At 50.7% G+C, this 97,445-nt stretch carries 60 protein-coding genes and 1 tRNA gene (1 of these 61 cut by a window edge); 28 read left to right on the top strand and 33 right to left on the bottom strand.

What is annotated here, in order from left to right; all coding sequences use genetic code 11:
- Both Q8L79_RS18585 and Q8L79_RS18590 read left to right on the top strand, forming a co-directional pair.
- Window positions 1-979, top strand: partial view of a bifunctional acetyl coenzyme A synthetase (ADP forming), alpha domain/GNAT family N-acetyltransferase gene (locus tag Q8L79_RS18585; RefSeq protein ID WP_305274186.1) — the end only. The gene continues 1,703 nt to the left of window position 1, outside the view; the window shows 979 of its 2,682 coding nt (coding positions 1,704-2,682); its start codon lies off the left edge, out of view; its stop codon occupies window positions 977-979.
- 424 nt (window positions 980-1,403) lie between these two features.
- Window positions 1,404-1,604, top strand: a complete 201-nt coding sequence (locus Q8L79_RS18590) for a hypothetical protein (protein ID WP_305274187.1) — start codon at window positions 1,404-1,406, stop codon at window positions 1,602-1,604.
- A 471-nt stretch (window positions 1,605-2,075) separates the two neighbouring features.
- Here Q8L79_RS18590 and Q8L79_RS20165 read toward each other — a convergent pair whose 3' ends face one another.
- The 3 genes from Q8L79_RS20165 to Q8L79_RS18600 form a co-directional block, all read right to left on the bottom strand.
- Window positions 2,076-2,297, bottom strand: coding sequence for a helix-turn-helix domain-containing protein (locus Q8L79_RS20165; RefSeq protein ID WP_370870051.1), 222 nt, complete (start codon window positions 2,295-2,297; stop codon window positions 2,076-2,078).
- A gap of 567 nt (window positions 2,298-2,864) precedes the next feature.
- Entirely contained in the window at window positions 2,865-4,472 is a 1,608-nt protein-coding gene (gene lnt, locus Q8L79_RS18595; protein ID WP_305274188.1) for an apolipoprotein N-acyltransferase, read from the bottom strand.
- Window positions 4,453-4,617 (bottom strand): hypothetical protein, encoded by a 165-nt coding sequence (locus Q8L79_RS18600; protein WP_305274189.1) that lies wholly within the window; start codon window positions 4,615-4,617, stop codon window positions 4,453-4,455. The genes lnt and Q8L79_RS18600 overlap by 20 nt, the downstream gene beginning before the upstream one ends.
- Window positions 4,618-4,652: 35 nt before the next feature.
- On the opposite strand from Q8L79_RS18600, the gene Q8L79_RS18605 reads away from it, so the two are divergent.
- From Q8L79_RS18605 to Q8L79_RS18615, 3 genes are all read left to right on the top strand, one after another.
- Window positions 4,653-4,910 (top strand): hypothetical protein, encoded by a 258-nt coding sequence (locus tag Q8L79_RS18605; protein WP_305274190.1) that lies wholly within the window; start codon window positions 4,653-4,655, stop codon window positions 4,908-4,910.
- A gap of 12 nt (window positions 4,911-4,922) precedes the next feature.
- Window positions 4,923-5,894 carry a peptidoglycan DD-metalloendopeptidase family protein gene (locus Q8L79_RS18610; protein ID WP_305274191.1) on the top strand — a complete coding sequence of 324 codons (972 nt, stop codon included), beginning with the start codon at window positions 4,923-4,925 and terminating at the stop codon, window positions 5,892-5,894.
- Window positions 5,895-5,998: 104 nt separating this feature from the next.
- Entirely contained in the window at window positions 5,999-6,223 is a 225-nt protein-coding gene (locus Q8L79_RS18615; RefSeq protein ID WP_006890558.1) for an addiction module protein, read from the top strand.
- 205 nt (window positions 6,224-6,428) lie between these two features.
- Here the strand turns inward: Q8L79_RS18615 and Q8L79_RS18620 are convergent, their stop codons facing one another.
- A complete protein-coding gene (locus Q8L79_RS18620) occupies window positions 6,429-7,604 on the bottom strand; it encodes a cation:proton antiporter (protein WP_305274192.1) in 1,176 nt (391 codons plus the stop codon).
- Between the two features lie 650 nt (window positions 7,605-8,254).
- On the opposite strand from Q8L79_RS18620, the gene Q8L79_RS18625 reads away from it, so the two are divergent.
- From Q8L79_RS18625 to Q8L79_RS18645, 5 genes are all read left to right on the top strand, one after another.
- Window positions 8,255-8,632 carry a four-helix bundle copper-binding protein gene (locus Q8L79_RS18625; RefSeq protein ID WP_305274193.1) on the top strand — a complete coding sequence of 126 codons (378 nt, stop codon included), beginning with the start codon at window positions 8,255-8,257 and terminating at the stop codon, window positions 8,630-8,632.
- 228 nt (window positions 8,633-8,860) lie between these two features.
- Window positions 8,861-9,457 (top strand): YcbK family protein, encoded by a 597-nt coding sequence (locus tag Q8L79_RS18630; protein WP_305274194.1) that lies wholly within the window; start codon window positions 8,861-8,863, stop codon window positions 9,455-9,457.
- Between the two features lie 75 nt (window positions 9,458-9,532).
- A complete protein-coding gene (locus Q8L79_RS18635; RefSeq protein ID WP_305274195.1) occupies window positions 9,533-10,519 on the top strand; it encodes a mechanosensitive ion channel family protein in 987 nt (328 codons plus the stop codon).
- Window positions 10,516-11,853 carry a DUF2254 domain-containing protein gene (locus Q8L79_RS18640; protein ID WP_305274196.1) on the top strand — a complete coding sequence of 446 codons (1,338 nt, stop codon included), beginning with the start codon at window positions 10,516-10,518 and terminating at the stop codon, window positions 11,851-11,853. Before Q8L79_RS18635 ends, Q8L79_RS18640 begins: the two co-directional genes overlap by 4 nt.
- Before the next feature lie 3 nt (window positions 11,854-11,856).
- A complete protein-coding gene (locus Q8L79_RS18645) occupies window positions 11,857-12,372 on the top strand; it encodes a DUF421 domain-containing protein (RefSeq protein WP_305274197.1) in 516 nt (171 codons plus the stop codon).
- Here the strand turns inward: Q8L79_RS18645 and Q8L79_RS18650 are convergent.
- From Q8L79_RS18650 to Q8L79_RS18660, 3 genes are read right to left on the bottom strand one after another with little or no spacing between them, the layout of a single operon-like run.
- Window positions 12,367-13,629 carry a phosphatidylserine/phosphatidylglycerophosphate/cardiolipin synthase family protein gene (locus tag Q8L79_RS18650; protein ID WP_305274198.1) on the bottom strand — a complete coding sequence of 421 codons (1,263 nt, stop codon included), beginning with the start codon at window positions 13,627-13,629 and terminating at the stop codon, window positions 12,367-12,369. The two genes, Q8L79_RS18645 and Q8L79_RS18650, sit on opposite strands and share 6 nt — an antisense overlap.
- Window positions 13,630-13,684: 55 nt before the next feature.
- Window positions 13,685-14,788 (bottom strand): AI-2E family transporter, encoded by a 1,104-nt coding sequence (locus Q8L79_RS18655; protein ID WP_305274199.1) that lies wholly within the window; start codon window positions 14,786-14,788, stop codon window positions 13,685-13,687.
- 21 nt (window positions 14,789-14,809) lie between these two features.
- The gene (locus tag Q8L79_RS18660) at window positions 14,810-15,166 is read right to left on the bottom strand and encodes a BON domain-containing protein (RefSeq protein ID WP_305274200.1); all 357 of its coding nucleotides are present in this window, start codon (window positions 15,164-15,166) and stop codon (window positions 14,810-14,812) included.
- Window positions 15,167-15,911: 745 nt separating this feature from the next.
- On the opposite strand from Q8L79_RS18660, the gene Q8L79_RS18665 reads away from it, so the two are divergent.
- On the top strand, window positions 15,912-16,688 hold the full coding sequence (locus Q8L79_RS18665) for a dihydrodipicolinate reductase C-terminal domain-containing protein (protein ID WP_305274201.1): 777 nt from the start codon (window positions 15,912-15,914) through the stop codon (window positions 16,686-16,688).
- A 362-nt stretch (window positions 16,689-17,050) separates the two neighbouring features.
- Here Q8L79_RS18665 and Q8L79_RS18670 read toward each other — a convergent pair whose 3' ends face one another.
- From Q8L79_RS18670 to metH, 3 genes are all read right to left on the bottom strand, one after another.
- Window positions 17,051-17,302, bottom strand: coding sequence for a hypothetical protein (locus Q8L79_RS18670; RefSeq protein WP_305274202.1), 252 nt, complete (start codon window positions 17,300-17,302; stop codon window positions 17,051-17,053).
- A gap of 309 nt (window positions 17,303-17,611) precedes the next feature.
- On the bottom strand, window positions 17,612-17,956 hold the full coding sequence (locus Q8L79_RS18675; RefSeq protein WP_370870049.1) for a glutaredoxin family protein: 345 nt from the start codon (window positions 17,954-17,956) through the stop codon (window positions 17,612-17,614).
- Window positions 17,853-21,533 carry a methionine synthase gene (gene metH, locus Q8L79_RS18680; RefSeq protein ID WP_305274203.1) on the bottom strand — a complete coding sequence of 1,227 codons (3,681 nt, stop codon included), beginning with the start codon at window positions 21,531-21,533 and terminating at the stop codon, window positions 17,853-17,855. The genes Q8L79_RS18675 and metH overlap by 104 nt, the downstream gene beginning before the upstream one ends.
- Before the next feature lie 94 nt (window positions 21,534-21,627).
- Here metH and Q8L79_RS18685 point away from each other — a divergent pair, with 94 nt between their 5' ends.
- Complete coding sequence (locus Q8L79_RS18685) at window positions 21,628-21,819, top strand: DUF2970 domain-containing protein (RefSeq protein ID WP_305274204.1); 192 nt, start codon at window positions 21,628-21,630, stop codon at window positions 21,817-21,819.
- Window positions 21,820-21,922: 103 nt separating this feature from the next.
- Here Q8L79_RS18685 and Q8L79_RS18690 read toward each other — a convergent pair whose 3' ends face one another.
- Window positions 21,923-22,354: a hypothetical protein gene (locus Q8L79_RS18690; RefSeq protein ID WP_305274205.1), complete on the bottom strand. Its 432-nt coding sequence runs from the start codon at window positions 22,352-22,354 to the stop codon at window positions 21,923-21,925.
- A 19-nt stretch (window positions 22,355-22,373) separates the two neighbouring features.
- Complete coding sequence (locus Q8L79_RS18695; RefSeq protein WP_305274206.1) at window positions 22,374-22,760, bottom strand: hypothetical protein; 387 nt, start codon at window positions 22,758-22,760, stop codon at window positions 22,374-22,376.
- A gap of 224 nt (window positions 22,761-22,984) precedes the next feature.
- Here Q8L79_RS18695 and Q8L79_RS18700 point away from each other — a divergent pair, with 224 nt between their 5' ends.
- Complete coding sequence (locus tag Q8L79_RS18700; RefSeq protein WP_006890565.1) at window positions 22,985-23,116, top strand: hypothetical protein; 132 nt, start codon at window positions 22,985-22,987, stop codon at window positions 23,114-23,116.
- A 148-nt stretch (window positions 23,117-23,264) separates the two neighbouring features.
- The gene (locus Q8L79_RS18705; RefSeq protein WP_305274207.1) at window positions 23,265-25,157 is read left to right on the top strand and encodes a DCC1-like thiol-disulfide oxidoreductase family protein; all 1,893 of its coding nucleotides are present in this window, start codon (window positions 23,265-23,267) and stop codon (window positions 25,155-25,157) included.
- A gap of 483 nt (window positions 25,158-25,640) precedes the next feature.
- On the opposite strand, the gene Q8L79_RS18710 is transcribed toward Q8L79_RS18705, so the two are convergent.
- From Q8L79_RS18710 to Q8L79_RS18730, 5 genes are all read right to left on the bottom strand, one after another.
- Complete coding sequence (locus tag Q8L79_RS18710; RefSeq protein WP_305274208.1) at window positions 25,641-27,098, bottom strand: TrkH family potassium uptake protein; 1,458 nt, start codon at window positions 27,096-27,098, stop codon at window positions 25,641-25,643.
- Window positions 27,099-27,188: 90 nt separating this feature from the next.
- Window positions 27,189-28,550 (bottom strand): Trk system potassium transporter TrkA, encoded by a 1,362-nt coding sequence (trkA, locus tag Q8L79_RS18715; RefSeq protein WP_305274209.1) that lies wholly within the window; start codon window positions 28,548-28,550, stop codon window positions 27,189-27,191.
- Between the two features lie 106 nt (window positions 28,551-28,656).
- Window positions 28,657-29,544: a succinate--CoA ligase subunit alpha gene (sucD, locus tag Q8L79_RS18720; protein WP_305274210.1), complete on the bottom strand. Its 888-nt coding sequence runs from the start codon at window positions 29,542-29,544 to the stop codon at window positions 28,657-28,659.
- A gap of 1 nt (window position 29,545) precedes the next feature.
- Window positions 29,546-30,739: a malate--CoA ligase subunit beta gene (locus Q8L79_RS18725; RefSeq protein ID WP_305274211.1), complete on the bottom strand. Its 1,194-nt coding sequence runs from the start codon at window positions 30,737-30,739 to the stop codon at window positions 29,546-29,548.
- 124 nt (window positions 30,740-30,863) lie between these two features.
- Entirely contained in the window at window positions 30,864-31,811 is a 948-nt protein-coding gene (locus Q8L79_RS18730) for a CoA ester lyase (protein ID WP_305274212.1), read from the bottom strand.
- A 311-nt stretch (window positions 31,812-32,122) separates the two neighbouring features.
- Between Q8L79_RS18730 and Q8L79_RS18735 the strand changes: the two genes are divergently transcribed.
- The 5 genes from Q8L79_RS18735 to Q8L79_RS18755 all read left to right on the top strand — a co-directional run bounded on the left by Q8L79_RS18735 (window position 32,123) and on the right by Q8L79_RS18755 (window position 36,957).
- A complete protein-coding gene (locus Q8L79_RS18735) occupies window positions 32,123-33,289 on the top strand; it encodes an aminotransferase class V-fold PLP-dependent enzyme (protein ID WP_305274213.1) in 1,167 nt (388 codons plus the stop codon).
- Window positions 33,290-33,614: 325 nt separating this feature from the next.
- On the top strand, window positions 33,615-34,586 hold the full coding sequence (locus tag Q8L79_RS18740) for a D-glycerate dehydrogenase (RefSeq protein ID WP_305274214.1): 972 nt from the start codon (window positions 33,615-33,617) through the stop codon (window positions 34,584-34,586).
- Between the two features lie 476 nt (window positions 34,587-35,062).
- Window positions 35,063-35,323 (top strand): RNA-binding protein, encoded by a 261-nt coding sequence (locus Q8L79_RS18745; protein WP_305274215.1) that lies wholly within the window; start codon window positions 35,063-35,065, stop codon window positions 35,321-35,323.
- Between the two features lie 223 nt (window positions 35,324-35,546).
- Window positions 35,547-35,807: an efflux RND transporter permease subunit gene (locus Q8L79_RS18750; RefSeq protein ID WP_305274216.1), complete on the top strand. Its 261-nt coding sequence runs from the start codon at window positions 35,547-35,549 to the stop codon at window positions 35,805-35,807.
- Window positions 35,808-35,967: 160 nt separating this feature from the next.
- The gene (locus Q8L79_RS18755) at window positions 35,968-36,957 is read left to right on the top strand and encodes a cation diffusion facilitator family transporter (protein WP_305274217.1); all 990 of its coding nucleotides are present in this window, start codon (window positions 35,968-35,970) and stop codon (window positions 36,955-36,957) included.
- Here Q8L79_RS18755 and fetB read toward each other — a convergent pair.
- The 3 genes from fetB to Q8L79_RS18770 all read right to left on the bottom strand — a co-directional run bounded on the left by fetB (window position 36,954) and on the right by Q8L79_RS18770 (window position 39,495).
- Window positions 36,954-37,745, bottom strand: a complete 792-nt coding sequence (fetB, locus tag Q8L79_RS18760) for an iron export ABC transporter permease subunit FetB (protein ID WP_305274218.1) — start codon at window positions 37,743-37,745, stop codon at window positions 36,954-36,956. The genes Q8L79_RS18755 and fetB overlap by 4 nt on opposite strands.
- A complete protein-coding gene (locus tag Q8L79_RS18765; RefSeq protein WP_305274219.1) occupies window positions 37,732-38,394 on the bottom strand; it encodes an ATP-binding cassette domain-containing protein in 663 nt (220 codons plus the stop codon). Before Q8L79_RS18765 ends, fetB begins: the two co-directional genes overlap by 14 nt.
- A gap of 120 nt (window positions 38,395-38,514) precedes the next feature.
- Window positions 38,515-39,495: a malate dehydrogenase gene (locus Q8L79_RS18770; RefSeq protein ID WP_305274220.1), complete on the bottom strand. Its 981-nt coding sequence runs from the start codon at window positions 39,493-39,495 to the stop codon at window positions 38,515-38,517.
- 306 nt (window positions 39,496-39,801) lie between these two features.
- On the opposite strand from Q8L79_RS18770, the gene Q8L79_RS18775 reads away from it, so the two are divergent.
- From Q8L79_RS18775 to Q8L79_RS18810, 8 genes are all read left to right on the top strand, one after another.
- The gene (locus Q8L79_RS18775) at window positions 39,802-40,659 is read left to right on the top strand and encodes an NADP-dependent methylenetetrahydromethanopterin/methylenetetrahydrofolate dehydrogenase (RefSeq protein ID WP_305274221.1); all 858 of its coding nucleotides are present in this window, start codon (window positions 39,802-39,804) and stop codon (window positions 40,657-40,659) included.
- Window positions 40,660-40,690: 31 nt separating this feature from the next.
- On the top strand, window positions 40,691-42,016 hold the full coding sequence (locus tag Q8L79_RS18780; RefSeq protein WP_305274222.1) for a glycerate kinase: 1,326 nt from the start codon (window positions 40,691-40,693) through the stop codon (window positions 42,014-42,016).
- A 28-nt stretch (window positions 42,017-42,044) separates the two neighbouring features.
- Window positions 42,045-43,298 carry a serine hydroxymethyltransferase gene (glyA, locus tag Q8L79_RS18785; protein WP_305274223.1) on the top strand — a complete coding sequence of 418 codons (1,254 nt, stop codon included), beginning with the start codon at window positions 42,045-42,047 and terminating at the stop codon, window positions 43,296-43,298.
- Between the two features lie 97 nt (window positions 43,299-43,395).
- Window positions 43,396-45,069 carry a formate--tetrahydrofolate ligase gene (locus Q8L79_RS18790; protein WP_305274224.1) on the top strand — a complete coding sequence of 558 codons (1,674 nt, stop codon included), beginning with the start codon at window positions 43,396-43,398 and terminating at the stop codon, window positions 45,067-45,069.
- 62 nt (window positions 45,070-45,131) lie between these two features.
- Complete coding sequence (locus Q8L79_RS18795; protein WP_305274225.1) at window positions 45,132-46,061, top strand: exopolyphosphatase; 930 nt, start codon at window positions 45,132-45,134, stop codon at window positions 46,059-46,061.
- Between the two features lie 303 nt (window positions 46,062-46,364).
- Window positions 46,365-47,174: a spermine synthase gene (locus tag Q8L79_RS18800; protein WP_305274226.1), complete on the top strand. Its 810-nt coding sequence runs from the start codon at window positions 46,365-46,367 to the stop codon at window positions 47,172-47,174.
- Window positions 47,174-49,339 (top strand): YgiQ family radical SAM protein, encoded by a 2,166-nt coding sequence (locus tag Q8L79_RS18805; RefSeq protein ID WP_305274227.1) that lies wholly within the window; start codon window positions 47,174-47,176, stop codon window positions 49,337-49,339. The genes Q8L79_RS18800 and Q8L79_RS18805 overlap by 1 nt, the downstream gene beginning before the upstream one ends.
- 53 nt (window positions 49,340-49,392) lie before the next feature.
- Window positions 49,393-49,468: transfer RNA gene (locus Q8L79_RS18810), tRNA-Thr, on the top strand.
- Between the two features lie 81 nt (window positions 49,469-49,549).
- On the opposite strand, the gene Q8L79_RS18815 is transcribed toward Q8L79_RS18810, so the two are convergent.
- The 12 genes from Q8L79_RS18815 to Q8L79_RS18870 form a co-directional block, all read right to left on the bottom strand.
- A complete protein-coding gene (locus tag Q8L79_RS18815; RefSeq protein ID WP_305274228.1) occupies window positions 49,550-51,541 on the bottom strand; it encodes a DEAD/DEAH box helicase in 1,992 nt (663 codons plus the stop codon).
- The gene (locus tag Q8L79_RS18820) at window positions 51,534-53,681 is read right to left on the bottom strand and encodes a hypothetical protein (RefSeq protein WP_305274229.1); all 2,148 of its coding nucleotides are present in this window, start codon (window positions 53,679-53,681) and stop codon (window positions 51,534-51,536) included. Before Q8L79_RS18820 ends, Q8L79_RS18815 begins: the two co-directional genes overlap by 8 nt.
- Window positions 53,682-53,844: 163 nt before the next feature.
- Window positions 53,845-55,725 carry an HlyD family efflux transporter periplasmic adaptor subunit gene (locus Q8L79_RS18825; protein WP_305274230.1) on the bottom strand — a complete coding sequence of 627 codons (1,881 nt, stop codon included), beginning with the start codon at window positions 55,723-55,725 and terminating at the stop codon, window positions 53,845-53,847.
- Complete coding sequence (locus Q8L79_RS18830) at window positions 55,722-57,014, bottom strand: TolC family protein (protein ID WP_305274231.1); 1,293 nt, start codon at window positions 57,012-57,014, stop codon at window positions 55,722-55,724. The genes Q8L79_RS18825 and Q8L79_RS18830 overlap by 4 nt, the downstream gene beginning before the upstream one ends.
- A 214-nt stretch (window positions 57,015-57,228) precedes the next feature.
- The gene (locus tag Q8L79_RS18835) at window positions 57,229-58,011 is read right to left on the bottom strand and encodes a hypothetical protein (RefSeq protein ID WP_305274232.1); all 783 of its coding nucleotides are present in this window, start codon (window positions 58,009-58,011) and stop codon (window positions 57,229-57,231) included.
- Entirely contained in the window at window positions 57,966-58,451 is a 486-nt protein-coding gene (locus Q8L79_RS18840; RefSeq protein WP_305274233.1) for a hypothetical protein, read from the bottom strand. The genes Q8L79_RS18835 and Q8L79_RS18840 overlap by 46 nt, the downstream gene beginning before the upstream one ends.
- A 20-nt stretch (window positions 58,452-58,471) precedes the next feature.
- Window positions 58,472-73,822, bottom strand: a complete 15,351-nt coding sequence (locus Q8L79_RS18845; protein WP_305274234.1) for a tandem-95 repeat protein — start codon at window positions 73,820-73,822, stop codon at window positions 58,472-58,474.
- 8 nt (window positions 73,823-73,830) lie between these two features.
- On the bottom strand, window positions 73,831-83,148 hold the full coding sequence (locus Q8L79_RS18850) for a CARDB domain-containing protein (protein ID WP_305274235.1): 9,318 nt from the start codon (window positions 83,146-83,148) through the stop codon (window positions 73,831-73,833).
- Window positions 83,139-92,609, bottom strand: coding sequence for a CARDB domain-containing protein (locus Q8L79_RS18855; protein ID WP_305274236.1), 9,471 nt, complete (start codon window positions 92,607-92,609; stop codon window positions 83,139-83,141). Before Q8L79_RS18855 ends, Q8L79_RS18850 begins: the two co-directional genes overlap by 10 nt.
- A gap of 43 nt (window positions 92,610-92,652) precedes the next feature.
- Window positions 92,653-93,417 (bottom strand): efflux RND transporter periplasmic adaptor subunit, encoded by a 765-nt coding sequence (locus Q8L79_RS18860; protein WP_305274237.1) that lies wholly within the window; start codon window positions 93,415-93,417, stop codon window positions 92,653-92,655.
- Between the two features lie 291 nt (window positions 93,418-93,708).
- Entirely contained in the window at window positions 93,709-93,936 is a 228-nt protein-coding gene (locus Q8L79_RS18865; protein ID WP_305274238.1) for a hypothetical protein, read from the bottom strand.
- A 389-nt stretch (window positions 93,937-94,325) separates the two neighbouring features.
- Complete coding sequence (locus tag Q8L79_RS18870) at window positions 94,326-96,230, bottom strand: transketolase C-terminal domain-containing protein (protein ID WP_305274239.1); 1,905 nt, start codon at window positions 96,228-96,230, stop codon at window positions 94,326-94,328.
- A 521-nt stretch (window positions 96,231-96,751) separates the two neighbouring features.
- Here Q8L79_RS18870 and Q8L79_RS18875 point away from each other — a divergent pair.
- Complete coding sequence (locus Q8L79_RS18875) at window positions 96,752-97,177, top strand: single-stranded DNA-binding protein (protein ID WP_305274240.1); 426 nt, start codon at window positions 96,752-96,754, stop codon at window positions 97,175-97,177.
- 60 nt (window positions 97,178-97,237) lie between these two features.
- Here Q8L79_RS18875 and Q8L79_RS18880 read toward each other — a convergent pair.
- On the bottom strand, window positions 97,238-97,445 hold a 208-nt coding region (locus Q8L79_RS18880), incomplete at its 5' end, for a hypothetical protein (RefSeq protein WP_305267068.1).

Below are 97,445 nucleotides of genomic sequence, written 5' to 3' on the forward strand. Positions count from 1 at the left end.
TAAGCAAAAATACCCGGAAATTACCGAAGTCGGCATGACTGTTGAACCTATGTTCCGTTCTCAGAGCGGACGTGAATTGATGATAGGCGTGGTCAGGGATCCTGTATTCGGCCCTGCGATCAGCGTTGGTTTGGGCGGCACCATGGTGGAGATTTTGAAAGACAGTGCCGTCGCCCTGCCCCCCCTGAATGCCTATATGGTTGAGCAAATGATTGCCAAAACCAAGGCGGCCAGATATCTGGAGGCGTTCCGTCAATTACCGATCGCCAATAAACAAGCCCTGGTGGATGTGCTGCTTAATGTATCGACCATGGTCAGCGAGCTGCCGGAGATTCTGGAGCTGGATATTAATCCGCTAATCGTTGATGAGCACGGCGTCATGGCGGTTGATGCCCGTATTAAAGCGGAAACATCGCACCAGCTCACGCCTTATTCGCATATGGCGATCCATCCTTATCCCCATCAATTAATCCAGCATCATCAATTATCGAACGGCGCCAATATTACGATCAGGCCTATTCGCCCTGAAGACGCAGGCATGGAAAAGGATTTTGTTCATCGCTTATCCGAGCGCACCAAATACTTCCGTTTTATGCAGGCTTTACAGGAATTAACGCCGGAAATGGTGGTTCGTTTCACGCAAATAGATTACGACCGTGAAATGGCTTTTGTTGCGGTAACCGAAGATGAAAACATGCCGAATGAATTGGGCGTAGGCCGCTATATGGTCAACCCGGACGGTCATTCCGTAGAATTTGCGCTGGTCGTTGCCGACGATTGCCAGTGCATGGGCATAGGCACCCGACTGATGAAAACCTTGCTGCAAACCGCCAAAGCCAAAGGCCTGTCATTCTTTGAAGGTGAGGTGCTGGCTATTAACAAGCCCATGTTGTCGCTGGTTGCCAAGCTGGGTTTCAGTATCGAAACTATCGCCGGTGATAATGAAGTGGTGCGGGTTGTTAAGGATTTGAGGCTGTAATTTAGCTTATAAAATAGGAGACGAAAACACGGATTTGACTGGTTTACGCGGATTTTTAAAGCGAGACAGGATGGGTAGAGTGATAACGAAACCCATCCTAATTCACTATCATTGAGATGGGTTTTTCACTGCATTCTACCCGTCCTACGCGCTACGCGCTGGCTGTTTTCGGCCAAAACCGGACAGTCAGTAAACTTCATGAATTGTTTACATGCATATAAAAGCCGCCGATTTTTTGAGTTAGTAAATATAGGTATCATTACATATTGTGCATTCAATTCTGAATATGTATTGTTAGATTATGGGCGGGGTGATAGATCAGCAATTTTTGACCAATTGCAGACCTGCATATCATTTTGTCCAGTCAAGCGCCCTTTGAGGAAAGGGAACGAAATATAATTAAATAGACTACGAGGATCTTAAAATGGCTGAAGAAAAAGAAAAAGACAACACATGGTTGATCGCTGGCGTTGCCATTGCTGCTGTTATTGTTTTAGTTGTGTTGCTGAAAAAGGACGAAACTAAGCATTTGCAAAGTGGCGCGGTAGAGCAGTTGCAAGCTGAAACCTTCAAGAATATAGAAAAGAGAAAAACCAGCAACGTCACTGGTGACGTAGGTAATTGAAATAACACCCCCGTTATTTTCATAACGGGGGTGTTATTATTTTATGTTGATTCCCCTATCGGTAAGTGCCCGGCGAGAAGTTCGTTTGCGTTGTCAGCACAGCTGGCAGCAATAACCAACGAACTTCATGCGATCCACTTAGTATCCAGCGCCAGTTTATCTTTCGATTGTGTTAACTCTGCTACTGTCTTTGCCTCCTTCAAGTTATCCTCTGCCATTTTTTGCTATTGCTCTTTTTTTTCGCTCATTTGTTTTTACCTCATTTTCGTTAGGTTGACGATACCGGCGACTCTCATTGGACATTAGCATGAAAAAGTTGCCACTTTCAGCATCGCTTTTTACTGTCTCACCAGAAAATAAGCCTTACAAAACAGTATAATAATTTACATGGTCAATTATGACGCTGTTTACTGGTAAATATACTGGTCGCTGATTGACACCGGAATGTCACGCGCAAGCGTTGATTTAGTTTTAATCGAAACAAAAGTAACGACTTTTGAGGCACTCTACTCCGCTTTGTTGATACAACTGAAAGTAATCACGCAAAGTAGTTTCATAAACGTCCACCAATAAGGCGATCCTATAATTGGATAGGCCTCGGCTTTTTAGCCACAGTGTTTCTAGGCGGCGAACTAACGGGATGAGGTGGGCATGCCTTTCCTTTTTAAAATTCCTAATGTTTCCGAAGTAAATTCAATGTGTATTGTCATAGTAATTCCAGTACTCAGTCAGTCTGGTTATGTCGTGTAAAAATTGTTTAGCTCAGCGTAAATTCGCTCATCTCATTCGACAAGCTCATGACAGGCTCTCAAGAAACAGCTTTTTGTATTTGTAATATCAATGGCTTGAAAAAATATAAAATACAAAAAATTGCGCCAAACAGCGGCTGTTTCTTGGTAACGCCTTGCCACCGAAGGGGGCTTACTTTGCTCAGGACGAACGGATTTACTTTTACCCGTCAAAATAGAATTGACCGAGTACCAGTTTTAAAGAGCTTTAGTACGCAGATGAACCCATTAATTAAATACAAAAAAGAGGGGGGCATGAAATTGCTTTGCTCCCCCTAGGGCCAAAGTATCATCAAAGGATGGGATAGCTTAAGCGTTAATTTAGCGTTTTGGGATATGTGCGAATACTTATATCGTCAGCTTTCGACAGTCTGGTTTGGGTCGATGCCGCCAATGTTCAATTTTATTGGAATTGAGTTTTAAATAATGTCTGACCAGGTCTGGACTCTTACACTTAAGTGAAGCGGCTACACTAATCTTTTAAGTTAAAAAACCTGCCGTACCCCATCAAACCTAATAATAAAATAACCATTACCCAAATAACCGGTTTGTCCCCCAAGTTCGCGTAAGGCGTCATGCCACCCATCGGGATTATAGTTCCGGTAAGTGCCGTTTCCTGAAACAAAGGCGCCAGATTGACGATCTCTCCCTTTGGAGAAACTACAGCCGTCATGCCCGTGTTTGTCGCCCGCAACAAAAAGCGCCCGGTTTCCATCGCCCGCATTCTTGCCATTTGCATATGCTGATGAGGTTCTATCGAGTTGCCGAACCAGCCGTCATTGGTCACGTTAACCAGATAAGCTGCGTCCGGCAATCCTCGAATACTCAAATCGCCAAATACGTCTTCGTAACAGATCAAAGTTATAAACGGATAACCGCCCGCTTTCAACAAGGGCTGGTTTACCGCCCCCGGCGTGAAATTACCCAATCTTATATTTATTAGGTTAAGCACAAAACCGGATAAGGGCTGTAGCGGCAGATATTCGCCAAAAGGCAATAAATGGATTTTACGGTACATGCCTTCTTCCTTGCCCAAGGTTATCACGGCATTGAAGCTCCTGGTCGGAGATTGTTCCTGTACCGGGACGCTGATGATTAAATCGGTATTGTGCAGCTTGGCGTTGTTACCCAAGGGTGCTAAAAAGGCATCTTTAACCTGGTCCAGATAGGCCGGAATTGCGGTTTCCGGCCAAATAATGACATTGGAATCCCAATGCTCTTCGGTCATCTTTTTATATTTTAAAAGCGTGGTAATTTTATTTTCCGGCCGCCACTTTTGATCCTGCGCTATATTGCCTTGAATCATGGAAACGCGAAGGGGCTGCCCGATTTCATGGGTCCATGTTACGTTCCGCAGCAAGCCGCCCGCTCCCCACAAAACGGCAAGCACCATTATTAACGGTAGGGGCGACTTTAGTCGCCCAGGGCGAATGCCCCGTAAGGGTGCGTTAGCGAATCCGCTTCCCCCCCTAATACCCGAAAATGCAGGTTTTGTACGGAACAAAATCTCTGCCCGTGCCGCCATACGCAAAACTTCTACAGCAACCGAAGCCGTTAATGCCACAATAAAACCGGTACCGTAAACGCCCAATACCGGTATGTATCCGGCCAGAGGAGTCTCCAACTGGGAGTATGCAACATGCAACCAGGGAAATCCGTTCAACACCCAATAGCCCCGGAAATATTCAACCAGTATCCAGATAACCGGCATCAACATGATCCGAACCGATCCCTTATTTGCCGGATTCGTTTTTACTGCAAGATAACCGGTTAAGGCCGGAAATAATGCCCAGAAAGCGGAAAACAAAGTGGTCAGCAGAGTCGCCTCAAGCACTCCGGCTCCGCCAAAATCATGCATGCTGATGTAAACCCAGGATACCCCTGAACCGAACGCACCCAAGCCGAATAAATAACCGCGCAAAGCCGCCTGCTTAGCCGAATTATTCTGCCAGCAGGCGAATAAAAACGCCAACGCTACCGGCGCCAAACAGGAATAATCAAAGGGGGCAAAAGATAAAGTGAGTAAAATACCGGCAATTGGGGCGCCAAAATCCCAATACTTACTGTTTGAATAGTGCATGTTTTATTTTCAAAATCGGTCTATGATTGCCTTTTGTAAATGAAGGCTCATTGAAATCAGCTGCCATAATACCAAAAATGCCACGGGATAGTTTAAGCCTTGCCGCTTGTCCTGCCTTAAGCGAAAGCCCGTCAATATCAAACATATCCTACGACTCTGTTTATAACTAAGGAGCCTATTTTGAAAATTGTTAAAATGCCCACGCCAATGCGCATGGTCTGGGGAAGTGTAATGGCCTATTGGTTAGCAGGCGTTATTCATCCTGCTTTTGTTGCAATTGCGGTAATGATTGCACTGTTTGTTCCTATTTTAATCAATGAATATTCTTTTTCCGCCTCTCCCAACCACCAACCTGACATAAACCGACAACCTCATCAATCTGGTTATGTCGCTCAAAAACCGGTCAGCCGTAGGTTAATGGATGAAGATAAAGTTTAAAAGGCACCTAAAATGATACGAATTTCGCTATCAATTTTTATCCTGTTACTGCTGCATTCGTTAACTGCCGTTGGACAAAAGCTCTATAAATTTCAGGACGAGCAAGGTATATGGCATTTTACCGACAGGCCTACGGCATCCAGCCAAAATCAAACCGAGTTAAAAGTTGAAGTCAGGCAACTTAAAGCCGCACCCAAGCAATTAGTTTGGCTATTGCGGTCGGGCGAAGAACGGCATCCCAGGTTTTATATCCGTAATGATTATGCAGGCCCCGTGGAAGTCGAAATCAATTTTTCCGAGCAAGACAATGTCCGGGCTACGCCTGACCTGCCCAGACTGTTTGTTATTGAACCCGGAACATCGGACACGCTTTTTGATATAAATGGCATTGACGAACATAAACCATGGCGACTCGGACTTAAATACCGCTATATCATCGGTGGCCCTCTAGCCCATTACAGCTCAACAGCCCGCTATTTGCCGCCGCTAGCCCCTGGTACATCGTTTCAAATTTCCCAAGCTTTCAGCGGCAATTTCAGCCATACCGACGAACAAAACAAATATGCCGTAGATATAGTCATGCCGATTGGCACACCGGTTCATGCAGCCAGATCAGGTATTGTCCTGGAAGCCGAGGATGATTTTTATAAAGGCGGCTCCAATAAAGCCTACGCTTCCGAAGCCAACAACATCAGGATTCTGCACGATGACGGTTCTATGACAGTTTACGCCCACCTGGAACTGGAAAAAGCCCAGGTTTATCCGGGCTTGGCGGTAGCGGCCGGACAATTGATCGGTTATTCGGGCAACACCGGTTTTACCACCGGCCCGCATTTGCATTTCGCGGTTCAGATTAACAGGGGCATGAGACTGGTTTCTGTACCGTTTACCTTTATCAATCAGCAAGGTCAAGCCGAGGAACCGGCAGTTAATGCCCGGCTTAAAGGGATTACTCCCTCTCAGTTGGGTAGTATGGTTGAATAAAGCTTAGAAAAGTCGGGCATAAGCCCGACTTTTCTGTTTTCAGTTACGTACCTTACCGAGCTCTGATAGCTTTAATGCCATTCTTAATCAAACGATTGCGAACTATGGACCCAACCACAATTGAACGCGAAGCTTTGCATCTGCCTGTATCGGATAGAGCCAAGCTCGCTCATAAGCTATTGTTAAGCCTTGAAGATATGTCTGAACCTGAAATTGAGCAGGCATGGCTTGACGAGGCGGAGCGCAGGGCGGCAGAAATAGATCAGGGGCTTGTACAGCTTATCCCCGCCGAAGAAGTTAGCCGCAAAGCGCGGGCATTATTGCGGTGAGTTATTACTTCCCCCCGGTGCTGAAGCAGAACATTTTGAAGCCATCGCGTTTTTTGAATCTCGATAGCCGGGGTCTTGGTGCTGCGTATCTTGCTGAGCTAGGAGTCTGTCCGACAGGCTCCTAGCGGCGGCAATAATGCCACCGCAACCACCACCCCGATCAACGTTGACGACACACCCGAGGAACGCCAGCGCTCCCGCGCATTCACCAAGGCAGGCTGAATTTCGCGCGCAGTTTTACGGCCAACACGGGGAACAACAACACCGAAACCACACCCGCGCTCACCAGGATTGAGGCCCTGTCCGGCGGCATCAATCCAGAAGAAACGCCGATTTCACTGATGATAACGATCAGCGGCAGGCCTGTGGCCGAATAAAATATGAAGGGTATTTTTTCTTCGGCAGTCAGTTCATGCTTGTAAAAGAACAACGGAACGCCTCGAACCAGAACCAACAAACCCGACAAAAGAGCGATTTGTATGGGAGCGAGGGGAGTAGACCATAGCGCGCTGAGTTCGAACTTCATGCCTGCGACGATAAAGAAGATGGGTATCAGGAAGCCATAACCGATTGCATCCAACTTATGCTGCAACAGCTCGCCCTCTGTGCCTTTAATGGCGAGTCTGACCACCATGCCCGCAGTAAATGCTCCCAGCACGATATTCAGGCCGAATTTAGCGGCGAGCGTGGCTAACAAGACCTGCAACAAGATACAAATTCGCACCGGAAGCTGGCCGCTGCTCTGCATGGTGTGCGCCAATTTATCGAGCAATGGCGACGAGCGCATGTGCAGGGCGATATTCGCCACGGCCAAGGAGATGATGATAAAGGTCACTATGAACAGCGTGTGTAGAAAAGTGTCATGGGTGGTGATCAGCAACAGCGAAATGATCACCAAAGGGCCGAACTCACCGACAGCGGCGGTTGCCACGATGTACTTGCCGAAATCGGTGTTCAGTTCGCCCCGGTCGCGCAGAATGGGCGCCAGTATGCCCAAGGCGGTGGTGGATAAGGCGGTTGCGGCCAATAAAGGCGGACTCTGGATGAGTCCGATGACATTGAAGAAAAACATACAAACTATCGCCAACAGGAAGGTAATAAACCAACTGCCTACCGCCAATGACAAGGGTTTGCCGCGAATCTTGTCGAAATCGATTTCAAGTCCTACCAGGAACAGCAAAAAGGCCAAGCCAAGCTCTCCCAGCATGGCGATCATGCCATCAGGATTGGCCAGATGGAATGCCTGGGGGCCTATCACTATTCCCAAAACGATTTCAAGAACCACAACCGGCAAGCGAAAGCCTGTGGGTATCTCGGCAAGGAGCGGTGCCAGCATTCCAACGAATACGATCAGTAGGAGTTCAGAGGGATAAGCTTCCATAGGTAGACTCCGGCAGAGGTTAAATTACAGAATAGGGTGAAATTCAATTGTAACAAGTATCCTGCATAAACCACTGTTTATTCGACTTGGAAAAAAACAAGATTTTGCGTTTGAACAGCTTCGTGTGTGCTGTAAAAGCTCGTATGAGCATTGTACTTTAAGGAATAATTAATGATTTTAATCATATAATTACATAGATACAGGAGATTTCAATTGACCAATAAAATACGTATCGGCCTTCACACTAAATCCGCGGCTGTTGCTGGGCTGAATGAAAGTGAAATAATCATCCGGTCCCATTATAAATTCTAAGGGCTACCGACCCGGTAGCCCTTAGAGTAAACACCAGATATTTAAATTCCCCTTCTAAGCGGTTTTTAATCGGCCAACAGCCCGCTCCGGGCTAGCTCAAGTTTCCACATCGGCGCATAAAAACGGCATTTCTTTTTTCAAAGGTGGGGCCGTAAGCGTATCAAAAAAGTCATTATATCTAGCGCAAAATAAAGGTTAAGTACGGCAACGTACGGACTAAAAGTACTGTTTCGGGTAATTTACAAATCAGGTTTCGGCGTAACCTGTAAACCTTATTTTCAAAAAAATAGCGTCTTCTCTACTGATGTTTGTCTTTTAAAAATTTTGGAGAAACCCTCATGCATACTTCTCAATCCGAACAAGCAAAATCATCAACCGGCCCTCTCTCATCCATGCAGTCCTGTATAGAAGACTGTATCCGTTGTGCCCAAGTCTGCCTACAGACCGCGATGAACCAATGCCTGGAGATGGGTGGGCGGCACGTTGAACCGGAACACTTCCGACTCATGATGAACTGCGCCGAAATCTGCCAGTTGTCGGCCAACTTCATGCTGAGCGGTTCGCGTTTCCATAACCGTACCTGTGAAGTCTGCGCAGAAATCTGCGAAGCCTGCGCCATGGACTGTAGCAATGTCGGCGATATGGAAGAGTGCGCATCCACTTGCCGTCAATGTGCCGAAAGCTGCCGGCAAATGGCGGGCATGGTAACGCACTGAGTTTAACTTGCATGGCATGTGATTCAGCAACGGCTGAATGGGTTTATCGGGAATTGCATGCCGAATGCAACAGAAGAGTGTCCTTAATTAGCTGGGAGCTGTCGGGGTTAAGTAGTTGCGTATTGTTGCGGCTATTTAAAGCTGAGTTGAGCAGCTCGTCTGCTCAAACGAAACTTATGCCCTTTGGGTATAAGATTGTTTTAAAGCTAAGCGTTATAAAGACATATTATGAACAAGCCCATAATAGAAAGCATAAACAGTAATGATGACCGTTTTGTAGCGTCCAGGCGCGGTTTTTTAAAAACGGTAGCCGGTATTTCCTTACTGACACTGAGCGGGATAGAAAGTTTAAATGCCGCAGTCAGATCGCCACCGGCACACAAAACGATTGCCTTAAACCATGTCCATACCGGCGATAAGCTGAAGTTAACCTATTTTGAACAGGGCGATTATATTGAAGACGCCTTGCAGGAAATCAATTACCTGATGCGTGATTACCATACCGACGCCGTTCATCCGATTGATCCGGCCTTGCTGGATCAGTTATATGATTTGAAGCTTGTACTCGGGATCAATAAATCTTTTGTTGTTACCTCGGGTTATCGCTCGCCGCGTACCAATGCGAGATTACGGAAAAAAAACCGTGGCATCGCAAAACACAGTCTCCATATGCAAGGCCGCGCTATCGATCTTCACGTGGGCGGACTGGACACGCGCAAGATTAGGAACGCCGCATTGGAGATGCACCGCGGAGGCGTCGGCTATTGTCGGCGAGGCAACTTTGTCCATCTGGATACCGGCAGTTTCAGGTCGTGGCTGAGTTAAATCCTCATGGGCAGCAGGCATGTCGGATTTTCTTATGCCTGACAAGCCCTCTTTAGCCGCTATGGAGTATAGTCTGTGAAGTTTAATCTTAGCGAAGCAACCGGTTCTGTGCAGACGATGATTAGCGGCTTTTTTGAACGGCTGCCCTATCTGGCTATTGCTGTCGTTGTTTTTATATTTTTCCTGTTGGTCGGCAAAGGCGTACGGGCAACCGTACGCGCTGTCACGCAACGCAACCATCGCCACTATAACTTGGGCCTGGTGATGGGGCGGCTGAGTTATGGCTTGATAATCTTTATCGGCTTGCTGATTGCTCTTGTGATAGCCATTCCCGGCTTTACGCCGGGCGAACTGGTCAATGTTCTAGGGCTGTCCAGCGTCGCTATCGGTTTTGCCTTTCGCGACATCCTGCAAAATTTTCTTGCCGGCATTTTACTGCTGTTGGCCGAACCTTTCCGTATCGGCGACCAGATCATTCTTAACAATTTCGAAGGCACGGTCGAGGACATCCAGACTCGCGCGACTTTCATCAGAACTTATGACGGGCGGCGGGTGGTGATTCCCAATTCCAATCTGTTCACTAATTCGGTGACGGTCAACACCGCCTATGAAAAACGTCGCCTGGAATATGACATCAGTATCGGCTACGGCGATGACATCGCTCACGCCAAGCGTATTCTGCTCAATACTGTGCAAGAGATTCCGGAAGTACTTGACGATCCGAAGCCCGATGCGCTGGTGGTCAAACTGGCCGATAGCAGCGTCAATATCCGCTTGCGCTGGTGGGTGCAACCGCCGCGCCGGTTTGAAAGCCTGAATGCGCAAGATATTGTTTTGGAAAAAGTAGCTAATGCGCTTTTATCCGAAGGCTTCGATTTGCCGTTCCCGACGCAACAGATCCTGTTCCACGACCAGACCGAAGAATCCGACGGCGACCGTTCACGCCAGCGCGAAGGCTGGCCTCAAGGCAAAGGCGATGCCCCGCGTCCGGCACGTATCGTCGATGCATTGCGTGAGTTAAAAGAAGCTCTTTCAACCGAACAGAATTCCAAGCGGCGATGAAGCTGCAATTCATCAAAATCCGTGATGCGACGGTCGATACTTTCTGGTTTTTACCGGCAGTGATGGCACTGATTGCAGCAGGCGCGGCGCTGAGTAGCACTGCCATTGATTATGCCATCGGCAGCGCATGGCTGCGTAACATGGGCTGGGTGTGGTCAGGCGGTACCGAAGGCGCACGTAGCGTACTGTCGGTCATTGCCGGTTCAGTCATGACCGTCGTTTCGATTGTGTTTTCGCTGACCGTGACCACACTGGCGCAAACGTCATCGCATTTCGGGCCGCGCGTGCTGAGAAACTTTACCTCCGACCGGGGTGTTCAATTCACGCTCGGCACCTTTATCGCCACTTTTGTCTATTGCCTGCTGGTCTTGCGGACAGTGCGCTCACTCGAAGAAAAAAGCTTCGTGCCGTATCTGTCCGTGAACATCGGCATACTGTTGGCGCTGGCTTCAATGGCCGTGCTGATCTATTTCATTCATCACATTTCGCAAAACATTCAGGCCGAGAATCTGATCGCCAATGTGGGAGAACAATTCCGAAAATCGCTGCCGCTTCTGTTCCCCGAACGCATCGGCCGGCCGCACAGCGACAACACCCGCTCAGAGCAGTTGCCCGATGACAGCCAATGGCAAGCCGCAGATATTGTGCTATCCACGGCCAATGGCTATGTGCAAGTCGTGGACGATGAACAGTTAATGCAGTTGGCGACGCAACACGACTTGATGCTGCAATTGGCAAGGCGCCCCGGCGATTTCGTGACCGCTACCTCGACGTTGCTGCGTGTGCTGCCGCGTGCGCATATAAACCATGACATCGAGCTTGAATTGCGAGACTGCTTTAGTCTCGGAGCCCATCGTACGCCGCATCAGGACGCACAGTATATGTTGCAGCAGATGGTCGAAATCGCGGTCCATGCGCTGTCGCCGGGCATCAACGAACCTTTCACCGCCTTGACTTGTATCGATTGGATAGGGGCGTCGCTATGCGGCGTGGCAAGGCGCGAACTACCTATGCCGCTGCGTCAGGATGAACACGGCCGGTTGCGCGTGATTGCCTGCACGCTCGATTTCGAGGAGTTGGCCGACATCGCTTTCAGCCAGATTCGTCTCTATGGCGCCCGCAATCCGGACGTGATGCTACACCTTCTTGCAATCATCGGCGAAATTGCGCCTGATGTATACCGCGACCAGGACCGCATCCTGTTAATGCGGCATGCTCAGCTGGTTGGTGAAGACGCGAGCCAAATCACTAACCAAACCGACCGCCGACGCGTAGCCGATCGGCTTCAACAAACATTGCTTGCTCTGGCCCAGAGTCATACTCAAGAGGAATAAATCATGTTTTTTAACGATGAGTTTAGCTTGCTTCGAGTGGTCATCGTCGGCACCTTGGCCTATTTGTCTTTGGTGCTGCTATTGCGTGTTTCAGGCAAGCGCACTTTATCGAAAATGAATGCTTTCGACTTGGTTGTGACCGTGGCAATCGGCTCCACGTTGGCGACGGTTCTGCTCTCTAAGGACGTGGCTCTTGCCGAGGGCGTGGTGGCTTTCACGCTATTGATTGGGCTGCAATATGTCATTACCTGGCTGTCAGTGCGTTCGCGCCGGGTGGAAAACCTGATTAAAGCGGAGCCTTCCCTGCTTTATTTCAATGGGCGCTTTCTTCATGAGGCCTTGAAAGGTGAACGCGTTACCGAAGCCGAAGTGCGTGCCGCCGTGCGCTCGCAAGGTTCGTCGGAAATGGAAAGTGTCGCCGCCGTTGTACTGGAAACGGACGGCAGTCTGACAGTTCTACGCAATCAAGACGATCAGGTGTTTACTTCATTGAAAGGCATTAAGCATCCCGCTCTATAATTGCGGACTGATAAGGTCTGCAATGCTATCCCGGATTTTGTTCTTCCAAGGCCTATTCTGCCATTCCTCCAAGGTTATACGGCGTGAATTGCATAAATCCTGTTCGAAAATCCTTGCTTGTATGCGTGCAAACTCAGCGCTGTAGATGTTAAGGTTGGCTTCGTCGTTAAGGCTGAATGAGCGGTTGTCGAAATTGGTCGATCCTACCGAGGTCCATAGCTCGTCCACGATCATCACTTTGCAGTGGAACATGGTCGGCTGGTATTCATAAATTTCGATGCCCGCCTGCAACAATGCGCCCCACGCGTAGCGCGAGGCATATCGAAGCACCTTCCGGTCAATATAAGGTCCCGGGACAATCATTTGTACACGAACCCCGCGTTTTTGCGCAGCGACCAATGTGTTAATGGCGACCTTATCGGGAACGAAGTACGACATCGATAACCGCACCGAGGTTTTTGCCGCTGCAATCGACAGCAGATACATAAGTTGAACGCTTTCGGCGCCGCCTCCAGGCGAACTCTTGAACACCTGCGCAGTGTACTCACCGGCCGGCTCGAGCGGAGGCAAATAGGCCGCACTGTGCAATACCTGGCCGCAGACTTGAACCCAGTTATCGATGAAAGCGGACTGTAGCTGCGCGACCGCCGGACCTTCAATACGAAAATGCGTATCCCGCCAATGGGCCTTGTCTTGCGCATTTCCGGTCCACTGTGTCGCGATGCCAACGCCGCCGGTGAAACCGACTTTGCCGTCGATCACCAGCAGTTTGCGATGCGTCCGGTTGTTCATACGGTCCAACGTGTACCAACGTAACGGATTGTAGCGATAGACTTCCACACCCGCTTGCTTCATCTGATTGACGTAGGCTTCGTCGATATCGCTACAACCGAGCCAATCCAGCATGACATGTACACGCACATTCGCCCGCGCCCGTTCGCTCAGTGCTTCGGCAAACTCTTTACCGATAGTTCCGGACCAATAAATAAAAGTTTCGAAAGTGACGGTTTTCCGCGCGCCGCGTATGGCTTCCAGCATGGAAGGAAAAATTTCGTCGCCATTCAATAAGGTTTGGACACGGTTGCCTTCGATAACCGGGGGGCCTAAAAGATGTCCCACAGCCCTTAAGAATTGCGGGTCGGCAACGGTGTAAAGCGTTTCGACGCGCGCGTCTATGGGTTTGCTGCCAAAACTGAGATTGACAACAAAAAATACGCAGATGAGCGTTATAACGAAGGTGGCAACAATGATCATCATATTCGCAGCATACTAAACGATTTAACGGTTACAAAATCAAGCTGATTAGCAGCTTTCAGGGTAAGTCCACCTGCTCTTCCAAGATGTCCCGCATATACAGCATCTGCACCAGCACCATGATCACGGCCGCCAGCGGCGGGGCTAGCAGAAGCCCCAGAATGCCGAAACCGGCTCCCAGCACCAGCTGGGCGATCAGCAACAGCGCCGGTGGCATTGAAATTATCCTTTCCTGGATATACGGTGAGATCACATAGCCTTCCAGACTCTGCACCACGAAATAAAGGGCGATGATAGACATCGCCGTCGTGCCGCCTTGGGACAACCCGACCATCACAGCGGGCACGGCAGCGATCAGCGGCCCGATGTTAGGCACGAAATCCAACATGGCGGCAATCAGGCCAAGAATGAATGCGAACGGCACTCCCAATAAAGCCAGTCCGGTACCGATCAATATTCCCACTACGAGCATGGCCGCAATCCGGCCAATCAGCCACCAACGAAGTACATGTTCGAGCCTGTCGAAAGCTTCACCGACACACTCCCTACGCTGCTGGGGAAACAGGTGTATCGTGCCTCTAACGTAGGTTTTCGGATCGGCCGCAAAATAAAGGCTCAGCACGATCACGATGACAAGACTGCCCAAAGCACCGAACGCAGTCGAAAAAATCCCGGCAATGTTCCCCAGTTGCTGTGGATTGGCCAGGCCGCGTCCGGCTCGGGATAACGCATCCATAGCCGTTGGCCCCCAGTCGTATTGCTCAAGTTGGCTCCGTAACCGCCCCTGTGCCGACGGCAGCTGCCGGAACAATTTATAGAAACCATCGGCAATATCCGGGCCGTACAGTACCAGAATCAGTACGAGCGCACCTAACAGAAGTACAACCACGAACGTTAGGCACCAAGCTACAGATAACGACGTACGGCTGCTGATGAAGTTCGCCAGAGTGCGCAGAAAAAGAGCCAATAACAGGCTTGCGAAAACCAGCAGTAAAATCTGGGCCGCCTGCCAAACCATCAGCACCAACGCAATAACCGCAACCCCGACAACTGCCACGATTAACGTCCGCTTGGTCAACAACATGTTTGCATTGCCAGTCGCGGCGGCTTGTTCATCCGTTGTTTTGGCCTCGGATGCTCCGTCCCTGCGCCAAGAGTTCATATCCTTATTTTCCTGGCGAGCTTATTTTGATTTTTCGTCTTTAAGTTGGATCTTGGTTGTTACTGATTTAACACCTTCAACTTTCTGGGCAACCTCAGCCGCTCTGGTGATTTCATCATGAGTGTCTACGAAGCCGCTTAATTGCACAACGCCTTTAAGTGTCTCAACATTGATTTGGAAGGCACTCAGATTGTCATCGGCAGCGATGGCCGCTTTTACCTTGGTCGTTATCACGGCATCGTCAATATAATCGCCGGCGCTTTGACCGCCTCCGGCTGCCATATCCATTCTTTCACCGGATATCGCCGTCCCGTAACCGGCTATTGATGTTAATGCCAGAGCAAGGAAAAATGCTGAACAAGCTTTGATTGTTTTCATAATTAATTCTCCAGATGAACAATAAAATGATGAGGGTCAATTCGATTATGATTTATACCCGGATATTGGATGGCGCATATCCCTGAGAACAAATAGCACTGCATCGTCAGGCAAAAGCCTTACATCAATCTGACCTATCGGCTAGTGATATTTTTAACTGAATCAATTTTAGATTTAAAGTCAGTCGCCATCAGTTCGGTATCGAACATAAAGCCCTTTCCGTCTGATTATTTATAGGTTTTTTCAAGTAATATGGCTGGCATACATGATGTAACGCTCTCAAGCTTATGTGCCAAGGGCGGCCGTTCTGCCCATAACATCCCGAGGCGAATCAACCTGCATTTACCTTAACACCTATCAGTTTAACGAGAATATCCAATACGTCGTTCCGGCAGGGATTGCCGGTGTAGCGTGCTATTTAAGTAACGTGATAGGTGGTAAGCTGCATTTACTAAAAATATGGAATTGATACGACAAAGCAAGCTATAACAACGCTCTTGTACTCAGCAAGAATATTGTTAAAAAAACTTTTTAAGCAAACTTTAATCAAAATTTAAGGATCGAAAAGCTATCATTCCAGAGGTACGCGAAAAGGCCTCTACCATTACATTTGCTGTGTATTGTTAGATTTTTTCCGACTGCATTTCAATATTCGCTCTTTGTTCTACGCTATCCCAACATTTAATCGTATGCATTCGATTGCGTATCTTTAATATTCTCCAATACACATCAAAGGAGGTTTATCGTGTCCCATAAAACACGTATCGGTCTTATCGGTTATGGTAAGACCGGCAAAGCCGTAGCTAATGTACTCAGCACCGACCCGCGTTTCGAACTCTGCTGGATTGCCCGGCGCACTGCCGCCAGTTCACCCCAAACTCATCCTGATACCGCTATTCCTATTTTCGGCGTCGATCGGCAATCGTTCGAAATATTGTTTGCCCGGCATCCGGTCGATGCGGTAGTGGATTTTTCTTCGCAGGAAGCCGTTCATGCTTACGGGGAGATAGTGCGCAAACGCAAAATCATATTGGTCAGCGCGATTTCCGCTTATTCGAAAAGCGACCTGGCTTATGTTCGCAATCTTGGCAAGCACACGCGCGTCATGTGTTCTCCCAATATTACTTTGGGCATCAATTTCCTGATGACGGCGGCCAATCTGCTGCGCAAGATCGCTCCATTCGCCGACGTGGAAATCCTTGAGCAACATTTTAAGGAAAAGCCGGAAATTTCAGGAACGGCAATCAAAATTGCAGAAAAACTAGGCCTGGAGGACAATCAAATCACCTCGTTGCGGCTCGGTGGAATTATTGGCGAGCATGAAGTCATTTTCGGCTTCCCCCACCAAACAGTCCGCTTAGTCCATTCATCGATCAGGCGCGAAGCATTCGGCACCGGCGCAGCTTTCGCGTTATCCCAACTCGCAAATTGCGCTATAGGCTTTTACACTTATGAAGATCTACTGCTGCAAACGGTCAATAACGACTTGCCGAAGCCGGGCTTTGCGGGTGTGGGGAATTAATCCATCATTCTGCATGACAAATTAAGTTATCTTTGGCAAAGCCTAAGATAACTTAATTTTAAAACGGCAAAACAATCCCAAGCGTCCTTCTTGCCCTTGGGTTTACAAGCTTCACATAGCGCGCTGTACAAGGTCCGAAAAATTATGTCAAACTAGCAAAAAACAAAGACCGAGGTGAAGCATGAAAAGATGTCCGATCTATACGTTTCTTTTCTCACCGCTCTGGAAACAGGTTTTATGCGTTTCCCGAAGACTTTGATTTTCCTTGTAGCCATTGCCTGCGCAATCAGCCTGTATTACACCGCGCGGAATCTTGGCATTAATACCGATACCACGAAAATATTATCCGAGGATTTGCCTTTTTACAGGATCGCGCCCGTTTTCTTAAAGCTTTTCCCCAGGACGACCAAGCGGTATTGGTCGTCGTCGATGCCGAAACGCCGGAACAGGCAACGCAAGCGCTCGATTATCTTGGCGCCCAATTCAAGAATGAGCAACAGCAGATAAAATCCGTTTATATTCCGGGCGAAGGCGACTTTTTCGACCGGCACGGCCTGTTTTATCTCGACCTTGACGACCTGAATGAATTGACCGGTAAATTGGCGGAGGCGCAACCGTTTATCGGTACACTGTCCGGCGACAACAGCCTGAAGAGCCTGCTGTCGATTGTGTCGCTTGCCATTACCACCGATGACCGCGAATTGCCGGTCGACCTGAATCCGTTGTTGAATAATATCCGGGCCGTGATAGAGGCATTACTGAACGGAAAAAACCTTCAACTGTCATGGCAACAGCTGATGCTCGGCGAGGACCGGGATTTACTCGCCAAACAACGCTTTATTCTGCTCAAGCCCGAGCGAGTAGCCTGGATGAAGCTTGCGGAATCCAAGGCTTCGTGGCAAATCATCCCGTATTCCGCGATACTACATACGGGCTACGCGATCAATAAAATCTTCAACCTCCGCTTGATCAAACGGCCAACCCAACTCCCGCCCACTCTCCGGATCATACAAAACCGGAATGCGTATCGCGTATTGCTCCTGCCACTGTTCCTGCTCGGCAATATCCACATAGTCAACACCACCCGGCACAAAGGCATTAACAATAACCTCCGCCTGTTCGCAGAGATGGCAGCCGGAGGTGCCGAACAGTATTAAGCGCATATCAATGATGCACATGCGCCGCCAGCCAGCGCTCGGCGACTTCTTCGGCGATGCCTTTGCGTCTGGCGTAATCTTGCAGTTGGTCTTTATCGATCTTGCCGACATTAAAATACTGCGATTCGGGATGGGAAAAATACCAGCCGCTTACCGCTGAGGCGGGATACATCGCATAACTTTCGGTCAGCTCTATCGTGGTATGTTCGGTCGCATTGAGTAATTCAAACAGCTTGCCCTTCTCGGTATGATCGGGACACGCTGGGTAACCCGGCGCCGGCCGTATGCCTTGATAGGCTTCGTTGATTAACTGATCGGCCTCATGAGTTTCATCTTTGGCATAGCCCCAATACTCTTTCCTGACTACTTGGTGCATGTATTCTGCAAACGCTTCGGCCAATCTGTCGGCCAGCGCTTTGAGCATGATTGAGCTGTAATCATCATTATCCAGCTCAAATTCTTGCAGTTTTTGCTCTATGCCGATGCCGGTCGTTACCGCAAAAGCGCCGATATAGTCGGCTTTTCCGCTGTCAACCGGGGCGATAAAATCGGACAGGCAATAATTGGGTCTGCCCGGCGCTTTGACGTTCTGTTGACGCAAATGATGCAGGGTTTCCTTTTTCTGGCTGCGGGTGTCATCGGTATACACCACGACATCATCGCCGTCGCTGTTGGCCGGGAAGAATCCGACTACGGCGCGGGCGGTCACCCATTCTTCGCTGATGATTTTTTTCAGCATGTCCTGCGCGTCTTGAAACAGCTTTCTGGCTTCAACGCCGATGACTTTGTCGTCGAGTATTTTGGGGTAGCTTCCAGCCATTTCCCAGGTTTGGAAAAACGGCGACCAGTCGATATACCAGACCAACGTATCCAACGGAAAATGATCGATGACTTTTATGCCCAGGAACGACGGTTTAACCGGCTCGTAGTTGCCCCAGTTGAATTTATTGCGCCGGGCTTCTTCTAAAGGATGTTGTTTGGTTTTGGCTTCCCGGCCTTTGTGCCGTTCCCTGACTTCCTCGTATTCTTCCCGGATGCTGTTGACGAACTCGTCTTTTAAATCGGCGCTGAGCAAGTTGCTGGCTACGCCGACGCCGCGCGATGCATCGGTCACGTAAACAATCGGGCCGTCGTAATTCGGGGCGATTTTGACTGCGGTATGCGCGCGCGAAGTTGTGGCGCCGCCTATCATCAACGGGATGGTAAAACCCTGGCGCTGCATTTCTTTGGCGACATGCACCATTTCATCCAGCGACGGCGTAATCAGGCCGCTTAAGCCGATAATGTCGACGTTTTCCAAACGCGCGGTTTGTAAAATCTTTTCGGCGGGCACCATCACGCCCATATCAATCACGTCATAGTTATTACATTGCAAGACCACGCCGACGATATTCTTGCCGATGTCATGCACATCGCCTTTTACCGTCGCCATCAGAATTTTGCCGTTGGTTTGCCGCTCACCCGCCGCTTTATCGGCTTCCATAAACGGCATCAAATAAGCCACGGCCTTTTTCATGACCCGCGCCGATTTAACCACTTGCGGCAGGAACATTTTACCCGCGCCGAACAAGTCGCCGACTACGTTCATGCCATCCATTAACGCGCCTTCAATGACATGCAACGGTCTTTCGGCCTCCAGTCTTGCCTGTTCAGTATCTTCGTCGATGTAATCGGTGATGCCTTTAACCAGCGCATGTTCCAGACGCTTGGTGACCGGCCAGCTGCGCCATTCCAGATCCTGCTCTTTTCCGGCGCTGCTGCTGCCGTCGCCGCGATATTTGTCGGCAAGTTCCAGCAATTTATCGGTGCCGCTGCCGTCGTGCCGGTTTAAAATAACATCTTCAACCGCATCGCGCAGATCTCGGGGAATATCTTCATAAATCGCCAATTGACCGGCATTGACGATGCCCATATCCATGCCGGCCTGAATGGCATGATATAAAAACACCGCATGGATCGCTTCCCGTACCGGATTATTGCCCCGAAACGAAAACGATACGTTGGACACGCCACCGGAAATCAGCGCGTAAGGCAAGGTGCGTTTGATCTCTTGAGTGGCTTCAATAAAATCCAGACCGTAATTGTTGTGTTCGTCGATACCGGTGGCGACGGCAAATATATTGGGATCGAAAATAATATCTTCGGGCGGAAAGCCGACTTGTTCGGTGAGAATCTTGTAAGCCCGTTGGCATATTTCGACTTTCCGGGTTTTGGTATCCGCTTGCCCTTCTTCATCAAAAGCCATGACGATAACTGCCGCACCATAGCGACGTACCAGTTTGGCGTGTTCGATAAACGCGGCTTCGCCTTCTTTCAGCGAGATGGAATTCACCACGCCTTTGCCCTGAATACATTTAAGTCCGGCTTCCAGAATTTCCCATTTGGATGAATCCAGCATGATCGGCACTTTGGCAATGTCAGGCTCGGACGCGATCAGCATCAAAAAGCGTACCATCGCTTCCTTGGACTCCAGCATGCCTTCGTCCATATTGATGTCGATAATTTGCGCGCCGTTTTCAACTTGCTGCTTGGCAACGTCCAGCGCCGCTTCAAAATCGCCCTCGATAACCAGTCGTTTGAATGCCGCCGAACCGGTAACGTTGGTGCGCTCGCCGACATTGACGAACAACGAGTCCGGCCCGATGTTCATGGGTTCGAGTCCTGATAATCGACACTGTTTGGGTATCTCCGGAACTATTCTTGGACTGTATTGTTGCACGGCCTCAACGATCGCTTTGATATTCGCAGGCGAGGTTCCGCAGCAACCGCCGATAATATTCAGGTAGCCGTTTTGCGCCCAATCGGCCAGTTCTTCGGCCATCGCTTCGGGTGTTTCGTCGTATTCTCCGAACTCGTTAGGCAAGCCCGCATTGGGATGTGCGGAAATATGCGTGTCGGCAATACTTGATAATTCGGCGATATATTGGCGCAGTTCTGTTGCGCCTAACGCGCAGTTAAAGCCGAAAGAGATCGGCTCTACATGCTTGAGTGAATTCCAGAAAGCGGCAACAGTTTGTCCGGACAGCGTTCTGCCTGATGCATCGGTAATGGTGCCGGAAATCATCACCGGCAGTTTGTAGCCGATCTGTTCAAAATATTGTTCAACCGCAAAAATGGCGGCTTTGGCATTCAGGGTATCGAAAACGGTTTCGATCAGAATAATATCCGCGCCGCCGTCAATCAGGCCTTGAGTGGCTTCTGTGTAAGCTACGACCAAGTCGTCAAAGAAAATATTGCGAAAGCCCGGATCGTTAACATCGGGTGACATGGAGGCCGTGCGGTTGGTGGGACCTAAAACGCCGGCAACAAAACGCGGTTTTTCCGGCGTCTTTTGGGTGTATTCGTCAGCCGCTTGTTTTGCCACTCGCGCAGCCTCAACATTAATTTCATAGGCCAGCGATTCCATTTTGTAATCGGCCATGGCGATACTGGTCGCATTGAAGGTATTGGTTTCAACAATGTCGGAGCCGACTTCAAAATAGGCACTATGAATGGCTTTAATAATGTCCGGCTGGGTCAGCGACAAAAGATCGTTATTCCCCTTAAGATCGACATCCCACTGTGCAAAACGCTGACCACGATAGTCTTTTTCTTCTAATTTGTAGCTTTGGATCATCGTGCCCATCGCACCATCGAGAAATAAAATGCGCCGGGATAATTGCTGCTTTAATAATTCTGTTTTGCTCATAGGAAAGATCAGGGGGTTATTTAATTTGGATATAATCATTGCTTAAAAGGTAATCAAGCACTATTATTTTTTACTATTTTTGCCGGAGATGAGCATGTCAAAACCAACGATTACTCAAGTCATAAAAAGCGTTCTAGCTGCTGCCATTGGGGTGCAAAGCGATGATAACAGGCAAAAGGATTTCACACAGGGATCTCTTCCAACGTATGTTATTGCAGGATTAATTTTTACTGTGCTTTTCGTTTCCGGTCTCGTTTTTCTTGTTTCTATTATTTTAGGCAAATAGCGTTTAAACATCAGAATCGATAATCTAAAAAACAATACAGCCATGTAGCCATAAAAAAAGCCCAAGCATCACTTGGGCTTTTTTTTATAACCAACTTTACGCCTTACTTTTCAGACGATGTTTTGAAACTTTGTTTTATGCTTTGAAACATTTCTTTAATATCGCCAAATAAATTGCCAATTGTAATTGGTTCCTTGGTAATAAATTTTATCCTAACCAGCGCAGCCGCTAAAACGCCAACAATTGATGGCATCAGTTCCAGATATAATGAAAGCAGAATGCCTCCAAATCCCTGAAAACCGCCTTCATTTTTTCTATCGCCAATACTGGTTAAATCACGCTCGTAGTCACTACCGCCCTCACCACCTCGTACTGCCTCCAAAATATAAAGATTGATATCGATAAATCCTAGCTGTACTACAAAAAAGGTAACTGTACCAATCGCTACCCACATCATTACATTACTCGTTTTTGCTCTCATAGCCGACTGGTAAATCCAGAGAGCCACAAAAATCATTATAATGCCACCTATCATAGCTATATCCTTTTTTAAATTATTTTTTTGTTAGAAAGAAGAAATACGCACACTTTAATATCATGTTTGAACCCTCTTTTTCAATCACTTTGCAGGATTCATATTTTTCTCGTCCAGGAGCTACCTGCTTTTTAATTTCCCCATTTTCGACGGAATACTTAATGGCAATCTTCAGTTCACTGATTCGTCCAGCCACATCTGATGCCGTTGACATAAGAGTTCCATCCGGTCTAAAGTCCCATTCCTGTGTTATGGCCTTTTTTTGGCCGGTTAACGTAACTGCTTCATCATGAAGATTCCATTTCCCTAAAATCTCAGAATTATCTTTTAGTTGAACGTCAGCATTTGCTGATAACGTAAAGAAAATTGCGACCAGTGGTAATATTTTAACGCATCTATTCATCATAATTCCTTATCTCAAAATGTATCAGCACTCAAAAATAGATTCTAAACTATACCACACTGGCTATCGAGCAATAAATTTCAACCGGGAACAATAGTTATATCTCATCAAAAAAAACACGTGACAATAAGCCTTGACTTTAACTTTCCCTAAAGTATTATGCTCATTCCGTTTGCTATGTAATTAGCAATATTTCTAAAAATACAAAATTATAGGTAGGACATCCCATGGGAGCGATCTTAGATATCACCGAAATGTTAAAAGAACCAGCTGGTATGGTCGGCGCGGTTGTAGTTATAGCTGCTGGCTACTTCCTGGTAAAATGGGTATTTGCCGAACACCCAGACGACGAAAAATAAGTCTTCAAACGATTTAATCTTAGCTTAGGCCGCTCACTTCAATTCTTTATGAGTTGAGTGCGGCCTTTGTTTTGTCTGCACATTTCAATACATAAACCCTACATTTCTTATATAATTTATACATCTTCCCGATTTTTCGAATCATGAAATGTATAAACTTATCTCCAGTAAAATTCTAGAACTTCATTCCAAGCAAGCTCCTGCTATCGGCATAGGCTTATTCCGGATTCTTTACGGCTTAATCACTCTACAGGAAATCATTTTCCTGCTGTACTTTAATCACTTAATTTTCGACCCTATTCCCTATATAGATGTCGAATTCCCGATGATTCCTTTTTTCTTGTGCCTTTGGGGCGTTATTGCCGCTTTTATTGTGGTGGGTTACCGCTACCAATTTGCAATAACCTGTAATTACATTATCTGGATTATTTTTGTTAATTTCACCCCCATGCAACGGGATTTTGATGGCGGCTTTGATTTATTCATGATCGGAGCGGGATTTTTCCTGCTTTTTATGCCTGGAGATCGAGCATTTTCAATAGACCATCTTCGACATAAGCTTAGCACCCCTTTTACTCATTACAGCGCCTATCCGAAACCAACCGTTTCAACTCTTGCGTACATCCTGCCCGTTGCTATTTGCCTCGGCTTTCTCTACTTTGATTCAGCCATACATAAAATGTTTGCCGAACACTGGCGCAACGGCCTTGGCACTTGGCTGCCCGCAACACAGCCTTATTATGTTTCAGCCATCGATATGTCGTATTTGCTGAACAATACGTTTTTGCAAAACATTCTTGGCTATACCATCTTAGTTTTTCAATTTACCTTTATCTTCTTTTTCACCCAGCGCCAGTTACGCACAGTTTATTTGCTGGTCGGCCTTGGTCTTCATCTTGGCATCACTTTATCTTTCAACATTTATCCTTTTGGCTTGGGGATGCTCGCCTTTTATGCCTTACTGGTTCCTTTTAAATGGTGGCGATGTATCGGCCGCTTAGTCACGGCAAAACAGCCCTCTCTTACCGTATTTTATGACCAGCTGTGCCCTTTATGTAATCGCACCGTTTTGATCCTTAATCATTTCGACATATTCAGCTGCATAGACTTTAAAAGCGCTCAGGAACATGCAGCACACTATCCGGCGCTTGCTGCCATCAACAATGAAACTCTTTTAACCGATTTATACGCACTGGATCGCACCAACCGCATTTATTCGGGCGTTGACACTTATGCCCAGATCTTTATAAAAATGCGTTATTTATTTCCTATCGGTATTATTTTGAGCCTTCCGGGAATTCATCAATTTGCCTTAAAAAAATACCGTTCTATTGCCGATACACGCAATCGCATCCCATGCACATCTGCCTGCCTTCTGCCACAAGCCCTGCCGGACACTACTCTCTATCATCAATTTTTTGAAGGTGTTGCCACACAAAAACCGCACGCATTTTCCAGGAAACTTTCAAAAATATTACTGGCACTCATCGTTTTTCAATTAAACAGCTCGATTCATTACGGGCTTATTTACAGACTCAATGTCGACAACCCTCGAAATCCCATCTCACAGGCCAGCAACGCCATTTTAATGGCCTCACAGACCTTTCTGGGCATCACACCCCATGCGCTTTATCTGCATGACCATTTTACAGGCTATGATCATATTTTAGCGCTCACCTACACTGACCAAAATGGCGCTGAGCACTGGCTACCTTTTGTCAATGAACAAGGTCGTCTTCTTGCCCCCAACTGGGGCCGCGTTCACTCCATGTGGGCCAATATTGCCGTAACGCCAAACATTGATAACAAACGCTTGCACAAATTCATCATGAAAGTCACCGCTTTCTGGGGAATAGATTGTGGTTTAAATCTTGAAAATGTCGTTTTCAACATAAAGCTCAAAAAAATCAATGCGCCTTCTTACTGGATTCATGATCAATTACATAAAAATTTCGCATCTCCGTGGACCACTATCGGAACGGCAAAATGGACCGACAACCAAATCTCTTTCGATTTGCCCGACAACATCAATCAGCTTTAACTGAGCGGATAATTATTCAATTTTTATTATTGCATCATCATTCGAGTCATGATATAAAATGCATGTGCTTTAATTTAATGGCGCAAATTAATAAAAATAATTGAAACCCCTTTGGAGGATATTCGTATGAATAAAATTTTATCTCTTATAGCTATGGCATTAATGATTGTTGGCTTATCTGGTTGCATGGATGATCCTGATAAATCTGCACAAAAAATTTCTAGTTCTATTCAACTATAAATAGAATTATTGGCAGTACCAAAAAACCCAGCTTATAGCTGGGTTTTTTGTTTTTACAAGCCTTGTTTTTGATTGCAAAATACAGGGCGAACTTACCAGCCAACTCCCCGCTCAATCCTCATATCACCCGCTACACTTATCCAAATTTTATCAAAGCTCACTATAAACGTCTTTTAGCTTTCACTCCAAAAAAGCTTGGGAGCATCTTTAAAAATTCCACCGCACTCAACACTCAGACGTAAATTATTTTCTCCAAAATTCCGGTACAAATAAAATAACAATAGAAAATATCTGCACCCGGCCCAGAAGCATCGCAAAGATACAAATACCCGTTTGAATGTCGTTCAGACTGGCGTAATTAGTCGCAGGCCCCACTTGATTAAGACCCGGGCCGGCATTGTTAAAACAGGCGATAATAGCCGAGAAAGCGCTTATAAAATCCATACCGCTCAACAACAGCATGAACACCAGAATGACGATGCTAATGAAATACAGAAAAATAAATCCGGTTACAGAGGCAACAATTTTATTACTCACCACTGTGTCGCCGATTTTCATGGATTTAACCGCAAAAGGATGAATGAACTTGAACAATTCCAGACGTGCCTGCTTCATCAGAATGATGGTACGAATCATTCGAATACCCCCGCCGGTGGAACCGGAAGAAGCCGAAATACAACATAAAAACAACATCCACATTGGCACAAAGATAGGCCATTGATTAAAATCTTGTGTAGCATAGCCGCAATCGGTAGCGATGGTGACCAGATTAAACGTTGCATGGCGTAATGCGGTAAAAAAGTCAGGATAAGTGCCAGCATGCCACAGCACCGATGCCGTTATCAGGCAACTTCCCAACACTAAAGCGAGGAAAGCTCTTGCTTCCCTGTCATCGACATAAGGATTGAAGGATCCTTTCCGGAGAGCCACAAAATGGGTGGCGAAATTGATCGCTGCCAGCAATTGAAAGATGGTTAACACCATCTCGATAGATAGCGAATTAAAAAAACCGACACTACTATCGTGAGTAGAAAATCCGCCTAAACTCATCGCGGAAAAGGCATGACAAATAGCATCAAACCAATCCATACCCGCGAAACGCAAAGCCACAATACAGGCCAGAGTTATGCCCGCATAGACCAACCATAAAGCTTTGGCAGTTTGTGCTATACGCGGCGGCAAATCCGACTCCTTGACCGTTCCCGGCGATTCCGCGATATATAACTGCATGCCGCCGATACCCAGAATGGGCAAAATAGCAACCGCAAATATAATGATGCCCATACCCGCTATCCAGTTCAACTCATGCCGCCACAGGTTAATCGACATCGGCAACTGATCAATACCGCTGAATATAGTCGCGCCGGTCGTAGTAAGGCCGGAAACAGTCTCAAAATAAGCGTCGATAAAGCTGAGCTCAGGTAAATACATCATCAGCGGCAAGGTACAAAATACCGGAATTATTGACCAAGTAATCGCTACCATCAAAAACCCTGTTTGTCTTGACACCTTCTTGGGTATGCGTAGCGTCGGAATAAACATCAACGCGCCCAGCAACATGGTAATCAAAGAGCCCTGATAAAAGGCATTAGTAGCACCGTCATCAGTTATAAAGGAAGTCAACAAACAAGTGGCCATTAAGCCGCTGAATCCCATGGTGACCAAACCGAAAATATTGATGATCGTAAAGATGACATTCATGGAATTAGATTCAAAGCGAAAGGTTCAAGACTACGGACAAAAGGTCAAAGGCTAAGGTTTTTTGCCTTTTGCCCTTCGCCTGCCCTTATATTAAAGAGGCTGGAATTTTTTCTCGATGTTTACGACCAATTTTTTATCCATCGCGAACATAACCACATGATCACCTTCTTCGAACACCGTTTCATGGTGAATCGAAATGACTTGCTGGTTGCGAATCAGTGCCCCCATCACAATACCTTCAGGGAAATTAATGGAATCCACCCGAAATCCGACGACGGAATTCAGATCATTACTTTGGTGTGCAATAGCCTCGATAGCCTCAGCGGTACCGCCGCATAGCGAACTGACTTGCGCCACATCACCGCGACGTACATGTTTTAAGATACTGCCGAGCGTCTCCTGATTGGGCAGCACTGCAACATCAATTCCTGTTCCCGGCAAAAGCTTGCTGTACGAAACATGGTTGAGCAAACAGATAGCCTTGCGCGCGCCCAAACTTTTTGCCAAAGAAGCGGAAACGATATTAACGCCGTCATTTTCAGTAATCGCACAAAATAAATCGGTACTATCGATAGACTCATCAAGCAACATCGCTTCATCGGCGCAATCGCCTAATAGCACCACGGCATGATCAAGATCATTGGCTATCTTGTGAGCGCGTCTGGGATCTTTTTCAATGATTTTTACTTGGTGGTCTTTTTCCAACGCCAGCGCCAGGCGCTTGCCGACATGACCGCCACCGGCAATGATAATTCGCTTTAACGGAGCCTCCAGCTTGTTCAGCTCTTTCAATACTCGACGCACCTCTTCACGAGGCGCCACAAAAAAAACTTCGTCGCCCGTTTCAATAACGGCCTCACCGTTTACTACCATCGGAATCCCTTGCCGAAAAATAGCCGCCACGCGAATTTTACCGCCGACCAGTCGCTCTTTCAGAGTTTTAATTTTTTTGCCTGTTAAGGAGCCGTCCGCCACCACTTTAACCGAAAAAAGGCGTACCAGCCCGTCAGCAAAATTGGAAATATGTTGGACGCCGGGGAACTCGATCAAATTACGAATGGCCTCCATAACGATTTGTTCCGGGCTAATAACAATATCCACCGGAATACCGTTCGGGCCGAATAATTGCGGATTTTTCAGATAATCGACAGCACGCACCCGGGCAATCGTTTTCGGCCGACTGTAAAGCGCATTGATGATCACACACGCCAGCATATTGGTTTCGTCGCTGTCGGTAACCGCGATAATCATATCGGCAGTCCGGGCTCCAGCCTGTTCGAGTACCCTCGGGTGCGCCGCGTTACCGGCAACCGTGGCAATATCGAAACGCTCCTTTAACGCATCAAGCAACTCCGTCCTGAAATCAACGACGACAATATCGTTCTCTTCGCTTGCCAGCGCCCCGGCAACCGATGAACCGGTAACACCGGCGCCAAGAATAAGTATTTTCATTTACGCCCTGTGAGTGTTAAAAATAAAAGCAGGCGAAGGGCGAAAGACAAAAGGCTAAAACCTTATATCTTTCGCCCTTCGCCTTTTTTCGGCTTGTATCTTTCCCTTACAACCGGGCTAGTACTGCCGCTACTGTTTCCCCCATAGCCGCCGGTGTTGGGCAGATCGTAACTCCCAACTCTTTCAGTATAGCTACTTTTTCTGCGGCGCTTTCACCTGCTGATGAAATAATCGCACCGGCATGGCCCATGCGTCGGCCTTCCGGTGCAGTTAAACCGGCGATATAGGCGATCACCGGTTTACTCATGTGTTCTTTGGCAAAAATCCCGGCTTCAACTTCTTGCGGGCCGCCGATTTCGCCAATCATGACGATCACTTTGGTTTCCGGATCGGCTTCAAATTTTTCCAGAATATCACGGTGCGAACTGCCGTTGATCGGGTCGCCGCCGATACCGACCGAGGTTGAAATGCCTATATTCAAGCGTTTCATCTGGTCTGCGGCCTCATAGCCCAAGGTGCCTGAACGACCGACAATGCCTACATTGCCCCGCATGTAAATATGTCCGGGCATAATACCCAGCATGGCGCGACCCGGACTGATAGTGCCCGCACAGTTGGGACCGGTCAGTATCATTCGTTGCTCCACCGGAGAACGACGCAGAAAGTTTTTAACCGTCATCATATCCTGAGTGGGAATACCGTCGGTAATCGCCACACAATATTTAATGCCCGCATCGGCGGCTTCCATAATCGAATCAGCGGCAAAGGCAGGCGGAACGAAGATAATACTGGCTTCCGCTCCAACTTCGCGTACAGCTTCTTTTACAGTATTAAAAACCGGCAAGCCTAAATGGGTTTGACCGCCTTTGCCGGGGGTGATACCTCCGACCACGTTTGAACCGTAGTTGATCATATCCTGGGCATGAAAGCTGCCGATTTTTCCGGTAAAGCCTTGAACAATTATGCGTGTTGTTTCGTCAATTAAAATAGCCATTTTACGCTCCCTGAGCTGCTTCTTTCGCAACCGCTTCATTACGCGCTTGCACCGCTTTTTCAGCCGCTTCGGCCAAGGTTTCCGCGGTAATAATAGGCAAGCCACTTTCTGCGATAATCCGACGGCCTTCTTCAACGTTAGTGCCTGACAATCTGACAATCAACGGTATTTTCATATCGATTTTCTTGACCGCTTCAACAACGCCTTCGGCAATCCAGTCGCAACGGTTGATACCGGCAAAAATATTAACCAGCATGGCTTTTACGCCCTTATCGGCCAATACTAAACGAAAGGCTTTTTCGGTACGTTCAGCCGATGCGCCGCCGCCTACGTCGAGGAAGTTGGCTGGCTCGCCGCCGGCCAGTTTAATCATGTCCATAGTCGCCATCGCCAAACCGGCCCCGTTAATCATGCAGCCGATGTCGCCATCCAGGCCTACATAGCTTAAACCACGGTCGGCAGCCGCCATTTCGCGAGGATCTTCCTGAGTTTTATCGCGCAGTTCGGAAATTTTTTGCTGACGAAACAAGGCATTGTCATCAAAGCCCATTTTGGCGTCCAAAGCGACCAACTCGTTACTGCGGGTAACCACCAGCGGATTGATTTCCAGCATGCTGGCATCAAGCTCACGCAAGGCACGATAACAACCTCTGATAGTTTTAACCGCATGACTCAGCAATTCAGGATCCAGCCCCAATGCAAAAGCCATTTCACGTGCCTGATAGTCTTGCAGACCCACTGCAGGCTCGATGTAAATTTTGGTAATGGCATCGGGATTGTTCTCGGCCAGTTCCTCGATTTCCATGCCGCCTTGAGCGGAACCAACCATGACAATACGCTCTGAACTGCGATCAACCAGAAAACAGAAGTACATTTCCTTGACGATATCGGTTCCGGCTTCAACATACAATCTACCGCACACTTTACCTGCCGGACCGGTTTGATGAGTGATCAGTCTTTTGCCTAATAAAGCTTCTGCCGCCGCTTCAACTTCATCGTGCGTTTTACAGATTTTAATACCGCCCGCTTTACCGCGTGCACCGGAATGAATCTGCGCTTTGACCGCCCAAATATGCCCGCCAATGTCTCTGGCGCGTTGCACAGCTTCTTCCGGGCTGTAGGCCATACCGCCTTCGGCGATTTTAACGCCATAACCGCTTAAAATTTCTTTCGCCTGATACTCATGAATATCCACAGCATCTCCTGTTTGTGTGTTGTGTAGGTCGGATTAACGTAACTTAACCCGACATTTTTCGGCTTCGATTATCGGATTACGTTGCCCTGCTATGTCCTAGAGCAAACCCGATCTACAAAACTGTTTATTTTTTCGCTGCGATAGCTTCGGCAGCTCTGACCACGTTATTCGCCATTTTTTCCGATGCCGCATCAATTAAACGACCATCTAATGCTGCCGCGCCTTTACCTTGAGCTGCCGCTTCCTTCAAAGCGACCAGAATGCGTTTTGCCTTCTCAACTTCAGCCGCCGGAGGAGTAAATATTTCATTGGCTAATTCGACTTGTGACGGATGTATCGCCCATTTACCTTCGCAACCTAAAGCCGCCGCTCGCCTTCCGGCCATTTTGTAGCCATCGGGATCTTTAATATCGCCAAAAGGACCGTCAATAGGGCGTAAACCGTAAGCACGACACGCAACCGTCATTCGGCTGATTGCAAAATGCCATTGGTCGCCTGGATAGTCAGGATTTAAACCACCGATGTTCGTGGTTCTGGCACGGTTGCTTGCCGCGTAATCGGCCACACCGAAATGCAGAGCTTCAAGACGCCCCGACGCGCCGTTACGCGCAATGTCTTCAACATTAGCCATACCCAAAGCCGTTTCAATCAAGGCTTCAATGCCGATTTTGTTTTTCAGCCCTTGTTGCATTTCCAGCTGGTTAAGCATGGCTTCAACCATATAAACATCGGCATAAACACCCACTTTAGGAATTAAAACCGTGTCCAGCTTTGCACCGCACTGCTCGACCAGATCCACCACATCACGCACCATATATTGAGTATCCAGGCCATTGATGCGCACAGAAATGGTTACGCCGTGTCCTTTCCAGTCCAGATCATTAATCGCTTCAATAATGTTCTTTCTGGCTTGTAGTTTGTCATCCGGAGCAACGGCATCCTCAAGATCGAGAAAAATAAAATCAGCGCCACTTCTCATCGCTTTTTCAAACATTTCAGGGCTAGAACCCGGAACGGCTAATTCACAGCGTTGAACTCGTTGAACTGACGCTGCATATAAGGTGTGGCTCATTTGTGCTTTCCTAATTTCAATGTTGTAAATCCATTCAGGTTGGCATAACCCGACATTTTTCGGCTACCATTGCCAGTGTCGGGTACGCTAGGTAAACCCGACTTACGCGGCTTAAGCCGATCTTAAATCAACCGCACATTTTACTTTCAGAGGTCTCAAAGTCAATTTTTAAAGCTTATTTCCCAGCTCAAGCCCTAATCTGGCCTTGCCGATTTTTAGCGGCTATGTCATTATTGCCAGTTTTTGGACATTAGCTTTTTCAATGTCCAAGCTGCATTTCAATCACTCAACCACTACAAAGAGGCAATGCAATGGCTGGTCGTAACCATCTATATATTCCTGGCCCTACCAATGTGCCAAATGAAATTCTTAACGCTATGCATGTCAACATGGAAGACCATCGCTCTCCTGTGTTTCCAAAACTGCTGACACCTCTTTTACAAGATCTGAAAAAAATCTTTAAAACAGAAACCGGACAAGCCTTTATTTTTCCCGCGACCGGCACCGCAGGTTGGGAAGTTGCGCTGACCAACACCTTAAATCCGGGCGACAAGGTTTTAATCTATCGCTTCGGTCAATTCAGCCATTTATGGGCTGAAATGGCAAAACGTCTGGGCTTCGACGTCGAAATTCATCAGGAAGTCTGGGGCAAAGGTATCCCTTTGGACAGAATGGAAGCGCGTTTAAAAGAAGACACCAACCACGAAATTAAAGCCGTTTTGGCGACGCATAACGAAACCGCTACCGGTGTTACCAGCGATATTGGCGGTGTTCGTAAAGCATTGAACGCGGCAAATCACCCTGCACTGTTATTTGTTGACGGCGTCAGCTCTATTGCAAGTCTCGACTTTCGCATGGACGAATGGGGCGTCGACGGAGCCATCAGCGGCTCGCAAAAAGGCTTTATGATGCCTGCCGGCGGTGCGTTTCTGGCATTCAGCCAAAAAGCATTAAAAGCCGTTGAAACATCAACCTATCCGCGTTGCTTCCTGGACTTAAAAGACCAGATGAACACCAACAAAGACGGCTATACGCCTTATACTCCGGCATTGCCTATTCTATACGGCTTGCGCAAAGCGTTAGACCTGTTACAGGAAGAAGGTTTGGAGAATGTTTTCGCGCGTCATCACCGTTTGGCCGAAGGCGTTCGTAAAGCTGTTGCCGCTTGGGGATTAACAACCTGCGCTCACCCCGGTTTTGAATCGGACACAGTGACTGCGATTGTTGTTCCGGAAGACAAAGATGCCAGAGAGGTAATCAGCACCGCGTTTAGCAGATACGATATTTCTTTAGGCGCCGGTTTATCCGAACTTGCCGGTAAAGCTTTCCGTATCGGCCACGTCGGCGACATGAACGACGTTTCCATGCTCGGCGCTATCGCAGGCGTTGAAATGGCGATGCTGGACAACGGCTTTGATTTCAAGCCGGGTGCCGGCGTTGCAGCAGCGATTGAATACTATCGTTCAACAGCTCAGTAACATCGCAGGGGCGTGTGCAACACGCCCCGCACGCCAACTTAAAGTAAAAAATTCACCACGAAGGCACGAACGACTGCATGGATGCAGGAGGTAGGCAGAAAACCGCTCCTGCGTTTTCTGCATTCGCCACATCCCTGTGGCTTAGCAATGCAGAAGCAATTGCCGAGAACACGAAGCTTTGATTTCGTTTTCTATCATGGCGTTATGTTTTAAACAGAAAGCCTGTATATTTAATTAGTAATTTTCATTCTGTTTTTTCTTCGTGCTCTTCGTGTCTTCGTGGTGATATATCTTAATCCACCACACGCCAACGTGAGGATAACCCATGAGCAAACCCAAAGTCTTTGTTACCCGCAAATGGCCTGCCTCAGTCGAAGCCAAACTCAAAGCTCTTTACGATGTAACGCTAAACGAAGATGACCGGCCGTTAACAGCAGACGAATTCAAATCCGCGCTGCAAAATTACGATGCCGTTTGTCCCACCGTTTGCGATTCATTTCCTGCCGATGTTATCAACGTCGACAACAAACGCTGCAAAATTCTGGGCAACTTCGGGGTAGGCTACAACCATATCGACATCAACGCCGCCAAAGCGCAAGGTTTGGTTGTGAGCAACACACCCGGCGTGTTGACGCACAGCACTGCCGATATTGCGATGACCTTATTGTTAATGTCCGCACGTCGGGGCGCAGAAGGCGACCGTCTGGTACGTGCCAAACAATGGCAAGGCTGGTGCCCGACGCACATGCTGAGCAGCGATGTAACCGGCGCAACCCTGGGTCTGATCGGCTTCGGTCGTATCGCGCAAGCCATGGCAAGAAAAGCCCATCACGGCTTCGGCATGAAAATCGTCTATTTCAAACCCAGTCCGGCCGACGAATATGTCACCGACGACCTTAACGCGACCCGATGCGAGTCCATAGAAGAGCTGCTGCAAGTAGCCGACTACGTGTCGTTGCACTGCCCCGGCGGCGAGGCAACCCGGCATTTAATCAATGCCGACATGCTCAACCTGATGAAACCGTCCGCGCACTTAATCAATACCGCCCGAGGCGACGTGGTTGACAGCGACGCGCTGATTGAAGCGCTCAAAAACAAACGGATTGCCGGAGCAGGCCTTGATGTTTATGAAGGGGAACCTAATGTCCACGAAGGCTTCCTGACCCTGGATAATGTATCGCTACTGCCGCATTTAGGCAGCGCCACCTTAGGGACACGCACAGCCATGGGTGAAAAAGTGTTAGCCAACCTGGCCGCATTCTTTGCCGGGGATCATCTCCCTGATCGGGTTGTTTAAGAACCGAGGTTATTAAGAACGAATTAATATCGGGTTGCAAACCGCATGTAATCCGATAAATTCAAACGTTACCTGTACGAAGAAAATACCCATACTTAAATACAATGAGTTTGAGAGAAAATCAGAACAATTTGCTCAACAAGTAAAAATCTATAACGTAAATGTCAACCAATCTGGCGTATGGTTATTTCTAGCCACGCTTGGCTGTTGAAGCATAAATGATCATGGGATGCAAAGAGCTGCGATGCTTTGTACCTTCATGATTTTTCGCATCAGCTTTTTACTGGTATTGCCAGCTGACTATCTTTCATGTCTATTCTTAGGTGCCGGCATCGCATATTGGATGGGTTATTTTGCCTAACAAGGCTATAAAAAGCCTATACGTTGCGTGTGTGCCTTAGTTAAGTTTATATTGAAAGGGCACGCATAGCGTACACTACATCACTACCTCTATTAATAGATCCTTACGCAATCCTATGAAACTACTGATACGCAATCTAGCCCGCACCACAACAGAAGCAGAGCTTCGGGCTATGTTCGAAGCCCACGGCACAGTGCAGTCCTGCACCCTGGTAATGGATAACGAAACCGGCGACAGCAAGGGTTTTGGCTTTGTTGAGATGCCCAAGCAAGGCGAGGCCAAGACGGCAATGAATATCCTCAACGACAAAGATGTCGCGGGTAACAAAATCCGCGTTAAAAAGGCCGAATCGAAACAGGACAAGGGGAAAACATAATTTGAATAATGGGTTTCCCGGTAGCCTGGAATGCTACCGCCTGTTTTTTCCGCTCATGAAAAGGGTATGCGCAACCTACCCTGCATGACTTCGTTCATGCTGACAGATAACCTTTCAATTCTGACAAGATTGTAATCTGCTTGTCATACTGCATGTTTGGAATGGACTGTTAACATTCCAAACATGCAACGACTCATCCATCCGACACTCCTCCCTTACCTTGTTGAGCCTTTCGCTCACCGGTTGCGCCCGTTTTGAGGATCATCCGCTAACTTCAGTCAATATTGTTGCGTTGCCGGGCGCGATCATCGGTATCGGCGTGGCGGCTTTAGGGCTTTTACCCTTGGCTTACGACATCGGCGCCGAATCGGACATGCTGAAACCATTGGCTATTGCGGCGATTGGAGCGCTGATGCTTTCCGTGTTATTGTCCCTGATAGCCACACCCAGGGTTTATTTTGTGATGCGAACATTCAAAAAATAAACTAAAAGGGTCGGTACAAAGAATCCGCATGATCGACCGGGCGGATATTTAGACCTAACGTTATACGATACAAGCTTAGGACAAATCCAAGCGCAAAACGGGAAAAGGCTATGCCGTTCCAAGATCATCAGTTATTTTGTCGGACAAAGGTTTATAAGTAATGGCACATCATCATAAACACGATCATTCTGCCGGACACCATCACGGTACCTTGAATACCGCGGGGAATAACCAAGGGCGTACTTTCATCTTCACCATATTGCTGAATCTGGCATTTGTAGTGATTGAGTTCGCCTATGGCTTCATCGCCAATTCCACGGCATTAATGGCCGATGCGGGACATAATGCATCCGACGTGCTCGGCCTGCTGTTGGCATGGGGCGCAGTTATGTTGGCGCGCAAGCAGCCCAGTCTACGTTACACCTACGGACTGCGCAGCACCTCCATTCTGGCGGCGCTCGCTAATGCCGCATTACTCTTGGTGGCATGCGGGGCGATTGCATTGGAAGCCGGCCACCGCTTTGCACAGCCACCCGAGGTCGCCAGTCTAACGGTATCGGGTATCGCGGCGATTGGGATAATCATCAATGGGCTGTCCGCGTGGCTGTTGAGGAAAGGCAGCAAGGATGATTTGAATATTCGGGGCGCTTACCTGCATATGTTGGCGGATACCGCCGTATCGCTTGCCGTGGTAATAACCGGTCTGGCAATGTTTCATTTCGGCTGGTATTGGCTCGACCCGGCCATCAGTTTAGCGATTGTGCTCGTGATCGTGATCGGCACATGGGGCTTGCTGCGCGATTCGCTACGCTTGGCCTTGAGTGCCGTGCCTGAGCGGATAAATGCGCCTGCAATCGACATCTACCTGCGCCAATTGGACGGCGTAAGCGACATTCACGATTTGCATATTTGGGGCTTGAGCACCACCGAAACTGCGTTGACGGTTCATTTGGTCATGCCTGACGGCTACCCTGGCGATATATTTTTGGATGACATCGCACAAACACTGGAAGAACGCTACTCCATTCATCACAGCACCTTGCAAATTGAACAAGGGACGACTCATCACGCATGCTCACTGGCCGCGCAACCGAGTCTCCACGGCAAGTCCAAGAATAACCACCATTCGTTGATTCGCCTCAATGACTAAGGCTTATCAATCACCTCATCCCTCAACACATCAAATGTATTGAAGGCGATATTGAGGCTGAGTTTCAAGTTAATGATGCAGGCGATAGTGGTACTGGTGAAAATACAGATCATGATAGCGATTTGATATTTCACCGCCAACCACGGTTCGCTGCCGCCCAGGATTTGGCCTGTCATCATGCCGGGCAAGGATACCAGACCCATGGTCGCCATACCGGCAATGGTCGGATTGAGCGCGGCTTTGACGGCATCGCGAAAATACGGACGCACCGCTTCCCAGCGTGTCGCCCCCAGCATTAGAAAGGTCGCATATTCGTTCTCGTTCTTGCGTAGCGTCGAATAAAAACGTTCTAACGCGATGACGTTTCCTTGCAGACAGTTGCCGAGAATCATACCCGCCAAAGGTACGATGTAACGGGCGTCGTAAAAGTGAGTCGGCTGAATGACCAGAATCACCAGATAAGCGGTGGAGAACAGTATGCTGGATGCAATAGCCATAAAAGTAGCCAGTACGAAATAACGCGCTTTAAGTCCTGCGCGTCGCAGAATACTTAAATCCGCGACTAACAACATCACAAGTATCCATAAGCCGTTGAGCCAGGGATGGTTAAGATCGAACAGCATTTTCAGGTAGATCCCAACCAGTGCCAACTGGATACTCATGCGCAGGATGCTGATGCCGATATCCCGACTCAAGCGTAAACCAATCAGCCTGAGCATTATCCAGGGCAGCAAACAAAGGCCGTAGAGCAGCGCCATCCGCGGCAGCTCAATATCAAGTGTTTCCATTACCCTTTACCTGAGTCAATCGACCCGCTTCAAGTTCAAAAACAATGCCGCAACGCTCCAACCACTCAGGGTCGTGAGCCACCGAAAGAACAGTCAAATGCGGATCGGTGAAAACATCGAACACGACTTGCTTGCTTTCCGCGTCCAGAGCACTGGTTATCTCATCCAGCAGATACAGTTTTTTGCCCAATAACAGACCCCGAGCCAGTGCAATCCGCTGTTTTTCGCCTCCGGAAATCCGGTTGCTTTCCTGTCGCAAAATATCCGCAGGCAAGTGCAGCCGTTGCAATACATCAATAAGTTGCGCTTCCGTAGGCCGATGATTGCGATGCGTTTTGAATTGAAAAGGCAGCAGCAGCGCCTCCCGTACGCTTTCAGCACCCAGCATCGGTTCTTGTCCAATGTAAGCGGTACAGCTGCGAATCGCCTGAACGGATACCGGCGTCAGCGGCTGCTCCTGAAAGTAAACCGTACCTTGTTTTATAGAATGAAGTCCCAACAGGGTTTTCAGGATACTGCTTTTACCGGAGCCGGATTTGCCGCTTAACACCGCTTTTTCTCCAAGGAAGAGCGTAAAGCTGATGTCGGATAGGATCGTTTTTTCGTGGACAATGACCGATACGTGGTCGAATCGAATGATAGGAGACATTAAAATTGTTCCATATTAAATCCCCATGACGAAACCACGAATAACACTGTAGGGGCTACTTTGTAGTCGCTCCTGCAAGCATAGGTATCTACCAGAGGAGCTTGGGCTAAACCGCCTTTTTTACCTCAACAAATGCTTAACCGCATCCCTTTCTTCTTTTAACTCAGTCTCGGTAATACGCATTCTTTGTCGACTGAAATCGTTAATCTCCAAGCCTCTTACAACATTAACCTCGCCATCAACTACCGTTACCGGGAAAGAGTAAACCAACCCCGATTCAATGCCGTAATTGCCGTCCGATAACACAGCCATGCTTACCCAGTCGCCTGGTTCGGTACCCAAAGCCCAGGTTTTCATCTGGCCTATCGCCGCATTTGCAGCCGATGCGGCGCTGGATTGCCCTCTGGCTTTAATGATTTCCGCTCCCCGCTGCTGAACGATGGGAATAAATTCATTAACGTACCAACCCTTATCAACCAAAGACAAGGCATCCTGTCCTTTGACCTTGGCATGATAGATGTCCGGGTACTGCGTAGTCGAATGATTACCCCAAACAGTCATATTTTTTACATCAACCGGCAAAACGCCGCATTTTTCAGCCAATTGGCTTAACGCCCGATTATGATCCAACCGTGTCATTGCAGAAAAATTCTCCGGCCTTAAATCCGGCGCATTGCTCAAGGCAATCAGGGCATTGGTGTTGGCAGGGTTACCCGTTACCAAGATTTTTACCTTTCTGCTTGCGACGTCATTCAAGGCCTTGCCTTGAACCGCAAAAATCTCTGCGTTCACCTCCAACAAATCCTTGCGCTCCATGCCCGGTCCTCTTGGCCGCGCGCCAACCAAAAATGCATAGTCAACATTCTTAAAGGCCACGTTGGGATCGTCTGTGACTTCAATGCGATGCAGCAGGGGGAAAGCGCAATCCTTTAACTCCATGACCACGCCTTGCAAGGCGCTCATTGCAGGGGTTATTTCAAGTAAATGCAATACGATCGGCTGGTCGGCCCCGAGCAGCGCACCGGCGGCCAATCGAAACAGCAAAGAATAACTGATTTGGCCTGCGGCGCCTGTTACAGCGATGTGAACGGGTGTTTTCATCTATTTTTCCTTTAATTTTATATTTTTTCCTAAGCTTGTTTCGATAAAGCTACCAAAATACCCGGAAAATATTACAACCAAATCCATTCCCGACAACGCACAACAACCACAGCATAAATCCATTTTTACAGATAATAACGAAGATAAGCCTCTACAAGCAAGCATATCAAAAAAACATACTCCAGATTCAAGCCGCACCCAAACAGGAAGCAGGCTAAATAAGGCACTGTTGAGTTTATTGAGTATAATATGCCGGTTTAATAATCGTATTCATGCATACTAGCCAAACCCACTACGAGTAAGTTAATGAAAAAACTGCTATTCCAATTCGATACAGACACTCACCCTTCAGTTTTCGATACTGTTGTAGCCTATGACGGCGGTGCAGATCATGTCATCGGACACGGAGGACTGACACCTGAAAATATCACGGCTCTGGTAGAAGGCACGATGTTTACCCGTGCGCCCAAAGACAAGAAAAATACCGCCATTTTTGTTGGCGGCAGTGACATGATCGCTGGTCAGGCATTATTTGTTGCCGTGCAAAAACACTTTTTTCCAGGCTTTCAGGTCTCAGTCATGCTCGACAGTAACGGCAGCAATACCACAGCCGCCGCCGCTGTTGCAAAACTTGCATCCAGCGGCACACTGGCCGGTAAAAAAGCGGTAGTACTGGCCGGTACCGGCCCGGTAGGACAACGTGCGGCGGCGATGCTGGCAAAGGAAGGCGCAGAGGTATCATTAACAGCCCGTAAAATGGAACGTGCCGTTCAAGCCTGCGACAACATGAAAGCACGCTTTGGCGTCAACCTGACCCCTATTGAAGCATTCGATAACGATGCCCGCGCCAAGGCCATTGAACACGCAAACATCGTTTTTGCTACCGGCGCGGCAGGAGTAGAGCTGCTCTCGGCCGATCAATGGCAACATAATCCCCATATCGAAATGATGGCCGATGCCAACGCTACACCTCCGCTAGGCATCGGCGGAACAGATGTAATGGACAAAGGCAACCTGCGCAACGGCAAAATCATCTGGGGCGCTATCGGTTTCGGATCGTTAAAACTGGCATTACACCGCGCCTGTATCGCAAAACTATTTGAAGACAACAAGCAGGTTTTCGATGCCGAAAATATCTTCGCGCTGGCTAAGGAAATGGCATAAACAGCCTCCATTACCTTCAATATAACCTGACATGAGCCCTTTAACAGATCAAGCCGACTCGGCATCGATAAGGCAAGACGCCTTCAGCGTTTTTCAGGCAGGCATAGCGGCGGCCGATCCTTATCAGGCGGTTAAACGCCACCTTGTCCCGAAGCTGTTTGGCTCTTGCTCAAAAGTCCATCTTATCGCGTTCGGCAAGGCAGCTTGCGCAATGGCGCAGGCCGCTTCGGAAATCATTCCTCCCGGGATGCTGGCGGGAAGAGGCATAGCCGTTACCAATTACGAGAATGTAACCGGCATCGATAATGTTGACGTGATCGGCGCATCGCATCCGTTGCCCGATGCGGCCGGGCTTAACGCCGCGAAGATCATTGCCGAGCGAGTGCATAATGCTCAACAGAATGAACTGGTACTGGTACTGGTGAGCGGCGGCGGCTCGGCGCTGATCCCCTACCCCGCCGATCAAATTACCTTGCAGGAAAAGATTGCCACCACCGATCTGCTGTTGGCCTCCGGCGCGACCATCAACCAAATTAACTGTGTACGCAAACATTTGTCGCGACTAAAAGGCGGCGGCCTGGCCCGACTGGCTGCACCCGCCCGTTTGCATGCATTGATTTTGTCCGATGTATTGGGCGATGATCTAAGCGCCATTGCCAGCGGCCCCACCGTCGCTGACCCCACTACTTATGCCGACGCCATTGAGATTTTGAAAGCCAAGGGCGTTTGGGATCAGGTGCCTATCAATGTCCGGGGGCATCTGGAACAAGGTAAGCTGGGCAATATTGCAGAAACACCCAAGCCGGGCGATGATGCGTTTAAAAATACCGGACATACCCTGATCGGCAGCAACAGCATCAGCGTCAACGCAATGCTGCAAGCGGCTAATAATCTGGGCTACGAGACAAAACTGTACAGCGATCATTTATGCGGCGAGGCCAGAGCAGAAGCTGAAAAACTGGTTATTCACGCCAAAGCGCTTACCGTAAGCCAACCCATAGCCCTGCTGGCGGGCGGCGAAACCACGGTTACACTAAAAGGAAATGGACGCGGCGGCCGCAATCAGGAAATGGCACTGGCTTTTGCTATTGCCGCAGAACAACAAGGCCTAACCGGCAACTGGGCATTCCTGAGCGGAGGCACCGACGGCCGCGACGGTCCCACCGATGCGGCAGGCGGTGTCGTCGACCGAAACACGATACAACGCATGACTCAAGCAGGCCTAAATCCGATTGAGCTACTTGAAAATAACGATTCGTACACCGCTTTAAAAGCGTCTGACGACTTAGTGAATACCGGCGCGACAGGCACCAATGTCGCCGATCTGCAAATAGTGCTGATCCAGCCCGCACCTTAAACAAGAAATATTAATCCAGGAGAACACCATGTTTAAAAAATCAATGACCATCAAAGGCTTCGATGACGAATTATTCCAGGCAATGGAAGAAGAACGTCAACGCCAGGAAGATCATATCGAACTGATCGCCTCTGAAAACTATGCCAGCCCCCGGGTTATGGAAGCGCAAGGCTCGCAATTAACCAACAAATATGCCGAAGGCTACCCCGGCAAACGTTACTATGGCGGCTGCGAATTTGTCGACAAGGCCGAGCAATTGGCTATCGACCGCGCCAAAGCCTTGTTCGGCGCCGATTACGCCAACGTCCAACCGCATTCAGGCTCGCAAGCCAACATGGCGGTGTTCATGGCCCTGATTCAACCGGGCGACACCATCCTGGGCCTGAGCCTTGCCGATGGCGGCCATTTAACTCACGGCGCAAAACCCAACTTCTCCGGTAAAATCTACCACGCCGTTCAGTACGGCTTGCATCCTGAAACCGGTGAAATCGATTATGCGCAAGTTGAAGCGCTGGCGCTGGAACACAAACCTAAAGTGCTGGTTGCCGGATTTTCCGCCTACTCTCGTATCTGGGACTGGCAACGCTTCCGCGACATCGCCGATAAAGTGGGCGCGTACCTGTTTGTCGACATGGCGCATGTCGCCGGTTTAGTTGCCGCAGGTTTATACCCCAACCCCGTGCCGATTGCAGACGTGGTCACCAGCACCACGCACAAATCATTGCGCGGCCCGCGCGGCGGTTTGATTTTGTGTAAAAGCAACCCGGAACTGGAGAAAAAATTCGACTCCAATATCTTCCCCGGCATTCAGGGCGGCCCGTTAATGCATGTGATCGCCGCCAAAGCCGTTGCCTTTAAAGAAGCCATGCAGCCTGAATTCCGCGTTTATCAACAACAGGTTATCAAAAACGCCCAAGCCATGGCCGCAGTGTTTATGAAACGCGGTTTCGACGTAGTTTCCGGCGGCACCGACGATCATTTAATGCTGGTTTCCCTGATTGCCAAAGGCATCACCGGCAAAGCGGCCGATGCGGCATTGAGCAAAGCGCACATCACCGTTAACAAAAACGCCGTGCCTAACGACCCGCAATCGCCGTTTGTGACCAGCGGCATTCGTGTCGGCACACCTGCGCCAACCACACGTGGCTTTAAAGAGGCGGAAATGATCGAAATCGCCAATATGATGTGCGATGTGATGGAGAATATGGAAGACGAAAACGTCATTGCAACGGTACGTGACAAGGTCAGTAATCTTTGTGCGCGGTTTCCGGTTTATAGTTAATGGGTAGGTCGGGTACCAAAAGTAGGCGCTTTACGGCTGCATTGCCCGACATTTCGGCTAAAAACCAAAATCAACCAACCTTTTTTAAAAACAAACAATGTCAGATATAGAAATCGCCCAACAAGCCAACATGAAACCGATCATCGGCTTGGTTAAAGAACAATACGGCATCGACGCCGAACACCTTGACCCTTACGGTCATTACAAAGCCAAGATGTCGCTGGAATACGTCAACAGTCTGTCCGATAAAGAAGACGGCAAACTGATTTTAGTTACCGCAATCAGCCCTACCCCGGCCGGCGAAGGCAAGACCACCACCACCGTGGGCTTGGGCGATGCGATGAACCGTATCGGCAAAAAAACCATGATGTGCCTGCGCGAACCGTCATTAGGCCCGTGCTTTGGCGTAAAAGGCGGCGCGGCGGGCGGCGGTTACTCGCAAGTGGTGCCGATGGAAGACATCAACCTGCATTTTACCGGCGATTTTCATGCGATCGGCGTCGCGCACAATCTGCTGTCGGCGTTGATCGACAACCATATCAACCACGGCAACGAACTGGACATAGATCCACGGCGCATCCAATGGAAACGCGTTGTCGACATGAACGACCGCGCCCTGCGTAACATCGTGGTCGGGATGGGCGGTCCGGCCAACGGCTACTTGCGTGAAGACGGTTACGACATCGTGGTCGCTTCCGAAGTCATGGCGATTTTATGTCTGGCGACCAGCCGCGCGGATCTTAAAGAACGTCTCGGCCGCATCGTAATCGGCTATAAATCCGACCGGGTCACGCCGGTTTATGCCCGCGACCTGAACGCGCAAGGCTCGATGGCGGCCTTGCTAAAAGATGCGATCAAACCGAATCTGGTGCAAACACTGGAAAACAATATCGCGATTATCCACGGCGGGCCGTTCGCCAATATTGCCCACGGCTGCAACACCGTAACCGCCACCAAAACCGCGCTGAAACTGGCCGATTATGTGGTGACCGAAGCGGGTTTCGGGGCCGATTTGGGCGCTGAAAAATTCCTAGACATCAAGTGCCGCATAGCCGGACTCAAGCCCTCCGCCGTGGTGCTGGTCGCCACGGTAAGAGCGCTAAAATTCCACGGCGGCGTGGTTAAAGAAGAATTAAATCAGGAGAATTTGGCAGCGCTGGAACAAGGTTTTGCCAATCTTGAGCGCCATTACCACAATATTACTCACCATTACGGCCTGCCTTGCGTGGTGTGTATTAACCATTTTACTTTTGATTCCGACGCAGAAATCGCTTTGCTGAAGAAAAAATGCGAAGCCTTGGGCGCAAAATGCATGGTTTCCAAACACTGGGCTGAAGGCGGCGCCGGTGCGGAAGAACTGGCCAGAGAAATCATCAACATCGCCGATAACCGCGAACCCGGATTTAACTACGTCTACGACGAAAACCTGAGCCTCTGGGAAAAAATCGAAGCCATTGCCACCAAGCTGTACGGTGCGGGCAGCGTCACCGCAAGCCCTAAAGTGAAAGCGCAACTGGCCGCATGGGATGTAGATTACGGCAAGTTCCCGATTTGCATGGCAAAAACCCAAATGTCGTTTTCAACCAATCCGAATTCCAAAGGCGCGCCGTCAGGGCATGTCATTGAAATCAGGGATGTTCGGCTGGCAAACGGCGCAGGCTTTATTGTGGCGATTGCGGGAGACATGATGACCATGCCCGGCTTACCTAAAGTGCCTGCTGCGGAAAGAATTGATATCGACAATAACGGCAAAATCACCGGCTTATTTTAACCAAAGAGGGGTTCAGCATATTGAACCCCTACCCCCACCTCCCCTTCATCCAAGGTAATATCATGACAGACCAAAAATTTCGACTCGTTACACGCAGTGATTTTGACGGCTTAATCTGCGCGGTTTTATTAAAAGAACTGGACTTGATTGACGATATTAAATTCGTCCATCCCAAGGACATGCAAGACGGCATCATCGATATTAACGACCGCGACATCACCACCAACCTACCTTATGTCAAAGGCGTGCATCTTGCCTTCGACCATCATTTAAGCGAAACCATCCGCAACGAAAAAGCCGAAAATCACATCATAGATCCGGATGCTCCTTCAGCCGCTCGAGTTGTTTATGATTATTACGGCGGCGCAACCCGCTTTCCTGCCAGCTGGAACGAAATGATGGCCGCTGTCGATAAGGGCGATGCGGCGCAATTCAATCGCGAAGAAATCTTGAATCCGGAAGACTGGGTGTTAATGAATTTCCTGATGGATGCGCGTACCGGTTTAGGCCGATTCAGAGACTTTACCGTGTCGAATTATCAATTAATGATGAACCTGATTGATTACTGCAAAGATCATTCTATTAATGACATTCTGCAACTTCCCGACGTTCAGGAACGGGTCAATCTGTTTAAAGAACATGAAGCGGCAGCCAAAGAGCAAATTCAGCGCTGCTCTACTGTCTACAATAACCTGGTGGTATTGGATTTGCGCGATGAAGAAACCATCTACGCAGTCAATCGTTTCATGATTTATGCGCTGTACCCCGAATGCAATATCTCCATCCATGTCATGTGGGGCGTTAAGCAGCAAAATACCGTATTTGCGATAGGTAAATCTATCCTGAATCGCTCTTCCAACACCAATATCGGCGAGCTTTGCCTTAGCTATAATGGCGGCGGGCACCTGAACGCAGGAACTTGTCAGGTCGATAATCAGGACAGCGAACAACATTTAAAAGCCATTATTGCAAAAATCAACCAGGATGGCTGATTAGCTTCACACAGAGGCGCATCAACTTGATAGACGATTTAAAGCCTTGCACTTTGCCGAGGACATGAAGCTACCTTGAGCTTCGTGTCCTCGGCAACAGCGCCATGCATCGCCTGAAATGCATGCTGTTGATGCGCTACCTTCGGACTTGAACACCATCCGACGTTGACCGGACAGATCAAGACACTCTTTCCTTCCGCTGACTTTCCACTGCACCCGCGGAACCGCCGAATCAACACTCACAAGTTAAACTCTATTCTCCTGTATAATGTTTAGCCAATCTTTTAAGAACTTACTGCGTTTATGTATAGATATGAAGGCCGGGTTATCTACGAAAGTCACGATGATGACGGCATTTTAGAGGTTGTCGAGCGTGATGGCGTAAGGTCCCTGCACTTTGGCTCGTTTCCCCGGCAGAGCAGCATGCTGCTGTCCGACCCGGATAAACTGTACCTGAATTATGTGCGCGCCATGACCAGCTGGATGTTGTTCAAACCCACGCTGGATGATGAGGCCTTGATTATCGGCTTGGGCGGCGGCTCGTTAACCAAGCATCTGCTACATCACTTCCCGGACTGCCGTTTAAAAGCCATAGAATACAGGGAAAGCGTGGTCAAGATCGCGCGCAGTCATTTCGGCCTGCCCCTCGATCCGCGCCTGAAAATGATAATCGATGACGGTGCGAAATATGTGCGCCAACGAACCGAAAGCCAAAGCGAACAATACAGCCTGATGTTTATCGATGCATTTGACCATGAAGGCATGGCGTCATCAATCAGTAATCATGCCTTTTTTGATGCCTGTAAGGCTTTGCTGAAAAAAGACGGCATGCTGGTCATCAACCTTTGGGGCGGCCTCAGCAATCCCCTATTCCAGCAGGTTGCCCTGTGGCTGGGAAGTACTTTTGACTGGAGAGTTCTATTTCTCCCCGTTAAAAACCGTGGCAATATTATCGGCTTGGCCTTCAATAAAGAGGCTCCTCTCTATTCAATGAAAGATTTAAGAACCAGAGCCATCATTCTTGAACAGCTTTACCAGATCGAATTTATCTCTTATTTAAAAGAGATAGCCAAACACAATTCCAGCGTCATCAACAACTCGATACAAAAATAATGTCTACCGCCTTACAAACCGAACCCAACCTGTTCAGTTACCGCTTATACTGGGCGCAACGCTTTGGCGTTGCGCCTGTTTTGCCGATGAGCAAGGCGGAAATGGACGACCTCGGCTGGGATGCCTGCGATGTGATTTTAGTAACCGGCGATGCCTATATCGATCACCCGAGCTTTGGCATGGCGCTGATTGGAAGGCTGCTTGAAGCGCAAGGATTCCGGGTCGGCATCATCTCCCAGCCCGACTGGACCAGCGCCAAGGATTTCATGAAGCTCGGCCGCCCGAACCTGTTTTTCGGCGTGACCGGCGGCAATATGGATTCCATGGTCAATCGTTACACTTCGGACAAAAAAATCCGCTCCAACGATGCCTATACACCCAACGGCGCGGCGGGCAAACGCCCTGACCGCGCTGTCAACGTCTACTCGCACCGCTGCCGCGAGGCTTATAAAGATGTGCCTATTATCATCGGCGGCATCGAAGCCAGTTTGCGCCGCATCGCGCATTACGATTATTGGTCCGATAAGGTCAGGAAATCCGTGCTGCTGGACTCCAAAGCCGACCTGCTGGTTTACGGCAACGCCGAGCGCCAAGTCGTCGAAATCGCTCATCGCCTGGCTAACGGCGAAGCCATATCGGAGCTGAAAGGCATACGCGGCACGGTACACTTTGTTAAACAAATACCGGAAGGCTGGGCGGTTAAAGACTCCACCGATATTGATAAACCCGGCGCGGCGATGATACCTATCGACCCGTACCAGGAACAGCCTGCCTGCGATAAAAAACCGGAACAGAGCAATGCGGACGAAAAAGTCATTCATTTTGATAAATTGCAGATCAGAAACCAGCGCGCGCAAACCGTCATACGCCTACCCGCTTATGAAACAGTAAAAGACGACCCGATACTGTATGCTCATGCCTCGCGCGTCATGCATGGCGAGACCAACCCCGGTAACGCGCGCGCATTGATTCAACTGCACGGCACGCGCCAAGTGTGGATTAATCCGCCGCCTATTCCGCTGACCACCAAAGAAATGGACGGCGTGTTCGACTTGCCCTATTCCCGCGTACCGCACAAGGAATACGGCAACGCCAACGTGCCCGCCTTTGAAATGATCCAGCATTCGGTCAACATCATGCGCGGCTGTTTCGGCGGCTGCACCTTCTGCTCGATCACCGAACATGAAGGACGGATCATCCAAAGCCGATCGGAAGATTCGATTATCAAGGAAATCGAAGCCATCCGCGACACCTCGCCCGCGTTTACCGGCCATATTTCCGACTTGGGCGGCCCCACCGCCAACATGTACCGGCTGGCCTGCAAAGACCCGGAAATCGAAGCCGCTTGCCGTAAGCCGTCCTGCGTTTACCCCGGCATTTGCCCCAACCTGAACACCGACCATACGCCGCTGATTAAGCTCTACCGCAGAGCCCGCGCCTTGCCCGGTATCAAGAAAATCTTTATCGCCTCCGGTCTGCGTTACGACCTGGCCGTAGAATCGCCGGAATACGTCAAGGAACTGGTCACCCATCATGTCGGCGGCTATCTTAAAATCGCTCCGGAACATACCGAGCAAGGCGTGCTATCCAAAATGATGAAGCCGGGCATGGGCACTTATGACCGCTTCAAGGAAATGTTTGACAAGTATTCAAAGGAAGCCGGTAAAGAGCAATATTTGATCCCGTACTTTATCGCAGCCCATCCCGGCACTACCGATAACGACATGCTCAATCTGGCGTTATGGCTAAAGCGTAACGGTTTCAGGGCCGACCAGGTGCAGGCATTCTTGCCTTCGCCGATGTCCATCGCCACCGCCATGTATCACTCCGGCAAAGACACTTTGCGTAAAGTCAGTCGCTTTGCCGAAGACATTGCTATACCCAAGAGCTTCAAGCAGCGCCGCCTGCACAAAGCCTTCCTGCGCTATCACGACCCCAAAAACTGGCCGTTGTTGCGCGAAGCCTTAAAAGATATGGGCCGCAGCGAATTGATCGGCAACGGCAAGCAGCATTTGATCCCTACCTTTCAGCCCAAAGGCACGGTTGAAACGCCCGACAAAATTCAACGCTTTAAAACCAAATACACCGGACTGGACAATCCCCGTTCCGGAAAAAGCAAACCGTATTCTGCAAACAAAAATAAAACGAAAAGAAAGCCAAAATAATCCACTAAAGCACTAGCCAAAGAAGATTTGTTGTGTATAATACCCGCTTCTTTGCTGGTGTAGCTCAGTCGGTAGAGCAGCTGATTTGTAATCAGCCGGTCGCGGGTTCGATTCCCATCGCCAGCTCCAAGAATATCAAGGCTTTAGGTGCAAACCTAAGGCCTTTTTTATTGCCTGTCACTTTATCATCACGCTTTAATCATATACCGCTTATTTCTTATCTAAGCCAATGAAGCCTAATGCCTGCCGCCATTTCTTATCTCTTCGTATCGTGTCAAGCCTGATTTTACGGGCATAATGCTCAGCTTTAGTCTGCGCATAAAGAACCAGTAAGCGGAAAAGATTTTCTTGTATGAACCTGGTATTTGGCAATATTGATCTTGCCGCTGCCCGCGTGATTAACGGCGCATATCTGATAAATAACTCATCTTCCAAACTGACAATGGCTTCGACAGTCCCCGGATCGCCTTGACGGGCTGCACGGCCGAATAATTGCCTGTCCACTCGCGCACTTTCATGAAACTCGGTCAATATAACGTGCAGCCCTCCTGTTTCAGCCACTTCATCCGATAGCTTGATGTCGGTGCCCCGACCCGCCATATTCGTGGCTACCGTTACCTTGCCCGGTAAACCTGCCTGTGCGACCGCTTCCGCTTCAATATCGTCTTGGCGCGCATTCAGCACGGTATGCACAAGCCCCATGTCGGCAAGGAGCCGGCCCAGATATTCAGACCCTTCTACGGAACGCGTGCCAACTAACACGGCCCTTCCCATTGCCGCCAATTCGGCCGTGCGAACGGCTACATGCTGCCATCGCGCTTCCGAAGTCAAAAACACCCGATCCGGCAATCTTTTTCGACGGCTGGCTTTGTGCGTCGGAACCTTTGCCACCGAAATATCGTAAAACCGCTTCAACTCAGGTTCGACTTCTTTAGCAGTTCCCGTCATGCCTGAAAGGAGCAGATAGCGTCCAAAAAATCGCTGATAGGTAATTTGTGACAAGGTTTTTCGTTGCCCGCTTATTTCGCAATTTTCCTTAACCTCAATCATCTGATGCAGCCCCCGCTCCCAAGTCCTGTCAGGCATCGCGCGGCCGGTGAACTCATCGACAATCTGCACTTTGTTTTCTGCAACGATGTAGTGTTGATCCCGTTGAAACAAATATAGGGCCGACAGGGCTTTTTGTATCAGTTCATGACGCCATAAGGTCGATTTCCATAAGCCATCCAAATCCTCAGTAAGGCTCTTGAGCGTTTGATTGCCTGTCGCGGTTAGCCAAATATCCCGGTCCTTGCTCTGCACAAAATCCACATTGGCTTTTAATTGCTGCGCCACGGTAATGGCTTGGTCATAAACCTTCTCGTCAATATCATCGGGTACCGTTTCCGAAATAATCAGCGGTGTGCGCGCCTCATCAATCAGAACGCTATCGGCCTCGTCGACAATGGCCACATGTAAACCGCTTAATATTAATGCGGGCGCAGAACGGTTATTCTCCAATCGGCGAAGTTTAAGATGGGAATGCAACACTCCGCCTGCCGCGATTCGATCCTTTAAGTAATCAAAGGTCAGTTCTTTATTTGAAACGTAGACAATATTATTGGCGTATTGCTCGCGGCGCATGTCCAGAGCGGTATCCTGAATCACTACACCGAGGGAAAAGCCGAAAAAAGAAAACAGCGGCTCATTTTTTTCGGCATCGCGTTCGGCCAGATAATCGTTGACGGTAACAACATGCACTGAAGCGCCCGTGGCGGCGGCAGTACATATCGCTAAGGTAGCGGCAAGCGTTTTGCCCTCCCCTGTGGACATTTCGGCAATCTTTCCCTGTAACAGAAAACGCCCGGCCATCAACTGAACATCATGATGGCGCATGCCCAGTATGCGTCTTGATGCTTCGCGTATAACTGCAAAGGCGATCACCAGCAGATCATCGCGAAAGCCTTTTTTTTGCAGTTCCCGACCAACTGTAGACAACTCGGCGCGCAAACCGTCGTCTTGATGCTTCCAAATGGAAGACTCCAGCGCATTAACTTTTTGTACAAAACGTTTGGCTTTAGCGGTGCCGCTCGAAGAGAAGTGGGCCATGAACCCGCGCAAGCGCTCTTCAAGCTCGGATTCATGCAAGTCGACCCGTTCGACGTAGCAGCCATCGCTAACCTCTATGGTGCGCCCGGCAATCAGCGCTCGAATATCAGACACCGAAGCGACTCAGGAATAATTGCCGCAAACGGCGTAAGCCCTGCCAGGCTAAAGGCTCATTGCCATGATCGAAGCGAACGTGTACGCGCTCTCCAAACGTTACCGTTGAAACAGTCTCCGGCAGTGCAATATCTACGATAAAAACGCGCTCGACCGTCTTCAATCCGTCCGGATCGTCGGGGACGGTGGCGATGGTTCCGCCGCCGCTTAACGATAAGGCCGCAGATGGCAGTTCGTTTATCCCGCCTGCGGATTCCCTGGCTAAGTTAACGTGGTGGCTTTGAGCGATCCAATTCGATAGCCGCAGTTCTATCGACGCCAGCCGCGAGCGCACCAAATCTATATCGTCTTGGAGAACAACCACGCGCGTCAATAAAGCATCGCGTTCCAATACATAGCCGATCAGGTCGCCTTTTTTGAAATATTTGCAGGGCATATCTTGCGGCTGCGCAGCGACAAACACACCCTCGGTATTGGCATAACCGATCAGATTTTCAGCACGTTTCTCCATCTGAGTCCGCTTCTCCTGCTCGCCTTGCAATTGCCGAAACAAAACCGCAGCCTTTGTCGGTTCAGTAAATTGTTCCGCGTTATATTTTGCCTCGGTTTCTTTAACTTTGGCTGTTGCGACGGCAAGCTCGGTGAATAGCAAATCATCCTCTAAGACATACAGCGGCGTTGATTTCTTGACCCTTACGCCGGGAGAAACCAACCAGCGGCGAAAAAAACCGTTGCCCCCGGCACGTAAAATGGACTGATCAGGCAACCAGACGACTCCCTCGGCGCTGGTATAAAGCGGCATCGGCAGGACAAAGCCCAACAATCCTATACTGGTCAGCATAGTCAGCGAGACCACTAATGACGCCTTACGCCGTCGTCTCAAATTGGCTGAGCCTGTCACATGCTTATAAGCCGCCCATAAGGGTATTGCGATCAGTTTAAAACCGCCCCATAGCGCCAGTAGAACGCCGAAAATAAAAAACTTGTCGGCAATAAATAGAATGACAGACACCGTCACGAAAGTACGATACAGCCATGCCAGCGGTGTATAACAAAGCAGCCAAAGCCGTTCCGATTGGGTCTCATGCGAAGGGGCGAAATCATGCGCACCAAAGACATGCTTATCCCAAAAGTAGGTCAGGTACTTTTGCCCGCGCTGGGCGAGATTGGGAATTTCAACCAGGTCGGTAAAAATATAATAGCCGTCGTAGCGCAGTAACGGATTGCCGTTTACCACCAGCGAAGAAACGCCGGCAACCACCATCACGTTAAACGCCATCGCACGAACAATGCCCGGCTCAATCGACAGCCAAACATACAGTGCCAGCGCAGCAAGAAAAAGTTCGACCAGCATGCCTGCCGCCGCCACGATGGCGCGTTTGTATTTTGAAGGGAACGCCGCCGACGCAGAAGCATCCACATAGGGTACGGGCGCAAAGACAAGAAACATCAGTCCCATTTCATGCACTGCACCGCCCCATACTTTAACCGCGAAAGCGTGTCCCAACTCATGCAGCAACTTAACGACCGGAAAAACCAGAACCATCACCATCAGGTTGCTTGATGACAGCACGTTATCCGATAAATTGTTGGTCAACTCCGGCCAATGCTGCGCCGCCAGAAACATCGCAGGAAACACCACTGCCAGCCACAGCAAAGCGCCCGCCGGGCTAAAAAGCCAGGCCAAGCTCGGCACCCAGCGCGACAGGAAATTATCGGGATCGACCAATGGCAGCTTAAGGCTCATCGGGTTAAGGAACCACTGCTTCAAGATAGCAATGCGTTTTTTGTTATACCGCTGAAACAGCGCTACCGAATCCGGCACAGAATCGACTTGCAACAGGTCGGCCGCATGCATTTGCACCAATAAATCGACAACCTCGTTTTGGGTGCAGGCATCTCCTTCGCCTCCGGTATTAGCAAGTTCCCACAGCGTCTGAACCGACTTTGCGCCATCCATTCCCTTTACCAGCGCATAAGCTCTCGGAGAAAGCCTGTGATACCGTCCGCCGGTCTGGTCCTGCATCACATACCAAACCTGGCCGCGATACACATGGCGATGCACGCGCGCTTGCGGAGCCAGGCGCGGTTTTAACTCGGCAACGCTGTGCCATGAAGAACTGAAAATACTGCGAGTCATTGACAGCTCTTCATCTGGAAAAACTGCACTTTGTCCACGAAAGACACGAACATATTCATAGAGATTCCAGACTGTAGACCATCACTCTTTGGAAAATGGCTAAATTAAACACAACACATCGATTTATTTATTACTGTTCGTGCTTTTCGTGGACAAAATAATTTCATGGTATCCAAGTCCACAATGTCAGCGTTAACCAATCGGTAAAGCTGTGAATCAACACCCACCACAATGAATGCCGATCCGTAACAACCTTTCCTATGCCTTCCATACCTGGACGAAGCCGCGTAGACGCATCGGAAAGACTCGCCTCGACTCTGAAGAAATTTTTTCCATCCTCCGCCGTTGCGACGGGCGTCACTTTTTGCACCGTCAACGCTTGCGGATCACCTGCTATGCCGGTAATGACCAGCATTCCCATCTGCCCTATTTTTATATGACGTATTTCTCTCTCATCTATTTGCAAAATGACCCGGTAACTTTGCAACGGCGCAATCTCAAATAATTTTTTACCCACCTCAACCGGCGCTCCAACTTGCTGACTTAAATCGCCGGATACAACCAATCCGTCAAAAGGAGCGACCAAATGCGCATACTCAATCTTTTTAGTCACCAGATTTAGTTCAGCTTCAGCTTGATTCAACTGGGCTCCCAGTACCTGCACCTCCGCCAAATCATGAGTGGCCATAGCCTCGCGCAGACGGTTATCGTACTGATCGCGCTCGCTCGACCAGCGCGCCTTCTCGATCATCAGCTCATGATCATCTAAAGCCGCCAGCAATTGCCCTTGCTTGACCGTATCGCCTGCACGGACATAGGCCGCGCCGACAAAGCCATCGAATGGAGCCGATACGACGCGTTGTATTTCTCCTTCAATGACAGTTTTTGCAGTCACCCGGTAATCGATATGCACCAGCAATAAAATCGCCAACAATATAACCAATGATGCCGCTGCCGCTTTCCATATCAAATAACGCGGCCCAAACAGCTTTGCCAGTATCGATTTGGCGCCATCAGCCAGACGCACCCAGCCATTTTGTTCCGCCTTTTTTCGCTGCGAAATAATCGGGGCGGCCATCGCAGTAAAAGCATCCAGCCAAACCAAGTTTGCATTGTCAAAAGCCTTGCCGGACGACTCTAATACAAGCACACCCATGCTGCGCCCGCCCTCAAAAAGCGGACAGGAAATAACCGACCTGGAACCGGATATTTGCATCAGCTCGCGATGCACTGGGAAATGATTATTCTCTGAGCTCTTATTGATCAGTTCCATCTTGCCGTGATCGTAAGCCTCTTCCATGGCGCGCATATAAGCTTTGGCAAGCGACGTATTTTTCTCGAAGGTTGCAGCTTCCGATAGCGCAGCCAACTTGACGTTATCGTTGTTTACCAAGCCTATCGCAACCCTTGCGCAATTAAGACGCTGCCGCAGTTCGTTGACCATTTCGAATAAGACTTGCTGTAATTGTCCATGACGCAAAACAACCGCAATGACTTCCAATACCGAACCGGCATGAGCCTTGGCAGTTATTGCATCTTCCAGCTCCCGCCCGGTAAGCAAGCTCGACAGCCAGGCGCTGGCCCAATGAATGTCACGAAATATCTTATTGACATCACCATCATCGCACGCGGCTTCAACGGCAACAATCGCACTCACGCGCTGCTCTAAAAGAATTGGGTAAGCAATCTGGGTTAAATGAGCCAAATCAGGCTGATCAGGTGCATCTTCAACTTGTTGCGGTGAAGCGGTCGACTGAACAACACCGCGCCGGTCCCGCAAGCAAACCTCGACTATTTTTGCCAGTCGGCCCATGCTTGGACTTGCTTTGGGCCAAACGGCCATCGGCACATAAATTTGCATTTCCTGGTTTTCAACCAATACCGCTGCCGCGCTTGCGCCTGGAATTTGTTCGCATATCAAAGCAAGCCAGGCTTGGCATAATTCATTTGATGTATTTGCATTAACAAAAGCATCCCAAGGCGATGCACCGATTAAGGCCTGATCTTCTTGAGCCAAATCATTATCTTGTGTGTGTTGATTCACTCGACAAGCTCCGTAAGAACTTTATCCGTTGCATCTGTCGGCATGTCCACAAAAAGGGAATCTAAAGCCGCAATATCTTCATTTAGCAAAACACCCATAATCGATTTTAACTTCACAAAGTTAACGACCTGGTCATAACGGCTTTTACTGTAATCGCGTTGCGCTTCAGATAGCTTCTGCTGCGCTTCCAGGACGGCTGTTTCAAACTTCAAGCCATTGTGGCTGGCAACTGTCGCCGCTAGTAAAGCTGAGTTTGCGGCCTTGATTGCCTGCCCGGCGGCACGGGCTTTTGAGTAGGCGGAATACCAGCCATACCACGCCTGCTTGGCAGATAAAATCGATAGATTTCGTGCCGCATCAATATCGAAACGGGCTTTCTCTTTTTGCGCAACGGCCTCATCAACCTTGGCTGACTGAGTACCGCCGGAATAAATAGGCATATTGAGCTGCAAGCCAACGGTTCCCAGCATAATGTCGTACCCTGCCTGTCCTGGAAAACCGCCGACTGCCTGGCTATTTTTGCCATAGCTGGCGACCAAATCCAGAGTAGGCTGGTGCCCTGCCTGCTGCTTGCGAACCTCATGCGAAGCGGATTCATGAGCTTGTATAGCTGCCAATATATTGTGATTTCCAGCCTCCACACTTTCTAACACAGCTTTGAGCTTTTCACCGCTCAAGTCGGCAAGCTCGGCATCCGTCCGCATGAATGTAGGAGTCAATTGGTCGACATTACCGATGATTTGCTCCAATTCCGCACGCTTAAGATTTAAATCCGTTTCGGCAGATACTTGTTCAGCCATGGCTTGACCCAGTTTTGCCTTGGCCTCCTCAAGCTCCGGCCGACCAATATAATTAAGCTCAAAGCCGCGTTTCGTCTCTTCCCATCGGTGCTGGGCAACAGCAATCTGGCGCTGAGTAAACACCACCTGATCCCGAGCGGCCAACAAATCAAGCCACACGGAAACGACCTTTGCCAAAAGCTCCTGCTCGGTATTCGCCAATTGCTGCTCTGCCTGAAAGGCCGCAGTTTCAGCTTGCTGCAAGCCGATATAACTTGGACGTTTCCAGATCGGCTGCGTAAGGGTTATTTGTTCAGAATCGCTATCATATTGATCCTGCGCAGGCGGTACTTCTGAGCTACGGGTAAGATACTTCCGCTTGTTGAAATTAACATTGGCAGTCACATTGATTTGCGGCAGCAAACCGCCGAATGCCTGGTCTGTTCGCGCTCTGGCAGCCTGTACGGCGGCCTTGGCGCTCAGATAGGCAGGTTCATTAATTCTTGCCATGTCTAATAGGTAAGATAGAGTCTCCGCATGCGCTATGTTGCATAAAAAAGGGCTAATCACCAGCATCAGTCGCCAATGGCGAAGCTTATTGAAAAAGGTGGCTGGTTTTATTATCAAAATTATTTTTTGAAGGCTTAATACACTGCTTATGGACATGCAAAACTCTTGATTGGATTTGTAGCTAGCGGCACGGCTACTTGCTTTAACGTCCTATTCATTGGTTGCTGGTAGTCAGGAATTCGTCGTTCAGGTACGGGAGAAAGTCGATGTACCGGCCGTGGCCTGAGGCGTCAGTGCCGAGAGTCATGGCCGCATCGGCGCCCTCGCCTTGGGTCTCACCGACGGCTGCGCTTAGAAGATTGCTAAATATAACGTTAAAACTGGCGGAATCGGGCTTAAACTTTTTATCAAGCATTTTGGTAGTCATGGCACTACTAGATTTCGTAGTACTGGAAGGAATGGTCCACTGCTCTTGTGGACAATATTTTTTATATATTTCCTCGAACTTTCCTGAAAATATATCGGCATCTATCACATTGATAAATTCCTCCACCTTTACTATGTGACCGTCGATATTCACCAAGAACACAGCTTTATCTTTACCCGTATATCCCTCGTTTGGCATATACTTATATCCGCCTTTAGCAGTCATTGCGCCATAGTGGGGCTGCTGTACAACCTCAATCTTAGCCGCTTCGATAGCGGTCTGCATATCTGCACTATCACTCGCTTCCGGGAACAGCTGACCTGCAGCGGCTTCAGGATAAAGCGGCATATCATCTAAAAAAGATGAATAATTAGTTTTTTGTTTCAACCGTTCAAAAATTGGCGAAATCGTGCAAACCCCGACCGCTCCATACAGCGGCTCCGATGGAGATTTGGCGGGATTAGTCTGAGCAACGGTAACAATAACCGGCACTTCTTGCTGTGGTGTAACGAACATGTCCATGATCAACATATCAAATCCTTCAGGCTGGATATCAAATTCGACTTGCAATTGCTCCTGCAATGTTCGATTGGATTCCGAAACAATAGCCCCGCCACCAAATTACTTGGGATAGCAGACACAATTTCCTGTAATTTTGGCTTGTTTAGATTAATGCCAAACTGGGTATTGTAGTTCTTGTTATTTTGAGACGAAATGCCGAGCGATTTCAATATCCAGCCCATATTGCCATAGGTATTCTGGTCATAAATGACTTTACTAACGTTTTCCCATAGAGTTTTTCTGTTTTGGAAGTCTTGTGCTGACGGAGCACCTTGATCCCCTGCATGAGCTTCCCGGAAATTCAGTGCATCTGCTGCGACTCCAGAAAGTAGGTTACCATGACTATCATAAACCGTCGTCCTATCGACCCTGGCATTTAAATCGTTCCAATCAGCCAAGTAGAATGTGCTGACGCAGGAAGCGCATCGCTCGCGACTGATACGTCTCATTCTTCGACTCATCACATTACTCACTTCGCCCTCACCACCAAGCCCGTCAGCTCTGCCAGGCTTTGCTCCTTGGGCTGCTCTGTCAGCTGCTCCGCAACCCAATCGTCTTTTTTGAGCTTGCCCAAAAGCGGCGCTTGGCCGGCCCAGTCGATCTTATTGCCCATCCTGCCGCTGTACTGATTGACGATGATAGCGTCTTTCCGGTCGTCATGCCGTTGCCCGTAATCGGGGTGGACAGACTGCACGATAATCTTGGCGCTGCGTTCGTCATCGTAGCTTGGGTAGCCGTGGTGCTCACTGTGCTTGAATCCGTGATGCCGACCATTGTCGTGATGATGTTCGTCATCGTCATTTTTAGGCAGTACGGTCAAGGTGATGCTTGCCATCGTGATGAGCTTTCCGTCGGATACGCTGTAGCTGATGGTCTCCGTACCCGAGAACTCGTGCTTCGGAGTATAGGTATAGGTGCTGTCTACATTCTTGGTAAGCTTACCTTTCTTAGGATTGGTGAAACTTAGGACCAGCACATCGCCATCGACATCGCTGATCAGCCCGGCAAAGTCGATGACGATGCCGCCGCCTTCGGTCAGCGTATAACTGACGTTGCTGGCGAGCGGAGCATCGTTCACCGGGAGGACGGTGACCTGAAGATCGGCTTCGACAGTTGCCTTGGACTGATTGGATTGTTCCGTCGTTGTGGCAATAACCTTTAGAGCGAATTGGCCGTTAAAGTCCTTGGGCGGCATGAGCGCAAGCTTGCCCAAGTTCCAGCCGGTCACATCCGCCGTGGTATTGTCCAGGGTGGCCGTGAAGCTGTTAACGCCGTCGGTTAGCGTAGCACCGACCGGAATAGCTCCGATGGACAAAGTTAAGATTTCGGAACCGTCGGTATCCCGCAAGGCCGCACCGATAACCGATAGCGGGACAGCGGCGTCCTCAAAGCCGGTGTTGGACGGGAGGGTTTCGCTCAGGGCGATGTTGTCGATCATCATGCCGCGGCCATTGGACTCGCGCCGGGTGGCTTCGCTGACGATGCGAAGCGTTTGCGCTCCGCCTTTGCCGATGAATTGGAAAGTGCGGGTTTGCCAGTTGAGCATTGTGGATGGGCTGGTGCTGTCCTCGCTGCCGATTTTTATGCCATCGATGTAGATGCCGATCCGGGTGCTGTCCGCGCCATAACCCAGGTGACCGGCAAGGTCGAGGCTCAGGATGTAGGTGGCTCCGGCGATAGTTTCGATGCTGCGTTCTATGCCCAGCGTTTCATGACCTTCGCCCTTGGCATCGTTGAGTTCGAGCCAGTTGCTGCCGTTGCCGCTTGCGGCATTGACGATTCTGCGCCGGCCTTGGACATCACGCATAAGGTCGCCGCTGCTCCAGATTTCGAAGCTGCCGTGCTCTTCGTGACTGTCATGGTCGTCGTGGTCATCGTGGTCGTCATGATCGTCGTGGTCGCCGTGGTTTTTACCCGGCCGGGCGACGGCTATCCAGCCTTCAAGTTCGCGCTGTTCGAGTAGCGTCGAGTTGGTGTTCCGGTTGCCCACGCTTTCCCAGCCGGTACGGAACAGTTCGCGACTGGCGCCGCCGACCTCGCTCAACACCAGCGTAGGGGCATCGGCTACCGCGGTCACGATCAGGCGAACGGTGGCGATGCCGGAATCCAGTTCGCCATCGTTCAGCTGGTAGCTGAAGCTGTCTTCACCGCTCCAGTTCTCTAGCGGAGTGTAGCTGACAGTGTGGTCGGCGTTCACCGCCAGGGTGCCGTGAGCCGGTTGACTGACGATAATCAGGTTCAAACTATCGCCGTCGACATCGTAATCGTTAGCCATGATCGAAAGATGGATGCGATTGTCTTCATCCAGCGTGACGCTATCGTCCTGCGCGACCGGGGCATCGTTCACCGCAGTGATGGTCAGACGCACCAGAGCTTGCCCGGAATCCAACTGCCCATCGCTGACCGAATAGCTGAAACTGTCCTCGCCGTTGTAGTCGGCCTGCGGAACATAGGTATAAATGCCGTCGGCGTTCTTGAGCAACTGGCCGTGCTGCGGCGTGCCGACGCTAACACTGAGCGGGTCGCCATCGACGTCGTTGGTACTTCCGAGCAGGTTGAGCGTGATGCGCCCGTCTTCGAGCAAGGTGGAGGCAATCGGGCTAACCACCGGCGCATCGTTGACCGGGACGATGGTCAGCATCACCGTGGCGATAGTCGAATCCAGCTCGCCGTCGTTGACTTTGTAAGTGAAGCTGTCGGCCCCGTTGTAATTCGCATCGGGCGTGTAGGTAAAGCTGCCGTCGGCGGCAACGTTGACTTGGCCGTGCTGCGGTCCGGCGACGATGCGGCCTTGCAATAAAGTGCTGTCGATGTCGGCCGCAACGGCCAACAGATTGCCGGTGATTGGCGTGTCTTCGTCGGTAACCAGTTGCTGATCGCCTGCGGTCGGCGCGTCGTTGACCGGGATGATATTCAGCGTCACCGTAGCAAGGTTGGAGTCCAGCTCGCCGTCGTTGACCTTGTAGGTAAAGCTGTCGGCACCGTTATAGTTCGCATTGGGCGTATAAATCCAGCTGCCGTCGGTGTTTTGGCTAAGACTGCCATGCGCCGGACCGCTGACAATGGCGGAAGCGAGTGCGCTGCTGTCAACGTCAACGGCCAGCGACAAAAGGTCGATCGTGACCGTGGCGTCTTCCGCCAGGGTTAGCGCAGTGTCAACGGCAACCGGCGCGTCGTTGACCGGGGTAACGGTCAGCGTCACGGTGGCGAGGTTGGAGTCGACCCGGCTATCGCTCAGTTTATAGCTGAAGCTATCCTCTCCGTACCAATCCTTATCCGGGGTGTAGCTGAAGCTGCCCAGCTGGCCTAGCTCGGGATTGGACAGATTGATCGTGACTTGTCCGTGGCTCGGGGCGTTGACGATGACCGGTATAAAGCCGGGGTGGAGCGCGTTGATGTCGTTCGCCAGCGCGTCGATCACGGCCGGAGTGTCTTCGGCCAAGGTGGCGCTGTCGTCGGCGGTCTGCGGCACGCCCAGGCGCAGGTCGCGCACGGTGATTTGGCTGTTGCTCGCCTCGCTGCCTTGTCCGAAACCGATCAGGTCGAACGACAGGTTGACCGTAGTGCCGGCGGCAATGCCGCCGAGATCGACCAAGTAGGTGCGGCTGCCGTCGGCATTGTCGATCCGCGTGATGCCGGAAGCGACGTGTTCTTCGCCGTTGGCTTGGCGGTTCAGGAACGCGTCATTGCGAGTCAAACCGGTCGCGCCGAGTAGCGACAGGCCGGTGTTGGCGTCGAGCAACGCGGCTTCGAACGCGTCGTCCGGACCAGTGGCTTGGTCGCCCAGCGTGGCGTTGGCGAGGGTGAAGGACAGGAAGCGGTCGTGCTCGCCGAGGACGAAGACTTGGTTCAGGCGGGTTTGGTTGCCTGCCGTTTCGGTCAAGACCGCCTCGCCTCCCGCTTGCCCTGAGCCTGTCGAAGGATTGACGGCGACGTTGCCGGTGGTTGTCCAGCCGTCTAGGCTGTTCAGCTCACCGTTAACTAGGGCCGGATTGGCGGCGGTATCGTATTGCGCCGGGGCGTTGGCGGTTGCGCCTTCCCCAAACAAGCTACCGGCGCTGTTATTGTTGCGGCGCGTCAGGCCGAGGAAGGAGATGCCGAAACCGGCGCCCAGCGGCAAGGTGGGGATCGGCGATGGTGTGGGGTTGGTGCCATTGACGGAAACCGTAGCGCCGTCTAGCCCGGCCAGATTTTGCTTGGCTTCGGTGACCAATTGCGCCATCAGCGTCAATTCGTCGGCCGACGGCAACCGGCGGGTGCCGGGGGTTAAGGTGGTTCCCATGAAGTTATGGGCGTCGGCGCTGTGCTCCAAGCCTAAAGCATGGCCGTATTCATGCAGCAGCACGGACAGCATATCCATTTTGCCGGCGGCCTCGCTGCCGGCTTTGGCAACCCATTCGTTGGGGTTGCTGGTGGGCAGGAAGCTGTCGTTCAGGTACGGGGTGTAGTCGATGTACCAGCCGTGGCCGTCGGCGTCGGTGTCTAGGGTGATGGTGGCGTTTGCGCCTGAGCCTTTGGTTTCGCCAACGGCTGTGCCGGTGAGGTTGGCGAAAGTCACGGCAGGGCTGGCGCCTGCAAAGGCTTCGGGCAGACTGAAAGAATAAGCACCATCGGTTAAGCTTACAGTATCTACGATTATTGGTGCTATGGAGATTTTCCATGGATTAGTAGCACCTGGTGGTATGTCCGCGTTGCAGAACCATTTATAGGGTTCGTCAGAAGAAGAAACATACTCTTCAAGTACGTGAATAAAGAACCGCACCTCAACGCTAACCCCATTTTCTTCCACCTGAGCAATAAGACTGTCGTTGCCATAATAGCCTTTGTCTGGGTAGTAATAGCCTTGTTCTAGGTGCCCGTGCTTGGGTGGTTCGATAATGGTAGTTTTAGGGTTGGTTACAAACCATAAATCCTTACCCTCGTAATCGTACATATAGTGCATAGCATTAGCCTCAGCATAAATTTCTGTTTTCGGTTCGGGCAGCTCACCGGCACCATTAACGATTTCGCAAACACCTATAATTCGTTTTTTCTGGTTAGCAGTCTCTGTTTGGGCGGTAATTTGGGTTTGATCCTGCACTTGGGCAACCACTAGAGTGATTAGTGGCTGATTCGGAGCAGAGGGTGGTTCAGTAAACCAGACCATAACATTGTCTCCTGGATTAAGGTTAAGTGAAGCGGTTGCTTGTGTTAGTAATTGTTGAATCACGCTAGAAAGTGCCGTATCCGTTTTGACGGTGGTTGTGTTGAATGATTCTAGCGTTGCGGCATTTAAAGGCTGCGGGCTACGGGTAATCGGAACTATTTCACGCTTTTGTAGACTAATGCCAAATTGAGCGTCGTAGCGTTCGGCACTCAATGATTTAAAGCCCAGGTTTTTTAGTGCAGCCTGGATGTTTTCGTAAGGGTTACCGCCTTTGGTGGCTTGTGGCACAATACCACTTATATGATTTTGGGCGCTGGGGATATTGCGGTAATTATCCCAGCGTTTTCTGAATGACTCTGTATCGGTAGTAATACCCCTAGATACCCGCCTAAAGTCTTGCGTGCCAGCATCAGAAACAGGATTGCTCCACTGCAATAAATCCGCTTGTTGATTCAAGGTTCTACCTATACTTGTACCGTTATCTCTCTTAGCATCATTATTTCCCCAAAACCAAGCACCAGCCAGTGCTGAAAGCATGTGACCATTGGGGGTGTTTTGGCTAATTAAGTCAGGATTCTCTAAAATTGAGTCTTGTATACTTTTTCCTCCAATAGATGTAATTAGTTCGGGATGTTTCCTCTGAATATAATCGGCAAACTGTAGATACGATGGCTGATGGGTAAGCTGTACTAATCCTCGCCCAACCCAATTGTGGGCAGTGTTATCTGAAGCTTTGCCGTTTCCAACCAGACCAGTACCCAAGTCTTCTGAATAAATTCTGTCTATAAACAGATCCCTTACACCGTTCCAAGTCGCCCCTGTTGCAAGGGACATGCTCTGCGAATAAACCCTTACCCCATTAACGAGAGGAGCATCTACACCTGGATCGCTTAAACTTACACCGTCCAAAACTGATAAATGAAGCGTATTTTTGACAAAGTCTTTCAAATTTAAAAACCTCGCCTCCCTTGCGGTGATCGTCGCCGTGGCGGAGTGCATATTTTCATGGCCGTTATAAGTAAATGCGCTTATGAATTTATCCAATATAACCCCTACTCGATAAGGCCCCAGCTGTTCTTTGAGTTTAGAGAGTCCTCCAGTTTCAGCTCTTGCCTGACTCATGAATGCCGCAATCCGCTGCGGGGTATCGATCTTGAACTCTTTCATCGCTAGTTTCAAAGGCTCCACCCAAGATTGATAGTCAACACCACTCATATTACCCATAAACGCTGCCAACGATTCTGCCGTCATCTCCTCGCCTAATGTTTTGGCCGTTCCACCAATCAATATCTGATTATTGTTAATCACGCTCCCCGCCTGCGTTCCATTTCCAAACAAAGCAGTACGGATCGTATCGGCATCGCTATTGACAATATTGATGTTGTTCCAACCACCGCCATTTTCTCCTTTTTGGGTCGTCGAATACACAGACAGAAAGTCCAGTAGAGCCTGATCTTGTTGGTTGGCGCCACTGCTGTTACCAGGGCTGCCATTGGTGTTGTCGATATTCGGGTTGCGCAATAGCCCAGCCAGGTATTGGGCATTGGCTAAATCCCATTGCTGGCTTTTGTAGGCTCCTTTATCGGGTACGCTCCCTAGTTCGCTGTCCTTATTTTTGTCAGGAATGATGCCCAAAATGACGTCCTTGCCGTTGACTCTGTCCTGATTACCGGACCCATTTTCTGTTTTTGAGATGTACGCGGTATTGATGCCCAGGTTCAAAGCCACACCCAAAGGCCCGGTGCCGGCAAACAAGAGGCTGTTAGGCCTAACCACAGCGTCGTTTAGCGCGTGGTTGGCCTGCTGGCTTGCTACCATCAAGTCAAACACCCAACTGGTGCCGAACACATTGCCGCCTTTATCGCCGCCTGTTTGTAGATTCATCCAGCTGTTCACCCCTAACCGGGCATTGGTGGTTTGATAGCCGGTGCCGAGGCTGGCGAAAAACTGCAGCCAATGCGGCGCGTTGTAGGCGCTGAGCCAATCAATGGTAGTTTTTCGTTGGGCGTTATTGGCATCGGCTTCGATTTTGCCGTCTATGCCGTTGAGGTCGGTTTCACTTTGATAGCCCGCAGCGCGTAAGGCGTTTTGTCGAGCGGCCGCTCGTGCGGCCTCGATCTGCGCCTGCGTCGGGTTGTTGGCTGATAATAGTTTGAAGCTGCCAGGGACTTCTTCCAGTTTTACAGTTTTGTTGTTTGCGCCACTACCCGTGACGGTCGCCCGGTATTGGATTTCTACGATGTTGTTGCTATCTCGCCCTGTACCTATTGCTGAGGTATAGCGCACCACTGTCTCAAACAACTTGAGTGCCTTTTGCTCATTGTCATCAAATTTACCGTCACCGACTTTGATTTCTTGCTCTGGCTTGCCACTAACCGAGTTGGTGGCGGCATAGCCCAAATACTTTAGGCGCTGTTCAACACGGGTAATGTCCAGAATGTTTTGGGCGTTCGTATCAACGCCGCCTTTTAGTTGAAATGCCAAGTAGCCGGGGTTATCCAGCGGCCTGTCGCCAACAAAGGCATTAGGCGTGGAAGCATAGTCTTTGACGGTGATAGTGACCAGTCCTTTACCTGTCTCTGGATCGTTTGCCGCTTGCAAACGGTCTTTGAAATAAAAAATCAATCCCGCGAATTTATCCGCTAGGGTTTGCCCTGCGCGTAACTTTTCTATGTCGGACAATTCACTGGGTAAGTTCTTTACATCGGTAATGTTCGGCACAAAAAATAAAACACCACTATTTGTAAAATCTGCTGTCTCCGTACTTAGGGCATTACTGCTATACGCCGATTTGCGTGAGAGGATGCTGGGAATACCGGAAGCATTTACGTTGTTGGTCAAAAGCTTCATCGCAGGTGTTTCTGCAAGCCTGCCCGTAAATAAGTTTAATTGTTGTTGATCTAATGAGAAATCATGCAGTTCTTCCATTCTAGTAGTAATAAGCCCGTATTCTTCCTCGTTCAGTTTATCAAAGGGCAGTTTGGCACTTGCCTCGGTCAGCAAGCCTTCCCGCACCAATAATTGCCGCGCAGCCAGTTCTTTGAGATCGACACCGATCACGTCGCCCATACGGCCTTCGACGCTGGCGTTGATCCATTCGGGATCGAACGCGGTGCCTATCGTCCCTCTGAATTCGCTACCGGGATTGGCGATGCTCTGCTCGGCATTGGGAGTATCGATCAAGCTGATGTGCTTGCGCAAACGGTCCTGGTCGGTCTGGGCCAGGGTTGCTGCAATCAGGGCTTTGACATCCCAGGCATGGCTTTGGCTGGGCTTTTGGCTTAAAGACTCCTCGCTCAGGAGGTTGCCGCTATAAGTGCCTTTCAATTGGCCGATCAGGACTTTACCGTCTTCGGACAGGCTGAGGTTGACGATGCCGTAGCCGTCCAGCGGCAAGGTGGCGCCCAAGTATTCGGGGCTGCCTTCTCTGCCGAACGGGTCTTTAACGATGCCGAGTTTGCCGCCGACCGCCACTTTTTTAGCGGAAGCCGAGCCGCCCACGGCCAGCGGCGGGCCGGACGGGGTGAATACGAAGCTCGGCGCTTCGTACATGGCCTTCCAGTAAGGATCCAGGAAGTGGTAGTTGTCGTCGGAGACGATCGCGTATTCGACGCCGTCTTGTTCGACCAGTACCGCGCTTTGCGCCCTCTGGATGTCCAGGCGGTCTATGGTGATTTTATCGGTCGGTTGCGACAGGGGAATGGCCTCCAGCTTGGCGCCGGTGATCTTACCGTCGGCATCGCGGGTCAAGGTGAGTGTGGACAGGCCGCGGTTGTAATCGGATACGTTGGCGACCAGGTAACGGTTTTCATCGCGGGTGGCGGTGATGACTTGCGGGGTTTTGCCGCTCAGGCTGTCGTTCGGCAGGCTGGCTTGGATAGGCGGGGCAATGGCGCCGGTTTTAAAGTTAAAGGTTTTAAAGTCCAATATGAGGATGTTGCCCCGATCAGTCGTATTAGGGCTAAGCGATACGGTATTGGACATTTGCGGCATGGCAACCACGAGGGTCTGCCCATCCGGCCCAGCGGTCATGCCTGCTACGCCGAGTTTGCTGTTCTCTATGCCGGTGCCTTGGATAGATTTAAAGGTTTTGTAGGTGCTGCTGCCGGGATTGGTATCCATCGCATACAGCTGGTTGTTGCCGGCACCGTTGCCATAGCTTTGGCCTTCACCGACTATCAGCAGGCTACCCACCGATGCCAAGCTGACGATGTTTTTACCGCCTTGTATAGGAATGCTGTCTATGAGTTGGAAGGTGAGCAGGTCGATTTCATAGATGACGCCGGTGCCTGCCACGTAGGCGCGGCTTAGGTCGGTGGAAAAGGCGATGGGTTGGACTTTGTTGCCGGTGAGGTAGACGCTACTGTTATTCGGTTTATTTTTAAAGTCTATGGCTTGCCCTGTGCCGATTTTGTTGACTAGGTTGACTTGAGCGACGCTTATGGTTTTGTTTTCCCGGAAGAATTCGATGCCGGTGCGGGTCAGTGTCGCTGCCATGTCCGCCTTGGGCGTGATGCGGGCGGTGTTGCCTGCAAATTCTATCGGTGCAACGCCGGGCAGGAAGCCGGGGATGATGCGCACCAATTGCCAGCTGACGCTGCCGACAGCGAAGACTTTGCCGTCTTGGGTCTCTAATTTTGAGGTTTCGACTCTTATTACACCGCTGGTTGCACCACCAAGTTCTTGCACATCAATGTGTATGCCATTGGCAAACAGGGCGCGCAGCATGATTTTACCCGTTAACTGGCCGGGATTGGTGTTGTCAACGGTGATGGTAACGGTACCGGCGCCATTCGCTGCCGCACCGGTGATGTTAGGCACGACGACGTTACCGTAAGGGGTCATTACGGGCGGCAATTTGGCGCTGGTGTTGATGACCGGCGGTTCGTTGACTTTGGGAATAACTATATCTGCAAACTGGGGTACGCCAAAGTGGTAGCTGGAGGCTGTTCCCATGGTCGCCATAGTGGCGACGATGCCGATCATGTTGGAGGTGATCCCTATGGGCAGCACTGTGCTGCCAAAGCTCATGGTAAGGCCAACCGACCCAGCAAAGGTCATTGAGTCGCCGATGCCGACTGTGAGCTCGAACGGGCTGCTGATAACCCCCGGCAATTTTTTGTACACCATGTACTCGCCGGAGGCATCCAAACCGCCATACGGGGGACTGGCGGTTTTGGCGATGGCATTGCCGCCCGCATCCAGGCTGATAAAGCCGTTATCGACTACCCACCAGGTATCTTGGTAAATGAGGTTTGTGGCCGTACTGCCTTCCGCAAGCACTTTGCCTTTGCGCAGGAACCAGACTTCATCCCCGGCTTGCGCGGCGATGCCGTTTTGCACGGGGATGGCGAGTTGCAGCGGGTAAGCGGTGGTGGAACTGCCGACGTTGAGCGTGAAGGCGCCGACGGCTTCGAGTCCGCCGGGCTGGGCGGCAAAGATGGCTGTGCTTGGATCTATAGTGGCTAAATCAATACGGCTGATGGCTACCGGGGTATCCTGTTTCAATGCACCTGCGCCGATCAAGACGGTTTCCCCGGTTTCGGCGCTGATGGCTGCGCCTTCATGGGCATTAACGGCAATCGTTTGCGGCGTCGCGGTGGCAGGGTCGTTATCGGTGGTTTGCGCGGTTTGTACGGACAGCTTGATGTCGCTTTGGCCGATCACTTGTTCGCTGACGGTGCCGTAGGCGTCGACCACGCTGCCCAAATGGACGATGGAAACGGTGACTTGGCCGCTACGTAATGCGGTGATTAAGCCGTTATCGCTGACGCTGGCGATGCTGTCATCGGAAACGATATAGCGGGTGCCGCTAAACACGGCAGGTATGGCCGCATAGATGTAAGTGGTGATTTCACCGGTATCCAGATCTACATACTCATCTATTGTCTCTGGACTACCTGCAAATGCGGTTTGGCTGGCTTCGTGAACATCTGAATTGAGTCCGGTATTGGGATCGGTCACATGGACTTTCAACTGCCGGGTGCTTCCTGGAATTAGGGTCAATGTGCCGGGATAAACATCGGGGGTTACTGTCAATGATGCGCGGGTATCGGTGAGTTCGCCGGTTTGCGGATCGAGCTGCCCTGGCTGCGCGGCGTTAATGGCCGCAACGGTGCGGATGGTGTAGGTTTGTTGCTGGGCGTCCGTTGCTGAACGGCTAAGGCTGATCAGTCCTGCGCCTGCGGCTTTGGCGCTAACCAAGTCGCGGGCATCGTCGATAGTGATCGCAATAGCCCCAACTTTGCCCAATGGGCTAAGATCCAGGGTATTAAGGGTCAGGTAGTCGCCGGAACCGGCGGTTAAATCAACGTCTTGTTCATCGGCAAAGTCGCCCACGGCATGGATGCGGGTGCCTTGGCCGGTTTGCATGTTGATCAGATCGGCCAGGTTGGTGATGCGGATGGAGGTCAATGCCGCGCCGCTGACGTTCACATTCAACTCGATAGGCGCACCCAAAGCATAGCCGTCATCGGCTTGCAAGGTGATCGTGGCTTGGCCTGCGTAGCCGGCTTCCGGGGTGAAGATCAGGCTGCTGCCGTCCCGGCTGAGTTTGGCGCTGCCGTGCGTTGCGTTAATGACGCGCAGGAAAACGCTATCGCCCTCAATATCCTCGGCAATGGCACTGACGCTCATTTTTGTGGCAAGGTCGGTGTGGGTTTTGCCTTGCGGTAAGTCGGTAACAGCGGTGGGGGCCAGATTGGCTTTGAAGCCGTAGTTAGCATAGAGCAGTTGTCGGTCTGCGGCGTTGGTTTGTCCATCGCCGTTGAGGTCGCCTGCGGGATTGCTGTCTAATGCATTTTGCTGCCACGCTTCGCTGTCTGCGCCGTCGACATTGCCGTCGCGGTTCAAGTCTCCTGCGACGCTGATGCGTACGCTGGCTGCGCCGGCGCCGTTTATGCGGATAAGTTTGGCGCCTGCTTCGGTCACCCGCACGAGCAAGGTGTTTTTGCCGTTCACGGTGGCGTTGCCGATCAGCGTTGCGCCGGTGACTTCGATGTTGGCATCTGCCGGTAGTTCGGTTTCCAGCGCATAAACAATCGCGCCTTGCGCACCGGGGCTATGCACGGTTGAAGCAAGCTCTGAGTCACGGACGTTAAAAGCCAAGGCGGTGCCATTTTGGACCAGTTCGCCCGTCCATTGGTTGGCGCTGCTGTCGCCCAGCCAATTGACCGCCGCGCCAAACTTGGCGGTTATGGTGTCGGTAAACAGTTTGCCTTGGCTATCGTAGGCCAACGGCGTGCCCAGATCGTTACTGTTAAGGTTGCGTACCAAAGCGAGGCGGCCTTGTGCATCGTAACGGTAGACGGTGCTGACCGTCTCGCCTTGGGCATCGGGGCCGGTGACGCGGCTGATGCGGCCTTGGCTGTCGCGTTGGATTTCGACGCGTTGCGTAACATCGCCGGTGACTGCGGCAATACCGGCATCGGAAACCAGCCATTGCGCGCCATCTTGGAAGGTGACGGCGGAAATTTTGCCTTGCGCATCTAGTTCATATCGGCTGCCGTCGGGCGCAATCAGGGTGTATGAGCTCGGCACCCACGGCAGGCCTGTCGTTTGATCATAAAGATGACTGCCTTGGCGCATCAAGTTTTCTTTTGCATTGTCGGCTACGCTGGTATGGGCTTGCAACTGCCAGCCTTGTGAGTCGCTGAACTCAGGGTGGAATACTTGCGGTGCGTTTGGATCCTGGCCTAGGCGTTCGCTGTTTGTGCTCAGGGTGAAGCTTAGACTGAGCATTTTGGCTGTGGCTTCCGACAGGTTTTCAGGGATTTGCAGCCAGACGCGTGCGCCTTCCTGCCACGATGCGGTTGCGCCGCTATCCGTTGTGGTGGGCTGGTCGGTGGTCAGTTGTGTGTCCAACAGGGCTAGCTGCCAGTTGCCCAAGTCGCCGGTCTGCTGGTTGTTTGCCGTTGTATCGATGTTGCGGTTAAAGGCTAACGTATGACCGGCAAGCTGGTAGCTGTTGTCGGTAACGGTCAGCGTACTTAAGTCTTTTTGCGCGGTGTCGATGATGATGTGCGCTTCAATTTCTGTAGTGCGGCCGACCAGATCCCACGCCGATAGACGCAATTGATAGACGCCGTTGGCGAATTTGGACGGGGCTATGCTGATCAGGTCTAGTTGTCGATCAATGCTGACCGCGGCATCGTCATGCTCGGCCAGCGTCTGCCAGGCGTCGCTGCCAGCCGGGGCTATTTGCAGTTTGTAGCCCATCAGTTGCTGCTCAACTAAACCGGCTTTCAAGGCTGTAATTTGACTAATTTCCACCGGCTTGGTGGCGGCTGTCGCACCGCTTAGCTTATCCGTCCATGCCAACAGCGGCGCTGCGGTATCGGCCGGGTTTTTGACGCGCACGGTATGGGTTTGGCTGCTGACAAAACCATCGCGGTCTGTTGCAGTGACGCGTACTTCAATCAAGCCGGGCTGGGTGGGCAGGAGTTTCATGCGCCCTGCACTATCCAGCGCTACGGTCTGCCAAGTATCGGCAGCGCCTAAGCCGCTGCCGCGCACTTCGGTGACAATGCCGGCGATACCGCTCCAGGCATCGGCCCTGACGCTGGCGATGACGGTTTGGCCGGGTAGCGCCGGTGTGCTTGGCGTCGTCGACACGGTGATTTTGGGCTGGTTGGCCGAGGCTTCCGCCACGACACGCAAGGTGAAGGTTCTGGCGGTGATGTTTTTACCGTCGCTGACTTTGGCGGTGACGGTAAAGTCGCCGATCTGCCCTGGGCCTGGAACCCAATTGAGACGGCGCGTTTGCGCATCGTAACTTGCTCCTTCCGGCAGGTTGGCGAAGCTGACTACTAACGCTGCGGTTTGTTCCGCGCCGTCCGGGTCGGTTGCGCTGATGCCGTTAGGGTTGGCAGCCGCGCCCAATTCAACCGGCAAGCTTAAAGTTTGCCCGATAACCAGCGCGTGATTGGTCGCGGTCAGTTGGGGCAGACGGTTAGTATCGAATACCCGTACTTGCACGGTTTGCGTGGTCGTCGCATTGCCATCGGTCGCCTGGAAGGTAAAGCTGTAGGGATGGTCGTTTTCAATGGCACTGTTAACGACGTTTTGATCGGGCGTCCATTCAAAGTAGCCGGTGGCACTGTCAAAGACCACGCCGGACGGCGTGGTGCTGTCGTAAACCAGGCTCATGCTGATGGCGTCGTTATCGGCATCGAAGCTGCGCAGGGTGAAATTGACGGTCTGGCCTTCGTTGACCAGTTGTAACGGCATCGGCAGCAGACGAGGCGTCTGGTTGACGTTGGCGACATTGACTTCGAAGCTGCGCTCGAACTGGGCCGCGCCGTCACTGCCGCGCACGGTGAAGCGCCATTGTCCGGCGGTGCCGGTGTTGCTGTCTTGCGCGGCAAAGGTATCCGGCGTCCATCGGAGTACGGCGAGGTTGCCGTTGCTTGCGCTCGGCACATCCAGGATCATGCCGCGCGGCAGGCCGGTCGTCGCCCAATCGATCAGGTCGGCATCGGTATCCCGGCCGAACAGTTCTATCGTGAGCGGCACGCCTTCTGAGGCATTGAGTTGGATGGGGGCGGTAGCGCCAGTATCTGTAACTTGCGAGCCGTTGACCTGTACGCCCAGCATTTCAGGCGCGGCATTGGCTGCGCGCACGACGACGCGCACGGTATGCTTGGTCACGTTGGGCACAGGGTTCTCAGGTTGCACGTAGCCTGCATTTTCAGGGGCAAGGCCACTGTCGGTGACGACCAGCTCAATATCGCGAGAACCGATGTCATCGACTGTCGGTGTCCAGATCAGGGCGGCATGACCGTATTGGATGGCTTCTTGTATTTCAGCACCCACGGGGAGGCCGTTGGCGCTCCAGGTCAAGGCGTCCTGATCCATATCGTTTGCCAGCAGCGCTACGCTCAACGGTTGGCCTGCGACGGCGACGACTTGGCGCGGCGCGGTAATGACCGGCGCTTCGGTCTCGCTGCGCACGGTCAGGACGAAGCTCTTGGCTTGGGTGAGCACGCTATTATTGGCCGTCTGTCCTGAGCCTGTCGAGGCCTGTCCTGAGTCCAATCGAAGGGGATCGCCATTATCCTGCGCAACCACCGTTATGGTGTAATCGCCACGGTCGTTTGCGCCCGGCGCAAAGCTGATCACGCCGGAAGCTGTCCCGTTGTTGGACGGATTTTGGGTGTAGGTAGCAAATCTCGGCAAGCCTAAGATGCTGACCTGGATAGGATTGCCGTCTGCGTCAACCACCGATACGGGGATTTCGATCACGCTGCCTTTGTCGACAAAGGCATTGCTGATGTCGCCGATGTCCGGCGCTCGGTTGGCGTTGCCCACGACAATCGGCAGCACCAGTTGGCTGACGGCGGGCACGCCGGTGCCGTCGCCATCATCGGTCGCCGTTACTGTGATGCTGTATGTGCCCGCTTGGGCAAAACCCGGCGTCCAAAGTATTTCCAAGGTCTCAGGATCGAATGTCGCGCCGTCCGGCAAACCCGCTACCTGATAGCTGACGGTTGCCGCCGTGGTCTCAGGGCCGGTTGCCGTAGCACCTGCCTGAAAGCGGATGCGCGGCTCAAAATCCGGGTTATCGGGATCGAATGCGAAAGCGCTGATTTGTAGCGACTGGCCTTCCAGGATATTCCAAGTTTCGGGCGCATCGAAGACCGGCGCGCCGTTGGCGTTGAGAACGTTTAAGACCACGTCCTGGGTCACTGAGGTGATGACCGGACGCTGCCGGGCGTAGTCCAGGTTGCGGTCAAGGTGACCGAGATACGGAAGGCGCCATGCTGGTTATAATCGGGCGTCCATTCCAGCCAGCCGGTCTCAGTGTTCAGTTTGGCCCCGCCGGGCAGCCACGGCGCGCTGTATTCCAGCGTCACGGTGGTGCCATCCGCCAGGGCTTCGCTGCCAGACACATGACCTGCCAATTGCAGGGCGTATCGTTCCCCTTCCCTCAGCGTTTGCTGTGCAACTGAGCCTAAAACAGGTTTGGCGTAACCTTGCTCTACGGTCAGGTTAAAATGTCGGCTGCTTGTTGTTATGCCGTCGCTGGCGACGACGGTGATATTTTGGTAGACGCCCGCTTGATCGTAACCGGGCGTCCAGCTCAATATCCCGCTGGCTGCGTCAAACACGGCACCTGCAGGCAAGTTGCGGATAACCAGTGTCAGCGCATCGCCGTCCGCATCGGCTGCGATGATCGGCAAGCTCAGGGCTTCGCCCTCTTTCAGGGTAATATCCCTGACGACGTCAACCACGGGGGTGTTATTGCCGCCGATAACCGGCAGTTGGAACTTGCGTGTAGCGACCCCGCCGCGACTGTCCTGTACACGCACGATGATTTCGGTATCGGCTGCATCCAGTGCCGAAGGCGTCCAGTTCAGTGTCGCTACGGCATGATAGCCGTCATCTGCCGACAGAATTTCTGTTGGCGGAGTCAGCGTTACTCCGGCAGGCGCTTGCACCAACTCCCAGTAAAATACTGTGCCGTCCGAGTCGATGGCCTCGATTTGTCCGGTCCAGGCTTGGCCTGCTGTAGCCGTATCCAAGGTATCGGCATCAATGAGACCGGCAACGCTTAATGACGGCGGTAAATTCTCCTGAGGCACGGCGTACACGCCATAACCCAGATTGAATTTGACCAAATCGGCCATGCCTGCGCGGGTGGCAAACAGGCTCGCAGGGATGACGGTGACAGTTTGATCTGCAATGGTGGCGCCGACGCTAAATGTTCCGCCGTTTGCCAATAAGGCAGCGCTAAGGTCAAGTATCCACAAATCCGATTGGTCGCCGCCGCCAATGCCTGCGCTATCGATCGAATCGCCGAAATAACGGCCCGGATCCAGCAATAAACTAAGCGGACCTTTAAGATCGTCGGTACCGATGTTGGTCAGGCTGACATCGTAGCTGATTTCGCCGGTCGCCCGGTCGGCGCGGGTGTTGCTGAACTCAAGCTGCACCTGGCTGGTCATATCCAGCAATGCGGTAAAGGTGCTGACATAGCCTTGCTCCAAGCGGATTTCGGCGCTGTTTTGCAGGGTGCTGCTGATATTGAGTTGGTACTGGCCTGCCGCCAATCCCTGCACATCAATCCAGGCGGTTCTTGTCGCGGCATCCCAACGGATATTTGGCGGAGTAATCGCAGCGCCCGCATTAGCGCCCAGTCCTGTACTGAGCGCAGTCGAAGTGGCGGTTAAGGTAAAGTTTGCCGGATTGAGCACGCTGGCAAGATCCGCCGTTTCCGTTCCGGGTTCGCCTGTCCACATGTCCTGGTCGAAGACCACGCCAATCTGCGCCATCGGCAACGGAACCAACGCCCCATCGGGCACGGTGATCGCCTTGACGACCGGCGCTTTGCGCGGCGCAATCACATCGATATGCCCGGTTTGGGCAATCAGGATACGGCCGTCAGCGGTGGTAATGATGCTTTCGCCGCGGGTGCCGCCATCGGCCAGTTGCAGGACGCGCTTGCTGGCAAGTTCAACCATCCATACCGAAGCCTGATGCGGTACATTGGCTAATGTGGTTTGTCCATTAATCACCGAACGTTGTTGCAGGTTGCTGGAGGCTATCAGCAAGCCTTCCAGCGGTGTGCCATCGGCCCCAAACGTAATGCTGTCGATCACGCCGGACAAGCGGTATTCAAGTTCCGGGCGTCCCATAGTGCGGCCGCTCATTGGAAAGCTGATGATGTCGGTGGTGGGATTGGGCTGGGCGGAGGCCACTTCGCTGCCTGTCCAAGTCACCGCCCACAAGCGGCCATCCGGGCCGAACGCCAGATCGCCGACACGCTGGTTGCTGAAATGCTTCCAAGTTTTAGCCGCATCGGTTTCGCCGGGATGGAAAATTTCAATGCCGTTTCCCGATGAAACGTAGATGTCTCCGGTCGTGGGCTGGATAGCCAGCGAGTGCGTCAACGGGTCCTGGCCGGGTCCGCTAAGGCGCTGCAATTCTTCGCCCGTGTTTGCATCGACCTGTAGCAATTGCGCGCCGGTCATCACCCATAATTGTCCGAGCTGATCAACGGCCATATCGAGGACCGGTGACTCCAGCGTAAACAATGGCGTCGTGCTTCTGCCTCCGTCTTTGCCGTAATGGAACACTTCATTACGCAGGCTTCCGGCGCTCGCAAGTATGCTGTGGTCGGCAAGTTCGACCATGGCTAATGCGCCAATATCGGCTGCACTGGTTTGGTAGCCGTCGGCAAATCCGCGCAAGGTGAAAGGCGCCATCACTGAGCGCAAATCGGATTTTTGCACAGTCGCGACATGTCCGGGAAGCTGGCTGCCCGCTTGCTGGAACAGCGCGTTGGCCGCATAACTGCGGTCTGCGGCGGCTAGCGGGAACTCGGCGGTTTGGCTCAGGCTTTGATTCACGCCCAGCGAGTCGAGTATTTCCTGGCGGCTGCCGTCGTCGGGCAGCACGGCGTTGGTTAAGGAAGCCGTTTCACGGTTGCCCGATTTATCGGTCGCCACGACCAAGAATTCGTAACGCTTGCCGGTCTCGCCGGTAAAAACAGCCTGGGTCCTGGAAGGATCGGCCTGACGCAGCCATATCTTGAAATCTCCGCCGTTTTCGGCGACATAAACGGTGACCGACTTGACGCCGCTATCGTCATCCGTTGCTGTCCAGCTTAAATCGTAACTGGGCGCACCTTGGGCGTCATTGCCTTGGGAGGCCACGGTCAGCAGGGTGCTTGGGGCTTTGGCGTCCAGCGTAACCAGGCTCTTTGCGCTATCGATAGGCGGCGCCGCATCGACAAAAATCCGCGCGGAAGAAATGATCTCGGCTTTTGACGGCGCGGTATCCGCTGCCCGCACGGTATAGCTGACAAAACCTTTCTTCAGTTGCTCGGCGTTGGCGACATTGGCATCGGCTGCCGGCAGCAGTAAGCCGCGCACGTTATCCTGCAAAACTTCGCCGGTATCGGGATCGATGGCTTGCAATAACCAGGTGGCAATGCGGGTCGACGCGTCTATTCCGGCGCTGACGCGCAGGATGAAGCCTTTGCTGCCGGTAAAATCGAAATCGCCCTGGAAGTTGGTTCGGTCGACCGGCAGATGGATGTTGATGTCGCCCAGTTTAAGGTCGCCAAGACGTAAGGTACGAATATCGAGGTCGGCATCGATTTCGCTGACGAGACGCAACTGGCCGATACCGGCCTCGGTTGGGTTGGTGAACGACACGGTATACGGCAGCGCGACATCCGCCGGTACATAGCTGTTGCCGTCGCTGCCTGTTACCGCCTGAGGGCCGCGAACGCTGACTAAGGCATTGGCGTCGGCGCTCTGCTGAGCGGTTTGTTGCAGGTATTGCGACAAGTTTAAGGCTTGCGCGGAAACGGGGTTGAAGTCCGCATCGAGTACGCCGATATGGCGCAAATATTCAAGCTCGGTGTTGCCGCCCGCGAAAATATTGAAGTTGATGAAATGGGTATCTTGCGCCGCATTTATGTCAAAAGCCTGAGCATCCGCCAATTTCGGGACGGGGATTTCAACGATGTTGCCTTCGCTGTCTTCGCGCGTTTCGACATAGTCGATGCCCGCCTTGGCCGCATCAGGATCGCCCGCGTATTTGGCGGTATCGCCGTACCATTGTTGAACTTTGGCAAAAAAGCCCAGTATATCGGCTTGCGTACGGTAGCTTTCGCCAGCTTTGGCCAGCAGGATGCCGGTGGCTAAGGTGGCATTCAAGCTGACCACCTTCGGGTTCTCGCGGATCGGCGGCGCTTCGTTTAATGGACGCAATAAGCCTGCGCTCTCAAGCGCGCCCAGCCAGCCTGCCACCCACTGTTCTTCATCAGCGGCGAGCGTACTTAAACCGGACGGAGCTTGGGCGTCCGCTAAAATTGCATCGCGCAATTTCTTGGCGTGTTGGGTTTGATCCAAGATAAATTCATCGCGAGTGATGGGCGTTGCCGTGCCGACCACATTAAAACGAAACGGGATTGCCAACCACTCCAGTTTGGTGACGTGTGTTTCCGGGTCTTTGGACAGGAATTTCTGCGCCAAGCCTGATGAAATATTATCAAGGTCTTGTACGCCGCCATCCAACAACCCTTGCGTCTTCCATTCAGGTCTTAAGGCGTAAAGTTTGTCCCTCAATCCTTCAAAATCGTAATTCAGCCACTCCTTCAAACCGGGGTAAGTCTGGACATTGAATGTTGCGCCGACAAACCCGCCCGCCGCTACATCCAAAGCATAGCCGGGGACCAGATTAAAGCCTGCGGTATTTTGCGTACCGTCGAGCTGCGCCCAGGGAATGTCGCTCCGTAACGTGCCGTTGGTCGGCGTGATGCCGTAGGCTTGGGTGTTGCCGCCATTATCCAGCGTTAAGCCATCCGGTTGGCCGCCGATATTGCTGCCGAACACCACATACGGGAGACTCATGCCGCCCAGTACATCGGTGCTGTAGCCCATTTCCGGCGCTCCCACGTCGAAACGGACGTAAGGCGTATCGACGTTGGTCAGGCTCTGTAGAGAAACGCTGTAGTTTGCATTGTCGCCCGGATTAACCGTATGCGATCCGCCGATGCCGATGGTGACATCGGCTTCAATACCGCGCTCTATCAGATAGCGCATCGCATCGGTGACTTGCTGACCGTCAGGGTTGATCACGCTGACGTCGTACAAGCCGTGGGGCGCAGTACGCAGATCGAATATCGCACGGATATGCGTTGCATCAAGCACCTGCCAGCGATCCGGTTCTACCTCGAAAACGCCCGGACGCGACAGCTTGACCAGCGCTCCGGCCTTGAAATGGGATCCGTAAATATCCAAGGTCACCCAGCGGTGATTGTCGTCGCCTACACCGCCTTGATCCGGCGTCACTTTGGTAATGGACAGCGGCAGTAAATCCGCCCTTAAGGTGACCGGCGTATCGGCAGCGCCTTGGTTGGACCTGACCAATACGTAATAATCGCCTGCTTGGGTACTCGGAATGAAGGCCTGTTGATCGGCCGATAACGGGGTCGTGTACGACGCATCGAACAGGTAGCTGGTCGGCACATCGCCATAGCGGATATAGATCTCGTTTGCGCCCTCTTCCGCTGAGGAATCGAGCAGTACGCGCAGGGTTTCGCCGGAGGCGACGCTGACTTTGTAGAGACGGGTTTGCTTGGGACTCAGCGTGGTTTGCAACGGGCTGGCAACACTTAATTCGGGCACTTGCACCTGCAAGGTTGCCGCTGAAGCGGTGCGATTGTTGGCTTCCTGAGGCGGTAAATTCAGGCCGGTAGCGGTGTAGGTTATCTTGCCCTCGAACACTTCGTTGTAAAGATCGGGCCTGACGATCACCCGCCAATTTCCGTCTTTGAGCGGCGGCAGTTTGGCTTTCAGGCTGGCGTTGTAACTGGCATTGGCATTCAGGCCGCCGTTATGATCGACTTTACCGATCAGGATGTCGCCCAAATCCCAACTGTTGTCGCTGGACAGGTAAACCGCATCGGTCCAGCGTCCGTAAGCGGGATTGATCGAGTCGTTGGTGATGGTGTAGTCGACCTGGATGTCGTCGCCGACTTTTGCAGCGGCAGGCAATATCACGTTGCCGGCGATGAGGTCCGCGGGCGGCGGCGTTTCTACCAAGATCGGCTGTAGTGCCGCGGTCGCGTTATTTTGCTCCTTGCCGAATTCGCGCACCTTGCCGTTTTCGCCTGCGCCCCAGGCCCGTGCAGGGTCGGTAATGACAAAAACGTAATAGGGGCCTTCGAGGTTTTTCGGTGCGGTAATGTTCAAGCTGACGTCGTAATTGCCGCCGACCGACAGGCCGCCGGCGTGACTGATATAACCTAAATAACTGTCCTTGTTAATATCCAGGAAGCGGTCTTTGGACAGGTAAACCAGGTCGTTCCAGCTGCTTTGGTCGCCGGGGGTGTTGCCGCCCGCGTTAATGACTTGGTAACTGACGGTAAAATTCTGCCCGGCTACCACGGACGCCGGCGCTGTGACGGAAGCCACTTGCAAATCCGGCGGCGTCGCTAAGGTGATAGGCAGACTGATCGATAAGACATTGTTGCCTTCGTCCTGGAATTCCGGCACCAAGCCGCTGCCGCCCATATCCCTGACTACATCGATGTCGTCCCGGACGGTGCTGAGTTCGCTTTTATAATTATCCTTGTAAATATTGGTATCGGCTTTAACGATCAGGTGGAAATCGCCGCTGATGGATTCAGGCAGATTAACCACCGCCGAATAGGTGTACGACTCGCCCGGTTTCAGGTATTTCGGTTTGTTATTTTCGTAGAAGGATACGGATTTAACCCGCAAGACATGCTCTGAACTCTGAGCAATGGCGCTGTCTACCAGCGGATAGTCGCTTGCGTCCAATGAGGCATCGCGTGACAGGTAAAGTCCGTCAAGCCAGCCATTGGTGCGCGTTTCCCGAGTCCCTTGATTGCTGACTGTCCAGGTGACCGTGACCTGTTGTCCAGAAGACGGATTGGGGTCGGACAGGACAATGCTGTCGACCCTCAGATCCGGCTCACGATAAATAATGTTCAGCGAGCCTCGCATGATGTTGTTGGCGTTACGGCCTGCCTCGTAGGCGGTGCCTGCCCGGTAGGTACCGCCAATATTGCCACCCGCATAAAAACCCAACGCGCCGGCATTCGACCCGGACAGGTACTCGCCTTTTGCTTTGCGATTAGACAATTCAACCGGGTTATCCTGATTATCGGCAATAACGTAAATATAATAATCGCCATCGGTGCCGGGCGGCAGTTTGACTTTTGTTGAGGTGGTGTAACTTCCGCCTGCCGCCAGCCCTTGAATATTCGAGTGCTCAAAAATGCCCAGGAACGTCGCACGCTCGGGAATAAAAGACGGATCTTTACTGAGATAAACGGCATCGTTCCAGCTCTTGGTTCCCGCCCAAACCGCATCGCCCAGGTTATTGACCGTCCAGGTAATGGTGGTGTCTTCACCGGAAAAGTTTTCCGGTTCTGTTCGAATATCGACGACCTGTAGATCCGCAGGATGATCGGTAGCGACCGATAAGTCAGAACCGGTATTATTGCTTTCATTGCTTTCGGCAACTTGAGAGCCAGGATAAGCATCGGTCCTGACAATCAGGTAGCGCCCTTTAACCGATGGCGCAAGCTGGACAGTCTGGCTTACGCTGTATTGCTCGTTATGGCCCAAGCTGCGAGCTTGCGTGTACCGGCCGATTTCCCAGACTTCCTTTGCCGCAGCAAAATCCGGGTTATCGGTGATATAAACAACATCGGTCCAATTGCCGGTGAAAATATCGCCGCGGTTTTGTACGGTGTAGTTAAAACTATAGCTGCCGCCTGCATCGGCGACATCCTGCCCTGAAACTTCACTCACGACCAGATCCGGCGGAGTAATGCCCAGCACGCTGATGGCGCGGGCTTTGTAGTTGTTATTGTCGACGGCTGTCGGATCGTCGGTATTGATATTGGTCGCTAAGGTGTCCTCAAGAATGACGTTATAGGTATCGCTCCATACGGTAATGAAATAATCGCCTGACAGCATATTGTCAGGAATTTTCACCTGTACGGTGCCCGAGTAATCCTGGTCTACGGCCAGATTGCCGACATGGGTGAACGATCCCAGCAGGATGTCCCCTTTGTAGGCTCCCGGCTTGAGCTTGTTCCGCGCCAGCCAGATGCTGTCGGTCCAGCTATTGACAGCCGCCGCCTCGCCTCGCGTGGTATCGCTGCCCTTATTGCTGACCTTGTAACGCACCTCAATGCTGGAACCGTATACAGCCTGATCCGGGGCCACGACATCGCTGGCGACAAGATCGCCAAAAGGAACGGGATCGACATAAAAATGCGTGGCCCTGACGTTGTTAGTCTCATTGGGATACTCGTCAACATTGTAATTACCGTCGGCAACCACAATCAGATAGGCGTCGCCACGATAGGTGATGGGAATATCGACCATGCCGGTTTCGTTGGCGTAGCTCTCGCTGGTTGCCAGCGCCGAACCGTTTTCAAACTGCCCCACCAACCTGTCGTCAGCGCTCAGGTTACCGTCAAGCGACAGGTAGACTTTGTCGGCCCAGCGGCCGGTAGTCGCAGCCGGCCCCTGGTTGCTGATGGTGTAACGAATACCGGCCGCCGTACCTGCCGTAACATGCTCGGGCGCTATAACTGAAGTTACCCGCAGATCCGGACGATCATTCAAGCTGACTTGGAGGGTGTCCGCAGAATCCAGCGCATTGTTTTCCCTTGCCGCGCCATACTCATAGACTTGGCTACCCGCTTTACCCAGGTTGGCGTTAGAAACCACTTTAATGCGATACAAGCCCTCTATTTTGGCGGGCAAGCGCAGTTGTTCGGTGCGGGTATAACGAATTCCCGATTCCAGGCTGCGGTCATAGGTAAAACTGCCCAGCGTAACGGCTTGGCCGGTAGCGCCGACTGGAATAAGCAATACACTGTCCACCCATAAACCCGAAGCCGCGGCATCGCCCTGGTTGACAACCGTCCAGGTGACGTCAATCAACCCGCCTTCGTTAGCGACGGCAGGCAAGGTTATGCTTTCAACAAGCAAATCCGGCGATGGGGATAGTTCGACAGGAATAGCTACCGATCTGCCTATATTGTTTTTATCGAAAGTGAATTCGAACGGCCCGCCGGTACTAACATTAACGTAAAAATTACCGGCTATGCCTTCAGGCAACATGACGTTGATGCTGCGCGCATAACGGCCATCGACGGCCAATTTCCCAATATGATTAGCACTACCGAAGTCGGCGGCTATATCGGTGCCGTCGGCATTGCGGCTTAACCAGACCCTGTCGCTCCAGCTGTCGATGTTGGTGATGCCGATGCCGTTGTTGACCACTTCCCAGCTGATGCTCAGCGGCCTACCGCTGGCTGCGGCCCCTTGCGTGGTGACGGATTCCACCTGCAAATCGGCATAGGGAATCGGCATTACGTCAAGGCTTTCAGCGGCTTGCAAGACGTTGTTGCTTTCGGAAAAATTCTCGAAAACTTTGCTTCGAGCATCGCTGACAACGAACAGTTTGTAACTGCCCGTCGTTCCGGGCCCTAACAACATCCGTTCGCTACGGCTGTATGATTCTCCGGATGCCAGCGCGCCGTCATGGAGAAATTCCCCGATGACAAATCATCCCAATTGCCGAAAGTACTGTCTTTGGATAACACCACGCGGTCGGTCCAGGCAGCGGTTTGGCCGACGCCTGTACCCTGGTTGGCAACGGTCCAGGTTATATCGACGGGCGCCGGATCGTCGATCACTTGCGTTGGCGCAAGGATTTCGGTGACCGTTAAATCGGCGTAAGCGGCCAGATCGATAGTGAGAGCCGACGACAAACGGTTATTATCTTGCAGTCGATCGTCAAATGCCGCTTTGGCATCGGCGACAACGACCAGTTCGTATTCGCCGTTTAATTCAATCGGAATTAAAAAGTCGGCAGCCGCCGTATAGGTTTCAGCTGTTGCCAGCTGACCGTTTCTGGCTATCTCGGCGACTTTGGTCAAGACGCCGTTCTTTGACAGGAATACTTGGTCAACCCAGCTGCCTAAAGCATTGCTGCCGTTGTTGACTACCGACCACTCCAGGTGGACTGTTGACCCAGACTCGACCAGACTGGGCCCGGTCAAGCCGGTGACGGCAAGATCAATGCGCGCAACATGGACAGTTGCGGTCGAACTTGCCGCATTATTATTTTCGGCGGTCCGCTCATAAATGGTATTGTCGGTATCGGTTTTTACCACCCAGTGGAAATCGCCTTCGGCAAATCCCGCCGGCAATGTAAACGTTACCGTCCTGGTTTCGCTGGCCCCCGCTTGCAGGGTATCCAGGTAGAAGCTGTTGGCGACTTCCTGCAAGCCGTCGGCGCCGGTATCCAGATAGATCCGGTCGCGCCAGGGACCTGCCGCAGCGGTATTGCCCAAATTGGCAATGGCGTAGCTGACTGTTGCCTGTTCACCGGGACGCAACGCCAACGGTCCGGTCACGTCACTGACGGTTAAATCGGCTACGGGCGCCAGACTGACGCTCAATTTGGTTATGCTGACCCCGACATTATTGGCGGTATAACCGTTTTCGGTCACAGTGCGGTTGGTGTTGGTGTCAACCAGAACGTAATAGTCGCCAACCAAGTCTCTTGGTAAAGTCAGGATGGCTTTGCCCAGATAACCTTGCCCGGCCGCTATCTGGCCGGCATGGGTAATCGAACCGGACAGGATAATATCGTCGTTGCTCAAACTGGCATCGCTGGATAACACCACGCGGTCGTTCCATAGCGCGAGATCGGTTTTGGCATTGCCGTTGTTGTTAACTTCCCAGGTAATCAGGATGTTTTCGCCGCTTAATGCGCTTTCCGGTGCGGTCACATTGACAACGGTCAAATCGGCATAAGGGGTCTGTACGTCTATTGCCGATACCAAGCTGGTATTGTCGGCACGCGTATCGGGTTCCAGTACCTCCAAACCGCTATCGGATTTAACCGCCAAGTAATACCGGCCCGCAGGCTTATAGGGCAAATTGACAGAAACGGATTTGGTATAGGACTCGCCCGCTTTAAGCGCACCATTATGACGGTAAGTGCCGATCACCACGTCATCGCTATTGCCGATAATACTGTCCGTACTGAAGACTATCTGGTCATTCCAAGCGGCCGGCGTGTCAAGATCACCGTTATTGGCTACGCTCCAGCTGACATTGATGGCTTCTCCCGCCACGCCGTCGACGGGTGCAGTGAAATTTGCCGCCTGCAAATCCGCATAAGGAACCGCTGAGGATTGCTCCTGGATACTTGCGCTATTGTTGGAACCGGCAGTATTGGCGGCGTTAGTTTCAAACAATGCGCTTTGCCCCGCCCCATTTTGGTTAGTGACTACACGGATTTCGATTTCGCCTACGCCGCGCAAGCCATCGGGAAGCCGGAAATTAAAGCTGCGATTCCTGAACTCGCCCGAAGCAATCACCCCCGCTCCCGCTTGGGTAATATCGTAAGCAATGCTGGTATTAAGCAACTGCTCGCCGGTGGTTTTATTGGTGATAATAATCCGCTCATTAAACCCGGCAGGCGTAACCGCTTGCCCTTCGTTCCAGGTCTCCCATGCCAGAGTAATTAAGCCGCCGGCATAAATCTCGATTTGTTCGGTATGCAGATTCTTAACCAGCAGGTCCGGGCCGGAAGCGATGGTGACTATGCCCGTGTTATTGGTTTCAGCGGTATCTTGCAGGTTATTTTCAAAGATGTCCGCGTTGTAATCGGTGCTCAGAACAAACTCAAACTGCCCGGCCGCATTGATCCCTGTAGGCCACGTCAAGGTATAAGCGCGGTCGATAAAACCGCCTGCCGCCAATGTGCCGTCGACTGAAGGGAGATAGGGCAAATCGGCACTGGCAACCAATTGACCGGTCGACAGGTTCCGCACCTGTAAATGGTCTTTCCATGCTTTGGTAATATCGGCATCGCCGGTGTTGCTGACCCGCCAATTCATCGTCACGGCAGTGCCGGGCGCCCATGCCCCAGGCGGTTCAACGCTTAACGAACCTAATTTTAAATCGGGATAAGCGGATAATGTCGATTGGATAGTGGTGATGGCTGCATTGTTTTGTTCGCCATTAATGCCGGTTTCAGTAACATTGTTGGCAACGTCCGCCGTCACTTGAAAAGACAAATCCCCCGCACCTCTATAGCCTTCCGGCAAGGTCATGGTGATTTGCCGATTACGGCCTGCTCCCGCTTGCAAAGGCGATGTTCCGATGTCATCGTAATTGACCAAATAATTGGCGATGATTTCGTTAGTCGACACATTGCGGACGATTACTCGATCTTGCCACGCCGATTCGGTCGCTTGGTCGCCAGTATTAAAGGTTTCCCAGCTCAATACGACTTGTCCGCCTGATTTTAGTTGCGTCTCAACCGGAGCAACCGCCAGGTTGCGGACGATTAAATCAGGCCCCGGCTCACTCCCTAAACCGGTAATGATAATTTTGGCAATTTTAGGTACCTCTACGGCACTAAATTTATAGTTGGTAGTGCCTGAAGTCTCAATAAGCCCTTCGATCAATAATGTATAAACGCCGGTTTGCGCCAGCACTATCGGGCCTGTGTCAGATCCCATATAGCGGACATCAAACACGACTTGTCCGTAAGGATCCAGCAATCGCCAGTAAGCCGCATTCGATAGCGCTTGACTGTCGAAATAATATTGATCGCCGGCGGTCGCGTTGAACCGGTAAATATCTGTCTCATTCGCTGGATTAAGCTGGCCGCTAATAACTGTCCCCGGCGTAATAGAGGTTGCCTGGACTATATCCAATAAGCGGAAGCTGTAGTCACCGACCTTATCACCATAACTATCAACAATCAGTGTGTAATCGCCAGCCGCTAAATCATAGATAGCTGAACCACTACGATATTCTGAGTCGCTCCTGGTGAAATCCATTGCTGAGACTACCGTCCCTCGGGGGCCTATCAGTGTCCAGTTGAAACTGTTATTGTTCGACAATGAGTCGAAATACAGCTGTTTGGCTTCACTCAGGCTAAAACTGTAAAAGTCGCGCTGTCCGGCATGCGCGATGCTACCGTTAACGGTATCGCCCACGGTGAGCGTGGACTGCTCGTCAGTGACTTTCTGCACATTAAAGCTGTAATTGCTTGCTTCCGTATCATAATAGACATGACCTTCTATCAGCAGGGTATACGCACCGGTTTGGGTCAGGGTCAGCGGTTCTTTTTCGTTATAGAGAACATCGGGGCCAAACACCAGTTGCCCGTTGGGAGCAACTAACCGCCAATAAGGCCAATAGCTGCCGCCTGAAGAACTTTTATAATCAAAATAAAACCGTTCGCCGGCTGTGACATTGAATTGGTACAGGTCCGTCTCATTGGCCGGGCTGAGCTGGCCGTCCACTGGCGTTCCTGGCGTCAATGGCGTGGCTTGGGCGATATCCAATAAACGGAAGCTATAGTTGCCGACCATGTCGGCATTGCCGTCGATAATCAGCGTGTAGTCGCCGGCGACTAAATCATAAATGGCCGAGGCACCAGTAAGGCCGTCCGAATCCGTGTTGGCAAAGTTCCGGCCCGACACTATGGTGCCCTTGGGACCAGCCAATGTCCAATTGGTAGCGGTGCTCGTCAAGGCATCGAAATACAGCTGCTTGGCTTCCCCAAGGCTGAAGCTGTAAAAGTCGCGCTGCCCGGCATGGGCGATGCTGCCGGTAACGATATCGCCGACCGTCAGCGTGGACTGCTCGTCAGTGACTTTCTGCACATTAAAGCTGTAATTGCTGGTTTCTCCTATATTATTGATCCGGCCTTCGATCAGCAAGGTATAGGCACCGGTTTGGGTCAGGGTCAGTGGTTCCTTATCCGCCCCAAAACTTTCAGGGCCAAACACCAGCTGTCCATTGGGGTCCAACAGCCACCAGTTAGGACGATAATAATAAAGACCTCCTGAATAACTTTTATAATCAAAATAAAACCGTTCGCCATCCATAACATTGAACTGGTACAGGTCGGTCTCATTGACCGGGCTGAGCTGGCCGTTCACAACCGTGCCCGGCGTCAAGGCCGTGGCCTGGGCTAAGTTCAATAAACGGAAGCTATAACCATTGGCTGCCGGGCCATTGATGCGCAAAGAATAGGTTCCGGCCACCAGCGGTATGGTTGCGGCCCCGCCGAGATTAATCGAATCGCTATTGACAAAGCTCCTGGCCGACACTACGGTGCCGCGAGGCCCGGTCAATGCCCAAGTCAGGCTGCTGTTATTGCTCAACGCATCAAAATAAACGCTGGCGTCACTGTCTAAAGTAAAGCTGTAGAAATCCGTTTGTGCGGACGGCAGTACACCCGCTACGGTTGTACCCAAGGTCAATGCCGTACCCGTCGGCAATGGGGCTATAGGGGTATTACCCTGGTAAACCACATTAAACTGATAATTGGTCGTGCCGGTAGCGTAAATCAAGCCTTCAGCCAGCAAAGTATAGATGCCGGTTTGCGTTAAGATGGTTGACCCTATATCGCTGCCCATATATTGGGGGCCGAACACCAGCTGGCCATAAGGGTCCAGCAACCTCCAATAAGCACCATTCGATAGGCTTTGGCTATCAAAGATATATCGGTCTCCAACCGTGACATTGAATCGGTACAGATCGGTTTCATTGGCTGGGGTAAATTGCCCTGTTGCCGGCGTTCCCGGCGTTACCAGTGTGGCTTGAGCGATATCCAATAAGCGGAAGCTATAGTTGCCGACCATGTCGGCATTGCCGTCGATAATCAGTGTGTAGTCGCCGGCGACCAGATCATAAATGGCCGAACCACCAGTGAAGCTGCTTGAATCCGTGCTGCCAAAGTTCAGACCCGACACAACCTTGCCTCGGGGGCCGATCAACGTCCAATTGACGCTGTTGTTGTTAGTCAATGAGTCGAAGTAAAGCTGTTTGGCTTCACTCAGGCTAAAGTTATAAAAGTCGCGCTGCCCGGCATGGGCGATGCTGCCGTTAACGGTATTGCCCACGGTGAGCGGGTACTGCTCGTCAGTGACTTTCTGCACAGCGAAACTGTAGTTGCTCAGCGCTCCCGTATCTTTGACCCAGCCTTCTATCAGCAGGGTATAGGCACCGGTTTGTGTCAGGGTCAGCGGTCCTTTTTGGGTAGAGAAGCCCTCTGGGCCAAACACCAGTTGCCCGTAGGTATCCACTAACCGCCAAAAAGGCGAAGCGCTTCCTGAAAAACTTTTATAGCTGAAATAAAACCGTTCGCCAGCTGTGACATTGAATTGGTACAGGTCCGTCTCATTAGCCGGGCTGAGCTCGCTGCTCACGACCGTTCCCGGCATCAAGGCCGTGGCTTGGGCGATGTCCAGTACGCGGAAACTGTAGTTGCCGACCATGTCGGCATTGCTGTCGATAATCAGCGTATAGTCGCCGGCGACCAGATCATAAATGGCCGAACCACTAGGATAATTTGAGTCGCTCTTGGTGAAATCCAATGCTGAGACTATCGTCCCTTGAGGACCTATCAGTGTCCAGTTGAAGCTACTATTGTTCGTCAATGAATCGAAGTAAAGCTGCTTGGCTTCACTCAGGCTGAAGTTGTAAAAGTCGCGCTGCCCGGCATGGGCAATGCTGCCGGTAACGGTATTGCCTACCGTCAGCGGGTACTGTTCGTCAGTGATTTTCTGCACCACGAAGCTATAGTTAGTGCTTATCTCCGGATTAGTGACCCGGCCCTCTATCAGCAAGGTATAAGCCCCTGTTTGCATCAAGGTCAGCGGTCCTTTTTCGATCTCGAGAGTATCAGGGCCAAACGCCAGTTGCCCGTAGGGATCCACTAACCGCCAATAAGGCCGATAGCTCCAGTTCCCTGAAAAGCTTTGATAATCGAAATAAAAGCGTTCACCGGCCATGACAGCGAATTGATACAGGTCCGTCTCATTGACCGGGCTGAGCTGGCCGCTGACCGTCGTGCCCGGCGTCAATGGCGTGGCTTGGGCGATATCCAATAAACGGAAGCTGTAGTTGCCGACCAAGTCGCGATAGCCATCGATAATCAGCGTGTAGTCGCCGGCAACCAGGTCATAAATGGCCGAAGCACCGGTGAAGGTACCCGAATCCGTGTTGCCAAGAGGCCGTTCGAACACAACCGTGCCTCGGGGGCCGACCAACGTCCAGTTGGTATGGGTGCCCGCCAAGGCATCGAAATACAGCTGCTTGGCTTCACTCAGGCTAAAGCTGTAAAAGTCGCGCTGCCCGGCATGGGCGATGCTGCCGGTAACGGTATCGCCGACCGTGAGCGGGAACTGCTCATCGGTAACTTTCTGCACAGCGAAACTGTAGTTGTTAGCTGTCCCAGTATTAGAGACATTCCCTTCGATCAGCAAGGTATAGACTCCGGTTTGGGTCAGGGTCTGTGGTTCCTTATCCGACCCAAAACTTCCAGGGCCAAACACCAGTTGCCCATTGGGATCCAAGAGCCGCCAATAAGGCCAATAGTTGGTGGCTGAAATACTTATATAGTTGAAATAAAATCGTTCGCCGGCTGTGACATTGAATTGGTACAGGTCGGTCTCATTGGCCGGGCTGAGTTGGCCGCTGACAACCGTTCCCGGTGTCAATGGCGTGGCTTGAGCGATATCCAATAAACGGAAGCTGTAGTTACCCACCATATCGGCATTGCCGTCAATAATCAGCGTGTAGTCGCCGGCAACCAGATCATAAATGGCTGAACCATTAGGATAATTTGAGTCGCTCTTGGTAAAATCCAATGCTGAGACTACCGCCCCTCGGGGACCAATCAATGTCCAATTGGTAGCGGTATTACTCAAGGCATCGAAATACAGCTGCTTGGCTTCACTCAGGCTGAAGTTGTAAAAGTCGCGCTGCCCGGCATGGGCGATGCTGCCGGTAACGGTATCGCCCACCGTGAGCGGGAACTGCTCATCGGTAACTTTCTGCACAGTGAAGCTGTAGTTGTTGGTTGTACTTACATTGTTGATCCAGCCTTCTACCAGCAGGGTATAAGCCCCTGTTTGCATCAGGGTCAGCGGTTCCTTATCTAAAGAAAAATAATCAGGCCCAAACACGACTTGACCATAGGGGTCTAACAACCGCCAATAAGTGTAATAGATAGGCCCTGATGCGCTTTTATAATCAAAATAAAACCGTTCGCCCGCCGTGACAGCGAATTGGTACAGGTCGGTCTCATTGGCCGGGCTGAGTTGGCCGCTCACAACCGTGCCCGGTGTCAATGGCGCGGCTTGAGCTATGTTCAATACACGAAAGCTGTAACCCCAAGATGCCGGGCCATTGATGCGTAATGAGTAGGTGCCCGCCACCAGCGGTATGGCTGCGACCCCGCCGAGATTAATCGAATCGCTATCGGTAAAACTCCTTGCCGACACTACGGTGCCGCGAGGCCCGGTCAATGTCCAAGTCAGGCTGCTGTTATTGCTCAACGCATCAAAATAAACGCTGGCGTCACTGTCTAAAGTAAAGCTGTAGAAATCCGTTTGTGTGGACGGCAGTACACCCGCTACGGTTGTACCCAAGGTCAATGCCGTACCCGTCGGCAATGGGGCTATAGGGGTATTACCCTGGTAAACCACATTAAACTGATAATTGGTCGTGTCGGTGCTGCCTATATAGCCTTCTGTCAGTAAGGTGTAGGTGCCGGTTTGCGTTAAGGTGATCGACCCTATATCGCTACCCATGTAATTGTGGCCGAATACCAGCTGACCATAAGGGTCCAGCAACCTCCAAACAGCACCATTCGATAGGCTTTGACTATCAAAGACATATTGGTCTCCGGCTGTGACATTGAATTGGTACAGATCGGTCTCATTGGCCGGGCTGAGTTGGCCGTTCACAACCGTTCCCGGTGTCACTGGTGTGGCTTGAGCGATATCCAATAAACGGAAGCTATAGTTGCCCACCATATCGGCATTGCCGTCGATAATCAGCGTGTAATCGCCGGCAACCAGATCATAAATAGCTGAACCATTAGGATAATTTGAGTCGCTCTTGGTGAAATCCATTGCTGAGACTACCGCCCCTCGGGGACCAATTAATATCCAATTGGTAGCGGTATTACTCAAGGCATCGAAATACAACTGCTTGGCTTCGCCCAAACTAAAGTTGTAAAAGTCGCGCTGCCCGGCATGGGCTATGCTGCCGTTAACCGTATCACCTAAAGTGAGCGCGGACTGGTCATCAGTAACTTTCTGAACATTAAAGCTGTAATTACTGCTCCCTGTTGCACTGATCAGTCCTTCAACCAACAAGGTATAAGAACCGTCGACCGCCGTAGTAATGTCAGCGTCGCTAGTAAAATAAGAGGGACCGAATACGTTATTCCCATTAGGATCAATTAACCGCCAATAGGGATTTTCGCCAGTTAAATTCAGGCTATTAAAATAATAGTGGTCCCCTGCTGTTGCATTAAATTTGTATACATTGGTCTGATTTGCCAAATCCAGGGTACCCTCCACATTAGTTCCTGGAGCGATTTCTTGCGCTTTCAGCACATCAATTAAGCGGAAACTGTAAGCGCCGATCTGGTCAGTATTAGCATCCACTGTAAGCGTATAATCCCCCACTGCTAAATTAAGCAATGGGCTGGCTGAAGCGTATGCCGAATCCGAATTAGTAAAACGCCTGTTACCGACTACTGCCCCGTCAGGCCCTGACAAGCTCCAATTCATATTGGAATTGTCGGTCAACGAATCAAATACGATTTGAGTGTTTTGAGTGAGCGTAAATCCATATTGGTCTACTTCGCCTTGCACATCAATGGAGCCCGATACTGTTTGCGCCGGATTTAAATCCCCTGACAGCAGCACTCTGGGTTCGAGGGCTTCAAAACGAATAGCAGAATTAGCGGTTGGTTTTTTTGCTTTATTGGCAGCTGAGTCGGAGAATGGTTTCGATTGTCCGTTAGGCGTTCTAAGGGCCTTTTTAAGCGCGGACATGAGGAGCGACATTTTAAAATTAGGACTCTGAACAGAACGATCTTCTTTTTTAGTAGATTTACGCATTATCAACCTCTTATGGATCAGCCCTGTTTCGGACAATTAGTTATTATTTTTTACCTAGCTCAGGAAAAACGACTTTGCATTTCACTCCAGCAGGAATCTCAAGTTTTGGATTCGGCAGCTCAAGAAATACGACAAAAGTCCCGCTGGCCGCATCAACCAACCGGTCAACCATATTGACTTTGGCGGAATAAATGCTGCCTTGAGGAATCTCCGGCGTAACATTTGCACTCATTCCATGTTTAAGCTCACCAAACACCTGCTTCGGCAAGATGACATGAACCCTAAGCGGGTTCATGTCTGCTACTTTGAAAATATATTTTTTATTTGAACCCAACTCAAAAACTTCTCCTTGAAACGCGCCTTGGTCAACTACAACGCCTTCTACGGGGCTTTTAATAGTGCGTAAATTAAGCAAGCTGTTTTGTTGCTGAAGTTCCAACTTGGCTATTTGGCGATTTTCTTTAGCAACTTGAAGTTCTGCCTCGGACAATCGAAACTCCGCTTCCGTGTCTTCGCTATCTTGCAAAGCCATTAATTTCTGACTCGCCATCTCCTGACGTCTCTTAAGTTTCTTTTTAGAAAACTCCATTTTGCCTTCAGCCATTTGCGTAGGGCCTACTTGCTGAGATTTGAATTTAGCTAACTCCAAAGCTGCACGTTCTGCATCCGACTCAAGCGTTGCCAAAGTTTGCATCTTTTTTACCCAGTCGCCACGCTTAACATAAACGCGATCTATCCTGCCAGTGACCGAGCTACCTACCTCAACCATTTGCGCGGGTTCAATCAAACAACCAAACTCAGCCGCCATACACTTTGAAGACATAAAAATAGCGGCCAACAACACGCTAAATCGGATAAATATACTCAGTAGCATAATTGACAAAAACTATAAAATAACCTGAATGAAGTACAGCAAATAACAAAAATTTTGCTCCAAAAGCTTCTTTGTAAAATAGGTGCTTGAGAGTTCAATCCCGCTAAGACTATGACACAAAGAAAAATTTTTCGATCTTTACATTACATATAGAAGCGAGGAAAGGTAGGTTCTCTGAACCCAGAGTCAGCATTGAAAAATCAAATAAAGATAAGTCCATTTTCTTCATTTATCTTTTTCTTGCGTTTTATTTTTATAAACTGATGATTTAAAAGATACTAGAACTTTGGCTATGCTGCAAATATTTAGAACAAGACCAACCTCTAACGTAAACAATAGTTGAAAAGATAATTCACTTTTAAACAAACTAGATTTGCCAATATTGGCACGAATATCAAATAGATTTTCTTTTAGAGCGTTAAAGGATTGATAAGCGGAAAGGCAATCATTCATATGATTTTAGCCCGAATATTTCGTTAAAATTAAGCTCTGGAAAATAAGCCAGGATCAGCACAATAGGTTGATCCCTAATATTTTCATTTTTCGATATTCTTAATGAATTCATAACCGGTATAAATCGAAGAAGAAGTATTAATAGTCGTCGCTGCCGGTCGTGTAAGGAATTATGCAAAATGATTGGTACAGGCTACAACAAGCGCACGGGTATGTTCTACACCTGAGCGGTGTATCTGAAAAACCGGCAAAATACACCATCCAACACAGTTAGTTTCGCCGGAAGCGAGTGATTGCCCGTAAAGGAATCGGTAAACACTCATAATAAGCCGTGATGCTTATCAGCAAAAAAAAGGGCGCTCTATGCGCCCTTTTAATGATTAATCGAATTAATCTTTTAGCAAATCCTTAACTTTAGCCATAATCCCTGCCGGATCGATACCTTGATGTGGGAACTGTTCCCAGAGACCGCCGCAACCTTCTTTATGTGTGGCAATATGTGCGTATTTTGGGGTCAGGCCACGCTCCAGCAACCAGGAACCGAAGCGGCTGCCCAATCCGGTTTTCCGGTTATACGACTCGACAATCAACACCATCGGCGAATTGCCGATTTTAGCCATCATCTCTTCATCAATGACATTCAAGGTAGGTTTGTTGATCAAACCGACATCTATGCCGTCCTGTTTTAGACGTTCTACTGCGTCCAATGCCCGATATAACGCTTCGCCGAAGCTGACAATATAACCTTGAGTGCCTTCGCGAATAATCTCATCTTTGCCCGAGACAAATTTGTAATCTCCGCCAAAATACTCCTGACCGTCAGTATTCAAAATAGTCGGTACTTTAGAGCGGGTCGAGAAGACAAACCGCAAACCCGGGTTAAAGAAGATGGTTTCCAAACAGGCTTTCATTTGCAGCGGGTCAGCTGGAAAGTAAAGGTTGGTCGCATAGCCGTCGCTCAAGCCATTATCGGCAAACATGTTGTTCAAACCGAAATGGCAGGTGTTGTCGGCCATGTCGTCAATCCCTGAATGCGAGAAATGGCTGAGCACATTGGAATGATTCAATCGCGCCATGGTAATTTCAGAAAGCAGCATCTCCAAGAAAGCGCTAAAGGTTCCAAAAATACCCTGTTTGCCTGCTTCCATCCCGAAACCGGCCGCGGCCGAAAAGTTACCGCGCTCCATAATGCCGGAAGAAATAAACACTTCAGGATAAGCACTGTGGATTTTGAACAGACCGCAGGAGCCTTCCAGGTCGCTGTCAACGACGCGAATTTTTTCGATACGCTCGGCCTCGCTCATCCGGCCCATAATCGCGACAGCTGCGTCGCCGAAAACGTTGCGGTTAGCATCCCACTTGTCGCTGGAACCCAGAAATACAGCGTCATTTTTTGGTGCTTTGATTTCTTTAAGGTGATCTGCTGCAGCCTGCCGGCCGTGAGACTCTAAATACTCTACTGCCACTTTTACCGAGACTACATCATGGCCGTGGGTTGAGCCTTCCAGTCCGACAATGCCCGGACACATGGCGCGATGATTAATAACAGCAACCGGGCCATCGGTGTTAATGGCAGTACAAATACGCTTATAAAGATCGTCGATATCCTCGCCGTCGCCTTCCAATACGGTTAAACCGTGGCCGGTCAACGTCTTAGCGGTAGAGCAACCGGTCAAATAGTGGGAAGGGTGACCGGCGATGGTTACGTCATTATCATCGATAATTAATTTAACATTCAGGTTTTGAGCGACGGCCAAGCGCGCGGCTTCTGCGTCATTACCTTCCTGCTGCGAGCCATCGGAACCCAGGCAAAACAGTGTTTTACCTGGGTTAGCGATAGCCACGCCATTAACATAGGGCCACATGTGACCCAACCGTCCGGAGCTGAATTTTACGCCGGGCGTAAATCCCAGTTCAGGATGACCCGGTAGATGAGAATGCGCGGCGCGGTATTCCATCAGACGTTCAGCGGGCAGATCGCCGTTAAGAGTAGACATCAGATATTGAGTCGCAACGCGATGTCCGGCTTCGTCAAAAAAAACAGGTACGTATTTATCAGCATCGCCACGGAATAAAGCATCCATTATTACGACTTCCGGCACGGTATCGTAAGGTCCGCCGGTATGTCCGCCGACGCCTCTCGCAGCGCCGGTCGCAGTAAAAAAGACGATCGCGTCACGGCATAGTTGGATATTAGCCTTGAGGCTGGCCCGTTGTTCGTCAGTCAGTGTCGCATTGTTTGCGTTTAAACTAATGCGTTGATAAGCTCCAAGATCGATTGGAAATGTATTCATAGTGAATCTCTTGTTATTAAAATTAAATGAGTGGCTGATTAAGAAGCGACATGGTTTGTAGGACTTATCTTACTTAATGATAAGGTAAAAAAGCGACTTTCAATATAACATTTTTTGATTAGCAAGAATCTTGGCTTTACGCAGCAAAACATCCCCGATCAAATCTATCTCCAAAACATCCTTGAATCGCTAAAGAACAGCCAATTCGATTACTTTCTTAATCGCCTTAAATGACTAAATATTTTGTAATACGAGGCTTGGTACCATTGGGGCCACAAGGCTCCGCAGTCTACATAGCGAAAAGATTTAGATAAATGTCTGAGCCGTGTGTCCATTGTCGATTGATTATCGCCCCCGAAATAAACACTTATCGCAACAGAGCTTGTCATTCCAGTGATTTGGTTATGCAACCGGGTTTGATCGGTCGATAATCAAAACCGATCTGAGGTTTTGCATTTTTCTTTTTGATGGAACCAGTCGATAATAGCCGGATTATTAATTTAACCATCAATGAGAAAAAAATGAGCAACGTATTTAGTTTTACCGGCACTGTTGGCCGTGATGCAGAAGTCCGGTATTTGCCGTCGGGTCAAGCGGTATTGAATGTTACCGTAGCCAACAATATCGGCTTTGGCGATAAGCAGCAAACGCTATGGATCAGGTGTGCGATATGGGGTAAACGTGCTGAAGGGCAGCTACAAAATTATCTGAAAAAAGGCCAACAGGTGTTTGTCTCGGGCGAACTGAGTCAAAGTGAATACCGGGCTCAAGACGGCTCGACTAAAACCAGCCTGGAGCTTAACGCCAATATTATCGATTTGGTCGGTAAAAGAAACGAGTCAAGCCAGCCACCGCAACAAAATTATCAATCTTCACAGCCATCTGCCCAGCAAGCTCCCAGCCATGATAATTTTGATGCGCCTTATGATGACGACATCCCATTCTGATGTATACCTGGTGTTACTTATGTAAAGTTTTAAAATAAGCCTCTGTTATAAGAGGCTTTGTTAGCTGGTGTAATACTGGCTATAACGGCCGTAATGGTAATAATAGCCGGAATCGCCATAGCCATAACGGCCGTATTGTTGCAAGTTAACTTTCTGCAAGACAATTCCGGCAATATTCATATGACCGTCTTTACTTAATAAGTGCAGCGCACTGTGCACGACTTTTTTCGGCGTTAAATCCCAATGCAATACAAAAATGGTTTTATCA

It is taken from the genome of Methylobacter sp. (genome assembly GCF_030680395.1).
Lineage (GTDB): Bacteria > Pseudomonadota > Gammaproteobacteria > Methylococcales > Methylomonadaceae > Methylobacter_A.

Excerpts from the sequence above, each read along its gene's own strand:
- Q8L79_RS18590 (WP_305274187.1), top strand. The coding sequence starts at position 1,404 with ATGGCTGAAGAAAAAGAAAAAGACAACACATGGTTGATCGCTGGCGTT.
- lnt (WP_305274188.1), bottom strand. The coding sequence starts at position 4,472 with ATGCACTATTCAAACAGTAAGTATTGGGATTTTGGCGCCCCAATTGCC.
- Q8L79_RS18600 (WP_305274189.1), bottom strand. The coding sequence starts at position 4,617 with ATGTTTGATATTGACGGGCTTTCGCTTAAGGCAGGACAAGCGGCAAGG.
- Q8L79_RS18610 (WP_305274191.1), top strand. The coding sequence starts at position 4,923 with ATGATACGAATTTCGCTATCAATTTTTATCCTGTTACTGCTGCATTCG.
- Q8L79_RS18615 (WP_006890558.1), top strand. The coding sequence starts at position 5,999 with ATGGACCCAACCACAATTGAACGCGAAGCTTTGCATCTGCCTGTATCG.
- Q8L79_RS18620 (WP_305274192.1), bottom strand. The coding sequence starts at position 7,604 with ATGGAAGCTTATCCCTCTGAACTCCTACTGATCGTATTCGTTGGAATG.
- Q8L79_RS18625 (WP_305274193.1), top strand. The coding sequence starts at position 8,255 with ATGCATACTTCTCAATCCGAACAAGCAAAATCATCAACCGGCCCTCTC.
- Q8L79_RS18630 (WP_305274194.1), top strand. The coding sequence starts at position 8,861 with ATGAACAAGCCCATAATAGAAAGCATAAACAGTAATGATGACCGTTTT.
- Q8L79_RS18640 (WP_305274196.1), top strand. The coding sequence starts at position 10,516 with ATGAAGCTGCAATTCATCAAAATCCGTGATGCGACGGTCGATACTTTC.
- Q8L79_RS18645 (WP_305274197.1), top strand. The coding sequence starts at position 11,857 with ATGTTTTTTAACGATGAGTTTAGCTTGCTTCGAGTGGTCATCGTCGGC.
- Q8L79_RS18650 (WP_305274198.1), bottom strand. The coding sequence starts at position 13,629 with ATGATGATCATTGTTGCCACCTTCGTTATAACGCTCATCTGCGTATTT.
- Q8L79_RS18655 (WP_305274199.1), bottom strand. The coding sequence starts at position 14,788 with ATGAACTCTTGGCGCAGGGACGGAGCATCCGAGGCCAAAACAACGGAT.
- Q8L79_RS18660 (WP_305274200.1), bottom strand. The coding sequence starts at position 15,166 with ATGAAAACAATCAAAGCTTGTTCAGCATTTTTCCTTGCTCTGGCATTA.
- Q8L79_RS18675 (WP_370870049.1), bottom strand. The coding sequence starts at position 17,956 with ATGTCGGCAAGATCGATAAAGACCAACTGCAAGATTACGCCAGACGCA.
- metH (WP_305274203.1), bottom strand. The coding sequence starts at position 21,533 with ATGAGCAAAACAGAATTATTAAAGCAGCAATTATCCCGGCGCATTTTA.
- Q8L79_RS18685 (WP_305274204.1), top strand. The coding sequence starts at position 21,628 with ATGTCAAAACCAACGATTACTCAAGTCATAAAAAGCGTTCTAGCTGCT.
- Q8L79_RS18690 (WP_305274205.1), bottom strand. The coding sequence starts at position 22,354 with ATGATAGGTGGCATTATAATGATTTTTGTGGCTCTCTGGATTTACCAG.
- Q8L79_RS18695 (WP_305274206.1), bottom strand. The coding sequence starts at position 22,760 with ATGATGAATAGATGCGTTAAAATATTACCACTGGTCGCAATTTTCTTT.
- Q8L79_RS18700 (WP_006890565.1), top strand. The coding sequence starts at position 22,985 with ATGGGAGCGATCTTAGATATCACCGAAATGTTAAAAGAACCAGCTGGT.
- Q8L79_RS18705 (WP_305274207.1), top strand. The coding sequence starts at position 23,265 with ATGTATAAACTTATCTCCAGTAAAATTCTAGAACTTCATTCCAAGCAA.
- Q8L79_RS18710 (WP_305274208.1), bottom strand. The coding sequence starts at position 27,098 with ATGAATGTCATCTTTACGATCATCAATATTTTCGGTTTGGTCACCATG.
- trkA (WP_305274209.1), bottom strand. The coding sequence starts at position 28,550 with ATGAAAATACTTATTCTTGGCGCCGGTGTTACCGGTTCATCGGTTGCC.
- sucD (WP_305274210.1), bottom strand. The coding sequence starts at position 29,544 with ATGGCTATTTTAATTGACGAAACAACACGCATAATTGTTCAAGGCTTT.
- Q8L79_RS18730 (WP_305274212.1), bottom strand. The coding sequence starts at position 31,811 with ATGAGCCACACCTTATATGCAGCGTCAGTTCAACGAGTTCAACGCTGT.
- Q8L79_RS18735 (WP_305274213.1), top strand. The coding sequence starts at position 32,123 with ATGGCTGGTCGTAACCATCTATATATTCCTGGCCCTACCAATGTGCCA.
- Q8L79_RS18740 (WP_305274214.1), top strand. The coding sequence starts at position 33,615 with ATGAGCAAACCCAAAGTCTTTGTTACCCGCAAATGGCCTGCCTCAGTC.
- Q8L79_RS18745 (WP_305274215.1), top strand. The coding sequence starts at position 35,063 with ATGAAACTACTGATACGCAATCTAGCCCGCACCACAACAGAAGCAGAG.
- Q8L79_RS18755 (WP_305274217.1), top strand. The coding sequence starts at position 35,968 with ATGGCACATCATCATAAACACGATCATTCTGCCGGACACCATCACGGT.
- fetB (WP_305274218.1), bottom strand. The coding sequence starts at position 37,745 with ATGGAAACACTTGATATTGAGCTGCCGCGGATGGCGCTGCTCTACGGC.
- Q8L79_RS18765 (WP_305274219.1), bottom strand. The coding sequence starts at position 38,394 with ATGTCTCCTATCATTCGATTCGACCACGTATCGGTCATTGTCCACGAA.
- Q8L79_RS18770 (WP_305274220.1), bottom strand. The coding sequence starts at position 39,495 with ATGAAAACACCCGTTCACATCGCTGTAACAGGCGCCGCAGGCCAAATC.
- Q8L79_RS18775 (WP_305274221.1), top strand. The coding sequence starts at position 39,802 with ATGAAAAAACTGCTATTCCAATTCGATACAGACACTCACCCTTCAGTT.
- Q8L79_RS18780 (WP_305274222.1), top strand. The coding sequence starts at position 40,691 with ATGAGCCCTTTAACAGATCAAGCCGACTCGGCATCGATAAGGCAAGAC.
- glyA (WP_305274223.1), top strand. The coding sequence starts at position 42,045 with ATGTTTAAAAAATCAATGACCATCAAAGGCTTCGATGACGAATTATTC.
- Q8L79_RS18790 (WP_305274224.1), top strand. The coding sequence starts at position 43,396 with ATGTCAGATATAGAAATCGCCCAACAAGCCAACATGAAACCGATCATC.
- Q8L79_RS18795 (WP_305274225.1), top strand. The coding sequence starts at position 45,132 with ATGACAGACCAAAAATTTCGACTCGTTACACGCAGTGATTTTGACGGC.
- Q8L79_RS18800 (WP_305274226.1), top strand. The coding sequence starts at position 46,365 with ATGTATAGATATGAAGGCCGGGTTATCTACGAAAGTCACGATGATGAC.
- Q8L79_RS18805 (WP_305274227.1), top strand. The coding sequence starts at position 47,174 with ATGTCTACCGCCTTACAAACCGAACCCAACCTGTTCAGTTACCGCTTA.
- Q8L79_RS18820 (WP_305274229.1), bottom strand. The coding sequence starts at position 53,681 with ATGACTCGCAGTATTTTCAGTTCTTCATGGCACAGCGTTGCCGAGTTA.
- Q8L79_RS18830 (WP_305274231.1), bottom strand. The coding sequence starts at position 57,014 with ATGGCAAGAATTAATGAACCTGCCTATCTGAGCGCCAAGGCCGCCGTA.
- Q8L79_RS18840 (WP_305274233.1), bottom strand. The coding sequence starts at position 58,451 with ATGAGACGTATCAGTCGCGAGCGATGCGCTTCCTGCGTCAGCACATTC.
- Q8L79_RS18850 (WP_305274235.1), bottom strand. The coding sequence starts at position 83,148 with ATGTTGTTAGGGCCCGGAACGACGGGCAGTTACAAACTGTTCGTTGTC.
- Q8L79_RS18855 (WP_305274236.1), bottom strand. The coding sequence starts at position 92,609 with ATGCGTAAATCTACTAAAAAAGAAGATCGTTCTGTTCAGAGTCCTAAT.
- Q8L79_RS18860 (WP_305274237.1), bottom strand. The coding sequence starts at position 93,417 with ATGGCGGCTGAGTTTGGTTGTTTGATTGAACCCGCGCAAATGGTTGAG.
- Q8L79_RS18865 (WP_305274238.1), bottom strand. The coding sequence starts at position 93,936 with ATGAATGATTGCCTTTCCGCTTATCAATCCTTTAACGCTCTAAAAGAA.
- Q8L79_RS18870 (WP_305274239.1), bottom strand. The coding sequence starts at position 96,230 with ATGAATACATTTCCAATCGATCTTGGAGCTTATCAACGCATTAGTTTA.
- Q8L79_RS18875 (WP_305274240.1), top strand. The coding sequence starts at position 96,752 with ATGAGCAACGTATTTAGTTTTACCGGCACTGTTGGCCGTGATGCAGAA.